Origin of the sequence: Streptomyces vilmorinianum, assembly GCF_005517195.1 — a bacterium.
Classification (GTDB): Bacteria; Actinomycetota; Actinomycetes; order Streptomycetales; family Streptomycetaceae; genus Streptomyces; species Streptomyces vilmorinianum.
This window is the reverse complement of record NZ_CP040244.1, coordinates 674,201-787,696: the sequence shown is the minus strand read 5'-3', so window position 1 is coordinate 787,696 and position 113,496 is coordinate 674,201. Positions and strand designations below refer to the sequence as shown.

Sequence of the window (113,496 nt, the reverse complement as noted above, 5' to 3'; positions counted from 1 at the left end):
CGGCATGAACAGCTGGTCGTCCGGGTCCTGGAAGACGATCCCGACGCGGCGCCGGATCTCGGCCAGGTTCCGCTTCTCGACCGGCAGCCCGGCGACCGCGACCGTGCCCGCGCCACCGCTGAGGATGCCGTTGAGGTGCAGGACGAGCGTGGTCTTCCCGGCGCCGTTGGGACCGAGCAGCGCGACCCGCTCGCCGCGCTCGACGGCCAGGTCGACACCGAAGAGCGCCTGATGGCCGTCGGGGTACGCGTACGCGAGGCCGCGCACGTCGAGGGAGGGGACGAAGGCAGGGGTCGGAGCGGTCATGGCATCGTCCATCCGAGGAGGCAGATCAGCAGGGCGGTGAGCGGCAGCGCGGCGGCGTAGGTCCACTGGGCGCGGGTCGCGGTCACCTCGTCGATGACCGGCATGGACCCCGCGTACCCCCGGCTGACCATCGCGAGATGGACGCGCTCGCCGCGCTCGTAGGAGCGGATGAAGAGCGCGCCCGCGGACTTGGCGAGCACGCCCCAGTGGCGGACGCCCCTCGCCTCGAAGCCGCGCGAGCGGCGAGCGACGGACATCCGGCGCATCTCGTCGGTGATGACGTCGCCGTACCGGATCATGAAGGAGGCGATCTGGACGAGCAGCGGCGGCAGCTTCAGACGCTGGAGGCCGAGGAGCAGCGCGCGCAGTTCGGTGGTGGCGGCGAGCAGCACGGAGGCGGCGACGCCGAGGGTGCCCTTGGCGAGGACGTTCCAGGCTCCCCACAGACCGGGGACGCTCACGGACACCCCGAGGATCTCGGTCTGCTCGCCCGGGACGACGAACGGCATCAGGAACGCGAAGGCCACGAACGGGATCTCGATCAGCAGCCGCCGCAGCAGGAAGCCGGCCGGGACGCGGGCCCGCGCCGCCACGACACCGAGCAGGACCGCGTAGAGGGCGAAGGCCCAGACCGCCTCGCGGGGCGTGGAGGCCACGACCACCACGAAGGCGAGCACGGCGGCGAGCTTGGTGTGCGGGGGCAGCTCGTGGACCGGCGAGTGACCGTGCCGGTAGAGCTTGTGCGCGTGCCCGGCTCCCATGTCAGACCTGCGCCGCGGTCGCGGCGGCGGCCTTGCGGCGGCGTACGAGCCAGAAGACGCCCGTCCCCGCGGCGAGGGTCGCGCCCACGCCGATCGTGCCGGCCAGGCCGCCCGACAGCCGCACGCCCTCGATGCCCTTGACGCCGTAGTCGGCGAGCGGCGAACCGGCCGCCGCGTGCTCCTCGACCTTCTTGTCGATGCCCTGGTCGGCGGCGACCTTCTCCAGGCCGTCCGGGCTCGCGGAGGCGTAGAAGGAGACGAAGCCGGCCAGGACGAGGGCGGAGACCAGCCCGCCGATCCAGACCTTCCTCGGGGAGCGGGCGACAGGGGCCACGGCGGGTGCGGCGTCGACCAGCTCGCCGTTCACGCGCAGCTTGAGCGGGGTGCTCAGGCCGCGCGCGCCATACACGAGGTCGGGGCGGACGGCGACGACCGCGCCGACGGTCAGCATGGTGATGGCGGCCTCGCCGATGCCGATGAGGGTGTGGACGCCGACCATCGCGGTGAGCACCGTGCCGATCGGTACGTCGGTGGTGCCGCCGATCGCGTAGACGAGGGTGAAGGCGGCGGCCGCCGCCGGTACGGAGACGAGTGCGGCCACGAAGGAGGCCACGGTCACCGAGCGGCGGGTGCGGGGCAGGACGAGGACGAGGCCGCGGAAGAGCGCGTACGCGACGACGACCGTGACCACGCCCATGACGGTGATGTTCACCCCGAGCGCGGTCAGGCCGCCGTCCGCGAAGAGGATCCCCTGCATCAGCAGGACCACGGCGATGCAGAGCACGCCCGTGTACGGCCCGACGAGGATCGCGGCGAGCGCGCCCCCGAGCAGGTGTCCGCTGGTCCCGGCGGCGACCGGGAAGTTCAGCATCTGCACGGCGAAGATGAACGCGGCCACGAGTCCGGCGAGCGGCGCCGCCCGCTCTCCCCCGTGGCCTTCGGCACGGGAGGTACCCCCAAGTTCGCGGTGCGCCCCGCGCAGGGATACGGCGACGGCGCCTGCGGCGACGACACCGGCGGCGGCCGAGAGCGGGGCGTTGATGAATCCGTCGGGTACATGCACGGCACTGATGATAGGCGCTACCTGCAAAGAGCTTGCAAGAGCGCACTCCTCACAGAACCACCCCGCCACGCGCCGGGAAATATGGGACATTAGTGAATAAATAAGACGAGTGTGAGGAGTGGCTCGATGTCCCCCACCACGGACGACCATGAAGTCGAGGATCACGCCAAAGGCCGGATCATCAGCGACGCCCCACTCTCCCGCCCCGTCCCGGTAGCCCTGCGCTACGACCCCGATTCCCCCGCGACCGTGCGCTTCGTCTTCCCCGGCAACATCGAGTGGTCGTTCCCGCGCGCGCTCCTCGAGACCGGCATGCGGGCCCCCGCCCGGCGCGGGGACATCGAGGTCTGGCCCTGCGGCCGGGTGCAGACCGTCGTCGAGTTCCACACCGACGACGGGGTAGCGGTCGTGCAGTTCGACACGACCGCCCTGATGCGCTTCCTCAGGCACACCTACGCCGTCACCGCGTCGACCACGACACGATGACGGCGCAGGGCCGCGTCGACTCCCCGTCCCCACGGGTTCCGGCGCGATCCGGGACGTACCGCTCCGCTCAAGCGGCCGCCCCGGAGTTCAGTGGGCTCAGACCTTCACGAGCTCGCGCTCCGGCTCCGGGTCCCGCGGAACCTCCTGCGACGCCCTGAGACCCTCGCCCTCCACGTCCACGTTGGGCAGCAGCCTGTCCAGCCACTTCGGCAGCCACCACGCCTTGTGCCCGAGCAGCGCGAGCACCGCGGGGACGATCGCCATCCGGACCACGAACGCGTCGAAGAGCACCGCGATGGCGAGACCGAAGCCGATCATCTTCACCATCTGCTCGCTGGAGCCGATGAAGCCCGAGAAGACGGCCATCATGATCACCGCGGCGGCGGTGACCACCCGGGCCCCGTGCCGGAAGCCGGTCACGATCGCCTCGCCGGGCCGCTCGCCGTGGACGTACGCCTCGCGCATCCGGGTGACGAGGAAGACCTCGTAGTCCATCGCGAGACCGAAGACGACACCCACCATGAAGATCGGCATCATCGACATGATCGGGCCGGTCTGCTCGACCCCGAACAGCGAGCCCAGCCAGCCCCACTGGAAGACCGCGACGACCGCGCCGAGGGCCGCGACCACCGAGAGCAGGAAGCCGAGGGCCGCCTTCAGCGGAACCAGGATCGAGCGGAAGACCACCATCAGGAGCAGGAAGGCGAGTCCGACGACCAGCGCCAGATAGGGCAGCAGCGCGTCGTTCATCTTCTGCGAGAAGTCGATGTTCATCGCGGTGGCACCGGTGACCAGGACGTCGTCGCCGGTCGTGTCACGGATGTCGTGGACCAGCTCCTCGGTCTGGACCGAGGACGGCCGGTCCTTCGGGATCACCGTGATCATCGCGGTGTCGCCGGCCTTGTTGGGCGTCGGCGGGGTGACCGCCACGACCCCGTCCAGGCCCTTGATCTTCTCGACGGTGGACTCGGCGGCGGCCTTGTCGCCGTCGACGACGACCATCAGGGGCCCGTTGAACCCGGGGCCGAAGCCGTCCGACAGGAGGTCGTAGGCGCGGCGCTGCGTGGTGGAGGTGGGCTGGGCGCCGTCGTCGGGCAGGCCCATCTCCAGCGAGGCCGCGGGCAGGGCGATCGCGCCGAGGCCGAGAACGCCGACGAGCAGGACCATGACCGGGCGGCGGATGACGAACCGGGCCCAGCGGGTGCCACCGTTGGGCTTGTCGCTCTTCCGCACACCCTTGCGCTGCTTGCGGCCCACGACCTTGGAGCCCGCGAACCCGAGCAGGGCCGGGACGAGGGTGAGCGCGATCAGGACGGCGATCAGGACCGTACCGGCGGCGGCGAAGCCCATCTTCGTCAGCATCGGGATGTTGACGACGGCGAGGCCGACCAGGGCGATGACGACGGTCAGACCGGCGAAGACGACGGCCGACCCTGCCGTGCCGACCGCGCGGCCCGCGGCCTCCTCGCGCTCCCGGCCCTCGGCGAGCTCGGCGCGGTAGCGGGAGACGATGAAGAGCGCGTAGTCGATGCCGACGGCGAGGCCGATCATCATCGCGAGCGTGGAGGTGGTGGAGCCGAGGTCCAGGACGCTCGCGAGCGCGGTGATCGTGGAGACGCCGATGCCGACGCCGACGATCGCGGTCAGCAGCGGGAGCCCGGCGGCGACCAGCGAGCCGAAGGTGATGACCAGGACGATGCCGGCGACGACCACGCCGACGATCTCGCCCGCGCCGGTCGCGGGAACGGCCTGGAGCGCGTCACCGCCGATCTCGACGGTGAGCCCCTTGCCCTGGGCGTCGTGCCCGGTCTTCTCCAGGGCCTCGCGGGTCGCGTCGCTCAGCTCCATGCCGGAGACCTTGTAGCCGACCGAGACGTAGGCGGTCGAGCCGTCCTTCGAGACCGCCTTGGCGGTGTACGGGTCGGTGACCGAGGCGACCTGGTCGGAGCCGGACTTCAGCTCGTCGACGACGTCCTGGACCTTGGCCTTGTTGGCCGGGTCGGTCATCTTCTGGCCCTCGGGGGCCTTGAAGACGACCCGGGCGGTGGCCCCGTCGGCGTTGCCGCCGGGGAAGCGCTTTTCGAGGAGGTCGAAGGCCTTCTGGGCCTCGGTGCCGGGGATCGAGAAGGAGCTGGAGGTCGCGGCGGGCGCGGTGGCGGCGCCGACCCCGGCGAGCGCGAGGAGCGCCACCCAGAGAAGGGCGACGAGCCGTCGGCGCCGGAAGGCGGAGCGACCCAGCTTGTAGAGGAACGTGGCCACGGGGGCGTACTCCCAAATGGTGGTGGGACAGGGCATGGGGAGCCGGCCCGACGGCGTGAGCGGTGCGACGTCAGGTACTGCCGAGCAAAAGGGCGAGCGAAGGGGAGGTCAGACGCCGAGTGAGGGGAGCACGACGGCGTCGACGTAGGCGCTGAGGAAGGCGTGGTCGACCGGCTGATCGTCGATCAGCGGGCGGGCGATGAACGCTCCGATCAGCATGTGCGGTACGAGCTTCAGCGCCGGGTTGCCCGCGCTGACCTCACCCCGTTCCACCGCTCGCCGCAGCACCTCGTCGAGTCCGGTCATCTCGGGTTCGATGAGCAGCTCGCGAAGCGCCTGGAGCAGGTCGGGGTTGTCGTGGACGGCATGGGCCAGACCCCGCATCAGCGCGGAGTCCTTCTCCATCTGGCAGTCGTCGGTCCGCTCCATCAGCGCCTGGAAGTCGCCGCGCAACGAGCCGGTGTCGATCTCGGCGAGACTGACGGGCTTGGTGTGGCGCATCGCCTTGGCGACGAGTTCGGGCTTGCTCCCCCACTGGCGGTAGAGGGTGGCCTTGCTGGAACGGGTGCGGGCGGCGACGGCGTCCATGGTGAGGGCGTCGTAGCCCACCTCGCGCAGGAGGTCGAGCACGGCCTCGTACAGCTCTGCCTCACGTTCTGGGGTGAGCCTGCTCCGGGCCATGACGGGTCTCCAGTCCGAACGAAACGGTTTCGTACAGTACGAAGGTACCCCCGGAGCAAGCGAAACGAAACCGTTTCGTACGTGTCCTGGGCCACACACCGCCGCCTCGCGTACGTGCGTACGAGTTGCCGCACCCCCTCCGCGCGGAAAGCATGAGGAGGTGAGTGACGACGCCTCGTATCTCCGCTACCCGCACGTCCACGACGACCTGCTGTGCTTCGCGGCCGAGGACGACCTCTGGGTCGCGCCCCTCGAACCCGAGGGGCACCGGCCGGGCCGCGCCTGGCGGATCACCGTCGACCGGACCCGTGTCGGCCATCCGCGCTTCTCGGCCGACGGACGCCACATCGCCTACACGAGCTGGCGCAGTCTCGACCCGGAGATCCATCTCGCCCCGGTCGAGGGCGGCCCCTCGCGCCGGCTCACCTACTGGGGCTCGACGGACACCCGGGTCTGCTCGTGGTCCCCGGACGGCGACATCCTCGCCGTCTCCTCCCACGGCCAGCCCTTCTCGTACTTCTCCTGGGCCTACACCGTCCCCACCGACGGCTCCCCCGGCGGCCGCATGCCCTGGGGCCCCGTCTCCGACATCGCCGTCGCGGATCTCGACGGAGAGCGCCGCACCCTCCTGCTCACCGGCAAGCCGCCGCACGAACCGGCGGCCTGGAAGCGGTACCGGGGCGGGGCCATGGGGCGACTCTGGCTGCACGGACAGCAGCTGCTGCCGGACATCGGCGGGCATCTGGACGCGCCGATGTTCGTCGCGGGCCGGGTCGCCTTCCTCTCCGACCACGAGGGCATCGCCAATCTCTACTCCTGCCTGCCCGACGGCACCGATCTGCGCCGCCACACCGACCACGACGCCTTCTACGCCCGGCACGCCTCCAGCGACGGACGGCGGGTGGTCTACCAGTGCGCCGGCGACCTGTGGATCGTCGACGACCTGACCGCCCCCGACTCCGCCCCGCGCAAGCTGGAGGTACGGCTCGGGGGCCCGCGCGCCGGACGGCGCCGCTACCACGTCCCGGCCGCCAACCACGTCGACGCGATCTCGGTCGACGAGACGGGACGGGCGAGCGCGGTCAACGTCCGCGGCAGCCTGTACTGGCTCACCCACCGCGACGGCCCGGCCCGCACCATCACCGACACCCCCGGGGTACGGGTCAGGCTGCCCGAGATGCTGGGCAGCGGCGGCCAGATCGCCTACGTCACCGACGCCGAGGGCGAGGACGCGATCGAGGTCGCGTACCTGCCCCGGGCCAGCGGCGACCGCGAGCCGCGCCGGCTGGCCTCGGGCGAGCTCGGCCGGGTCGAGGAACTGGTCTCCGACCCGGACGGCGAGCGCCTCGCCCTCGCCTCCCACGACGGCCGGCTGCTCCTCATCACCGTGTCCGATGACGCGGCCGCCGCCGGGGGGGCAGAAGACTCCGGCGGCGAAGTGACCGAGCTGATCCGCTCGTTCAACGGGCCGGTGCGCGATCTCGCCTTCTCCCCCGACGGGGACTGGCTGACCTGGTCGCACCCGGGCATCGGCCGCTCCCTGCGGCAGATCAAGATGGCCCGGATCTCCGGTCCGGGGCCCCGGACGATCGTCGACGTCACCAACGGCCGCTTCGAGGACGAGAATCCGGTCTTCACCCGTGACGGCCGCTATCTCGCCTTCCTCTCCTGGCGGGGCTTCGACCCGGTGTACGACGTGCACACCGGCGACCTCTCCTTCCCGCTGGGCTGCCGCCCCTATCTCGTACCGCTGTCCTCCGCGACGCCGTCGCCGTTCGCGCTGCTGCCGGACGGGCGCCCGGCGGCGGGCGGCCTGGACCCGACCGAGAGCGAGACCGAGGGCGGGGAGGGCACCACGATCGTGGAGGTCGAGGGGCTCGCGGACCGGGTCACGCCCTTCCCGGTCGCCGCGTCCAAGTACTCGGCGCTGCACCCGGTCAGCGGCGGCGGACTGGTCTGGCTGCGCTGGCCGATCTCGGGCGCGCTCGGCGAGACCTTCGCCAACCCGGCCGACACCACCGGCCGGCCGACGCTGGAGCACTTCAACATCGCCAAAGCCCGCAAGAACGAACTCGTCCAGCACCTGGACTGGTTCTCGGTCAGCGGCGACGGGTCACGGCTCGTGGTCGTCGACGAGGGCGATCTGCGGGCGGTGCCGTCCACCGAGATCGGGGACAGCGACTCGACCGTGTACATGGACCTGCGGCGGATCCTGCACGAGGTCGACCCGGAGGCGGAGTGGCGGCAGGCGTACGACGAGGCGGGCCGGATCATCCGCGCCTACTTCTGGGAGCCGGACATGTGCGGGGTCGACTGGACGGCCGTACTGGACCAGTACCGGCCGCTGGTCGAACGGGTCGCGTCCCCCGACGAGTTCGCCGATCTGCTCCGTGAGGTCCTGGGCGAGCTGGGCACCTCGCACGCGTACGTCACGCCCGCGCGGCGCAACGAGGGCCCGCCCCACTACCAGCGTCCGATGGGCCTGCTCGGCGCGAACTTCGTTCCGCGCGACGGCGGTTGGATGGTGAAGCGCATCCTGCCCGGCGACTCGTCCGACTCGAAGGCGCGCTCTCCGCTCGCGGGCACCGGCATCCGCGAGGGCGCGGTCCTCACGCATGTGGACGGCCGCCCGGTGGACCCGGTGACCGGACCGTATCCGCTGCTGTCCTCCTCGGGCGGTACGACGGTCGAGCTGACCTTCCAGCCGGCGGAGGGCGAGGGCCGCTCGCGCCGGGTCGCGATCGTGCCGCTGATCGACGAACGGCCGCTGCGCTACCAGGACTGGGTGGCCAAGCGGCGGGCGGTGGTACGGGAGGTCAGCGGCGGCAAGTGCGGCTACCTCCACATCCCCGACATGGGCGGCTCGGGCTGGGCCCAGTTCAACCGGGACCTGCGGATGGAGGTCTCCCGGCCGGCCCTGATCGTGGACGTGCGCGGCAACGCGGGCGGCCACATCAGCGAGCTGGTCGTCGAGAAGCTCACCCGCAAGATCCTCGGCTGGGACCTGACGCGGAACGCCCAGCCCGTCTCGTACGCCTCGAACGCCCCGCGCGGTCCGGTCGTCGCCCTCGCCGACGAGGCCACGTCCTCGGACGGCGACATGATCACGGCCGCGTTCAAGCTGCTCGGCCTCGGGCCGGTGGTCGGGCAGCGGACATGGGGCGGGGTGGTCGGCATGACGGGCCGGCACCGGCTCGGCGACGGCACGCAGATCACGGTCCCGATGAACGCGGCCTGGTTCCCCGAGTACGGCTGGTCCGTCGAGAACCACGGCGTGGAACCGGACCTGGCGATCCTGCGCACCCCGCTGGACTGGGCCGAGGGCCGCCACGCGCAGCTCGACGACGCGGTCGAGGTGGCGCTCGGTCTGCTCGCGAAGACCCCGGCGGCGACCCCGCCCGGCTACGCCGACGTCCCGGACCGCTCCCGCCCGAAGCTCCCGCCGAGGTCCAGCACATAGGAGGTCCCGGGCTGCCCGTCGAGGACGACGTCCCCGACGGGCACGAACCCCGTCCGCGCGAGTACGGCCCTCGACCCGGCGTTGGCGAGGGCCGCGCGCGCCGTGAGCCGCGTAAGCCCGTACTCCCCCACGGCGAGCCGGCACACCTCCCGCACCCCGGCCGTCGCGACCCCCTTCCCTGCGGCCTTCTCGGCGACCCGGAACCCCAACTCGGCGGCCCCGTCGGCCACATCGACGAGATTGAACCGCCCGAGGATCTCCCCACCGCCCCTGCCGTCCCCGCCGTCCCCGACGTCCCCGACGTCCCCGACGTCCCCGACGAGGACGTGGAAGAGGATCGCCCCGGTCGCCTGCTCGTCGAGCAGCCCCTGATGCCGCGCCGCGAACTCCTCGAAGTACGCGTCCCCGCGGTCGGGCACATGGGCGGCGAAGTACGCCCGGTTCTCCCGCTCGAACGCGAGGAGCGCGGGCGCGTGGTCGGCGCGGAGCAGCTGCAGTCCGGTCATGGCCGCACGGTACGCGAGAAGGCGCACCCGGCGTCCCGGGTGCGCCTTCCGCTGAGGACAGACGTCAGGCGTCGTAGTCCATGTCGAGGCGGTCCTGGGCCTCCTGCTGGGCCCGGCGCTGCTCCTCGTCGGAGGGGCGGCCCTTGGCCCGGGAGGCGCGCTGGGACGCTTCGTCCTTGGCGTTGCCCATACGCTGCCTCGCCTGTTCGGCAGCCTGCTTCGCCTGTTCGGCGGCCTGCTTCGTCTTGCCCTTGAACTGGTCTTGCATGCCCATGAAAGTTCACTCCTAGAAGGGTGTGAGGGGAACGGGGCGGTTCGCCCCTGGGCCTCGACCAGCGTGGCACGGCGGAACATTCCGCGCATTTCGATCAGATACTCTCCGTACGCGCCTGCTCGTCGGCCGCTCCTCCCGCGCCCACAAGCCCCTTGGAGACACTGGCCAGACGCGGCTCGAAACGCTTCATCTCGCGTTGGCCCACCGTGGCGATGACCCCCGGCAGATAGCCGCGCACCGACTGCATCCCGCGCAGCCACCACTGGGCGTACACATGGGCCGAGCGCCGCTCGATGCCCGCCACGATCCGGTCGACGGCCGGGCCCAGCGGGTAGGTGCGGTTCGACGGCCACGGGAGCCGGGACCGCAGCTCCTTCATCACGTCGTCCTGGTCCGCGCCCCGGACCATGTCGGTGTCCGTCCAGGACAGATAGCCGACCCCGACCTTCACCCCCTTGTAGCCGACCTCCGCGCGCAGGCTGTGCGCGAAGGCCTCGACGCCCGACTTGGAGGCGCAGTACGCCGTCATCATCGGCGCCGGGGTGATGGCCGCGAGGGAGGCGATCTGCAGGAAGTAGCCGCGGGACTCCATCAGCACCGGCAGGAACGCGCGGCCCGTCACCGCCCCGCCGATCAGGTTGACCTCGATGACCCGCCGCCAGGCGACCGGGTCGGAGTCCACGAACGGACCGCCCGCCGCGACCCCCGCGTTGGCGACCACGATGTCGACCTTGCCGAAGCGCTCCTTGACCTCGCCGGCCACGCGGGCCATCGCCTCGTGGTCGGTGACGTCCGCGTGCCACCAGTCGGCCTCGGTGTGCAGCCGGCCGGCGACCTGCTTCAGCTCCTCCGGCTCCAGACCGACCAGCGCGATCCTCGCGCCGCGGGCGGAGAGCTTGCGGGCGAGCAGTTCGCCGACACCACGGGCCGCTCCGGTGACGACCGCGACCTGACCTTCCAGACTCACCCTGCTCATGCGTCCTCCCTCAGACGTACGTACGTGGTCACGAGTTCACGGATCTGCGCGGTCACGGCCTCGGGGGCCTCCACGGGCGTCATGTGCCCCATCCCGGAGAGCTCCACCAGGCCCACGCACCGGGGCAGCGCCTGCGCCATCGCCCGCGAGTGGACGGGCGGGGTGAGCCGGTCGGCCGTGCCGACGAGCACGGCCACGGGCAGCTCCAACTCCCGTACACCCGCTTCGAGATCGAGCTCCGCCAGGACGTGCGACCAGGCCACCCGCGAGACGCGCGGGCAGGCGTGCACGATCCTGGCGCAGGTGTCGACCCGCCCGGGCGACGAACCCGGGCCCATCGTCGCGTACTTGAGGATCTTCCTCGACACCGGCGTGACCGGGCCGAGCGGCGCCCTCGTCCCCAGGATCCCCCTGGTCAGGCGGGTGCGCGCGCCGCCGGGCTTCAGCGGTACGACGAGGGACTCGGCCACCAGCCGGGACGGGCCCGTGGAGCAGAGCAGCGCGGCGGCGGCGTGCTCCCGGAACGCGGGGCGCGAGGCGGCCGCCATGAGCGTCATCCCGCCCATGGAGTGCCCGGCCAGGACCGCCTTCTCGCCGGGGGCGAGCGTGGCGGCGAGGACCGCTTCGAGGTCGTCGGCGAGCGCCCGCGTCGAGTGGCCGGCGCGGCCGACGACGGGGGTGCGGCCGTGGCCGCGCTGGTCGTAGGCGATGACCCGGTGGTCCGCCGACAGGTCCCTGATCTGCTCGGCCCAGAAGCCGATCGAGCAGGTCCAGCCGTGGGCGAGGACCACGGCCGGGGCGCCCTCGGGGCCGTACACCTCGACATGGATCCGTGAGCCGTCGGCGGAGACGGCGGTGAGCTCCCGCGGCGTCACTTGACCGTCTCCTTCTTGCGGGAGGCGCGCCGGGACTTCCCGGCCGGAGCGGCGTCGGTGGCGGCGGCGCGCAGCACGTCGTACTCCGCGAGGTCCACCTGCCGGGTCTCGCGCCGGAACTCGGACGTCGTGCCCGGCCAGATCGTGGTGTTGCGTCCGTTGGCGTCCAGGTACCAGCTGTCGCAGCCGCCGACGTTCCACACGGTCCGCTCCATCCGCGACTGGACCTCGCGGTTCCAGGCGCCGACGGCGGAGGGGCGGGCGGCGAGGGCGGCCCGGCCTCCCAGCACGGTCAGCTGGCGCATGTAGTCGGCCATGTAGTTCAGCTGGGACTCGATCATCAGGATCATGGAGGAGTTCCCGAGGCCCGTGTTGGGTCCGATGATCGTCATCCAGTTGGGGAAGCCCGCGGCGGTGGCGCCGCGCAGCGACTCCATGCCGTCCTTCCAGGTCTCGGCGAGGGTCCGGCCCTCGGCCCCGACGACCCGCTCGGCGATCGGCATGTCGGTGACGTGGAAACCCGTACCGAAGATGATCGCGTCGACCTCGGTCTCGGTGCCGTCGGCGGCCACGACGACGTTCCCCCGTATCTCCTTGAGGCCGGAGGCGACGACGTCGACATTGGGCTGGGCGAGCGCCGGGTAGTACGTGCTGGACAGCAGGATGCGCTTGCAGCCGATGCGGTACGACGGGGTCAGCTTGGCGCGCAGCGCCGGGTCCTTGATCGCCCTGGCGATGTTGGCCTTGGCGAGCGACTCGACCAGGCCGAGTTCGCCCGGACGCTTGGTGAACGCGCTGACCTGGAGCTCACGGATGCCCCAGAGCAGCCCGCGGCGCGCGGTCCCGGTGAAGGGGAGCGTGCGGTGGAGCCAGCGCTCGGCGCCGGTGATGGCGCGGTCCATGCGCGGCATGACCCACGGCGGCGTGCGCTGGAAGAGGGTCAGCTTCCCGACCGTGGGCTGGATCGCGGGCACGATCTGGATCGCGGAGGCGCCGGTGCCGATCATGGCGACGCGCTTGCCCGCGAGGTCGTAGTCGTGGTCCCAGCGCGCGGAGTGGAAGACCTTGCCGGGGAAGTCGGCGAGTCCCGGGATGTCGGGGATCTTCGGGTCGGAGAGCGGGCCGGTGGCGGAGACGACGACGTCGGCGGTGAAGGAGCCCTGGCTGGTCTCGATCTCCCAGCGCAGCTCGTCGGTGTCCCAGCGCATCAGCTTCACCTCGTGGTTCAGCCGCAGGTGCGGACGGAGCCCGAAGGTGTCGGTGACGTGCTCCAGGTACGCGCGGATGTGGCGCTGCCCGGAGAAGGTGCGGGGCCAGTCGGCGTTGGGCGCGAAGGAGAAGGAGTAGAGGTGCGAGGGGACGTCACAGGCACAGCCGGGGTAGCTGTTGTCCCGCCAGGTGCCGCCGACGGAGTCGGCCCGCTCCAGTACGACGAAGTCGGTGATCCCTTCGCGGCGCAGCCGGACGGCGGCCCCCAGGCCGCCGAATCCGGATCCGATCACCGCCACCCGTACCTGCTCGTGCTTCGACATGCCGCCTCCCAAGACTCTGCCAGCAATCACTGGCACGATGGGGAGAGTAGAGCAGCCGCATACCGAGCGGTAGGGGTCCGGCAAGGGAAAGTTACCGGCGGTACAACATAGGCTGGCCAGCGTGGCAGAACGATCGGATGACGTGACGGAGCAGGCGGGACGGGCGACGGGGCAGTCGGCAGGCGTACGCGAGTACCGCATGGAGGAGCTGGCCGCGGCGGCCGGCATCACCGTGCGCACCCTGCGCTTCTACCGCGAGCGCGGCCTGATCGCCCCGCCCCGCCGCGAGGGCCGGATCGCCTGGTACGACGACCACCACCTGGCCAAACTCCGCACGATCGCGGCCCTGCTCGAACGCGGCCACACCCTCAACGGCATCGCCGACCTCAACACCGCCTTCGAGAGCGGCAAGGACGTCAGCGAGGTCCTCGGCCTCGGCGAACCTACCGAGGAGGAGCCGGTCAGGCTCACCCCGCAGGAGCTGGCGGACTACTTCGCCGGCGAGGTCACCCCCGAGAACCTCATGGCCGCCCTCGACCTCGGCTATCTGGCCACCGACGGCGACACGATCGTCCACATCAGCCGCCGGCTGCTCGACGTCTCCGCGGCGCTCGTGAAGGAGGGCGTCCCCCTGGCCGCGGTCCTGGAGGCGGGCCGGGCGGTCCGCGCCCACGCGGACGCACTCGCGGGGCTCTTCACCGAGCTGCTGCGCACACACGCCGACGAGAAGGACATCCAGCGCCTGCGCCCGCTCGCCAAGAGCGTGGTGGAGGCGGAGCTGTCGATGGCACTGGACCGGCGGCTGCGCGAGTCGCCCTGACGGCCCGGTCCGCCGCCGGGAATGCATCGCATGACCGGGTGACAGGTTCTTCAAAGGTTCTTCATCACCTCCGTCCTACGGTCGGGCACCGAAGCGACAGAAGGAGCGGAAGAACCGATGAGGACGAACCGGGTACTGCTGGCCGCGGCTGCGTCGGTCGTGATGTTCACGCTTGCCGGCTGCGGCAGCGACGACGGCGGCTCGAAGATCCCGACGGCCGGCGACGGCACGACCTCTTCGAGCAAGGGCGCGGGCTCCGGCTCGGGCTCCGGGGGCGGGGGCGGGAGCGAGCAGGACGAGGTCGCCGCCTATGTGGACGCCCAGCGCAAGTGGGTCGCGTGCATGCGCGAGAACGGGATCGACCTCCCCGACCCCGACGACAAGGGGCAGATCGACATCGGCGAGGACAGGCGCGCGCAGAAGTCCGACCCGAAGTTCGTGCAGGCGCAGGACAAGTGCCGCGGCCTCGTGGTGAGCGTGCCCGCGAGTGTCGAGAAACTCCTCCGGCCCAAGCTCTCCGCCGAGCAGATCAAGGTCCGGCGCGACTACGCCGACTGCATGCAGAAGAACGGCGCCGCCGACTTCCCCGACCCCGGCCCCGAGGGGTACGCGGAGAACGACGTCCAGTGGGACCAGTCGTCGGCCGGCGCCAAGCGGGCCGCCCGCACCTGCGCGCCGATCATCGGTGACCCCGTCGACCAGGGTCCGGGCAAGGGCTGAGCATGAGCGGGACGTTCAGCACGGAAGAGAGAGACCGGGTCGCGGAGGCAGGGGCGGAGGGGACCACCGCGCCGGCGGGTCCGGACCGCCGCCGCCGGCGCACCCTCCTGGTGTCGGCCGCGTTCGTGGTCGTCACGGCCGTCGCCGTGGTCGGCGCCCTGGGCCTCGGGGGCGGCGGGAACGAGACCCCCGGCACCCCGGCCCGGGCGGGCTCGACGGTCCCGGTCGCCAGGGAGACGCTGGTCGAACGGACCAAGGTGGAGGGCCAGTTGGGCTTCGGCGCGGAGATACCGCTGCCGGTCAAGGCCACGGGTACGGTCACCTGGCTGCCCGAGCAGGGCGCGACGGTCGAGCGCGGCGACGAACTGCTGCGCGTGGACGACCGGCCGGTGGTGCTGCTGTACGGCACGCTGCCGATGTACCGCCCGCTGGGGCTGCCGACCGGCGGTTCGGACACCCCGCAGAGCGGTCAGGGCGGCCGGCCGGACGCCCAGCCCTCCGGATCTCCGGCGCCGGGGGGCGCCGGGGCCAAGGACGGGTCGAGCACGGGAACGAGTACGGGAACGAGTACGGGCACGGGCACGGGCACGGGCACAGAGCCCGGTTCCGGTACGAGTACGAGTACGGGTGCGGGTACGGGCTCCACGTCCGGTGGCGGAAGCGGCGGTCAGCAGGCGATGCGCGGCATGGACGTCATGCAGTTCGAGACGAACCTCGCCGCGCTCGGCTACACGGGCTTCACCGTGGACGAGAAGTTCACCACCGGCACGGCCCAGGCGGTCAAGCGCTGGCAGAAGTCCCTCGGCCTGCCCCAGACGGGCACGGTCGGCGTCGGTGACGTCATCTACTCCTCCGGCAGGGTCCGGATCGGCCACGCCGGTGTCCGGCTCGGCTCGCCGGTCGGCGAGAACGCCCTCACCTACACCGGTACGGCACGCAAGGTCATCGTCAACGCCTCCGCCCAGGAGGCGTCCTGGGCGGTGCGCGGTACGGCCGTCACGGTCGAGCTGCCCGACGGCCGGCCGGTGAAGGGCGAGGTGACCGCGGTGGGCAGGACGGTGACCTCGTCCGAGGGGGGAAACGCCGAGGGCGGCCCGGGCGGTGGGCCCCCGACGGTTCCGGTGACGGTCGCCGTCGCCGACCAGAAGGCCCTCGGGCAACTGGAGAGCGGCCCGGTCACCGTCGAGTACGTGGGCCGGGAACGCAAGAACGTCCTGGCCGTCCCGGTGGCCGCCCTGGTGGCGCTCGCGGAGGGCGGCCACGGTCTGGAGACCGCCGACGGCCGGTTCGTCGCGGTGAAGACCGGGCTCTTCGCCGACGGCAAGGTGGAGGTGAGCGGTCCCGCGGTCCGCCAGGGCATGAAGGTGAGGATCCCGGAGTGAGCGGCGGGCCGACGGAGGTCGTGCGCTTCGACGCCGTCTCCAAGACGTATCCGGGCGGAGTCGCCGCGGTACGCGAGGTGAGCCTGAGCATCCGGCGGGGCGAACTCGTCGCGATCGTCGGCCCGTCGGGCTCGGGCAAGTCCAGCATGCTGAACCTGATGGGCAGTCTGGACCGGCCCTCCGCCGGCCGGGTCCTGGTCGACGGCCACGACGTGGCGCGCCTGTCGGACCGCGAGGTCTCCGCGCTGCGGGCCACCCGGATCGGCTTCGTCTTCCAGCAGTTCCACCTCGCGGTCGGCGTCCCCGTCCTGGACTCGGTGGCGGACGGCCTGCTCTACGCGGGCGTGCCGATGCGCCGCCGCCGCGCCAAAGCGGCCGCGGCACTGGCCCGGGTCGGCCTCAGCCACCGCGTCCACCACCTCCCGCACCAGCTCTCCGGCGGCGAGCGGCAACGGGTCGCGGTCGCCCGGGCGGTGGTCGGCGAACCGGCGGTGCTGCTCGCCGACGAACCGACCGGCAACCTGGACTCGGCCTCGGGCTCGGCCGTCCTGACCCTGCTGCGCGAGCTGCACGCGGCCGGCACGACGGTCGTGATCATCACCCACGACCGCGAGATCGCGGCCGCGCTCCCCCGCCGGATCGAGATGCGCGACGGCCAGGTGGTCGCGGACACGGCATCGAGCACGACGATCGGGGCGGCGCGGTGAAGGACGGCACGACACAATCCCCCGGCCCGGACAACCGGTCGCCGCACGAACGGCCGCCCCACGAACCGCCGCCCCACGAACGGTCATCGCACGAACCGCCGCCCCACGAACGGTCATCGCACGAACGGTCGCCGCTGCGGGCCGCCCGGCTGCGGCCCGCCGATGTCGTACGGCTCGGCGGGACGGGACTTCGGACACGCCCCCTGCGGGTCTTCCTCTCCGCGCTCGGGATCGCGATCGGCGTCGCCGCCATGATCGCGGTGGTCGGCATCTCCGGTTCCGGCCAGGCCGAGGTGAACCGCCGGCTCGACGCCCTCGGCACCAACCTGCTGCGGGTCGCCCCCGGAAAGTCCCTCGACGGTGCCGACACCCGGCTCCCCGAGGAGTCCGTCCGCATGATCGACCGCATCCCACCCGTCCAGCAGGTCGCCGCCACCGGCGCGACCGACGCCCACATCTACCGCAACGAGCGCATCGCCCTCGGCCGCACCGGCTCCCTCACCGTCCTCGCCTCCGGCCGCGAGCTGCTCCCGGCCGTCGGCGGCCGGATCCACAAGGGACGCTGGCTGGACGCGGCGACCGAGCGCTACCCCGCGGTCGTCCTCGGCGCCACCGCCGCGCAGCGGCTCGACGTGTACACCCCGGGCACCCGGGTCTGGCTCGGCGGCCGCTGGTTCTCGCTGATCGGCGTCCTCGATCCCGTACCGCTCGCGCCGGAGCTCGACAGCGCCGCGCTGGTCGGCTGGCCGGCGGCCCGGACGTACCTCCGCTTCGACGGTCACCCGTCGACGGTCTACGTCCGTGCCGAGGACAGCCACATCGCGGCCGTACGGTCGGTGCTCCCGGCCACCGCGTACCCCGAGAAGCCCGGCGAGGTGCAGATCTCCCGCCCCTCCGACGCACTCGCCGCCCGCGAGGCCACCGAGTCGACGCTCACCGGCCTCCTGCTGGGCCTCGGCGGCGTGGCGCTCCTGGTCGGCGGCGTCGGGGTCGGCAACACCATGGTCATCTCGGTCCTGGAGCGCCGCCCGGAGATCGGCCTGCGCCGTGCCCTCGGCGCCACCCGGGGGCAGATCAGGACCCAGTTCGTCACGGAGTCGCTGCTCCTCTCGGTGATCGGCGGGCTCGGAGGCACCGTCCTCGGGACGCTGATCACGGCCGCGTACGCCCTGTCCCGGGGCTGGCCGACGGTCGTACCGGTCTGGGCGACGGCCGCGGGCGTCGGCGCCACGCTGCTGATCGGGATGATCGCGGGGCTCTATCCGGCGGTACGCGCGAGCCGCCTGGCGCCCACCGAGGCCCTGGCCGGCACGTGAGCCGACACGAGAACCGCGACCCGGCCCCTGCCGAAATGGCCAACCTGCCCTTCGGGCCTCGTCACGGCATCTGACCGCTTTTCCGCGTGTCGGAATTCCGGAGTCCGCCGGAGCGGAGTGATCCGCATTCTCTCCGGATCACCGTTCGGCTGCTTGTAGGCGCCCCGGAAGGTCACTCCGCACTCCTGCCGAGCGGAATTCCGGGGCCCCTCTCCCACCTGCCGTGAAACAGTCCCGAAATACTTCCCGGGGGCCACCGTCGAGAAGTGGCCGAGGCGTCCGAACTCGTTGAATTCCGGGAGCCGGTCCGGCAATTCTTCTCCTGTACTCGAACGAACGGCCCGCTCGAACACTGGTCGAGCGGGAAATCCAAGAGTTCAGGAGAGATTGATGCGTCTTCGGACGAAGCTCGCTGCCGTGGCCCTGGGTGCCGTCGCAGCAACCGGCGGTGTCGTGATGCCCACGACCGCCGCCGTCGCCGCCCCGGCCGGCGCCAGCGCCTGCTGGAACCCCAGCTGGTCGACCATCGGCAGCTCCTCGGGCGGCACGACCACGAACTACGTCAACATCCGCACCGGCCCGACGACCGACTGCACCTCGCTCGGTCAGGCTCAGATGAGCCACTCCCTCCGGTACGACTGCTGGGTGGACGGACAGAACGGGACCTGGTCCCACGTCCGGGACAACACCACCGGTGTCTCGGGCTGGATCAAGGACAGCCTGCTGAGGAACAACGGCGCCCCGTACCACTGCTGATGTCGTAGGTTCGGCTCCGGTTCCGAAGTCCGCCGCCCCCTTCACGGCCGCACGGCCGGGGAGGGGGCGGTCACCGTACCGGGCTCACCGGACCGTGCTCCCCGGACCGGGACTCCGCATCGGCAGCACGACCGTGAAGACCGTGCCCACCCCCACCTCGCTCGCCACCTCGATGGCCCCGTGATGGTCCGCCACGATCTGCCGGGCGATCGAGAGACCGAGCCCGCTGCCCCCGGTGGCCCGCCCGCGCGCCGCGTCCGCCCGCCAGAAGCGGTCGAAGAGGTGCGGCAGATCGGCCGCCGGAATCCCGCTGCCGGTGTCCCTGACCGTGATCCGGACCATCTCGTCCCGTTCGGCCACCTCGAGCCGCACGCTGCCCCCCGGAGCCGTATGCCGTACCGCGTTGCCGACCAGGTTGCTCAGCGCCTGCCGCAGCCTGCCCGGGTCGCCGTGCAGCGCCACGGGCCCGGGCGCCACGGCGTCGAGCGAGACGCCGGCCGCGGCGGCCAGGGCGCTGTGCGCCGTGCGGCAGGTCTCCACCAGCTCGCGCGCGTCGAGCTCCGTACGGTGGTACGTCAGGACGCCCGCCTCCGCCAGCGCCAGGTCCTGGAGGTCGTCGACGATCCGCTGCTGCAGCAGGACCTCCTCGTGCAGCGAGTCCAGGAGCTCCGCGTCGGCCTGGAGCACCCCGTCGCGCAGCGCCTCCAGATAGCCGCGCAGATTGGCCAGCGGGGTGCGCAGTTCGTGCGCGATGTCCCCGACGAGCCGGCGCTGGCGTTCCTCGCTGGCCTGGAGCGAGTCGGCCATGCGGTTGAAGGACCGGCCGAGCTCCCCCATCTCGTCCTTGCCGGCCGCGGGCACGCGCCGTCCCAGGTCGCCCTCGCCGAGACCACGGGAGGCGCCGGTGAGCGCCCGTACCGGCCGGAGCACCGCCCGGCTCAGCAGCAGTGCGGCGGCGAGGGCGGCGGCCGCGACACCGGAGGCCACGGCCACCGTCGGCCCGATCGCCAGGGCGCGGCCGGCGTCGTCGAGCGCGCCGAGGTGGACGGTCAGCGGCTGCGGGGCCACCGTGGCGGTCCGCTCGGTGAACACCCGTTGCAGACACGCATTGCGCTGGGCATCGTTGCGCCGCTGGCACGCCGCGGTGACGGCTTCGACGTTGCCCCGCTGCGCGGCGGGCGGGGCCTTCTCCTCCTTGGCGCACGTGTTCGCCCCCGCCGTGCCGCCGCTCTGCTCCCCCGCCTCGATGTGCTCCGGGATGCCCAGGTAGCCGGGACGCACGGCCACGTCACGGCCGGCCCGGGTCAGGCAGGCGGCGTACGTCACGCTCCTGGTGTACTGGTCGATGGCCGAGGCGGTCATCTTCGCCAGGGAGGACGTGAAACCTCCGCCGGGGAAGGAGAGTTCGGGTCGCGGGTCCACCAGCAGCGGCGCCGTCGTGCCGCCCGCGCGCGGTTCCCGGTCGAGCAGCACGTCGGAGTCGGCGAGCTGAGCCCCGGTCCCGTCGCTGATCCGGATGCGCTGCCCGGTGTCGCGGGCGAGCGTGCGTACGGTTCCGGCGACGCCGTCCCAGGTGCCCTGGGTCTCCCCGTACCGGCGCAGGTCCTCGGTGATCCGGGCGACGTCCTGGCGGTCGGCGGCGGCCGATTCACGGACCTGTCGGGTGACCTGGGCGAGCGTGAGCCAGGCGGTCGCGGCGGTGGCGGCCACGGCGACGAGCAGGATGAGCGCGAAGACACGGACCCGGAAGCTCACGCCCCCTCCCCGCGGGCGCCGCCCGAGCCGCCTGAACCGGCCGAACCGGCCGTCCCGCCCGAACCGGCCGAACCGGCCGAACCGTCGGCGAGCCGGTACCCCCGCCCGTACACGGTCTCCAGGTGCCGCGGCCGCCCCGGGTCCTCCTCCAGCTTCCGCCGCAGGTTCATCACGTGCGCGTCGACGGTCCGCTCCAGCACATCCCGGTCGAAGCCGAAGACCCGCTCGATGATCTGCGCCCGGGAGAAGACCCGGCCCGGTTCGCGGGCCAGCGCCTCCAGGATGGAGAACTCCTTCGAGGTCAGCGCCACCGGCCGCCCCGCCACGCGCACTTCGAAGCGTGCCGTGTCCAGCTCCACCTCGCCGACCCGCAGCAGCCCGGGCGCGGCCGCGCCGGCCTTGCGGGACCGCCGCAGCAGCGCCCGTACCCGCGCGGTGAGTTCGCGAGGGCTGTAGGGCTTGGTGAGGTAGTCGTCGGCGCCGAGGTCGAGACCGAGGAGCATGTCCTCCTCGGTGCTGCGCGCGGTCAGCAGCAGAATCGGTACGTCGGAGGCCTCGGCGCGCAGAATGCGGCACACGTCGAGACCGTCGACAAGGGGCAGCATCACATCGAGGACGAGGAGATCCGGTCGCGCCGAACGGGCTTTCTCCAGCGCCGCGCGGCCGTCGGCCACGACCTGTACCGCGTTCCCTTCTCGTTCCAGATAAATCCGGATCAGACGAGACTGTTTTTCGTCGTCTTCGGCGACCAGAATGCGCGCGCTCACCGATTCCCCCCACCCAGGCTGCGTAATTCCAGCACCGTAATACATCTCCTACGAGCTCGTAACGCGATCTTGTTGTAGCACCCCGGTACAGCGTGACTGGTGTGATGATCCTGCCGTTGGTGAGAGAGTGAGCACTCGGCCGTGGATCGTGGACGATGACTTGTCGGCACTGATCGAACCGCTGCTGCCACCCTGGCCAGAGCGTTCTCCAGGCCCCAGGCCGGTACCGGACAGGCTCTGTTTGCAGGGGATCTTGTACGTCCTGTTCAACGATGTGGCCTGGCAACTCCTGCCGCTGGAGCTGGGGTTCGGATCCGGTCAGACCTGCTGGCGACGGCTGGCCCGCTGGCAGCAGGGCGGAGTCTTCGGGGGCGCCGCGACCGGTCCGTCGCCGGTCGACCGGCGGAAGGCGGGCAGCAAACACCACTTGATCTGCGACGGGAAGGGAACACCGCTCCACGTCATCACCACTGCGGCGAACGTCAACGACATCACGCAGACGCTCAGCCTGGTCGACGGCATCCAGCCGGTGGCCGGACGGCCTGGACACCCGCGGCGGCGCCCCGAATCTGTCCTGGGCGACAAGGCGTACGTCTCGACGGCTGTGCGCCGCGAGCTGCGACGCCGACGCATCATGCCGGTGATCTCCCGCAGGGGCGCCCCGAACATCAAGGGCCTGGGCAAGCTCCGCTACGTCGTGGAGCAGACCTTCGCCCGGCCGCCGCCGGGTGTGGTGCCACCACACGCCGGACTGGGCACACTGATCTACTGGGCGGACACCTTGGTGAGCACCAGGGACCACGACCCGTCCGGAGTGCTGAACGCTATCTTCCCTCCGCCGCGCGCGTAGAGGTGGACACCGGAGACCTCACCGATGCCACGCTCGTCGATGTCCAGGTAGACGAAGTCGTCGGAGAGGGTGCCGTTGTCGACGAAGTCCCATTTGCCGTGGAAATCGTCGGGGTCGGCGTGCTCGCCCGTCGACAGATGAGTGGCGGTGAATGTGCCGTCGGAATCGAGCGTGATCTCGCCGCCGGTCTTGCCGTTGCGGTACACGCCGGGAAGCTCGTCGGGGTCGACCGAGTACGCACACCCTGAGGTGAGTACCGAAGCAGCGGCCAGTACGGCGACGAACCACCGTCCGGCTATCCCCCTGATCATCACGGCCCCAGCGTAACGAACTGCCGAATCGTCACACTGGTCACCCCGACCAGGAAGCCTCAACAAGATCGTGTTACGAGCTCTACAACTGGTAGACCGCCGTGACGGGCGCGTGGTCGCTCCAGCGCTCCGCGTGCGTGGCGGCCCGCTCGACGTACGCCTTCACGGCCTTGGCGGCGAGACCGGGGGTGGCGACCTGGTAGTCGATGCGCCAGCCGCTGTCGTTGTCGAAGGCGCGGCCGCGGTACGACCACCACGAGTACGGCCCGTCCTGGTCCGGGTGGAGGGCGCGGAGCACGTCGACGTATCCGCCGTCGCCCTCGTCGAGGACGCGGCTCAGCCACGCGCGCTCCTCCGGCAGGAAGCCGGCGTTCTTCTGGTTGGCCTTCCAGTTCTTGAGGTCGGCCTCGCGGTGGGCGATGTTCCAGTCGCCGCAGACGACGACCTCGCGGCCGTCGGCGGCGGAGCGCTCCTTGAGCTCCTTCAGGTACGGCAGGAACGCGTCCATGAAGCGGATCTTCTCGTCCTGCCGCTCGGTGCCGACCTCGCCGGAGGGCAGGTAGAGGCTGGCGACGGTGACGCCGGGCAGGTCGGCCTCGATGTACCGGCCGCTGTCGTCGAACTCGCTCACCCCGAAGCCGACCCGCAGCCGGTCCGGCTCGCGCCGGGTGTAGAGGGAGACGCCCGCACGGCCCTTGGCGGCGGCGGGGGCGTGCGCGGTGAACCAGCCCTCGGGCGCGCGGACCTCGGCCGGGAGCTGGGACTCCTCGGCGCGGACCTCCTGCAGGCAGACGGCGTCGGCGGAGGTGCCGGCGAGCCACTCCACGAAGCCCTTCTTGGCGGCGGCCCTGAGACCATTGACATTGGCGGTCGTCACAGTGAGCATCCCGGGAGAATACCGGCACCCGAGCAGTGCGCATAGATGTACCATGCTTCGCATGGATATACGCCCCACGCCTTACGACCACCCCGACGCGGTCAAACTCGACGACGCCGTCCAGCTGGAGTACATCGCCCGCTACGGCGACGACGAGGGCGATGCCACACCGCTCGACGCCGGCATGTTCGTACCGCCGCGCGGCCTCTACCTCCTCGCGTACGACCCCGAGGGCCGCCCCGTCGCGACCGGCGGCTGGCGCACCCAGGACGAGAACGACGAGGGGTACTCGGACGGCGACGCGGAGCTCAAGCGCATGTACGTGATCCCCGAGGCGCGCGGCCTCGGCCTCGCCCGGCGGATCCTCACGGCGCTTGAGGAGGACGCGCGGGCGGCGGGCCGGACGCGGATGGTCCTGGAGACGGGCACGGCGCAGCCCGAGGCGATCGCGCTGTACACGTCCAGTGGCTACGAGCCGTGCGCCAAGTTCGGCCACTACCGGGAGTACGAGTCCAGCCGCTGCTTCGCGAAGGCCCTGACCGGAACCCACTGACGCGCTCCTGACAAACGCGTCGCTCTCTGGCACTCTGCTGCACGCACGTCGATCCGCACCGTTCTCATCCCCCACCTGCCTCGGCAGAAGGAGACATGCGTGAGACGCCATCGCACAGCCTTAGCCGCCCTGCTCGCCGCCGGAGCCCTGCTGGCCGGCGCCCTGACCACGACGTCGGCCCAGGCGGCGGAGACCGCCGCCCAGCCCGCCCGCACGGTCACCGCCACGGAACAGCAGCGGGCCACCGCCTTCTGGACCGCCGACCGCATGCGGTCGGCGCCCCCGCTCGACCTCCAGGTGACCCCGGGCGCCGCCCTCAAGCAGGTCGCCCGCTCCTCCCGGCCCACCACCGTCTCCCCGACGGCCTTCCCCCAGCCGGGCGGCGCCTGGACGGGCGGCGGCGCGGTCGTGAAGACCTCGGGCCGCGTCTTCTTCACCTTCCAGGGCCGTACGGCCTCCTGCTCCGGCAACGCGGTCACCAGCCAGAACGCGAGCACGGTCATCACGGCGGGCCACTGCGTGAAGTACCAGGGCGCGTGGCACACCAACTGGGTCTTCGTCCCCGCGTACGACAACGGCAGCGCGCCGTACGGCCAGTGGACGGCGACGAAGACGCTCACCACCCCGCAGTGGGAGGCGAGCGAGGACATCAACTACGACGTGGGCGCGGCGGTCGTCGCTCCCCTGAACGGCCAGACCCTCACCTCGGTCACCGGCGCCCAGGGCATCCAGTTCAACGGCGGCTACAACAAGCCGATGTACGCCTTCGGCTTCCCGGCGGCCTCCCCGTACGACGGCTCGAAGCTGATCCACTGCTCGGGCAACTCGTCGAAGGACTTCCTCTTCTCCCAGGACCACAGCCTCGCCTGCAACATGACGGGCGGCTCGAGCGGCGGCCCCTGGTTCACCTCCTTCAGCGAGGCGACGGGCACGGGCCTGCAGGTCTCGGTGAACAGCTTCGGCTACACCTTCCTGCCCAACCGCATGTTCGGCCCGTACTTCGGCAACGACGCGAAGGCCCTGTACGACCGCGCCCAGGCGTCCTGACACACCCGTCCACCCACCCACCCACCCATCCACCCGTGCCCCCGGCGGAGACTGCTCCGCCGGGGGTACGTGCGTCGGTTCATCTCTCTTGTGACGAGATGGGATAGGCGGCATTCGGGTGGAGAACCGCGCGTACCGCAACCGGGATCGGCCCGTACGCACTCCTCCTGGCCAGTCGCAGGACAACTGAGGAGGCACGCATGACTGGGCTTCAGTCTTTCCCCACGGCCCCGACCGCAGTGTCGGACTTCGACCCCTACCGGTTCCCTGCCGTGTACATCGACGACCTCGCGGAGGAGACGCCGGCCGCGTACGACATCCCGTCGTACGGCGACCACCCGCTGCCCCCGCCCGCTCCCGCGAGCCGCCTGTCCGTTCCGCTGGAGCCGGCGGACCGCCGCCGGCTGGAGCTGCACGCCGCGCTCACCACGGCGGGCATCGCTCCCCTGCCGGGCGACCTGGACGCCATCGAGGCGCTGTGCGCGCTGGACGACTTCACCCACATCGCGCTCCAGCGCTGGATCACGCGCAACACCTGAGCCCCCCCGGTGCGGAGGATCAGAACTCGTCGGCGCCGTTGCGCAGCTCGTGCGTCCAGTAGCCGGTCTTCGCGACCGCGTCGTCGACCGCGATGCCGCCCGCGGGCGCGTGGACCTCCTCGCTGCCCTCGGCGGGGCCGTCGGCGGCGAAGAGGTTCACGGAGAAGGAGGTGACGGCGCGGTTCTCCTCGTCGACACCGCCGTTGTTGATCCGCACGGCCGCGTAGGCCGGGGCGCCGGCGTCGAGCACGAGGGGCGTGGCCGGCTCGGTCCTGGCGACGGCCGGGACGTCCTTGGCGGTCTGGATGTCGCCGAACGCGATCAGCGGGTACCGGACCATCGTGCAGGCGCGGCCCGATACGTTGGTGGCAGTCAGCGTGATGTGCGTGGTGGGCACGCCGTCCTGCTTGGCAGCGGAGATCCTCACGTCGTCGACGGTGCAGGAGGCCGGGGCCTTGCCACCGGCCTTCGCCTTGGAACCGGCCTGCGCACCGGAGGCCGTGGAGCCGGAGGAGCCGGAGGAGCCGGAGTCTGCGGAGTCGGCGGAGTCGGCGGAGTCGGCGTCCGCGCCGGTCGCGCCGGTCGCGCCGGTCGCGCTCGGGGCTGCCTGCGAGGCGGCCGCGGCGGCCTTCTTCTCCTTCGCGCCCGAGCCGTCCTCACCACCGCAGGCGGTGAGGGCGAGAGCGAGCGCGGCGGTGGCGGCGGCGAGAACGGTGGTGCGGGTGCGGAACGAACGCATGGGAACTCCCCCGTGAGTGATGACGCGGTGTCTTACCGCGGCCTGGGAAAGACTCTGCCGACTCGCCCCCACCCCGTGCCAGGCGTGGCACCCAATGCGGGACGCAGGGACGTTCCATCCCCTCTGACCTGCAGAAACAAGCCAACCTGGAACAGCGAATCGGAACGACCCGCCCCAACCACCGGCGCCTTGAGCCCCACGGGACCCCGGGAGCTCAGCCCTCGGCCGCCTCTGCGTCGCCAACAACAGCTGCAGAAGCTCCGCCAGGCCGATCGCGACCAGAGGGCCTTCCGGGCCCGTTCCGCGTCCCGGAAACGCGAAGATCCCGCCCGATCTTGCGATCGGACGGGATCCTCATTGTCTGTGGGGTGTTCGCGAGTGTCGCTGACCAGACGGTACAGGGGCAGTCGAAGATCGCTTCCCAGATCGGCGGAGATCGCTTCCCACCGATCAGCGGTCAACCGCCGCGGAGACCCCAGTGATCAAGGCCGCGGTAGATGTGCGCCGTTCGGCACTGAGGCGCCGCGAGACAGTCGGCTTCGCCTCGGTAGACGGCGATGAGGCAGTCTTCGCCACGCCACCAGTTGTCCGCGATGCCTTGGATCTCGCGGACCGGTTCGTATTCCTCCAGGCCCAAGTCGTCGACGGCGTCGCCCGTGATCTTCGTGATGCTCTGTGCCCAGAGCGCGGCGTGATGAGCCAGGGCCAATGATTCCACCCACCCGTCGATGCTGGCGTGCAAGGGTGTCCAGCGCTCGGCGTGGATACCGAACTCGCCCCCAGGCCCGATCATGAATCCGTAGGCCATCGACACCCGCTCGTCCCCGGCCGAGAACCACCAGCCTTCTGCGGCAGAGCCTTCGGGCGTGTCAGCGGCGAGGATCCGCGGACCGCCCTCGTACACGGGTGCCGGAGGCAGTGCGATGCCGCCCCAGCGCGCTTGGAAGGCCGCAACGCGGTCGACCTCGGCAGCGGGTATCCCGTGCATGAGCCACTGGTCCCGGTGAAGCTGGACTTCCAGGCACGGGACGAGCAGCCCATGTGTGTGGACGAACTGTCGGGCTCGGCGGCTCAGGCCTTCCGGGGGGCGAGGGGGCCGCGGTGCATGCGTGGTCACGCAGCGACGTCAAGCGTCAGGGACGCACCATAGGAAGGGAGAACCTCACCGCCCGTGCACTGCACGGTGTCGGGCGCTCTTCTGAACGAAGGAGCAGTACTGGGCCATGGTCTCCCGGCATTCGGCGGGCTCCAGCTCACGCCTTGGCGGCCGCTCGCGTGCCCATCGCTGCCAGGGGCCGTCCGGCGTGAGGAAGCGGGCTGCATGGTCGGTGCCTTGGGCGGTGTCGAGGTGGAGGAGGGCGCCAAGGGCGGATGCCTGGTCGTAGGCCAGGTCGGGGCGGGCCAGGTAGCGGTCGAGGTAGGCGGTCAGGAGGCCGGCGTCAGCTGCGGTCCCGAAGGTGGCCAAGGCGATGCAGTACGCGTGCCCTGCGTACGGGCCAGCGCTGGCCAGGAGGAGTTCCCCCAGCTGTGGGCGGAAGGCGGTACGACCGGCTATCGCGATCAGCCAGGCAGCGGTCTTGCGTTCGCGCCATCCACAATCGAGCAAGAGGCCCAGTTCGCGCGGCGTGATGGCCTCTGCAGTCTGTGCGAGTTCCCGCGCAAGATTGTCACGCTCGCGCTCCGCCAGACGAAAGATCCCGTAGTTCAGGCGCAGGTAGCGCCGATCAGCAGCGACGTAGTGGCGTCGCAGTTGGTCCAGCTCCAGATCGTCGGGGTAGGGGCGCATTCCTGCATGGTGCCCTACCGCGGGACGGCGTGGCAGCACTCCCACGTCCTGGCCCACGGAAGCGGCATGGATGATGGCGCCGTGACGAACATCAGTGACGACCAGGTGAAGGTCCACTTCCGGATGGCCATTGACGAAGACGGCTGGCCGCCGGCGAGCGTCGAGAGCCTGTGGGCCGTGGACCTCGGCGACGGCACCGTGCGGCTGGATAACACCCCGTGGTTCGTCCGTGGCATCGCCAGCGACGACATCATCCGGGGTGAGATCGACGATGAGGGCATCCGCTGGGCTGGAGAGACGGTCCGAGCTTCGGAGAACTGCACGATCCGGCTGATCGTGCTCAAGGACGGCGGATCAGCCGCAGCCCGGCAGAGCGTTCTGGAGATCTTCCACAAGCTCGGCACGACAGGCGAAGGTATCGAGAGACTCCGGATGGTCGCACTGGATGTCCCGCCAGGGGCGGACCTGCCACGGATCCGAAAGCTCCTTGAACACGGTGCGACGGAGGGCTGGTGGCACTGGGAAGAAGGGTGCGTTACCGCTGCTTGGAGGTCCACGGCCACGGACTGAGCGGCCGCGTGTGCAGCGGGAAGGCCGCCGAGGTCTCTGTCAGCGGCACCGTGGATGATCGGGCACATGACACATGGTTCCCGAGAAGCCCTTCGATCCCTCGCCTTGCAGCACCTGTCGCCCGAGGATGCTGAGAAGTGGCTCGGTCTGCTTCGCCCTGGCGTGCGTCTTGAGGTAGCAACTGGCACTGACGACGCTGTGGGTCGACTCGGTGGCCTTCCCGCGTTGCCGGCCATCGCGGAGTGGCCGGTGTGGGAGGGGCACGGTCCGCTCTCTTTCGTCGCCTCGATCGACTGCGCGCGTCTGCCGACGGCCGCGCTGGACATCGATCTGCCCGAGGCGGGAACGCTGCTGTTCTTCTACTTCGACGGTCAGCTGGATGACGGCGAGGCTCTCGTTCTGGCCGAGGACCGGGAGAGCTGGGCGGGCGCCCGTGTGCTCTACGTGGCGGCCGAGGAGGAGGTGGCGGAGCGTGGGGCGCCTGCCGGTCTGAAGGGGTATCCGGTGGTGACGCTGGCCGCTCGGGTGGAGATGACTGCGGCCGAGCCCTGGCATCCGTCCGTCCGGGCCGCCTTCGCCCCGGGCGCCCCGCTGGGGAACCGGTATGGCCACCCCGTCTGCTCGCAGGGGTTCCTCGACGCGCTGTGGGAGTTCGATGATGAGGTGGGGCATCAGATCGGCGGCCACGCTCACTCGGTGCAGAACCCGGTCGAGATCGAGATCGCGGAGGCGGTTTTGGACGGCGAGGTGTCCTGGGACGACCCGCGGCTGTCCGAGGAGGCGGGCAACTGGGTGCTGCTGGCCCAGTTCGACAGCGAGGACGCCGCGGACATGATGTGGGGCGATGCCGGAGCCCTGTACTGGCTGATCCGCCCGGAAGATCTGGCCGAGCGGCGATTCGAGCGGGCGATGTTCACCTGGCAGTGCAGCTGATGAGCGCGGCACCTCCCGCTTGGGGAGTCCAGTACACGCTGAGCCTGCCGAGCGAGGGCGCTGCCCGCGCCGCCGCATCCGAGCTGTCCGGGATGGGGCACCGTCTGACGGCAGTGCGTGTCCACGATCACTTCCGGTTCGTTCCGTCGAGCTTCTGGTACGGCCGGCCATCGATGGACCCGGAGCTGGAGGGGTGGTGGCAGGTCTTCTCACTGGCCATCTACAGCGGGTACGAGCGCATGGCTCTCGAGCCGTTCTTTCGGAGTGAACGGATTCGGGTGGCCCATGTAGCCCGTGCCCACGGCGGTTTTCAGCAGGGGTACAGCGAGGGGCATGCTGAGACTCTCGAAGGAGTCTTCACACGGAACGGCCTGGTCCGTGAGCAGGCCGGCGCCAACGTCGCCCTTCCGAGTCCTCTGCCCAAGGATCCCGCGCGACCCCCAGCCGGACCACCGTGGAAGAGCAGTGAGGCCGGTGAGCCCGCAGTGCTGGTCCAGGCCGTGGTGGCGGTCGCAGAGCGCATGTACGGCAGGGCGGGGGACGTTCCGGATGCCGTCGGGTGGCTGCTCGATGAGGAGTTCGCGTTCGGCGAGCCCTACGGGTCAACGGGCGAGTTCCTCGGCGATCTCGCGGATGCTGCGGCCCACCAAGGCACCTGCACCGACACCACCGTCGAGGCTGTCCCATTCCTCATGGAGCTGGTCTGCGATGACAATGTCGCGCCCGGCAGCCGGTTGGTTCTGCTCGGCGACCTGTTGCGGCTCGCTGCTTCGGGGCCGGCAGCCGCAGTCTCCCTGGCCGATCGCATCACCGCACTCGGGGGTGCCGGGGAGGAGTCTGCAGCTGAATATCTGACACGGCGGGCCATCGGCAGCGAGCTGCCGAGACTGCTATCCCGCTGGGAAGACGAGAGCTATGCCGTCCGATTCGCTCTCGCCGCGCTCGCGGCGCTCTGTGGCACTCGTGACCAGCGCGCACTCTCAGGGCTGGCCGCTCTCCCGGCTCCAGCAGGCAGCTCCCGCGCCGATGTCGTGTCGCTCGTGGCAGCCCTGCTCAGTAACGACCGAGAAGGCTTGGTACCTGCACTGGACCGGCTGGCCTCCTGGTCGCCCCGCGTTGCAGAGAAGGCAGCCAGCCCGAACGTGGATCTTCAGAGTCTGGGACTGGCCATCCTTCCGGACCTCGTCCTCGAAGACGTGGCGTCAGGAATCGCAGCAGAGCGTGATCTGCCATAACTGTTGACGGCGTTAAGAATTACGACTGGCATCGCAGACACGTAGGTCAGGGGTGCCAGACATCAGGCTCGTGCCCCGGTGTGTGTCAACTACCAGACTTCGTTGGTCATTTGGCTGCCGGGCACGACTGGCATTCCCTACGATGACTGCCGTTGTCCTGTCGTACGGGAGGGCCGAGGAGGGGCGGATGGACTTCACAGGGGCGGGCGAGCCGGATGCGGCTCCCGGGTTGCGGACCGCTGTTGGGATCTACTCCGGCAAGACCGATCGGACGCTGGCGCGGATCTCGGAGCTCGAAGCAGAACTCGCCGACCTCCGAGTCGAGGCGGCAAAGTACGCGAGCACTCGCGATCAGCTGAGCGAAGCTCTCGCCGAGCTCCTCGCGGGCCGCTCGGCGCCATCCGAGGACGATCAAAGCCCCCAGCAGGAAGCTGACGCGGAGAACGAGGACGGCGATGCGTCCGCCGGTGACGAGCCGGAACCGAGCGAGCCGTCCGAGGAGACGCGTGCCGGGCAGAGCCGGCCTTCACGGTCGCCGTCCGGGCAGTTGATGCAGGCGGTCGAGCAGATCCTTGTGGGCGCCGGACGGCCGATGAAGGTCAAGGACATCACAGAGGCCCTTGGGCGTCCGACGAAGGGCGACGAAGGTCGGGCGCCCATCGAGACGACCCGCCGGACGTGCAAGCGGCTGGTGAAGAACGGCCGTGCCGTAGAGCACCCGATCGGAAGTTTCGCTGCCCGCCGGGTCACGGAATCACAGGGAGGGGACGCCTGACGCCGCCGCCCTGAACATGAGATGTCCCCTCCTCCCGTTGCGGGGAGAAGGGGACGGGTTCCGTTGAGCTTGGACTCTCTTCGGAACCTATGACGTGGACCCTCGTAGTGGCTCACGCATCCCCGAGGCTAGAGCAATCCACCTCGCCTCGGGGGCGCGTGGCCTATTTCGTCGTTCCCTGGGACGGGTTTCCCCGGGGACGGGAAGGCCGATTTTGATGCGTACTGCGCATTCCGTCCCGCGGGTACAGCGGGGCAGCGAGGAAATCTTCCAGGCGGGCAACGGTGACGACGTCCGGCCAGCACCGGCCGGCGAGCAGGTCGGCGATGGCCTGCCGGTTGACCCCGGATCCGGTAGAGACCTGCCGCAGGCTTCGCTTCTCGCGCTCCAGGGCGAGCGCGAGCGCGCGGGCGATGGCCTGGACGACTCTGGCGGCGACGTCGTCGACGGCGGAGTCGGGCCAGGTTTCCGGATCGCGGGCAAGGTCTCTCGGCGCGGTCTTGCGGGCCAAACCTCCGACCATGTCGATGCACTCCTTTCCGTGAAGATCGCCTTCGACGTCTTCACTGGCTGCTTGTCCAGCCGGTTCTGTTGGTCTGTGACACTGAGCTCGGAGGTCTCCAGCAAGATCCGCGACTACCGGCCCCGGCTGCCACATACGGAGTGGGCGCCGGTCGCCGAGCTGGTGAGAGCCACCGTGACGGCGGCAGCTCCGGCTACCTGCTACGCGGCGGAGCATCTGCTGCACGTGATCGGCCGGATCGCGGTCTGGGCGGACCGGCGCGGTCTTCCGCGCGACCCGGGAACCTGGCTGCGGACCGAGACGATCGACGCCTTCATCCTGTCGGGCTGCGCTGCGGCGAAGGACTCGACGGTACTGACTTATCGGACCTGGCTGCGACGGGCTCGGGAGGCTCTGGTGTGGGTCCAGCGCGGAGAGGCCCCTCCGGCTCGGCTTTCCTCGCCTCGCACGCCTCAGCCTCCTTATGGTGCCGGAGAGTTGGCTCGCCTGCGGGATTGGGCGAATCATCTGCCGGACCAGGCTCGACTCAACGGCCTCGCCCTCATGGCACTCGGAGCCGGGTGTGGCCTGATGCCGGGCGAGGTCCCGCCCATGCGGGGCAGTCACGTTCGCGTGACCTCTGGTGGCGTTGCGGTGCTGGAGGAGAAGCTGCTCGGCCGACTCGTGGCGTGCCACTCCGATTGGGAAGGCACGCTGGCCGAGCTGGCAGAGATCTCCGGAACCGGATTCCTCTTCAGGCCGGGACGGAAGGTCGCGGCAGCCAAGAACCTCGTCTCGTCCTGGCCTGCCCGCCATCGGCGCCATGCGGGTCTGCCGCCGCTCTCCGCTCGGCGATTGCGGTCGACGTGGATCGTCGGCCGGCTTTCCGAGGGCATCAGTCCGGAGGCGGTCGCTTCCGCCGCGGGCATGGCCTCCCCTGCCGGTTTGGCGGGCTATCACCACTGGGTGCCCCCACTACCCAGGGCGGAGGTGATCCCATTGCTGCGTGGCCGCCGCTCATGAGGGCGCGGCCTGAGGCTGACCAGCTGGCTGCCCGTCATGCGCGGCCACGGCTGCGGCCTGGACGGCTCACCGAGATCCCGACTCCAAGGTCGGCCAGCTGCTGACCGTCCTCGACCGCTCTGGTCTGCCCCAGCAGTTGGAGGACATGCTGCGCGGTCGCCCCGGGCCACCAGGCGTGCGGCCCAGGACCGTACTGGCCGGCTTGATGCTCGCCGTGTACTACACGGGCCGAGCCACGGTCTCCGACGCCTGGCGGATCCTGCACTTCCGTCTCCAACCCACAGCTCGCGCCTGGCTCGGCATCCCCGAGATGCCGCCGTCCACGGCACGCGCGTGCATAGCTGCCAGTCGTCGTCTCTACCGAGGGCTGGACCGGATCACCACCGTGCTCGACCCGGCACGCTGCGACCGACGCCGGCGCCTGGTCCAAGCGGAGGCTGACATTCACTGCGCTGTTTGGGACGAGGCTGCTGGCCGATCGGCTGTGAACCGGCTCCAGCGGCTGGCGAACGACCTCGTCTTGGTCCCGGTCCGGCTGGCACAGCAACGCGGATACATGCGGCACTGGGCCGGTGACGTGGGAGTGGACGCCACCTCGGTCCCGGTTCTGGCCGACCCGGACAGCGACCGCTCGGGCACGGCCTCCGTCGAGATCACCGCCGGCTGGCACTTCAGCGGCGGCTCCGACAAGGGCATCTTCGGCTACAGCGCGACCCTGCTCGTCGCCGCCCACTCCCGCACAGGCGAAGGAGCCGCGAAAGGCCGCCGCGCGCCCTCCTACCCGCAGCTCTGCCTCGGCCTCACCCTGGACACTCCGACCGTCCGCACGGGCGAGAACGCGGTCACGGTACTGAAGCACCTCGCCGAGCTTCGACTGCCGACTGGCACCTGTGCCGCAGATCGGGCCTATACCGGCTGCTCGCCGGAGAACTTCCAGATCCCCGTACGACGACTCGGCTACCGCCTCGCTCTGGACTACAAGGCGGCCGACCGTGGCATCCAGGGCAGCTGGCAAGGAGCCGTACTGATCGACGGCTCCCTCGCCTGCCCGCACATCCCCAACGCCTTGGCCCAGGCCACTCACGGCATGGACGACAAGACCTTCCGCCGACGGCTCGATGAACTGAAGCCACTGGTCGCCGAGCGACTGCCCTACTTCCTCAAGCTCAAGCAGAACGCCGACGCCCGAGGAACCACGCGCCTCCAGTGCCCGGCGGCCGGCCTCTCCCCTTCGGTGAACTGTCCACGCCGAGAACGCCTCCGCCCAACGCGGCCGACCGCCTCGAGCCCACCTCAGACCGTGATCCGGCTGGCGGATCGCCGCTCCCGCGCCAGCCATGCTTCGGCTCGCCCGACCATCCAGCTTCCTGACAGAGAGTGGACGGACCCTCCCGGGAAGGAGGCGCTGCCCGCCGTCTGCGGGGCATCCTCGATCAGCGTCCCCGCCGACGCGGCCGGAGACCTGAAAATCGCCAAGTTCCGGCAGGACAGCCACTACCTCAGCCCCGCCTGGGACCGGATCTACAAGCCGATCCGCTCCCACAACGAGGGCCTCAACGGTCGCCTCAAGGGCGCCTACATGGACATTGGTAACCCCATGCACCGCCGAGCACCCGGCCAGGTAGCCCAGACGATCCTGATCGCGATCATGGTGGTCATCGGAAACCTGGACATCCTGGAAACCTGGCTCTACGAGCGCACCGGCAGCCGACTCTCCGACGCCGACTTCGAGTCCATTCCGGCTCCCCCAGATCGCGACCGGCCGTACGTCTCCGCACCACTCGACATGGGGCGGCATCCGCCGGCCAACTTCTGATCGAGGCGCGTCACAGCCGCACATCACGACCACCAGCCCCGGGCGACCGGGGCCGGTTCGCATGCCTCGGCAACGGTCAGACGCCTGCCCAGCAACCCGCCAGATCTGATACGCCGCCATCCACCACCCCGAACAGGCATCGAACGACCCCCGAAACGACGAAGATCCCGCCCGATCTTGCGATCGGACGGGATCTCGTCACCACTCCTGAGCTAACTCAAGAACAGTCGTCTGTGGACCTGTGGGGATTTGAACCCCAGACCCCCTCGATGCGAACGAGGTGCGCTACCAGACTGCGCCACAGGCCCTTGCGACGTGTGAAACATTAGCATCCCGATCGGGGTACGAGGAAATCCGTTCCCCCGCAGGTCAGCCGAGGGCCACGGTGGGCCCCCGGCCGGCGGTCATTCGTTGGCCGCGCGGGGGCGGTCGTCGTCCGCGTACTGGTCGAAGAGCGGGGTGCGGCCGTGGTCGCGCTGGCGGCGCGGCGGGGTCGTGCGCTGGCGCGGGGCCGGGGGCGGAGTCGGGGTCGCCGACGGGGCCGGCGTCGGGTCCGCGGCCGTGGAGGAGCGGGCCGAGCTCCAGGTCTCCGGGTCCGTGATGTCGATGCCGCTGCTCGCGCGCGGCGCGACCGGGGCCGTGACGTACGTGGGCAGCGGGACCGGGACCGGCTCCCAGCTGTCGCCGCGGGCCGGGCCGCGCTCGCGCTGCTGGTCCACCCACTCCGCGTGGTCCGTCTGCTCGACGAGCGCGCGGCGGCCGGCCTCCTGCGGGGAGACCGCGGGGGCCGGTGCGGGTTCCGGGCGGGAAGGCTCCTCGTCCGGCTCGGTCGCCGCGGCGGCCGTCGCCGGGCGGCGCGGGCGGTTCTCGCGCAGGCGGGCCGCGGCCGCCTCGGCGCGCCGACGGTCCATCACGTACACGAAGCGCCGGCGTTCCGTCGTCCGCAGATGCACGATGTACGCGCTCAGCAGCACCGCCGGGACGGCCGGCGCCCACAGGAACGCGAGCCCGCCGACCGCGGCGACGATCGCACCGAGGGTGAAGGCGAGGAAGAGGACGACCGTGGTCCGTCTCCGCCGGGCGAGGACCTTGCCGCGGCGCGCGCGTTCGGCGGCCGCCGCCTGCGAGGGCCGCCGATGAGGCGCCGCCGCCGGCTCCGGCCCGGGCTCCGGTTCCGGCTCGGACGGGAGCGCCAGGCGCGCTTCCGTCCTGGCCGCGGGCGCGGAAAAGGACCGGACGTCGACCGAGCTCAAATGCTCGGTCTCGGCGTCCGGATCCACGTCGGGCTCCGCGTCGTCCGCCCTTCGGTCCCGGTCCTTCAGCTCCTTGGCGTACCGGCGCTCCATTCCCGCCCGTCCGGAAAGCAGCCGGATGGCGGTGCTGAAGCGTTCCGTCGGACGAGCCTCGTTGAGCTCGTCCTGCCTGCGGAGCCACATCGGTACCAAGTAGGCGGCCCAGGCCCCGACGATGACTGCGTAGATGAGGCCGCTGCTGCTCACGCCTCACACGGTAGAGGGGTTCGCGGGACCGCATCGGCCAATTGGACCGGTGTGTCGCACGATCTGGCTGATATCACTGAACTTTTTTGTGATTGTTCAGATCGATTGACGGTCAACTACTGATTGAATTCGAACACTTATTTCATTGTGCGGGGTGCGAGGGACGGGGACGCGCCTGGTGCCAGCGCCGCACCAAACCCTCGGGGACTTCCTCCGCCGTGAGCGCGAAGACGAGATGGTCGCGCCACGCCCCGTCGATGTGGAGGTAGCGCGGACGCAGCCCTTCCTCCCGGAATCCCAATTTCTCCACGACCCTCCGCGAGGGGCCGTTCTCGGGCCGAATGCAGACCTCGATCCGGTGCAGTCCGACCGTACGGAAGCAGTGGTCGACGGCGAGCGCGACCGCCGTCGGCATGACCCCGCGACCGGCCACCTCGCTGTCCACCCAGTAGCCGACATGGCCCGAGCACATCGAGCCCCAGGTGATCCCCGCCACGGTCAGCTGGCCGACGAGCTGCCCCTGGTACTCGATCACGAACGGCAGCATCCGGCCCGCGTTCGCCTCGGCCCGCAGATGGCGGACCATCTGCCGGTACGTCGGACGGTGCGCGACCGGACCGCCGGGGGCCGGCGGCGGGATCGTCGCCTCCCAGGGGCGCAGCCAGTCGCGGTTGCGCCGGTTCACCTCGCGCCAGGCCCGCTGGTCGCGCACCTTTATCGGGCGCAGCACGACGTCTCCGTCGACCAGGACCACGGGCCAGGAGGGGATCATGACGGTCTCGGGTGGTCGCCGCCGCGGATCTGGTCGACCGCGTGGACGAGGAGCGGCTCCAGGACGGCCAGCCCGTCGCGGACGCCGCCGGAGGAGCCGGGCAGGTTCACGATCAGCGTCCCGCGCGCGACGCCCGCGAGGCCGCGGGAGAGCGCGGCGGTCGGGACCTTCTCCCGGCCGTACGCGCGGATCGCCTCGGGAATCCCGGGGATCTCGTGGTCGAGGACCCGGCGGGTGGCCTCGGGGGTGGCGTCGGTCGGCGAGATGCCGGTGCCGCCGGTGGTGAGGATGACGTCGTACCCGGCCTCGACGCCTGCTCGCAGCGCGGCCTCGACCGGTGCGCCGTCCGGGACCACCTGCGGTCCGTCCACGGCGAAGCCCATCCGCCGCAGCCCTTCGGCGATCAGCGGGCCGCCCTTGTCCTCGTACACGCCCGCCGAGGCCCGGTTGGACGCGGTGACGACGAGCGCGGAGTAGGGGGCGCCGAGAGCACCGCCGGTCTCCGGACCCAGCTCCTCGGCGGCGTGGGTCTCCGGGGCGTGGGTCTCGTGGGCGTGGGTCTCGCTCACCCGGCCCGCGCGCGTCACGACTCCGTCCCTTCCGGCCCCCGGCTCCAGTCGCCGGACTTGCCGCCCGTCTTCTCCTCCACCCGTACGTCGGAGATGACCGCGCCCTTGTCGACCGCCTTGATCATGTCGACGACCGTCAGCGCGGCCACCGACACCGCCGTCAGGGCCTCCATCTCGACGCCCGTGCGGTCCGTCGTCTTCACGGTCGCCAGGATCTCGACCGCGTCGTCCGCCACCGTGAGGTCGAGCGTCACGCCCGAGACGGACAGCGGGTGGCAGAGCGGGATCAGGTCGGGGGTCTTCTTGGCGCCCATGATCCCGGCGATCCGGGCGGTGGCGAGCGCGTCGCCCTTGGGTACGCCCTCGCCCCGCAGCAGCTCGATCACGCGCGGCGAGACGAGGACGCGGCCACTGGCCCGTGCGGTCCGCGCCGTGACGTCCTTCCCGGAGACGTCGACCATGCGGGCCGCGCCCGCCTCGTCGATGTGGGTGAGTCCTTGCTGCGCGCTCATTGCTGTGACACTCCCGGTCGCTGTGTGGGACGCCACGGTACCGCCACCAGGCCCTCCTCAGCCGAGGAGGACCACGTCCAGGTCGCCGCCGGGTTCCACCGCGGTGCTCTCCTCCGGTACGACGATCAGCGCGTTCGCGTGCGCGAGCGCGGCGATCAGGTGGGAGCCGGCCCCGCCCACCGGGGTGACGGTGCCGGACTCGGCGTCGTACGTCCCCCGGAGGAACTGGCGGCGGCCCGAGGGGGACGAGAGCGCCTTGTCGGCCTTGAGCGCGGCGCGGACGCGCGGGCGATGGAGATCGCCGAGGCCCATCAGGGCCCGGATCGCCGGCCGCACGAACAGCTCGAAGGAGACGTACGAGGAGACGGGGTTGCCGGGCAGGGCGAGCAGCGGGATGTGCTCGGGGCCGATGGTCCCGAAACCCTGGGGCTTGCCCGGCTGCATGGCCAGCTTGCGGAAGTCGACCTCGCCGTCCGCCGTCAGCGCCTCCTTGACCACGTCGTACGCGCCCACGCTCACCCCGCCCGTGGTGACGAGCAGGTCGGCGCGGATCAGCTGGTCCTCGATGGTGGCGCGCAGGCTCTCGGCGTCGTCGGTGACGGCGCCGACCCGGTAGGCGATGGCTCCGGCGTCGCGCGCGGCGGCAGCGAGCGCGAAGCTGTTGGAGTCGTAGATCTGGCCCTCGCCCAACTCCTCGCCGGGCTGGACCAGTTCGCTGCCGGTGGAGATCACGACGACACGCGGGCGGGGGCGCACCCGCACCGTGGCGCGGCCGATCGCGGCGAGCAGCCCGATCTGGGGCGGCCCGAGGACCGTGCCCGCCTCCAGGGCCAGGTCGCCGGCCTGGACGTCGCTGCCGCGCGCGCGGACGTGCGCGCGGGCCTCGGCGGGGCGGTGGACCCGGACCTCGCCCGCGGCGCCCTCGGGGGCGGCGCTGGCGGCGCGCATCCCGCTCGCCGCTCCCCCGCCCGTACCGCCGTCGGTCCACTCGACCGGGACGACGGCCTCGGCGCCGGGCGGCAGCGGGGCGCCGGTCATGATCCGGGCGGCCTCGCCGGGTCCGACGACGGGCAGGCCGCCGGCGCCCGCGGCCACGTCGCCGATCACGGTCAGGACCGCGGGGTACTCCTCGGTGGCACCGGCGACATCGGCGACCCGTACCGCGTATCCGTCCATGGAGCTGTTGTCGAAGGGGGGCAGCGCGACCGGCACCGTCACGTCCTCGACCAGGACACAGCCCTGGGCGTCGGGCAGTTGCAGCTCGATGGGATCGAGCGGGGAGACCGCCGCCAGGATGTCGTCGAGGTGCTCGTCCACGGACCACAGGCCGCGGGACGGCCCCGCGCAGGGGTCGCTCGACGGATCGCCGGACGCCGGTGCCGTACTGCTGCTCAAGGTGCTACATCTCCTCGCTGACGTACCTGCGGAGCCAGGCCCGGAAGTCCGGTCCCAGGTCTTCACGTTCGCACGCGAGTCTGACAATGGCACGCAGATAGTCCCCGCGGTCACCGGTGTCATAGCGCCGGCCCTTGAACACGACGCCGTGGACCGGGCCGCCGATTTTCCCCGCGCCGGTAGGCGCTGATTGATACGTCTTGGCAAGTTTCTGCAGGGCGTCGGTCAGCTGGATCTCGCCGCCGCGGCCCGGCTCGGTCTCCCGCAGTATCCCGAAGATGGCCGGATCCAGGACATAGCGGCCGATGATCGCGTAGTTGCTCGGCGCCTCCTCCGGGTCCGGCTTCTCGACCAGATCCGTCACCTTCACGACGTCCGAGTCGATCGTCGCCTCGACCGCGGCGCAGCCGTAGAGGTGGATCTGGGAGGGCTCGACCTCCATGAGCGCGATCACGCTGCCGCCCTCCCGCTCCTGGATGTCCACCATCCGGGAGAGCAGCGGGTCGCGCGGGTCGATCAGGTCGTCGCCGAGCAGCACGGCGAAGGGCTGGTCGCCGACGTGCGGGGCCGCGCAGAGCACGGCGTGCCCGAGGCCGCGCGGGGCCCCCTGGCGCACGTAGTGCATGGTGGCGAGGTCGCTGGGCTCCTGCACCTTGGAGAGGCGCTCCTCGTCGCCCTTGCGGGCCAGCGCCTCCTCCAGCTCGTAGTTCCGGTCGAAGTGGTCCTCCAGGGGACGTTTGTTCCGACCGGTGATCATGAGAACGTCGGAGAGCCCGGCCGCGACGGCCTCCTCGACGACGTACTGGATCGCAGGCTTGTCGACGACCGGCAGCATTTCCTTCGGCGTCGCTTTGGTGGCCGGCAGGAAGCGCGTGCCGAGGCCGGCGGCCGGGATGACAGCCTTGCTGATCCTGGGGGGCGACTGAGTCATGCCGAGCACCATAGCCGTTCGGTATGAGGGGAAGATGGGCCTCCCATTAACTTCCTGTTCATATGGACAGGTACGAGAGGTTCGTGAGTTCACGTGAGTTCCCGGTGACGGCCGACATGTCCGAAAAGGCCGCCCTGCGCCGCCAACTCCTCGCTGCCCGCGCCCTGCTGACCAGCCATGATGTCGAATCCGCCGGTGAGCTGCTCGCCCGGGGGGCACGAGATCTTGCCGAGCTGGCGGAGGCGTCGACCGTCGCCGCCTATGTGTCCGTGGGCCGTGAGCCGGGCACGCGCGCGTTGCTCGACGTGCTGCGCGCGCGGGGCGTCCGCGTCCTGTTGCCGGTGCTGCTGCCCGACAACGATCTCGACTGGGCCGTGTACGAGGGTGCGGAGCACCTGGCGAAGGCCGGCCGGGGCCTGCTGGAGCCGACGGGGCCGCGGCTCGGGCCGGAGGCCGTGTGCGGGGCCGACGTGGTGCTGCTGCCCGGCCTCGCGGTCGACGAGCGCGGGATGCGGCTGGGCCGGGGCGGCGGCTCGTACGACCGCGTGCTCGCCCGGCTCGCCCGCGCGGACGCGCATCCGTCCCTGGTGGTGCTCCTCTACGCGAACGAGGTGGTCGCCCGGGTCCCTGAGGAACCGCACGACCACCCCGTGCAGGCGGTGGTGACCCCGGAGGGGGTCAGACACTTCGAGCCTTAGGGCCTGAGGACCAGCGTGTCCTTCGTCGAGGCGTCGACCGCCGCCTTGCCGAAGGACCAGTCGAGCAGCTCGCCCTTGGCCCAGGCCTCGGTCTGGTCGGTGTAGTGCCCGTGGTACGCGTGCCCCGAGGCGCCGGACAGGTTGATCCAGCGGGACCTGTCCCAGTCGCCGACGTTCACGACCATCCGCATCGAGGGGACCCAGATGACCTCGTAGCCGCCGGCCGCGTTCCAGCCGGTCGCGTTCACCGCGGCCTCGCCGCCGCCCAGGTTCCACGGGCCGCGGTTGAGCATCGACTGGACGAAGCCCGGTCCGCCGGTGCCGAGGGTCTGGTTCTTCAGGGTCAGCTGGTGCAGCCGGCCCCAGCTCCAGGTGGAGACGTCCTTGCCGAGCTTGGCGGTCAGCTCCCAGCGGGCGTCCTTCATGGCCCGGGCGAGCAGCTGGTCACGGGTCTCGGTGGCCGGGTCGGTGCGGTTGGCGGGGGTCTGCCACCACTCGCTCTTCTCCTGCTTCAGGAGCGGGCGGACCACCTCGTACCAGCGGTCGCCGCCGTCCGGCTGCGCGGAGTCCGGGTCACGCTCGCCGCACTCCCGTACCAGCTTGTTCTGCTCGTCGACCGGGCCGGTGAAGTCGGCCGGGCGGACGTTGATGCAGTCGCCCTCGGCCCGCAGCTCCTTGGGCAGCTTGTTGCCGAAGGAGAGCTTGAGGACGTTGCGCCAGACCGCGTTGAAGTACGCGGCGGCGGCCGAGTCGGGCTCCTGGGTGTAGTCCCAGCCCTCGAGGAGCTTCTGCGCCTCGCGGACGTACGGGTCCGAGATGTCGATCTTCAGCAGGAGCGGGTTGAGCAGGGTCGCGATCTCGCTGCGGTTGTCCATCTGCATGGTCCGCATGTCGTCCGGCGAGATCTTTCCGCCGTCCTTGGTCTTCGACTCGATGAGGTCGTTGATCCGCTGGCTGCGCGAGCCGTATCCCCAGTCCTTCGTCAGGAGGTAGGGGTACGTGTCGGCGTCGACGACGGCCTGGTTGGCGGTGACGATGTAGCCGCGGGCGGGGTTCTTCTCGTACGGCAGCTCGTCGTACGGGATGTAGCCCTTCCACTTGTACGAGGAGTCCCAGCCCGGCGCCGGGAGGCTGCCGTCGCCCTTGGCGCGGACGGGGATCTTGCCCGGTGCCTGGTAGCCGATGGTCTCGGCGTCGGCGTAGATCAGGTTCTGGGAGGGGACCTCGAACTTCTTGGCCGCGGCGCGGAACTGCTCGAAGTTCTTGGCGCGGTCGAGCTCGAAGACGGCGTCCATGGAGCTGCCGGGCCGCAGCGCGGTCCACTGCAGGGAGACGGCGTAGCCGGTGCCGCGGTCCGGGGCGGCGTTGCCGACGGGGGCCTTCTGGCCGACCTTCTCCAGTTCGGTGGAGCGGTCGGAGACCAGCGGGCCGTGCTCGGTCGAGCGGATCGTGATCTTCCGGCTGCCGCCGCCCGCGACCTTGATCGTCTCCTCGCGGATCGTGAACGGCTTGACCCGGCCGTCGACGACGTAACCCGTGTCCCCGACCTTCTCCAGGTAGAGGTCGGTGACGTCGGCGCCGAGGTTGGTGAAGCCCCAGGCGATGGTGTCGTTGTGACCGATGATCACGCCGGGCGTACCGGAGAAGGTGTAGCCGGCGACGTCGTAACGGCAGGTCGCCGAGACGGAGCGGCAGTGCAGGCCCATCTGGTACCAGAGGGACGGCAGCATCGGGGCGAGGTGCGGGTCGTTGGCGAGCAGCGGCTTGCCGGAGGTCGTGTACTTCCCGGAGACGACCCAGGAGTTCGAGCCGATGCCGTTGCCGTTGGGGCCGAGCAGCGCGGGGATCTCGTCGAGCGTGTCGGAGAGCGCGCCGAGCTGGGACCGCATGCCCCGCAGGGCGCCGTTGGTGCCGGTGCCCTCGCCGTCGTCGCCCTTGCCCGCCTCGCCCTTCGGGTCGTACGCGCCCTTCGCCTTGTCGACCGCGCCCTCCTCGACGATCGGCTGGTGCAGGTCGTACGGGTACCCCGGGTACAGCTGCTTGATCTGCGCCGCGCCGAGCCGGCTCGTCATCAGGGAGCGGTCGATCTCGTCCTGCATGTTGCCGCGCAGGTCCCAGGCCATCGCCTTGAGCCAGGCCACGGAGTCGACGGGCGTCCAGGGCTCGATCGCGTAGTCGTGGGAGAAGGCGAGCGCCGCGTACTCGACCGAGATCTCGGAGGCCTCCTTGCCCTTGAGGTAGGCGTTGACGCCCTCCGCGTAGGCCTGGAGGTTCTTCTTCGTCTCCGCCGACAGGACCTTGTCGTACTCCTGCTGCGCGACCTGACGCCAGCCCAGGGTGCGCAGGAAGGCGTCGGTGTCGACCTGGTCCTTGCCGAACATCTCGGAGAGACGGCCCGCCGTCATGTGGCGGCGGACGTCCATCTCGTAGAAGCGGTCCTGGGCTTGGACGAAGCCCTGGGCGCGGAAGAGGTCGGCCTCGGTGTCGGCGTAGATCTGCGGTACGCCGTAGGCGTCGCGCTTGACCTCGACCTGGCCGGAGAGCGCGTCCAGCCGGATCTCGCCCGTCGTCTGCGGGAAGGAGCCACGGACGGTGGTGACGCCCCAATACCCGCCGTATCCGACGCCCGCGACCAGTGCGAGGACCAGGACGAGCAGGATCAGGCGGGCGCGGCGCCCCTTCTTCTTGGTGGGGGGCGCGGTCGTGTTGGAGGGCATCGCTGTCCTTCGAGGGGCAGGGTGATCCTGGAGTACGGGAGCAACCTTAGGCGCAGCGTCCGGACGGCCCGGACGGGGTGTCCGTAAGGAGACCGTCCAGAGTCGTACTGGTGATCGAAGAGGCGCGAGGAAGGATCGGGGGAGACGCTGAGGGAGGGCGTCAAGGAAGCGTAAAAGATTAGGTAAGGTAACGAAGTGTCGGCTGCTGGAGGAACGATCCGGCCGCGCGCGAGGGGAAGGATCGGCCACTGACTGTCCATCAGCTCAACGAGCTCCTGCTCATCTGCTCGCTCGTCCTGCTCATCGCCGTCGCGGCGGTGCGGATCTCGTCCCGGAGCGGGCTCCCCAGCCTGCTGCTGTACCTCGGGATCGGGATCGCCATAGGGCAGGACGGGATCGGCGGCGTCGCCTTCGACAACGCCGAGCTGACCCAGGTGATCGGCTATGCCGCACTCGTGGTGATCCTGGCCGAGGGTGGCCTGGGCACCAAGTGGAAGGAGATCAAACCCGCGTTGCCCGCGGCGGTCGTGCTGTCGACCGTCGGCGTCGCGGTGAGCGTGGGCATCACGGCCGCGGTCGCGCACTATCTGGTGGGCCTGGAATGGCGGCAGGCGCTGATCATCGGCGCGGTCGTCTCCTCCACGGACGCCGCCGCCGTCTTCTCCGTCCTGCGCAAGGTGCCCCTGCCCGCGCGCGTGACCGGCGTTCTGGAGGCCGAGTCCGGCTTCAACGACGCCCCGGTCGTCATCCTCGTCGTCGCCTTCTCGGTGACCGGTCCCGTCGACAGCTGGTACGTCCTGGTCGGCGAGATCGCCCTGGAGCTGGCCATCGGCGCGGCCGTCGGCCTCGCGGTCGGCTTCCTCGGCGCCTTCGGGCTGCGGCGCGTGGCCCTGCCCGCCTCCGGCCTCTACCCGATCGCCGTCATGGCCATCGCGGTGGTGGCGTACGCGGCCGGCGCCATGGCGCACGGCTCCGGCTTCCTCGCCGTCTATCTGGCCTCGATGGTCCTGGGCAACGCCAAGCTGCCGCACGCGCCGGCCAACCGCGGCTTCGCCGAGGGGCTCGGCTGGATCGCCCAGATCGGCATGTTCGTCCTGCTCGGCCTGCTCGTGACCCCGCACAAGCTGATCGACGACTTCTGGGCCGCGGTGGTCATCGGCCTGGTCCTGACGGTGGTGGCCCGGCCCTTGGAGGTCTTCGTCAGCCTGATCCCGTTCCGCATCCCCTGGCAGGAACAGGTCCTGATGTCCTGGGCCGGCCTGCGCGGAGCCGTCCCCATCATTCTCGCCACCATCCCCATGGTGTCCGGGATCGAGGGCAGCGAACGGGTCTTCAACATCGTCTTCGTGCTCGTCGTGGTCTACACGCTGGTCCAGGGGCCGACCCTGCCCTGGCTGGCGAAGGCGCTGAAGCTCGGCGACTCCGCGGGCGCCGCCGACCTGGGCGTCGAGTCCGCCCCGCTGGAGCGGCTGCGCGGGCACCTGCTGTCCGTCGCCATCCCGGAGGGCTCGAAGATGCACGGCGTGGAGGTCGCGGAGCTGCGGCTGCCTGCCGGGGCCGCGGTCACCCTCGTCGTACGGGACGGCAAGAGCTTCGTACCGGGTCCGGCGACCGTACTGCGGCACGGGGACGAACTGCTCGTCGTCGCGACCGACCCGGTGCGGGACGCCGCCGAGCGGCGGCTGCGGGCCGTCGGGCAGGGCGGAAAGCTGGCCGGATGGCTGGGGACGGGCGGGGCCACCGCGGTCACCGATTCCAAGGGACACCGGCACGTTCGCCGGCCGCATCTGCCGGGCGGAAAGCGAACGTCCGGTTAATCACAGGCATGGATTCGGATGGGCGGGCGTTTTCCCAGGCGGAAAGACGCCCTTCCCTGTACCATGAAGGCACACCTGATCGAACCAACTCTGCCTGACGCAGAGCTGGCGCGACCGTATGGCGGCCGTGACGCCCTCCGCAGTGGGGCCCGGTATCTACCGCAGTTCCGCGCATGAGGACAGCTCTCGGCGGCACCCGCACCACCGTGCACGGGCGCGCTACCAGGCGGCAGAAAGGCAAGGACCGTGGAGTCCACGGTCACCGACCCGCGGCCTGACGCGTCACCCGCGACCACCGGCATGGCGCGGAAGAACCCGAAGAACCAGGCGCCCAAGAACAAGGCACCGAAGAACAGGGCGCCGGAGCGCAGGGCGCAGGCGCCGAAGCACACGGCGCCCAAGAGCGGGGCACCGAAGGGCAGGGCGCCGAAGACCGGCAAGCGAGCCGGTTACGGACAGCTCCTGCGTACCCCCGGAGCGCTGTCCTTCCTGCTGCCCGGCTTCGCCGCACGCCAGCCGTTCGCGATGCTGACGATCGGCATCGTCCTGCTCGTCCAGCACACCACCGGCTCGTACGGCAGCGCCGGCGCGGTCGCCGCCGTCACCGGCGTCTCGATGGCGCTGTTCGCCCCGCAGAGCGGCAAGCTCGCCGACCGCTTCGGCCAGCGCGCCGTCCTGGTCCCCGGCGTGCTCGTCCACTCCGTCGCCGTCTTGCTCCTCGTGGTGCTCGCCCTGGCCGGCGCCCCGATGTGGGCCCTGTTCCTCGCCGCCGTACCGGCCGGCGCCTCCGTCCCGCAGGTCGGGCCGATGGTCCGCGCCCGCTGGGCGGCCAAGCTGGAGAACTCTCCGCTGATGCCGACGGCCGCGGCCTTCGAGTCGGTCACGGACGAGTTCACGTTCGTCGTCGGCCCGGTCCTGGCCACCGCTCTGTGCACCGGCGTGCACCCGGCGGCCGGCCTGATCGCCGAGGCGGCCCTGACGCTCTTCGGCGGCCTGTTCTTCGCCGCCCAGCGCAGCACCCAGCCCGCCCATGGCCTCGTCGCCGCGGCCTCGGCCGCCGGCGAGACCCGCGTCTCCGCGCTCTCCGTGCCCGGCGTGCGCGTCCTGGCCATCGCGTTCCTGGGCATCGGCTCGGTCTTCGGCGGCATGCAGGTCTCGCTGACCGCGTTCACCGAGGAGATCGGCAACCCCGGCGCCAACGGCCTGCTCTACGGGATCTTCGCCGCGGGCAACATGCTCGCGGGCATCGCGTGCGGCGCCGTCGCCTGGAAGATCGGCCCTCGCCGGCGCCTGATCCTGGGCTACGCAGGACTGACCGTGGCGGCCTCGCTGCTGTGGTCCGCGCACTCCGTGCTGCTGCTCGGCGGCCTCGGCCTGATCGTGGGTCTGTGCATCGCTCCGGCCCTGATCACCGGCTACACCATCGTCGAGACCCTGGTCCCGGCCTCCGCCCGTACCGAGGCCTTCACCTGGCTCACGGGCGCGGTGGCGCTGGGGCAGGCGGCGGCCGTGACGGTCGCCGGACAGCTGGCCGACGAGCACGGCGCGAGCACCGGGTTCCTGGTGCCGCTCGTGGGCACCGCGCTCGCGCTGGCCACGCTGCTCACGCTGCGCTCGCGGCTGAAGCCCCGGCCGCTGGGGCGGGTCGCGGTACGTGGTATCGGTCACCGAGTGCCGGTGGCGGTGGACTGATTCCGCGGAATACGTCACTATGGATCGTCGTTAGCACTCGATGAGTGTGAGTGCCAGGAGGAAGACACGTGCCGACCTACCAGTACCAGTGCACCGAGTGCGGCGAGGGCCTCGAGGCGGTGCAGAAGTTCACGGATGACGCGCTGACCGAGTGCCCCAGCTGCAAGGGACGCCTGAAGAAGGTGTTCTCGGCGGTCGGCATCGTCTTCAAGGGCTCCGGCTTCTACCGGAACGACAGCCGCGGCTCGTCGTCCAGCAGCTCGCCCGCCTCGTCGAAGCCGTCCACGACGTCCACGACGTCCTCCGCGTCGTCGTCCTCGTCCTCGGAGTCGAAGCCCGCCGCTTCGTCGACGTCGGCGTCGAGCTCGTCGAGCTCCTCCAGCTCGGCCGCCTGACCCAGGTTCTTTCCAGGTCCTTTCCTGGTTCTTTCGAGGTTCTTACGGAAGCCCCACCGCTGTGCGCGGTGGGGCTTCCGGCGTTGTACGGGCAGCTAATCTGACCGCCATGGCGACCAACGCGTACGCGGACATCGGTGTGATCGGCGGCTCAGGGTTCTACTCCTTCCTGGAGGACGTGACGGAGGTGTCCGTGGACACCCCGTACGGCAGCCCGAGCGACAGACTCTTCCTCGGCGAGGTCGCGGGGCGGCGGGTCGCGTTCCTGCCCCGGCACGGCCGCGGCCACACCGTGCCCCCGCACAAGATCAACTACCGGGCCAACCTGTGGGCGCTGCGCTCGGTGGGCGTGCGCCAGGTGCTCGGGCCGTGCGCGGTGGGCGGGCTGCGCGAGGAGTACGGGCCCGGGACGCTCGTCGTACCGGACCAGCTCGTCGACCGTACGAAGACGCGGGTGCAGACCTACTTCGACGGGGAGCCGCTGCCGGAGGCCTGGGGCGGCGCCGTGCCGAACGTCGTGCACACCACCTTCGCCGACCCGTACTGCCCGGAGGGGCGGCGGGTGGCGCTCAAGGCGGCCCGCGGGAAGGGCTGGGATCCGGTGGACGGCGGCACGATGGTCGTCGTCGAGGGGCCGCGGTTCTCGACCCGGGCGGAGTCGCGCTGGCATGCGGCGGCCGGCTGGTCGGTGGTGGGGATGACCGGGCACCCGGAGGCGATCCTCGCCCGGGAGCTGGGGCTCTGCTACACCTCGCTCGCGCTGGTCACGGACCTGGACGCGGGCGCGGAGACGGGCGAGGGGGTCTCGCACACGGAGGTTCTGCGGGTGTTCGGCGAGAACGTCGGACGGCTGCGGGAGGTCCTCTTCGACGCGGTGGGGGCGCTGCCGGACACGGCGGACCGGGACTGTCTGTGCACGCATGCGCACGACGGATGGGACCTGGGGATCGAGCTGCCGTGAATCCCCTGGGCGGGTGAGGGAGTTGTCCACAGGGCGGGGTTGATCCACAGCCGCGAGCGGGACGGGCGCGGAGCCGGGAGGGTGAGAGCGGTTCTCCGGACGGTCCGGGGAACGGTACCCGGCTCCTGACAGGCGGTGTCCGCGATGACGACCTCTCCGACCTTCCCTGCCTCTCCTCACTCCCCGGCCTCCTCTCACTCCCCGGCCTCCTCTCACTCCCCGGCCTCCTCTCACTTCCCGGCCGCTCCTCCCCTCGATCACTCCCCCGTTCCCGGGACGTGCGGGGTTCCGCAGTTCGAACCGCTGCGGGTACGGGGCGGGCGGCAGCGCCTGCGACGGGCGCTGCGGCGCAGGCGGCGGGCACCGGCCGCGATCCTCGCGATGACCGCGGCCGCGCTGGCGGTGGCGGGCGGCGGCGAGGTCTCCGCGGACCCGCCGCCGCGCACGGCGGCGAAGGAACGGCAACGGCCGCCCGCGGTACGGCTGGTGTCGGCGCCGGTACGGATCGCGGACGCGGCGACCGTACGGCTGCTGAGGCCCGGAGACCGGGTCGATGTGATCGCCGCGCCACCCAACGCGCCTCTGGGGATGGGCGGGAACGCCGGCGGCGGTGAGGCCAGGGTGATCGCGGCGGGCGCTCGAGTGGCCGACGTTCCGCGCGCGGACGAGACTCGTCCGGACGGCGGGGCACTGGTGGTCCTGTCCGTTCCACGGTCGACGGCGACGGCTCTGGCGGGCGCGGGCATCACGTCCCGACTGGCGGTGACGCTGTGCTGATTCGCACGAACTGCCTGTCAAGTAACCGTTCCGTGTGTACGGATTGGACGGCTCTGCGCTCTTCGCGGCGTAATGGCACCGCTAACTGCACACGCGACGAAAGGCACCCGGGTGAGCCCGAAGAGGGAAAGCGTGATGGAGGGCTTCAAGGCCTTCCTCATGCGCGGCAATGTGATCGACCTGGCGGTGGCGGTCGTCATCGGCGCCGCGTTCACGAACATCGTGAACTCCGTGGTGAAGGGCATCATCAACCCGGTGGTCGGCGCCTTCGGGACCAAGAACCTGGAGAGCTACAAGACCTGCATCAAGGACCCGTGCGTGATCGTCAACGGGGAGATGGACGGCATCGAGCTCCAGTGGGGTCTGGTGCTCAGCGCCGTCCTCAGCTTCCTGATCACGGCGGCCGTCGTCTACTTCCTGATGGTGCTGCCCATGGCGAGGATCCTGGCCAAGCGGGCCGCCCACGACAAGGCGAAGGAGGGCGTCCAGGAGACCCTGGAGGTCAGCGAGCTGGAGGTCCTCAAGGAGATCCGCGACCACCTGGTCGCCCAGCGCGGCCCGAGCACGGGCGCCGGGACGGGGTCGCACCCCACCTCCTAGCCGGCGACTCGCACCGGCATCAGAGGTGGTGCGGCGGCTTCTCTTCGAGGAAGCGCGCGAGATCGGCGGCACTGTCGCTGCCGCCTCGAGGCCGCTCGCCCCACCCGCGGTCCGTATCGTCCGCGGATTGCTGGTCCAGCGGATCGTCGAAGATCAGCTTCGGCTTTGTGGTGTTCTCGGGGTTGGGCTGTGTGCCGGGCTGCTTCGCGTCTCGCGGTCCGTGGGCGGGGGCGGTGCTCATATCTCCAGGGTACGCCGGGAATTCGGCCGTGTACCCCGGTGATCAGCGGTCCTTCGGGTCGAGCAGCCACAGGCCGAGCACGACGAGGAACGACAGGACGAGGAAGCCGGCACCCCACCAGGCCGTGCCGGTGTCGCCTGCCATCCACTCGTCGACGACGATCGTCAGCCCCCACAGCTGGCCGATGACGACCGTGAGGCAGAGGGCCAGGCGCGCGTTGAGCTTCGACGAGCGCTCGGGTTCCTGTTCCGTACCGGCGCCCGGGCCGGGGCCGGTGTGGCGGATCCGGGGGTCGCCGTAGCCGCTGGTGGGCCGGAGCTGCGGATAGCGCTCATGGACCGGGCGGTTCAGGCGGGGCTGCGCACTGCCCGGGGTGTAGGCGGGCCGCGGTGGGCCCTCGGGTTCGCCCCTGGGCGCGGGCTTGGGTTCGGGCTCGGGTTCGGACTCGGGCTCGGGCTCGGGCTCGGGCTCGGGCTCGGGCTCGGGCTCGGGCTCGGGGGTGAGGTCCTGGCCGAAGTCCGGGCCGAAGTCCTGGCCGGGGGCGCGGCCGGGGGCCTCCGGGTCGCGGGGGAACGGGGTGTCGGTCATGTCCGCTCGCTCCTCTCCCCCGCGCCGCGCGCCGAGATCCCCGGGCAGCCGAGGCGCTCGGCCAGGCCCGGTCGTTCCTCGCCGAGCTGGCGGCACAGACCCTCCTGGACGCTCTCGCCGGAGCGGGTGGTGCCGACCGCCCAGACACTGCCGTCGGCCTCCTCCACCAGAAGCACCTTCGGCAGCGCCCGGGGCGGTGGGCCCGCGGTCACCTCTCCCGTACGCGCGTCGAAGACGCCCTCGTGGCAGGGGCAGTACAGCTCGCCCTCGCTGCCCCGGTCCTTGCGCCACAGCACGGCGCAGGCGAGGTGGGTGCAGACGGCCGAGTAGCCGGCGAGGGTGCCGTCCTCCAGGCGGATCGCGACCGCCCGGTCCTCCTGCTCGGGGTAGCGGAAGGCGAGGGACTCGCCGGGCGGCAGCTGGTCGGCGATCTTCTTCGGCTCGGGCGTCCCGTCCGCGTCACCCTGGCGGTGCAGGATTCCGGAGGCGACGCCGATCCCGCCGACGGCCAGGCCGCCGGAGACGGTGGCGACGATCCGCAGATAGTCGCGCCGGGTGGTGAGCGAGTCGGCGGCGATGCGGTCGCGCAGCGCCTCCTGAGCGGCGTCGGCCGCCCCAGGACCCTCGCCGGGGGGCTGTTCGGTGACGCTCATCGGAGGCCCTCCCGTCGTCCGCCGCCACCCTTGTTCGCGTTCGCTTCGCTCACGTCCACCCCGTTGATCTCGACGACGGGGAGGCCGCCGGGCACGGGCCACTGGACCTTGTCGGCGGGGACGACCATCGCCACTCCGGTGGAGACGGTCGTCGCGCCGAAGGTGAAGGAGTCGGCGACCTGGACGCCGGGGCGTTCGGTCTGGAGCTCTTCGAGGGTTCCGTAGAAGAGGGCGCCGGTGGGGCAGACCGTGGCGCACATCGGGGCGAGTCCGTAGGCGGTGCGGTCGTAGCAGAGGTTGCACTTCATCTGCAGCTTCGCCTGGAGGTCGATCTTCGGGACACCGAAGGGGCAGGCGTTGACGCAGTTGGCGCAGCCGATGCAGCGGGTGGTGTCGGCCTGCTGCACCACGCCGTCGGCGGTCACGAGGATCGCGTCGGCGGGGCAGACCTCGGCACACGGGGCGACCGGGTCCTCGCAGTGCATGCAGACCGTGGGAAGGGAGGCGACGGAGTGGCCCTCGTCGGGGTAGTCGAGGTGGATCATCGACTTGCCGCGGTGCGAGTCGCACTCGCGGCAGGCCGAGACACACGCCTGGCAGCCGATGCAGCGCCCGGGGTCGATGAAGATCGTGCGGCCCATCATGAGCGGCGTCAGCTCCTCTCCGCGGTGCCACGGCCCTGCGGGGCCGTGGGAGGCAGGGGGTCGGTGCGGGAGACCTGGGTCTCCGGGTAGGCGAGGTGCCCGGGGGCGGTCGGGGGCGCGGGGACCTCGTCGATCCGTTCGGCGGCCTCGATCCGGGCGGCGCAGACCTTGTACTCGGGGATCTTGGAGCGGGGGTCGAGGGCGTCGATGGTGAGCGCGTTGGCGGCGGTGGGGACCGGCCAGTGGTACGGCACGAAGACGGTGTCGGGGCGGATCGCCTCCGTGACAAGGGCCGGGAAGACCTCGCTGCCGCGGCGGGTGACGACGCGGACGGGGTCGCCGTTGCGGAAGCCGTGGGAGGGGTGGACCTCGACCCAGGGGCGCGGGGTCTGTTCGACGAGGGCGCCCAGGCGGCGGGTCTGGTTGCCGGAGAGGAAGTGGGCGACGGTGCGGCCGGTGGTGAGCGAGAGGGGGTACTCCTCGCTGTACGGGTCCATGGGCGGGTGCCATTCGACGACCTGCATATGGATCTTGCCGTCCGGGTGGTAGGTCCTGCCGTCCTCGAAGAGGCGGGGGGTGCCCGGGTGGTCGGTGGAGGGGCAGGGCCAGGCGATGCCGCCGGTCTCCTCCAGGCGTTCGTAGGTGATGCCGTAGTAGTCGTTGACCGTTCCGGCGGAGGCGACGCGGAGCTCCTCGAACACGGCGCGGGAGTCGGGGAAGGCGAACTTGTCGCCGGCGCCGAGCCGTTTGGCCAGTTCGCAGATGACCCAGGTGTCGGTGCGGACCCCGGCGGGCGGTTCCTGGGCCTTGTTGTGCTTGACGACCCGGGCCTCGGCGTTGGCCATCACGCCTTCGTCCTCGGCCCAGACGGTGACGGGGAAGACGACGTGCGCGTTGGTGGCGGTCTCGGACAGGAAGAAGTCGAACTGGGCGTGGAACTGGAGGGCGTCGTAACCGTCCTTGACGGTCGCGTAGTTGGGGAGGGAGACGAAGGGGTTGTTGCAGATGCCGATCAGTCCGCGGATCTCCTCGCGCTGCATCTGCCAGACCATCTCCATCATGGAGGTGCCGGCGGGCGGGAGTTCGGACTCCTCGATGCCCCAGATCTCGCAGATCTGGCGGCGGTGCTCGGGGTTCGTGATCGAGCGTCCGCCGGGCAGGAGGTCGGACTTCTGGCCGTGCTCACGGCCGCCCTGACCGTTGCCCTGGCCGGTGATGGTGCCGTAGCCGGCGCCGGGCCGGCCGATGTTCCCGGTGGCGGTGCACAGGTTGATGATCGACAGGCAGTTCTCGACGCCCTGGGAGTGGTGTTCGACGCCGCGGGCGTGCCAGGCCATGGCCCTCTCCGCGCCGGCGAACATCCGGGCGGTCTGCACGATCTGTTCCTCGGGGACTCCGCAGATCTGGGCGGAGCGGGCGGGCGGGTAGGACTCGACGGTCTCCCGCACCTCGTCCCAGCCCGTGGTGTGTGCGGCGAGATAGGTCTCGTCTGCGAGGCCTTCGGCGACGACGACATGCAGGACGGCGTTGAAGAAGGCGGAGTCGGTGCCCGGCTTGAGGGCGACATGGAGGTCGGCGGTGCGGGCGATCGCCGTCTCGCGCGGATCGACGACGATCATGCTGGCGCCGCGGTCCCGGGCTCCCCAGAGATACTGCGTCATCACGGGGAAGCACTCGCCGACGTTGGAGCCGGCGATGAGGAGGCAGTCGGTGAGGAGGATGTCGGAGAAGGGGTTGCCGGCCCGGTCGATGCCGAAGGCCAGCTTGTTGGCGCCGGCGGCGGAGACCATGCACAGGCGCCCGTTGTAGTCGACGTGCTTGGACTTCAGGGCGACCCGGGCGAACTTGCCGACGAGATAGGTCTTCTCGGAGAAGAGGCTGGCCCCGCCGAGCAGACCGAAGGAGTCGTTGCCGTACGCGGCCTGGATGCGGCGGATCTCGGAGACGGTGAAGTCCAGCGCCTCCTCCCAGCTCGCCTCGTGGAAGGGCTCGTCGCGGCTGCGGCGCATGAGCGGGGCGGTGAGCCGGTCGGGGTGGTTGACCTGCTGGTAGGCGTTGATGCCCTTGGGGCAGAGCCGCATCCGGTTGATGTCGTGGTTGCGGGGCTCGACGCCGAAGACCTTGCCGGCGCGGTCGACACGGAGATACATGCCGCACTGGACGCCGCAGAAGCAGCAGTGCGTGGGGACGAGGGTCTCGCCGTTCTGGTCGGCGTGCCAGCGGTCGGCGGGGATGCCGCCGGCGTCGCGGAAGGTGCCGGTCCCGGGCGGGGCGATGGACGGGTCGAGCGGGAGCCTCTCGTGCCGCCCCGCGTGCGCTTGCGTCACTTGAAGCCCTTCTTGACGTGGGTGAGGTAGGCGCTGCCGCGCAGGACGCGCTTGCAGCGGGGGCAGAACTCGGCCCACTCGTCGAAGTCGAGCTTCAGATCGCGCATGGTGCCCTGGAGGTTCTCCACATAGGGGGCGGTGTCGATGGATTGCCCGCAGCGACGGCAGGTGAGGGCCTCTTCGTCCTTGCGGCGGGAGGTGTACTTGAAGAGCTGCATGCCGACGGCGGCGGGCCGCTGGACGATGTGGAAGAACTTCCCGAACGGGATGTAGATGAGGGTGAAGACCACCGAGACCATGTGCAGGATCGCCAGGAACTGGTAGCCGCCGCCGTGCAGGAAGATCGACGAGAAGGTGAGCAGGAGCCCGGTCACGGAGATGACGATGAGGGCGATCAGCGGGACCAGGTCGTAGGCGAAGCGCTGGCCGGTGATGGCGCCGCGGTCCCTCATCCGGCGCCACAGGAAGTAGGAGGCGCCGGGGATGACGAGGACGGCGGCGATGTCGAGGCCGTGGAACATCAGCCAGCCGACGAAGTTCAGGGAGTCGAAGCCGAGGACCTTGAAGCCCCAGATCCGCATCTCGTACCCGGGTCCGGCGCCGGTGGACGAGGTGAAGGTGAACCAGCCCCAGGTGAGCGGGAAGGTGATCAGGGCGGCCAGGACGCAGCCCCAGAAGACCAGCTGGTGCGCCGCCCAGCGGGCGTGGGAGCGGGCGCCGAGGAACTTCTGGAAGCCGAGATAGGTGGCGATCATCTTCGGCAGCGCGGTCGGGGCCTTGCGGAAGTTGGCCACCGAGAAGAAGGCGCGCCAGCCCTGCTTGAACAGGCGGCGGGCGCCGGGGGCCGAGACCCAGACGGTGTAGCGGTAGGCGACACCGAAGGCGAGGAAGACGGTGGCGACGGCGTACGGGAGGAGCGCCGAGTCGAAGTCCCGCAGGAGCCGGCTGCCCAGGACGATCGCGACGATCAGCAGCACGGAGACGGAGGTCCCGGCGAGCGTGGCCCGACGGCGCGCGTCGGCGGGCGTCTGGACGACGGGCGCGGGGCCCAGCGGTGGCTCGGTCACCGGTTCACCGTAGGAGGGTATGGCATGGTTCAGCCTCTTTTGCGGGGGCGGATGGGTGGGGGTGTCGCCTAGATGGCGTTCAGGCCGTGGGACCGGAAGACGGCGCGGGCCGCGGCGATCTGCTCCGGGGTCGGGGAGGGGGTGTCGTGGAGGGTGAAGGGCTTGGCGAGTGCTTGCCACTTCGCTTCGCCGAGCTTGTGGAAGGGGAGGATGTCGACACGCGAGACATTGCCCAGGCCGCCGGCGAAGGCGGCGACGCCCTCGATGTTGGCGGGGTCGTCGGTCAGGCCAGGGACGAGCACGAAGCGGACGTGGACCTCCTGGCCGAGGTCGGCGAGGCGGCGGGCGAAGTCCAGGGTCGGCCGCAGCGGGCGGCCGGTGACCTTCCGGTACGTGTCCGGGTCCCAGGACTTGATGTCGAGAAGGACCAGGTCGGTGTCGCGCAGCAGGGCGTCGGTGGCGCGGGAGCCGAGGAAGCCGGAGGTGTCGAGGGCGGTGTGCAGTCCGAGCTCGTGCTTCATCCGGTGGAGGAGCTCGCCGGTGAAGACGGGCTGGAGGAGGGGTTCGCCGCCGGAGAGGGTGGCCCCGCCGCCGGAGGCGGTGATGAAGCGGACGTACTTGCCCGCTTCGGCGATCACGTCGTCGGCGGAGGTGCGTCTGCCGTTGCGCATCCGCCAGGTGTCGGGGTTGTGGCAGTACAGACAGGTCAGCGGGCAGCCGGAGAGGAAGGTGACGAAGCGGGTGCCGGGGCCGTCGACGCCGGTCGACAGGTCCCAGGAGTGCACCGAGCCCTCGGAGGGGCGGCGGGTCGCGGCGGCCGCCGGCGTCGCGGGGCCGAGTGCGATCGTGGTGGTCATGGCGGGACCGGCCTCTAGAGCGAGCCGTGGAAGGTGCGGTTGAGGACGTCGAGCTGCTGCTCGCGGGTCAGCCGGACGAAGTTGACCGCGTATCCGGAGACCCGGATGGTCAGCTGCGGGTGGTTCTCCGGGTGCTCCATGGCGTCCATCAGCACCTCCCGGTTGAGGACGTTGACGTTCATGTGGAAGCCGTCGCTGGCCATGTAGCCGTCCAGGACGCCCGCGAGGTTCTTGATCCGCTCCTCGGGGGTGCGGCCCAGACCGTCGGGGGTGACCGTGTTGGTCAGCGAGATGCCGTCCTCGGCGTCCTCGTAGGGGAGTTTGGCCACCGACAGGGCGGAGGCGACATAGCCGTGGGTGTCGCGGCCGTTCATGGGGTTGGCGCCCGGGGAGAACGGCTCGCCGGCGCGGCGCCCGTCGGGGGTGTTGCCGGTCTTCTTGCCGTAGACGACGTTGGAGGTGATGGTCAGGACGGACTGGGTGTGTTCGGCGTTCCGGTAGGTCGGGTGCTTGCGCACCTTCCTCATGAACTCCTCGACCAGCCGGACGGCGATCTCGTCGGCGCGCTCGTCGTTGTTGCCGTACGCCGGGTAGGAGCCGTCGATCTCGTAGTCGGTCGCGAGACCGGTCTCGTCGCGCACCGGGGTGACCTTGGCGTACTTGATGGCGGCCAGCGAGTCGGCGGCCACGGAGAGGCCCGCGATGCCGCAGGCCATGGTGCGGCGCACGTCGCGGTCGTGGAGCGCCATCTCGATCCGCTCGTAGGCGTACTTGTCGTGCATGTAGTGGATGACGTTCAGCGCGTGGACGTAGACGCTCGCGAGCCACTCCATCTGCTCGTCGAACTTCGCCATCACCTCGTCGTAGTCCAGGACGTCGGAGGTGAGGGCACCGGTCGCCGGGCCGACCTGGGCGCCGGACTTCTCGTCGCGGCCGCCGTTGATCGCGTAGAGGAGGGTCTTGGCGAGGTTCACGCGGGCGCCGAAGAACTGCATCTGCCTGCCGACCGGCATCGCGGAGACACAGCAGGCGATGGCGGTGTCGTCGCCGAAGCGCGGCCGCATCAGTTCGTCCGACTCGTACTGCACGGAGGAGGTGTCGATGGAAACCCTGGCGCAGAACTCCTTGAAGCCCTGGGGGAGTTGCGGCGACCAGAAGACGGTCATGTTCGGCTCGGGCGCCGGGCCGAGGTTGTAGAGGGTCTGCAGGTAGCGGAAGGAGGTCCTGGTGACCAGGGGACGCCCGTCCTCGCCCATACCGGCGAGGGACTCGGTGACCCAGGTCGGGTCGCCGGAGAACAGCTCGTCGTACTCGGGGGTGCGCAGGAAGCGGACGATACGGAGCTTGATGATGAAGTCGTCGACGAGTTCCTGGGCCTGCTCCTCGGTGAGGAGTCCGGCCTCGATGTCGCGCTGGAGATAGACGTCGACGAAGGTGGAGGTACGGCCGAGGGACATCGCCGCGCCGTTCTGCTCCTTCACGGCGGCGAGGTAGGCGAAGTAGAGCCACTGGACGGCCTCGCGGCCGCTCGTCGCCGGGCCGGAGATGTCGTGGCCGTAGGACCGCGCCATCGCCTTCAGTTCGCCGAGCGCGCGGATCTGCTCGGAGAGCTCCTCGCGCAGACGGATGGTCTCCTCCAGCGAACGGTCCCCGGCGGGGAGGGAGTTCAGCTCCTCCTTCTCCTCCTGCTTCACCGCGATCAGGCGGTCGACGCCGTAGAGGGCGACGCGGCGGTAGTCGCCGATGATGCGGCCGCGGCCGTAGGCGTCGGGAAGACCGGTGACGACGCCGGCCTTGCGGGCGGCGCGGATCTCGGGGGTGTAGGCGTCGAAGACACCGGCGTTGTGGGTCTTGCGGTACTCGGTGAAGACCTTCTCCAGCTCCGCCGAGACCGGGTAGCCGTACGTCTCCAGGGCTCCTGCGACCATGCGCCAGCCGCCGTACGGCATGATCGCGCGCTTGAGCGGGGCGTCGGTCTGGAGGCCGACGATCAGCTCCTTGTCGCGGTCGATCCAGCCGGGGGCGTGGGCGGTGATGGTGGAGGGGATGTCGTACGCGACGTCGTGGACGCCCTTGGCCCGCTCCTGCGGGAACCGGTCGGTGATGGCCTTCCACACGGCGGTGGTGCGCTCGGTGGGGCCGGCGAGGAAGGAGTCGTCGCCCTCGTACGGCGTGTAGTTCTGCTGGATGAAGTCACGGACGTCGACGGAGTCGCGCCAGAGCCCGCCCTCGAAGCCCTTCCAGGCCCCTTCGTTCACCGTTGCCTCAGCCGGGGTCGCAGTCACTGCCCGCACCGCCTTCTTCGATCGGCTCGTCGCTTGGCTCCATTGCACGCCTCCCGAGCGGCCGGAAGGGTCGGCAATGGTCACCGGTCGGCGGCCATTGGTCCCTTTCCGGGAACGCGGAAAGGCCCCGCCTGGGCGGGGCCTTCAGCGCAAGGGGGGAGGGGACCGATCAGCTGGGCGCCTCCGCGCCCTTGCGGGCGTAGAACCACCAGGTCACGAGGGTGCAGCCGGCGTAGAAGGCGACGAAGCCCCACATCGCGCTGGTCACCGCCACCGAGCCGAAGAGAGCCGGGATGAAGAAGAAGCCGTAGGCGGCGATCGCCGAGGTGAAGCCGGTGACCGCACCGGACTCCATCTCCGCCTGCTTCAGCGCCTTCGCGTACTCCGGGGTGCCCTCCGTCAGCCCCTTCAGATGGGTGCCGCGGAAGATGACCGGGATCTGGCGGAAGGTCGAGCCGTTGCCGATGCCCGAGAAGAGGAACGCCGCGAGGAAGCAGAGGAAGAAGCCGTGGAAGCTGCCGGAGTCGGCTCCCGACGGCAGGAAGGTGATCACGCCGACGATGGAGGCCGCCATGCCCACGAAGGACAGGATCGTCACCCGGGCGCCGCCCAGCTTGTCCGCGATCCAGCCGCCCGCCCACCGGGCCAGGGCACCGATCGCCGGGCCCATCCAGGCGTAGGTGGCGACCGAGTAGTCGGGGAACGTGGTCTTGATCAGCATCGGCAGCGCGGCCGCGAAGCCGATGAAGGAGCCGAAGGTGCCGACGTACAGCCAGGTCATCAGCCAGTTGTGCCTGCGCCTGAAGATGATCTTCTGTCGGCTGAAGGGGGTGGACGCCACCTTCAGGTCGTTCTGCCCGAACCAGGCCACCGCCGCCAGGACGATCAGCACCGGCACCCAGAGGAAGGCCGCGTTCTGCAGGTGGACCGGGGTTCCGTCCGAGGTGTGCTGGGCCGTGCCGATCGCGATCGTCGACCAGGTGATGACGATCGGCGTCAGCAGCTGGACCACCGAGACGCCCAGGTTGCCGAGCCCGCCGTTGATGCCGGTCGCGCTGCCTTTCTTCGCCTTGGGGAAGAAGAAGCCGATGTTCGCGAGGGAGGAGGCGAAGTTGGCGCCGCCGATACCGCACAGGGCCGCGATGCCGACCATCACGCCGTACGGGGTCGACGGGTCCTGGATCGCGATGCCGAGCCAGATCAGCGGCACGATCAGCACGACCGTCGACAGGGCCGTGAAGCGGCGCTGCCCGATCATCGGGCCGAGGAAGGTGTAGAGGATCCGGGCCGTGCCACCCGTCAGACCGGGGATCGCCGTCAGCCAGAACAGCTGCGAGGTGGAGAAGCCGAAGCCGACGTCCTTCAGATGGGTGGCGGTGACGCTCCACACCTGCCACACCACGAAGGCCACCAGGAGCGCCGGCACCGCGATCCACAGATTGCGGGTGGCGACGCGCTTCCCGATCGACTTCCAGAAGAGCTCGTTCTCCGGATCCCAGTCCGTGATCGGCCTACCGGGGCCGTACTGCTCCGTGTCGTACGACGGGGCCGGATCGCCGCTCGTCGCTCTGCCGTCCTGGACTACGGAACTCATGGCGCATCCCTGGGGATTGGGGAATTCCTTGCCTCTCCAGGCTTCGCCGGCGCACCAGGGGTACGGCAGAGGCCATGGTCGCCGCTCGTGCGGCCGTAGGTCCCTCGGTCCCGGGCCGTACGGACGTCCCCAACGGGAGGGGGCCGGGCGGAAGACCCCGGCCCCCGGACCCACGACGGGTGAGCCCAGGTCCGCCGGCCGCTCCAGGCCCCCGCGTGCCGTGCTGTTCGTGGCGTCGTCGCCTCTGGTCTGCTGGGCCGCATGACGCAACCGTTTCTGCCGCTCACCGCACGCTCCCGTGCCGAGACGCATCGCGCCGCGACACCGCTCGAGCTCTTCTTCGACCTCTGCTTCGTCGTCGCCGTCGCCCAGGCCGGCGCCGAGCTCGTGCACGCCGTCGCCGAGGCCCACACCGCCGAGGGCATCGTCAACTACGCGATGATCTTCTTCGCGATCTGGTGGGCGTGGATGAACTTCACCTGGTTCGCCTCCGCCTACGACAACGACGACGCCCTCTACCGCGTCGTCACCCTCGTCCAGATCGCCGGTGTCCTGATCCTCGCCGCCGGTGTCTCGCGTGCCTTCGCCGACCACGACTTCTTCGTCGTCTGGCTCGGTTACGTCGTCATGCGGCTCGCGCTCACCACCCAGTGGCTGCGCGCCGCCCACCATGCCACCGACCCCGGCGAGCGCACGATGTGCCGCCGGTACGCGGGCGGGGTCCTCCTCTGCCAGGTCGGCTGGACCGCCCTCCTGTTCGTGCCCGAGGACGCCCGCCCCTGGGTCTTCCTCGTCATGGCGATCGCCGAGATGGCGGTCCCGGTGTACGCGGAGAAGGACGTCACCACCCAGTGGCACCCGCACCACATCGCCGAGCGCTACGGCCTGTTCACGATCATCGTGCTCGGCGAGACCGTCGCGGCGGCGACGGTCGCCGTGAAGTCCGGCGTCAGCGAGAACGACGCCCTCGGCGAGCTGCTCCCCATCGCCACCGGCGGCCTGCTGATCGTCTTCGCCGCCTGGTGGATCTACTTCGTCGTCCCCGCCCACGACCGGCTCACCTCCAACCGGCAGGGCTTCCTCTGGGGCTACGGCCACTACCTGATCTTCGCCTCCGCCGCCGCCATCGGAGCGGGCATCGAGATCGCCGTCGAACAGGCCGTGGGCGAGGCCCACATCTCCACGCTCGCCGCGTCCTCGGCCGTGACGATCCCCACCGCGCTCTTCCTGCTCTGCGTGTGGGTCCTGCACGCCCGCTACTTCAAGGTGGGCATCGCGCAGCAACTCGTCCTGCCCGTCTCGTCGCTCGCGATCCTGATGTGCACGTTCGCCGGCCGCTGGGCGGTCCTGGTCGCCGGTCTCGTCGCGGCGGCGACCGTGGCGGTCGGGGTGACCCTGACGGCCCGCAACCCCGCCACGCGAGCACGCCGACCGAACGGGCGTGGTACGCAGGGACCATGACGAAGCACGACGCACTCACGGACGTGACCGGCCTCCGCGTCGGCCACGCGCGCGTGGAGGGGCCAGGCGCGCTCAGCGGGACCACCGTCGTCCTCGCCCCGCCGGGCGGGGCCGTGGCGGCCGTGGACGTACGGGGCGGTGGCCCCGGCACCCGGGAGACCGACGCGCTCGACCCGCGTAACGTCGTCCAGCGGATCGAGGCCGTGGTCCTGACCGGCGGCAGCGCGTACGGACTCGAGTCGGCCGCCGGTGTGATGGCCTGGCTGGAGGAGCAGGGCCGGGGCGTACGGGTCGGGCCCGACCCCTCGCACGTGGTCCCGGTCGTCCCCGCCGCCTGCGTCTTCGACCTGGGCCGGGGCGGCGACTTCACCGCCCGCCCGAGCGCTGCCACGGGGCGCGCCGCGGTCGAGGCCGCCGCGGCGACGGGGCTGCACGCGCGCGTGGAGACGGGCGCGGTCGGCGCGGGCACCGGGGCCGTCGTCGGCGGGCTCAAGGGCGGGGTCGGCACGGCGAGCACGGTCCTGGAGTCGGGCGTCACGGTCGCCGCGCTGGTCGTCGTCAACGCGGTCGGCGCGGCGGTCGATCCGGAGACGGGTGCGCTGTACGGGACGTACTTCCAGGGCCGGGCCGCGTACCCGGACCCGGCCGTCCACGAGGCCGCGCGGCAGCGTCTCGCCGAGGCCCGGGCCTCGCACGCCCCGCCGCCCCTGAACACCACCCTCGCGGTCGTCGCCACCGACGCGGACCTGACCCGCGCGCAGGCGCAGAAGCTCGCGGGCACGGCGCACGACGGCATCGCGCGCGCCATCCGTCCGGTGCATCTCCTCAACGACGGGGACACCGTCTTCGCCCTCGCGACCGGGGAGCGGGAAATGGCCCCGGAGGCCGGGCCGCTCGCCCTCAACGACATCCTGGCGGCGGGCGCGGACACCGTGACCCGGGCGATCGTGCGGGCGGTCCTGGAGACCGCCGGGGGAATCGAGGGACCGGGCGGCGACTTCCCCGCGTACCGCGAGCTGTACGGACCGGACCTCTCCCCCGACTCCCGGTAACCCGGCAGGAGTTGGGGCGAAGGGAGCGCCGGGCGCGCGGGAACTTCTCGCGCGCCCCCTTCGTTTTGCCGAACCCCGGACGCGATGTCAGACCCAGGGACTACGTTAAGCAAGCACCAAGTGACATGCGGCGACGGCCTGGAGACCCTCTTGAACGATCCGCAGGATCCTCACGATCCGTACGAGACGACCGAGACGCACGTCGAGCGCCTCCTCGGCCGGGCGCTCAACTCCTTCGACCTGCCCGACATCACGGTCGAGCGCCTGGAGACGGCGCTCGCACACTCCAGCGCGCTGCACTCCTCGCACCACAGCGCGTCGCTGCACCGCACCACGTACCGCCACACCTATCTGCTGGCCGACGGCACGGCGCTCAGCCTGTGGGAGCTGGTGCACAACTCCGGCCGCGACGGCGCCGAGCAGCACGAGCTGTACACGGAGGAGGCGGAGGCCCGGCTCGCCGCGTCCCGGCTGCCGGCCCGCTTCGACCAGGGCTGGGGCATAGAGCGCTCCGCCGGCCTGGACTTCGACGAGGACGGCGACCTGGAGCTGCTCAGCGCCCTGCTGGCGCGCCCGATACCGACGCAGCCCCGGATGTACGTCCCGGACAACTCCGCGGACCACGCGCGCCGTGTGCTGCGGCGTGCGGAGAACGCGGACCGGCCCGGCGAGGAGACGGCGCGCAGGCTGCGGGTGGCGTTCGCCCACCACATCACGCAGGCGTTCGGGCGCCAGTGCGCGGTGGAGCGCAACCGTGAGGCCGGATTCACGCTCTACGAGCACGCGTTCCTGCTGCTCGACGGAAGCGAGCTGAGCCTGTGGGAGGTCGAGCACACGGCGACCCCGGACGGCCGTCACATGTGCGAGGTCTACGAGGACGAGCACACGGCGCGGGAGGCGATGGAGCACCGCGCGCGGGTGCGCTGAGAACGAGCGCCGAGAAGGTGCGCTGGGAACGTGCGCCGAGGTGAATGAACGGTCGGGCCTAAGGGGCGGGCACCGCGGCCGGGGCCAGCCGGCCGGCGGCGAACGCGCGGTTGGTCTCGGTCTGCCGGCGGTAGGCCTCGGGCAGGTCGGGCATCGCAAGGAGCCGGTCGCAGGCGGCGAGCGAGGCGACGGTGTCGCCCACCCAGTAGGAGGTGACCGAGAACTCGAACAGCAGGCCCCAGCGGTACACCCACGGCTGCACGAACAGCAGGTCGTCCGGCGGCTCACGGTCGACGGCGGCGGCGACGAACGCGTGGGCGGCGTGATGGCGTCTCATCCCGCGCAGGCGCGAGGCCAGTTCGTAGCAGGCCTCGAGACGCTGCGGGCGGGACTCCCAGGCGCGCGTCAAGGCGTCGGCCGCCGCCGGCCAGTCTCCCGAGTCCGCCTGGAGGATCCCGGCCTGGAGCAGCGCGTAGTAGACCTCCTCGCCCCAGCCGCCCATGGCCGCGCGGCGCTCGTAGAGTGCGACGGCCTCGTCCGTACGGCCCATGTCCCGCATGGTCTGGGCGAGGTAGAACACGGTCCGGGGGTTGGCGGGATCGCGCGCGAGCTCGGCGGTCAGCAGGCGGGCGTCGCGCTCGAACTTGTCGTGCCGTGAGCCGCCGTCGGCGAAGTGCTCGACGACGAGTGCGTCGAGATTCTCGCTGGTGCGCTCCTGGCCCCCGGCCCCGTCCGCCGTCAGATACTCGTGGGTGACCCCCTCGTACCGCCAGGCGATGTCGCCCCTGACCAGGCGCTTGATGCGGTACTCCAGCGCGCCCTCGTGGCGCAGCAGGTACGCGTCGGCGGTCAGCGGAGGCAGCGGGCCCTCCCGCCGGAGCACGTGGTCGGCGTCGAGGAGCAGCAGGTAGTCGGCCCGGCCGCGGGCGTGCCGGATGTTCAGGCTCCGGTTGTGGCCGAAGTCGGTCCAGGGCTCCTCGTACAGCTCCCCGGGGATGCCGCGCAGGGCGTTCCGGATCAGCTCCTGGGTGCCGTCGGTGGACCCCGTGTCGGAGACGACCCAGGCGTCCACCAGATCCCTGACGGAGGCGAGGCAGCGCTCGATGACACGCGCCTCGTTCTTGACGATCATGCACAGGCAGATCGACGGCTTCACGGCAACACCACCCCCGGTGGATCGATCCGGCGACCTCATGTGCGCGCGACCCTACGGACGGGCCCGGGCCGCCCGGGAACGGCACGCCGGGGACCCCATTCGGGTTCGCTCCTGCGCATGCGTCCACTCGGTGAGTGGCGTACGCCAGTGAGCTGATAGCTCCGCAGGCCGCTCAAGACGTTGCAATCGCGATCCGATGATCCGAGGGGAAGTCCGAACAGACTTCCACCCCATCGCTCGATCCGGTTACCGAAGGAGCACATGTATGCGTCCTGATCTCAGGACCAGGTCCTCTCTGGGCCCGCTCGCACGACGACGTTCCTGGCTCGCCGGCGGGGCCGTCGCCTCGCTCGCGGTCATGGTGACGAGCCTCGCGAGCCCCGCCGTCGCCGCGCCGCAGCACCCGGCGCAGCTCGCGGGCGTGAGCGCGGCGGCACCCTCGACCGGGGACGAATGCCAGCCGCACCACCCGGACGGCCCGCCGCCGCAGCACCACCCGGACGGCCCTCCGCCGCACCCGGGCGCCGGACCGCACCAGGAGCTGGAGCGGATCCAGGAGTACGTCCAGGGTCAGCTGCACCACCTCGACAAGGGCGCGCCGCCGCAGGTCCGTGGCGGTGACAAGTGCAAGGAAGGCCCTCCCGGGCCGCCCGGACCCACGGGTCCGGCGGGTCCGGCAGGTCCGGCAGGACCGGCGGGCCCCAAGGGCGACACGGGCGACACGGGTGACGCCGGTCCCGCGGGACCCAAGGGCGACACGGGCGACGCCGGTCCGGCAGGACCCGCGGGACCCGCGGGCCCCGCAGGACCCCAGGGACCGACGGGACCGGGTGGCGGTGACACGGGCCCCGCAGGCCCGGCTGGTCCCGCTGGACCCGCAGGACCGGCAGGACCGGCAGGACCGGCAGGACCGGCAGGTCCCGCAGGTCCCGCAGGCGCGACCGGGCCCTGCTCCGACATCGACACGTACAGCCCCTCGAACAGCGAGGACTTCCAGGCCGTCCTCACCGGCGGAGTGGCCTACGCCGGCAAGGCGAGCACGCCGGGCGGCACGATCGAGTGGCAGGACCTCACCAACACCGTCGCGAGCGACAGCGATCCCGCGAACGGTTCCGACGAGACGAACGACGCCTTCCCCGGCAACGCCTGCGGCATCGCCATCGAGGCCCAGGGCAACGACGCGTACGTCAAGATCGTCACAGTCGACGGTCAGGTGTGGCAGACGCACGGCGACATCCAGGGCCAGACCTTCGTCTGGGACGAGGGCTGGACCCAGCAGACGACGCCGACGCCGGCGGACCTTCGGGCGGCCAAGTTCAAGCGCAACGCGGCCGCCACTTCCCTCAACCGCTCCTGACGGATCGGACGCACGAACCGAGGGGCGGTGCGTACCGCTCGCAGTACGCACCGCCCCTCGGGGTCCCTCGCGGGACCGGTCAGGCTGCTACGGCCACCTTCGTCTCAGCCTGAGGCTTCTCCTCCGTGCCCCCGTTTCCCACGGGGGCCGACGTGCGTGCGCCCTTGAGGAGGATGACAAGTGCGGCGCTCACCAGGGTGCCCGCCAGGATCGCGAGCAGGTAGAGCAGCGGGTTGCCGATCAGCGGGAGCACGAAGAAGCCTCCGTGCGGGGCCCGCAGGGTGCACTCGAAGGCCATCGACAGAGCGCCGGTGACCGCGCCGCCCACCATCGCGGACGGGATGACCCGCAGCGGGTCGGCCGCGGCGAAGGGGATGGCGCCTTCGCTGATGAACGAGGCTCCGAGGACCCAGGCCGCCTTGCCGTTCTCCCGCTCGGTCTTGGTGAAGAGCCTGCCGCGTACGGTCGTGGCCAGCGCCATCGCGAGCGGCGGCACCATGCCGGCGGCCATCACGGCGGCCATGACCTTGAGGGAGCCCTCGTTGGGGGTGGCGAGACCGCCGACGGCGAAGGCGTACGCGACCTTGTTGACGGGGCCGCCGAGGTCGAAGCACATCATCAGGCCGAGGATCACGCCCAGGATGATCGCGTTGGCGCCGGAGAGTCCGGACAGCCAGTCGGTCATCGCCTTCTGGAGGCTCGCGATCGGCTTGCCGATCACCAGGAACATCAGGAAGCCGACGACGATCGACGCGAGCAGCGGGATCACCACGACCGGCATGATGCCCCGCAGGGCCGCGGGCACCTTCACCTTCTGGATGGCGAGGACCGTGCCGCCGGCGATCAGACCGGCGGCGAGGCCGCCGAGGAAGCCCGCGTTGATGGTGAGGGCGATCGCGCCGCCGACGAAGCCGGGGACGAGACCGGGGCGGTCGGCCATGCCGTACGCGATGTAACCGGCGAGGACCGGGACGAGGAAGCTGAAGGCGAGCCCGCCGATCTGGAACATCAGCGCGGCCCAGGAGTCGGCCTGGCCCCAGGCGAAGTGCTCGGCGACGGAGGGGGCCTTGTTGATGTCGTAGCCGCCGATGGCGAAGCCGAGGGCGATGAGGAGACCGCCTGCGGCGACGAACGGGACCATGTAACTGACGCCGGACATCAGCCACTTGCGGAGCTTGGTGCCGTAGCCCTCGCCCGGCTCGCCCGCGCTCTCGACGGGGGTGGGCGTGCCTGCGGCGACCTCGCCGCGCTCGGCCTTGCCGCGGACCTCGGAGATCAGCTCGGCGGGCCGGTTGATGCCGGCCTTGACGCCGACGTCGACGGTCGGCTTCCCGGCGAATCGTTCCTTCTCGCGGACGGGAACGTCGTGCGCGAAGATCACGCCGTCGGCCGCGGCGATGACGTCGGGGTCGAGCCGCGCGAACCCGGCGGAGCCCTGCGTCTCGACGACGACCTCGACACCGGCGGCGCGGCCAGCCTTTTCGAGGGACTCGGCGGCCATGTAGGTGTGGGCGATGCCGGTGGGACACGAGGTGACGGCAACGATCCTGAACGGCGCCTCTCCCCCACCCCGCCCCTTCCCGAAACTGGGGGTTCCCCCCAGCCCCCCATCAACGGAGGCGGCGGGGTCGGCGGAGGCGGGCACGGCGCCCGGCGAAGCCGGGGCGGCAGGCGTGCCGTCGCCGGGCGGCGCAGCCGACACGGCGTTCGGTGCGGCCTGGACGGACGGCCCGTCGCCTTCGGCGGGCTCGGCCGCCGGTGCGGCGGCATCCCGCCCGGCGGAGGCCGAAGCCGTCCCGCCGGAGGCAGCCGGCGTGGAGGCCGAGGACCGCGCGGTGGCGGCGGGGCCGGCGGAGGCGGGCACGGCGCCCGGCGAAGCCGGGGCGGCAGGCGTGCCGTCGCCTTCGGCGGGCTCCCGCCCGGCGGAGGCCGAAGCCGTCTCGCCGGAGGCGGCCGGCCCCGCCGTGGTGGTCGGCGAGGCGGGCACGGCGCGCGGCGAAGCCGCGGCTTCAGACGCGTCGTCGGCGGGCGACGGCGGCTGGTCGCCTGAGATCAGGGCCGCTGCCTCGGGGGGTGAGGTGGCTGAGCGGAGGGCTGTCGTGAAGGCCTCGTTCATCAGTTGGCGGGCCAGGGAGGAGAGGATCGTCAGGTGGGCGTCGTCCGCGCCCGCCGGGGCCGCGATCAGGAAGATCAGGTCCGCCGGGCCGTCCGGGGCGCCGAAGTCGATGCCCTGGGGGGCGCGGCCGAAAGCGAGGGTCGGGGCCGTCACGTGGGCGCTGCGGCAGTGCGGGATGCCGATGCCGCCGTCGAGGCCGGTGGGCATCTGGGCCTCGCGGGCGGCCACGTCCGCCAGGAAGCCGTCGAGGTCGGTCACCCGGCCGAGCGCGACCATGCGCTCCGCGAGCGAACGGGCCGCCGCTTCCTTGGTGCCGGCGGACAGGTCGAGATCGACCAGGTCCGCGGTGATCATCTTGCTCATCGCGGGCTCCCTTGCTCGCTGAGTTCTCGGTCGAGGGGTACGTCGTCGGTCACGGTGACCGCCGACGGGTTCAGATCGCCCGGCGTGGGCATCTCGCTGCCGGGCAGCTGGACCGCAGCGGCGCCGTGCGCGACCGCGGCCGCCAGCGCCTGGGGGCCTTCGCCGCCCGCCGCGAGGAATCCGGCCAGCGACGCGTCACCGGCGCCGACGTTGGAGCGGACGGTGTCGACACGCGCCGTGCCGAACCAGGTGCCCGCCTCCGACACCAGCAGTTGGCCGTCCGCGCCCAGGCTCGCCAGGACCGTCCCCGCCCCCAGGTCCCGCAGCTCCCCCGCCGCCTTCACCGCGTCGCCGACCGTCGCCAGCGGCCGGCCCACGGCCTCCGCGAGCTCCTCGGCGTTCGGCTTGACGACGTCCGGACGGGCCGCGAGGGCCGCCAGGAGGGAGGGGCCCGAGGTGTCGAGGGCGATCCGGGCGCCCGCGCCGTGCGCGCGGGTGACCAGTTCGGCGTACCACTCGGGGGCGAGGCCGCGCGGCAGGCTGCCGCAGCAGGCGATCCAGTCCGCCGCCGGGGAGTACGCGCCGACGGAGGCGAGGATGGCCTCGGACTCCTCGGGCGTCAGCTCCGGTCCCGGCGCGTTCACCTTCGTCAGCGTCCCGTCCGGTTCGGCGATCGCGATGTTGGAGCGGGTGTGCCCCGCGACCGGTACCGGCGCGACCTCGATGTCCTGTCCGGCGAGGAGCTGGGCGACCAGCGCGCCGGGCGCGCCGCCCAGCGGCACGACGGCGACCGTGCGGTGTCCGGCGGCGGCCACGGCCCGGGAGACGTTGACGCCCTTTCCGCCCGGGTCCACGCGTTCGCCGGAGGCGCGCAGCACCTCGCCGCGCTCCAGGGCCGGGACCTCGTACGTCCGGTCCAGCGACGGGTTGGGGGTGACGGTGAGGATCATGTGCGTACGACTTCCGTTCCCGCGGCCTCGATCGCCGCGGCGTCCTCGGGGCTGAGCCCGTTGTCGGTGATGAGCAGATCGACATCGGTGAGGTCGCCGAAGCGGGCGAAGTGCTCCTGGCCGTGCTTGGCCGAGTCGGCGAGGAGCACGACCCGGCGGGCGGAGGCGATCACGGCCCGCTTGACGGCGGCCTCGGCGAGGTCGGGGGTGGTGAGACCGTGGTCGGGCGAGAAGCCGTTGGCGCCGAGGAAGGCGACGTCGGCGCGGATCTCCCCGTACGCGCGCAGCGCCCAGGCGTCGACGGCGGCGCGGGTACGGTGCCGGACGCGGCCGCCGACCAGGTGGAGGTCGATGCCGGGGTGGTCGGCGAGGCGGGCGGCGGCGGGCAGGGCGTGGGTGACGACGGTGAGCGCGCACTCGAGGGGGAACCCGGCGGCGAGCCGGGCGACGGTCGTGCCGGCGTCGAGGACGACGCTTCCCTCGTCGGGGAGTTCGGCGAGGGCCGCCTGGACGATCCGGTCCTTCTCGTCGGCGGCGGTGGACTCGCGCTCGGCGAGGTCGGGCTCGAAGTCGAGCCGCCCGGCGGGTATCGCCCCGCCGTGGACCCGGCGTACGAGTCCGGCCCGGTCGAGGGCCTTGAGGTCGCGCCGTACGGTCTCGGCGGTGACCTGGAACTCCTCGGCGAGGGAGAGGACGTCGACGCGTCCGCTCTCGCGGGCGAGCCGCAGGATCTCTTGCTGGCGCTCGGGTGCGTACATGTGGGTTTACATCCGTTCGATGCCCGAACCTGTGGTTTCAGCAGAGGCTACGCCCGGATTTCCCGAAAGTAAACGGATCCGGGCATCGTTACGGACACGAACGGGCATCGGGCCCGGACGCGAACCGCGAAAGGCCCCGGCCGCCGGGGACGGCTGTCCCAGGGGCCGGGGCCATTCGGCGCGCCGGAGTGCGTTCAGTGAGTGCGCACGGTCCACTCAGTGCGTCAGCAGCGGCTCCTTCTCGACGGCCGACGCGTCGTCCGCGTCCTCCGCGTCGTCCGCGCCCTCCACGTGCTGCTTCGGCTTCGCCGGCAGCGCGAACATCACCAGGAAGATCCCGGCGAGCACCGCCACCGCCCACCCCAGCGCGTTCTGGAACGCGTCCGTGAACGCCGCCCCCACCTCGGCCGGAACCTTCTCGAGACGCTCCTCGTCGATCACGCCGAAGAAGACGACCGACACGAGCCCGAGCCCGAGCGCGTTGCCCATCTGCCCGGTCGTGTTGATGAGACCCGACGCCGAACCGGCGTGCTCCCGCGGCACGTCCGAGAGGACCGCGTCCGTCAGCGGGGCCACGATGAGCCCCATGCCCAGGCCCATGACCACGAGGGGCAGGATCATCTGCCAGGAGTGGATGGAGGTCCCGTACCGCCCGGCCTCCCACATGTAGAGCAGCACGCCCGCCGCCATCGTCAGCGCGCCCGCCTGCAGCACCTTCCGGCCGAAGCGCGGCACCAGCTTCTGCACCGACAGACCGGCCGCCGTCGAGACCGCGATCGAGAACGGCACGCCCGTCAGACCCGCCTTCAGCGGGCTCCAGCCGAGACCGACCTGCATGTACAGCGTCCAGACCAGGAAGAAGATGCCCATCACGACACCGAAGGTCAGCTGCACCGCGATGCCCGCCGCGAAACTCTTCACCTTGAACAGCGACAGCTCGACCAACGGGGAGCCGTCCTTCTTCGTCTTGTACTTCTCGTACGCGACGAGGGCGCCGAAGACGACGAGGCTGCCGGCCATGCACAGGTGGCCCCAGAGCGGCCAGTCCAGCTCGCGGCCGCGCGTCAGCGGGTAGATGAGCATCAGCAGCGCCAGCGTCACGAGCAGCACGCCGACCAGGTCGAGGCGGAGCGCCTTCGGGGCCTTGGACTCGGTGATGAACTTCCGGCCCAGGATCAGGCCCGCGATGCCGACCGGCAGGTTGATGAGGAAGATCGGCCGCCACTCCAGGCCGGCGATGTTCCACTGCGTGAGCAGCGCGCCGAGCAGCGGGCCGGAGACCGCGCCCAGGCCGATGATCGCGCCGAACATGCCGAAGACCTTGCCGCGCTCGTGCGCGGGGAAGGTGACGTGGATGATCGACAGCACCTGCGGCACCATCATCGCCGCCGCCGCGCCCTGGAGGAGGCGGGAGGCGACCAGCATCTCCGGGTTGGCGGCGAGGCCGCAGAGCGCGGAGGCGAGGGTGAAGCCGGCGGTGCCGAAGAGGAACAGCCGCTTGCGGCCGTAGATGTCACCGAGACGTCCGCCGGTGATCAGGCCGGCGGCGAACGCGAGGGCGTACCCGGCGGTGATCCACTGGATGGCGCCGAACGTGGCGCCGAGGCCCCGCTCGATGCTGGGAATCGCGATGTTGACGATCGTGGCGTCGACCAGGTCCATGAAGGCGGCGGTCATGACGATGGCGAGGGCGATCCAGCGCCTCTTGTCCGCGGCTCCGGCGGCGGCGTCGTGTGAACTCATGCGATGAACGTAGAGGCCATATAGGTCAGCCGATGTCCTAGATGAGCGCCATCCTGGAACACATGACGGATACTCCGGCACGACTCCTGAATCTGCTCTCGCTGCTCCAGACGCCGCGCGAATGGCCGGGCAGCGAGCTGGCCGAGCGGCTCTCGGTCTCCGCGCGCACGATCCGCCGCGACATCGACCGGCTGCGGGCCCTCGGCTACCCGGTCGAGGCGACGATGGGCGCGGTCGGCGGGTACCGCCTGGTCGCCGGTACGGCCATGCCGCCGCTGCTCCTCGACGACGAGGAGGCGGTCGCGATCGCGGTCGGGCTGCGGGCGGGGGCGGGGCACGCGATCGAGGGCGTGGAGGAGGCCTCGGTACGGGCGCTGGCGAAGCTGGAGCAGGTGCTGCCGTCCCGGCTGCGGCACCGGGTCTCCACGCTGCAGAACGCGACGATCCCGCTGACGCGGGGGGACGGGGCGACGGTCGCGCCGTCGACCCTGACGGCGCTCGCGGGCGCGGTGACGGGCCAGGAGCGGCTGCGCTTCGGCTACCGCGCGGGGGACGGGACGGAGTCGAAGCGCCAGGTCGAGCCGTACCGGCTCGTGTCGACGGGGCGGCGGTGGTACCTGGTGGCGTACGACCTGGGCCGTGACGACTGGCGCACGTTCCGGGTCGACCGGGTCTCGGACCCGTTCGCCACGGGGGCCCGTTTCGCACCGCGCGAGCTGCCGGCGGGCGGGGCGGCCGAGTACATGACGCGCTCGATGTCCCGCGCCCAGCCCGAGCTGGACCTGGACGTCACCTTCGACGCCCCCGCCGACTTCGTGACCGCCCGCCTCCCGGCCCACCTGGCCCCGACGGCGACGAGCGACTCCACCTGCAGGCTGCGCACGCGCACGTCCGACTCCACGGAGTGGCTCGCCCTCCGCCTGGCCCTGGTCGACGCGCCGTTCACGATCCACGGCCCCGATGCCCTGATCACGTACGTACGGGATCTGGCGGGCCGCTTGACGGGCGCGACGGCGTAAGAGGGCCGGGGGCCGGGACACCCGGCCCCCGGTTCGCCGGTCCACCGGTCCACCGGTGGACCGGTGGACCGGTCCGCCGGTCCGCCGGTCCGCCTGTCCGGCTGTCGCCCTAGGCCGCCGCGTCGAAGCCCGTGTCGCGCGCCATCTTCTTCAGTTCGAGCAGCGCGTGCTTCTCGATCTGGCGGATGCGCTCCCGCGTCAGACCGTGCTCCTTGCCGACCTCGGTCAGCGTTCGCTCCCTGCCGTCCTCGATTCCGTACCGCATCCGGATGATCGACGCCGTGCGGTGGTCGAGCTTGTCGATCAGGTCGTCGAGCTCCTCGCTGCGCAGCAGCGTGAGCACCGACTGCTCGGGCGACACCGCGGAGGTGTCCTCCAGCAGGTCGCCGAACTGCGTCTCGCCCTCGTCGTCCACGGACATGTTCAGCGAGACCGGGTCCCGGGCCCAGTCCAGGACGTCCACGACCCGCTCCGGGGTCGAGCCCAGCTCCGTCGCGATCTCCGCCGGCTCCGGCTCACGGCCGTTCTCCCGGTTGAACTCGCGCTGCACGCGCCGGATCCGCCCCAGCTCCTCCACCAGGTGGACGGGGAGCCGGATCGTGCGCGACTGGTCGGCTATGGACCGCGTGATGGCCTGACGGATCCACCACGTGGCGTACGTCGAGAACTTGAAGCCCTTCGCGTAGTCGAACTTCTCGACCGCGCGCACCAGGCCCGCGTTCCCTTCCTGGATCAGGTCGAGCAGCGGCAGCCCGCTGCGCGGGTAGCGCCGCGCCACCGCGACGACCAGCCGCAGGTTGGACTTGATGAAGAGGTCCTTGGCACGCTCGCCCGCCGCGACCAGCCCTTCGAGCTCCTCGCGGGACGCGCCTGCCGCATCGCTCTCCACCTCTCCCTCCAGGATCTGCTGGGCGTACACGCCCGCCTCGATGGTCTGGGAGAGCTCGACCTCCTTGGCGGCGTCGAGCAGGGGCGTGCGCGCGATCTCGTCGAGGTACATGCCGACCAGGTCGCGGTCGGCGATGTCCCCACCCACGGCGCGAACGCTGCTGGCCCGGGCGCTGCTCCCGCCGGAGGCGGAGGACTGACGACGGGCGACGGCACGGGTTGCCATGCGTGCTCCCTTGCTGAGTAGGGTTGCGACACCCTTGCGGGTGCCCTGCATCCGACGGAAACAACGACTGGAATCAGGACAGAATTCCCACGCGGCGCATCGATTTTCGCGATCATGCAGTACCCTGTGCCGCCGCCGAGGGGGCGCGGGCATGTCCGAATCCACAGACGTGCAGGTCAGGCCGCTCGCGAAGCGGTACAACGCTGCACGACCTCCGCTCCCACCCTGAAGACGGCCTGCGCCTCCTTCTGGTTGCTCGCGATGTCCGAAAAGGGACGAAAGGGCGAATTCTCGGATTGGTGGCGCCCAGGGGACCAGGCCCCGTCCTAGGTCCCGCGACCGTTACGGACCCGCCTCCGCGGTACCTAGGGTCGCGGCCATGGACGACACCTCCGGCACCCTCGACGAAGCCCTCCAGCGCCTCCACGCCAGCGGTCCCGAGCGGGGCGGCTGGCTCACGAACCACGCCCCCATGGCGGTCGAGGCGCTCGTGCGCCACGGCCAGGCCCCGGCCGTGCACCGCTGGCTGGACCGCTACCGGGCCAAGCTGGAGGACATGCCCGCGCCCCACTCCCCGATCACGGCCGCCGACTGGCGCAAGGCGCTCGGCGACCCGGCCCGGATCGCCGACTGGGCCCGGTTCTTCGAGCGGGAGACCGCGGAGCGGCCCTGGCGCGTGGTGCTCGCCGAGTGGTGGCCGCGTCTGCTCCCGGGCATCGCGGGCGGGGCGACGCACCCCGTGATCCGTACCGGCCATGCCGTACGCACCCTCCTGACGACCGAGGAGACGGCACCGCGCCGCACCGAACTGGCCCACGCCCTCGGCTACTGGGCGGCCCGCCACCAGCCCCTCCCCGAGCTCACGCCGCTCACGCCGCTCACCCCGGCGTCCACCGCGCCCACCACGCCCACCGCGGCCGCCGCGGCCGCCGCCCTCGACGCCGTACCGCCCGTCCCGGACCAGGAGGGCGGGATCCGCGCCCGGCTCGCCCAGCTGACCGCGTTCCCACGCTGGGGCACCGCCCCGGACGCCGACACCGCGCACGCCCTGCTCACGGAACTGGTCACCGCCGCGACCCACCGCTACGCCACCCACGGCCACGGCGAGCCGATCATGCTGGTCCACGCGGCGACCGCCCCCAACGCGGTCCTGCGCACCCTCCCGGCGCTCCCGCGCGAGCTGTGGCCGGCGAGCCTCTCGGCGGCCTGGGCCGCCTCCGCCGCCGTGACCGCCGCGTACACGCCGCCCGAGCCCGCCGCCCGCAAGGACACCGCCCACAAGGACACCGCGCTCACCGCCGAGGAGGTCTTCGAGCGGGCGGCGGCACACGGCGACGACCACACGATCAAGTTCACCGACACCGCGCTCGACGTCGGCGACCCGCTCGCGCTGGCCGCCGCCGTCCGCTCGGTCGAGCTCAACCCGCCCGCCTTCTAGCCGAATTGCACCGAACGCTTCGCCAGGCCCATCCAGAACCCGTCGATCACGCTCCGCCCGCCGCCCAGGTCACCGGCCGCGTCCGCCGCGCCGAGCGTGACGAACAGCGGCGCGAAGTGCTCCGTGCGCGGGTGGGCGAGCCTGCCCGCAGGGGACTTGTGCTCGAAGTCGAGCAGCGCGTCGACGTCCCCGGCCTCCAGCGCGCGGTGCCCCCAGTCGTCGAACTCCGCCGACCAGCCCGGCACTCCGGGACCGGAGTGCCGCAGCGCCGCCAGGTTGTGGGTGAAGAAGCCGCTGCCGACGATCAGCACGCCCTCGTCGCGCAGTGGCGCGAGCCTGCGGCCGATGTCCATCAGCTTCCGCGGGTCGAGGGTGGGCATGGAGATCTGGAGTACGGGGATGTCGGCGCCGGGGAACATCTCGACCAGGGGCACGTAGGCGCCGTGGTCGAGCCCGCGGTCGGGGATGTCCTGCACCGGCGTGCCGGGCCCCTGCAGCAGTCCGCGGACGGACGCGGCGAGTTCGGGCGCGCCGGGGGCCGCGTACCGCACCCGGTAGTAGTGCTCGGGGAAGCCCCAGAAGTCGTGGACGAGGGGCACGGTCTCGGTCGCGCCGAGCGCGAGCGGGGCCTCCTCCCAGTGGGCGGAGACCATCAGGATCGCCTTCGGCCGGGGCAGTCCGGCGGACCAGGCGGCGAGCTCGCCGGGCCAGACCGGGTCGTCCGCGAGCGGCGGGGCGCCGTGCGAGAGATAGAGGGCGGGCATCCGCGCCGGCGTGGCACCCGTGGCGTCCGTGACATCCGTGGCGTCCGTGGCGTCTGTGGTGTTCGTGGCATCCATGACGACGCCTCCCGAGGATCTCGACGTTCGACGAAGTGCTTGAAGGTTCAAGCTCGACTGACCCGACAAGCCTAACCCATCTAGTTCAATATTCAATAATGACCCGTAGGATAGATACATGACCATGGCACCCAATGACGCGCCCCGCTGGCTCAGCGACGAGGAGCAGTGCGTCTGGCGCGCGTACCTGCACGCCACCACCCTCCTCGAGGACCATCTCGACCGCCAGCTGCAGCGCGACGCCGGGATGCCGCACGTCTACTACGGTCTGCTCGTCCAGCTCTCCCAGGCGCCCCGGCGGCGGCTGCGGATGACCGAGCTGGCCAAGGGCGCCAAGATCACCCGCTCCCGGCTCTCCCACGCCGTCGCGCGCCTGGAGAAGAAAGGCTGGGTGCTGCGCGAGGACTGCCCCTCCGACAAGCGGGGCCAGTTCGCGTTCCTCACGGACGAGGGCTACGAGGTCCTGGAGCGGGCGGCGCCGGGCCATGTCGCTGCCGTACGGCAGGCGATGTTCGACCGGCTGAGCCCGCAGCAGGTGGAGCAGCTCGGCGAGATCATGAAGGTGATGGCGGAGGGCCTGCAGCCGACGGACCCGAACGCGGATCTGCCCTGGCTCCGCTGAGCGGAACCAGGGCAGACCTCCCCACACCGAGGATCAGTGGGCGACGACGGGGATCTTCAGCGCCGCCTCGCCCTCCTCACCGGACTCACCGGACCCGGCGGCCCCGCCGGACCCGGCCACCGGGCCGCCGCCCGGCTTCCCGGTGTTGATGAAGGTGACGGCGATCGTGGCCGAGACGACCAGGATGCCGACCGCCCACCAGATGGCCGCCGAGTAGCCCTCGACCATGCCCTGGAGCTGGAGCAGCTTCTGGGCGCCGGGGGTGGTGGCGCCGGCCGCGTGGTCGGCGATGTACGCGGTCGTGGCCGAGGCCGCGATCGTGTTCAGCAGCGCCGTACCGATGGCGCCGCCGACCTGCTGCGAGGTGTTGACCATCGCGGAGGCCACACCGGCGTCCCGCGGGTCGACGCCGTGCGTGGCGAGCGACATGGCCGGCATGAACGCCGTACCCATACCGAGGCCGAGCAGCAGCTGCGCGGGCAGGATCAGACCGGCGTACGACGAGCCGACCTCCAGCTGCGTGAGCAGCAGCATGCCGACGCCCGCGGTCAGGAAGCCCGGGCCCATCAGCCAGCGCGGGGGAACCCGCGTCATCAGCCGCGTACCGATCTGGGTCGAGCCGGTGATCATGCCCACGATCATCGGGAGGAACGCGAAACCGGTCTTGACCGGCGAGTACCCCTTCACGACCTGGAGGTAGTACGTCAGGAAGAGGAACAGACCGAACATCGCGATGACGGCCAGGCCCAGCGAGAGGTACACACCGCCGCGGTTGCGCTCGGTCAGGACGCGCAGCGGCAGCAGCGGGGACTTCACCAGGGACTCGGTGAGGACGAAGGCGAAGAGCAGCACGCCCGAGCCGACGAAGAGGCCGATCGTCGTCGGGTCCGACCAGCCCTCGGACTCCGCGCGGGTGAATCCGTAGACGAGCGCGACCAGACCGAGGGTGGACAGGACCACGCCCGGGATGTCGAGCGGCGAACGGTTGCGCCCGCCGGCCGGCTCACGGATGACGAAGTACGCACCCGCGGCCGCGACGATCGCGAAGGGGATGTTGACGAAGAAGGTCCAGCGCCAGTCGAGGTACTCGGTGAGGAAGCCGCCGAGGATCAGGCCCACGGCGCCACCGCCACCGGCGATCGCGCCGTAGATGCCGAACGCCTTCGCGCGCTCCTTGCCGTCGGTGAACATCACCGCGAGGAGGGAGAGCGCGGCGGGCGCGAGGAGTGCGCCGAAGGCGCCCTGGAGCGCGCGGGCACCGAGCATCATCGCCTCGCCGGTCGCGGCCCCGCCGAGCGCGGAGGCGGCGGCGAAGCCTATGAGGCCGACGACGAAGGTGCGCTTGCGGCCCCACAGGTCGGCGATGCGGCCGCCGAAGAGCAGCAGACCGCCGAAGGCCAGCGCGTAGGCCGTGATGACCCATTGCCGGTTGCCGTCCGAGATCCCCAGGTCCTGCTGGGCGGAGGGCAGCGCGATGTTCACGATCGTCGCATCCAGCACGACCATCAGCTGGGCGAGAGCGATGAAGACCAGCGCTTTCCAGCGCCGGGGATCTGTTTCGGACATGGGGGTAGCCACCTCTTGGTGCGTAAGGGAGAAAACGGACGTACGGAGTAAGGGAGTTACGGGACGGTCAGCTCGCGGTCACGCCTGTGGCCAGTCGCCTCGCAGATCCTCCAGAGTGGCGGCCGAGCCGGGCAGTACGGAGCGCGCGGGCGCTTCGAGACCGTCCAGGAACAGCTGCAGATGGCGGTGGACGAAACGGTCCATGTTCGGGCAGGCGGTGCCGGGGAGCGGGCGGGTCAGCTGGGAGACGGCCACCATCAGGTCGCCGACGCCGACGTCGGCGCGCAGCCGCCCCGCCTGCTGCGCACGGTCGACCAGGCCCTGCACGGCCTGCTCCAACCGATCGCGTTCGGCGTGCAGTTCGGGATGGTCCTGGGCGAAGGCGCCGTCGATCATCGGGCACAGGGCCCCGATGCGTTCGTCGGCGGCGGCGTGGGTGAAGCGGCGCAGCGCCGCGAAGGTGTCGTGCTCCTCGGCCACCGCCTCCTCCACGAGGTCGGTGATGCGGGACATGACGGAGAGGACGACCTCGTGGACGAGGTCGGAGCGCTCGGGGAAGTTGCGGTAGAGCGTGGCGTTGCCGACTCCGGCGCGGCGCGCGATCTCGTCGTACGGCACCTGGGGGCCGAACTCGACGAACATCTCGCGGGCCGCCGTCACGATCCGCTCGCGGTTGCGCAGGGCGTCGGCCCGCGGGCGCGGTACGCGGCGGACGGGCGCGGTCTCGGCTTCGGTGGTCACGCCACGGCCTCCTTCCGGAACGTCGATCGAAATCGATCCGGGGACTGAGTCCCCACTTCCTCGAGCACAGGCGTAAACGGGGACGGACTCCCCGGTTATTTCCCCGTTCAACTGTGACCTGGGACACATCTGCGTCCTGCGGCGGAATACCCCTGATCGGGCCACCCGGCGCGCGCGCCCGCACCACTCGACACAGGCTGACGAACAGCGGCGCCGACCGGCGCTGACCAGCGGCTGACCAGCGCCTGGCAGGCAGGTGGCGGGCAGCCGGCAGAGGCAACCGAAGCAAGCGCTACGGAAGCAAGCGACAGAAGCAAGCGCGACAGAGGCAAGCGCGACAGAGGCAACCGACAGAAGCAGCAGAGCCTGGCCGACCAGAGAGGCGACCGCATGCAGCACACCCGCCGGCGGATACGCAGACCCGTCGTCCTCGCCGCCGCGGCGGCCCTCGTGCTCGCCGCCCTGGCCTCGGCCAGCACGAGCCTCCCCGGCCCGGCACCGGCCTCGGCCGGCCCGGTGGCCACCGCCCCCGGGAACGCCCCGCTCGGGCCCTGCCGGATCGCGACGACGATGGGTGTGCAGATGTCGGAGGGGCTGCCCACGGCCCCCGGATACGCCCGCTCCACGGGCCGGATCAGGGCCCTCAACCTGATGATCGACTTTCCGGACGCGCCCGGGGACGGCACGGCGCTCGGCCGCCTGGCCGAGTTCTTCCCGAAGACCGCCGACTGGTTCCGCACCAGCTCGTACGGGCGCCTCCAGTACCGCCCCGACGCCCCGCTGCCCGACTGGCTGCGGATGCCGAGGCCGTTCTCCTCGTACGGGATAGAGCGCGGCTCACCGTACGAGCCGGGCTACCGCGGCCTCGTCGAGGACATCGTGAAGACCGCCGACCCGAAGGTGGACTTCAGCGCGTACGACCTCGTCAACATCCTGGTCACCCCGAACGCCGGGCCCTCGGCCCTGGACACCGTCCTGTCCGTCACCTTCTCGGGGAACGACGAGGCCCCGTACGCGGACGGCGTCCCGCTCTCCAACACGTCCTTCGTCTACAGCCGCCAGGACGACGGCTCGGGGACGTACGCCGAGACCGGCTACCGGGTCCTGCCGCACGAGAACGGGCACGTCTTCGGCCTGCCCGACCTCTACACCGCGGACGGCGGGGGCACGGTCGGGCACTGGGACATCATGTCCGAGGACTGGGGGGCCAACAACGACCTCCTCGGCTGGCACAAGTGGAAGCTGGGCTGGCTCGACGACGAACAGATCGGCTGCGCGTCGGGGGCCGGCACGAGCGAGTACACACTGACCCCGCTGGCTGTCGCGGGCGGCCCGAAGCTCGCCTTCGTCCCGCTCTCGGAGAAGTCCGGCTACGCGGTCGAGGTCCGCACCCGCGAGGGCAACGACGAGGCCGTCTGCGAGCCGGGCGTCCTGATCTACCGGGTGGAGTCGGACGTCGACACCGGGCACGGTCCGGTGACCGTGGCGGACAGCGACAAGGACAGCGGCGGCTGCACGCGCCGCCCGAACGTCCACGCGGAGCTGTCGGACGCCCCGTACCGCCCGGGCGAGACCTTCACGGACCGGACGAACGGGATCCGCATCACCGTGATCGACGAGGACACGTCCGGCGCCTACCGCGTGCGCGTGACGCGCAGCTGATCGCGCAACTCGTCGCGCAACTCGTCACGCAGCTCGTCGCGCAGCACCCGCTTGAGAATCTTCCCGGCGGCGTTGCGGGGCAGCTCCTCGTCCCGTACGACGACATGGGCGGGCACCTTGAAGGCGGCGAGGCGCGCGCCGGCATGGGCCCGGAGCTCCTCGGCGGTGACGGCTGCCGCTGCCGCCGCTGCCGGGGCGCCCTTGAGCCGTACGACCGCGGCGACCTCCTCACCGAGGGTGGGGTGCGGTACGCCGAGGACGGCGGCGTCGAGGACCGCGGGGTGGTCGTGGAGGACGGCCTCGACCTCGACGCAGTACACGTTCTCGCCGCCGCGGATCACCATGTCCTTGAGCCGGTCGACGATCGTGACGCGCCCCTCGCGCAGGTGGGCGAGGTCCCCGGTGCGGAACCACCCGTCCTCGGTGAAGGCGCTCCTCGTCGCCTCCTCGTCGCCCCAGTAGCCGCGGATCAGCGCCTGCCCGCGGAGCTGGAGCTCGCCCACGCCGTCGGCGTCGGGCCGGTCGACGCGGACCTCGGTGGCGGGCGTGGGACGGCCGACGCTCCGCGGGTACGCGCGGTACTCGGCCCCGAAGTTCGCGAAGACGCCGCCGCAGGTCTCGGTGAGCCCGTAGCCGTTGCGGGGCTCGACGCGCTCCCCGTACGCGGCCGTGATCCGGGCGACGATCTCGGGCGGGGCGGCGGCTCCGCCGGTGTTGAGCATGGTGAGCGTCGTCAGCGGATCGTGGGTGCGCTCGGCGAGATCGAGCAGCTGGAGAGCGGTGGTGGGCACGCCCGCGTAGTGCGTGACGCGATGCTCGCGGATCAGCTCCAGGGCCTTGGCCGCGTCCCACTTGCGCATGAGGACGAGCGTGCCGCCTGCGGCCATGACCGAGTAGAAGGAGGTGAAGGCGGCGACGTGGAAGAAGGGGAACGTCGTGAGCGAGACGGGCGCGGGGCCCTGGCCGGGGACGGTCCCGCGGCCGAGGGCGGAGGCGGCGGCGTAGTACCGCGGGTTCATCGCCGCCCCGGCCTGCGCGAGATGGGTGGCCACGGCGCCCTTGGGGCGGCCGGTGGTCCCGGACGTGTAGATGATGGTGGCGTCGTGCTCGGGCAGGACGTCGACGAGCGGCGGCCCCAGGAGGGGATCGGTGTCGCGGACGTACGCGGTGAACCCCTGTTCCGGGACCGCCGCCGAGCCCTCCCCCGGCTCCCCGTGGACGACGATGCCCGGGACGTCGTGCTTGCGTGCCCAGGCCCGTACCCGCTCCACCCGCTCGCCGTCGACGACCAGGATCCGGGGCGTGCAGTCGTCGAGGGCGTACGCGAACTCGTCCTCGGTCCACCAGGCGTTGAGGGGGACGGCGACGAGGCCGGCGAGCTGGGCGGCCCAGAAGGCGATCTGCCACTCGGGGTGGTTCCGCATCGCGACGGCGGCCCGGTCCCCCGGGCGCAGCCCGTAGTCGTCCACGAAGCGGCGGGCGAGCCCACAGGCGGCGTCGAAGAACTCCCGGTAGGTCAGCGTCCCGTCCTCGGACACCAGGAACACCTGGTCCCCGTAGGCCCAGGTGGCCTCCACGAACTCCCGGAGCGTGCGGGGACCTTCGACGTACACCCCGTCCTCGACGGCGAAGGGCGCGCCGGGCGCGGCCAGCCGCGCGGCGACCGCCGCTGCCGCTGCCGCCGCTGCTGCCGCCGTCGTCGTCGCTGCCGCCGTCGTCGCTGCCGCTGCCGTCGTCGCTGTCGCTGCCGTCGTCTCTCCTCCGGCCACGTGCTCCCTCTCCTGATCCCTAAGCGCTTGCTCAGTCCCGGTCGGACGCTAGGCCCGCCCTCCCCGACCGTCAACTCCCGGCCGCATCCATAATGCGCGGGTGAGCGACTCCCCCTTGCCACTGGCTGCCGAAGAGATACCGCCGGGCGCGGCCGCGTGGCGCGCGGCGGACGCCGAACGCTGGCGCGAGGCCGCCCCGCGGCCGTGGGCCGACCCGCTGTGGGCGTTCCTCGCCCTGCTGGCCTCGGCCGTCTGGTCGATCGCGGACACCCCCTACCCGGTGTGCTCCACCGCCACGCCCTGCGCCTCGGACTGGCCGGGCCTGACGGGCGCGGTGGTCCAGGTCCTCACGCTGTACTGGCTCTGGCAGCGGCCCGGCCTCGCGCTGCTCACCCTGGCCGGGTCCACCGTGTCCCTGTTCGTGGACGGCACCCTCATGGAGCCGTCCGTGCCGAACACGGCCCTCCTGCTCGCCGTCTTCTACGCCGCGGCCACCCTGCTCCACCGCGTGGACGCCGTGCGACAGCAGCGCTCGCTGGCCTTGGAGGCGGCGGGGGCGGCACGGGCGCCCATGCCCGCGCCCCCAGGGCACCGGCTCTCCTTCGCCCTGGCCGCGCTGCTGCTCGCGGTGTCGGCCTTCGCCGTGTGGCAGGGGCTGCGGGTCGTCTCCGACCACGAGGAGCGGGCCGCGCGGGCGGAGACGACGAGCGCCGTCGTCGTGAAGGCGGACGAGGACGACCTCACGCTGAAGGTGCGCTTCGAGGGGGCGGCCGGCACGCACACCTTCGACGCGCTGTTCCCGGAGCAGCACGAGGCCGGTTCGCGGGTGGACGTGCTGGTGGACGGCGACTGGATGCGGCTGGCCGCCGAGCCGTACGACACGACCGGCTGGGAGTTCCTCGTCCTGCTCACGGCGGTGCCCGGCCTCGCCTTCCTCGCCAACGGCGCGGCGGCCCGGCGCTCCGGGCCGGTGCCGGTGCCGGTGCCGGTGCTCAGGGTCCTGGTCCGCGGGGACCGGGACGAGGACCGTACCTGGGTGTACGCGGCGGACGACCGTGCCGGCGAGAGGCCGGTGCTGTACATCGACTCGCTGTACGAGGAGGACGTGTACGAAGAGGACCAGGACGAAGACGACCTGGAGGACGAGGGCCTGGAGGACGGGCCCGAGGACGAGCCGGAGGAACTCCCGGAACCGCCCCTGCGTGAGGCGGTGCTGTTCGGCACCCCGTACACGGGCGGCCCGAAGCTCGCCCTCGTCGCCGCGGGCGCGGAGGGCGAACCGCTCACGGAGTGCCTCGTCTCCGCGATCCACCCCGCGCCGGCCCGGGCCTCGCTCCCGGCCGCCCAGGAGCCGCCTCTGGTCCTGTCGGCCGACCGGACGTCACGTACGGTGGCGATCGCCCTCCTCCTCGTCGAGGCCGGCGCCGTCTGGGGCTTGTTCTCCGACGGCTTCTCCTGGAAGTGGGCGGTCGGGGCCCTGTTTCTCGTCGGGCTCGTCAGCTCGGCCGCCACCGCCCTGAGCTGGCGTGTCACCGCCGACAGCACGGGCCTGTGGGTGCGCGGCCCCTGGCGCGTCCGGCACGTTCCCTGGGCCGAGATCACCGCCGTCCGCGCCGACCACGACAGCATCCGGATCCGCACCACGGGCGACGACGACGCGGGCCTGTCCCCCGTCGGCTGGTCGTGGCTCGAACGACGCCTCGGCCGCAGCCCGGCCGCCGTCCGCGCCGCCGCCACGCTCCGGACCCTGCTCCACCACCCGGACCTGCGCCCCACCGTCCCGTCCACGCGCGCCCAGCACGGCATGCCCCTGGGGCCGCTACTGACCGGCGCCACCCTCCTCTGGGCGGCAGCGGTCCACTTCACGCTCTGACGGGCGGGAGCCGGCCGCCCTGCGCTCCATGAACCACGCGCAGGCGAAGCTGAACGTGGCGAGCCAGAACAGCGGGGCTCCGAACGCCTTGTCCCCCGCGACGGTGAAGAAGGTGGCCACCGCGGCCTGCAGCAGACCGTTGACGGCGAACGTGGTGGCGGCGCGGCGCTTGTCCTTCATGGTGCCTCCCCCTTCGGTGGATACCTCGGATCAGGTGCGCGCACGAGGGACGACGCCGCTGCCCTCGGCGTCCTTGGCGGCCTCGGCACCCTTGATGTCCCCGGCACCCTTGGCGTCCCCGGCGTCCTTGGCGTCCTTGGCGTCCTTCGTCTCGTGGGTGTGGGGGATCCCCTCCACGAGGTCGTCGACGTGGAACAGCCGGGCGATCGGGACGTCGGTGCTGCTGTGGGCGATGATCGAGAAGGCGATGCACACGGCGATGAGCGTGTACGCCTCCTCCCCCTGCGGGATCCCGGCCTGCAGGACCAGCAGACCGTAGACGACCGAGGCGAAGCCCTTCGGCCCGAACCAGGCCGCGACCAGCTTCTCCCGGCGGTCGATCGACGTCCCGAGCAGCGACAGCAGCAGCGACGCGGGCCGGATGAGCACGATCGCCAGGACCACCGCCACGTACCCGCCCCAGGACAGGTCCCCGAAGAGCTGCGGCGTCAGCAGAGCACCGAAGACCAGCAGCGCGGCGAACTTGGCCAGTTCGGCCAGCGACTCCCCCAGCGGCTCGAACGCCGTCTTCGCCTCCGGCGATACGGCCGCAAGCACCGCGCCCGCGGAGAACGCCGCCAGGTACGGGTTGGCGTGGGTCAGGTGGCAGGCCGCGTAGAGGATGACGCCGGTGGCCAGCGGGAGCAGCGGCTGGAGCTTGGCCTCCGCACCCAGGTGGCGGAGCCGCACCAGGCCGTTGACCAGCAGCGGCGCGAGCACACCGAAGCCAAGACCGAGGGCCAGCTCCAGGCCGATCTTCCCGAAGGACGCCTCCGCGTGCGGCGAGGTGGGGCCGGCGACCGCGATGAGGATCAGGACGACCGGCAGCGCCAGGCCGTCGTTGATCCCGCTCTCGATGTTGAGGAGTTCACGCAGCCGGGCCGGAACTTCCTTGCGCCCGACGATCGCCGAGGCGAACACCGGGTCGGTCGGAGCCAGGACCGCGCCGACGAGGAACGACGTCGTCCAGTCGAGACCGACGAGGTAGTGCGTGATCAGCGCCATGCCGACGCACGCCAGCGGCATGCCCAGACCGAGCGCGCGGGCGGGGTTGCGCCAGTTGGCCCGCAGCTTGGCGAAGGAGACGTGCATGCCGTCGGTGAACAGCACCGCGAAGAGCGCCAAGTCGGCCGTGACCGACACGATCTCGCTCTCCGGCGAGATGTGGATCAACCCCAGGAACCCGTCACTGACGAGCGCCCCGCCCACGAGGAACAGCAGCGAGGTGGACAGGACGGTACGGGCGGCGAGCCCGGACAGCAGAACCGCGATCAGCAGCGCGGCCCCGAAGACGGCGATGAGCACCATGACGGAATCCTTCGATCGATACAGAGGCGTGCCCCCTGCTTTGCCGACCAGGCTTCCCGGCACTCCGCGACGGACCTTACACGTTCCTTACGCGCCGTTGACAGGTCCTTGATACGCATCGGAGCCCGGCCCCTGATTGCCGGAACCCGGCAATCAGGGGCGGTGAGGATCAGGCCACCGGACAACCGTGCCGGGCCCCGGAGGCGGTGGCGAAGGCCGTCACCAACTTCAGCGCGTCCGCACCGGCGACGCTGCTCCGCACCCCCTTCTCGGCGTCCGGCCGCGGGAATTCCTCGAACTTGAAGTACGCGGTCCCCAGGCCGCCCTTGCAGGGCTGCGACCGCGTGACCGCGCCCTTCACGCTGCCGGGGTAGCGGCCGTCCAGGTACATCTCCTGTTCGGCGGAGGGCCCGTAGTAGGCGGTCAGACGGAAGCGGCGCATGGTCGCCCGGTCCTTCGCCGCCCGGTCCATGGTGCACCTCTCGGTGAGCGCACGTCCGGCCGGCATCTCCGACACCGTCGTGAGCCGCAGCCGGGCCGCGTCCTGGGAACCGACGACACCACGGCAGGTTCCCTCCGCCCGGGCAACGGGGCGCTCCTGCCACTCCGTACGGTCGACGGTCGACGGGCGTTGCCCGAGAGGCCCCTCGCAGCCGAAGCGCTCCGCCGCACGGCGGGCCGACTCGGTGGCGAACCGGGCCACTTGGAGCACCTGCGCGTCGGAGAGCTCGTCGGTGTCCTTGCGCGCCTCGGCCAGGACGAGAAGGCCCTTGCCGGGCAGCGGGGCGCAGTCGACGAGCACCCCGGCCTCGGGCCGGCGTCCGGACACGAAGGAGCCGTTCCAGCCGAATCCGATCGGCGTCGCCGAGGTCTCCTCCGCCGCGCCGCTGGCACGATGGGCCGCCGCCGGACGGATGTTCAGCCTGAGCTGCACGCCACCGGACTGCTCGCCACGGGCCCACGCCGCGCAGTACTCGGTCTCATGGCCCACCCATTCCGCGGTGTGCCCGCCGAACTCCAGCTCGGCGCCGCCGAAGAACCCCCTGGCCTCCTCGACCGCCAGCGCTCCCCGGCACGTGTCCTCGGGGACAGGACCCGAACCGTCGCCCCGCAGGCCGAACCCCCAGATCAACCCCCCGGCCACGAGCGCCAGGACGAGCGCTCCGCCTGCCGCCTTGGTCCGTCGTCCGATCACGGCTCCCCCTCTGTCACGGTGCGGTCGTCGTCGTGGGCGCGGCGGGCGCGGCGCAGCGGTGGGCCGCGGCGGAGCGCTCGGCGAAGACCTTCAGTACGGAGAGCTCGTACGCCCGGTCGGCGTCCGACCTCTTGGCCTTGTCGCTGTACGGGATGAGCGAGAAGAAGGCGGGTTCGCCGCTGCCGGGGCAGGTGGCGGTGGTCCAGTAACCACCGTTCCCGAGCAGCCCCGACCGCTGCCCGGACGCGATCGGATCGGGGTCCCCCAGGCGCTCGGCGTGGTCGTGCCGCGCGCCCTCCGCGTACGGGCCGTAGTGCGCGGCGAGCCGGTAGGTGGTGCGGCCCTCGGTGTCGCCCAGCACGCACGCCTCGAACGGCGTGGTGCCGCGCCCGCTCTCCCAGGCCCGTGCCACGGCCTTGCCCCGGGCGGGGATGCCGGAGCAGGTCCCCTTGGCGTCCGCCGGGGCCACGTACTCGTCCTTGTTGACCGGCAGAGGCGCGGTGGTGAGCGCCTCGCCGAGGTCGGCGTCGCAGTTCCACCGGCGGGAGGCGTTGGCGGCCGTGTCCGTGGCGATGCGCGCGAACGCGGTGCGGCGCTCGGGGTCGTCGAGCGGGCTGTCGTCCACGTACCCCTCCACGTTCACCGCGACGGTGATCAGCAGGTCACCGCGGCCGGGTGCGCAGTCCAGCAGGACGGCGGTGGTGGCCTTCGCCTCGCCGTGGTCTTCGTCCATGCCGAACGCACCGTTCCATCCCTGCCCCAGAGGGGCGGGCGGCAGTTCGGACCGCAGCGTGGGGTAGAAGGTCTCGTAGTGCCGGGCCTCGCGGCCGAGCGTCGGTACGCCGTTGATGGTGACCGACACCGATCCGTCGTCGACGGGCTTGCCCGCGTTCCTCTCGGTCACCCGGCTGATGCCGCACACCACCCGCAGCGAGGTCGTGGGGTCGTCGAGACCGCCCCCGCTTTCGTCGCCACCCGTCTTCAACGGCCCCTCGCCGAGGAGGGAACGGACCTGGCCGGCGGGGAGCACACCGTCACACGCGCTCGTGAGCATCCGACCGGTCGACCAGCGCTCGTAGCCGCCGCCGGCGAACCAGAACAGGCCGCCCGCGAGCAGCACCAGCGCGCCCAGTCCGGCTGCGCCCCTCACCGCGCGTCGCTTCACCGGCGCCATTCCTCCACCTCGCCCAGGATCGTGGTGTCGTGGCAGTGCGAACGCGTCGGCCAGCCGTCCGGCGCCGCCAGATAGCGGTCGAGCGCGGCGCGCGCGTCCGTCGAGAACTGCTTGCGGACGTGGTCTTCCACGACGACTTCCTTCTTGCCCCCGAAGTCGAGTTCCGGGGTGACGGCGACCCGGTGGTAGCTCGGGCCGCCGTCGCACACCGACTCGGCCCACAGGGCCAGCGTCGGCGGGGAGTCCGAGGACGTGATGGCGGACGACGACGCGCGCCGTCCGGGAGCGGTTCCGACGTACGCGTGCCGCTCGTACGCGCCGCGGGCGAACTCGCCCGACCAGCTCTCCGCCCGCACCGCCACGACGGGCGTGCCGGTGGGTGCGCCGTATCCGGCGATGCGTCCGCCGCAGAACCCGGCTCGCGGGTTGTACGTGCCGTCCCCGGAGAACTCCCATTCCTCCTCGGCGAATCCCAGCTCGTCCGGGTCGAGCCACGCGCAGAGCTTCGTCGGCGCGGGACCTTCGGCGGGGCGGGGCGAGGCGTCGGTACGGATCGGCTCGCGGCCGCAGTTCTGGTGCTCGATGACCCAGTTGGCGACGCCCACGGCGGTGCGGGCGGCGAGCAGCCGCTCGGTGTCGGAGACGTCGTAGTCGCTGTCCGCCGTCGACGGCAGCTCCACCTCGACCTGGAACCTCGTGGACGCCTGGCTCCGGCCGCGCAGCCCTCCGGGACACTCCACCTGCAACGAGGCGCTGACCTCACTGCCCTTGACCCGGTCGTCGGCCCCGGTACCGCCCCTCGCGCCGGCCGGAAGGGGCAGCGGGAAGTCACCGATGGACCGGGACCCCGCGTCGGCCTCCGCGACCTGCGTCGCGATCAGCGCTTCCGCCCGGACCTGGACCAGCGCCTCGGGCTCCCACACCCCGGCACCCCAGGCGAGCGAGCAGTCCAGCAGCGCGCGGCTCTCCCGGCCGGGCTCGAGCATCGTCCCGTACTCCTCCAGGACCCCGGCGCTGTCCCCCGGTACGAAGCCCTCCAACTGCTCACGAGGCAGCAACCCCGCGCAGGCCCGCCCCAGTTGGTCCAGATTGTCCGCGCGCTGCTCCGCCCGGCCGGCCGAGAACCACACCACGGCCCCGGCGACGACGACCGCGAGCAACCCGCCCGATATTGCGTAGAGGCGCCATGTGCGCCCCTGTATGCCGCGCATTTCCTGCCCTTCCCCCGCTGATCCGGCCGAGGACGCTATCAGAGCAGCTCGCGACGGGTGTCACCCCTGCGGTCGACGGCAGGCAGCGTCCCCCGCAGGCTGCCGGGTCCCGGCATGTCGATGGGGGACGGCGGCTGAGAACATCCCGGCGAGACCCGAGACCCCTGTGGAGGCAGCCATGTCCACGTTCCTCCTGATCGTCACCCTGCCGCTGGCGGCACTCTTCGCCGCGGCGGGCCTGTACGCCCTGACCACCGCCCGCATGCCCCTCCCCTGGCTCCGCCGCAGCGTCCACCGCCCCCGCCTCTGGGGCGCGGGCTCACTGGTCATGGCGGTCGCGGTCGGCACGCTGCGGATCACCCCGTTCGAGGTGGGCATGACGCTCATCCTGGCCGGTCTCGTCCCGACGGCCCTCTCCCAGCTCCTCGGCGCGCAGGGCGACGGCGGCCACGGCGGCCACGGCCACTGACCGATCAGGAATCGAGAAGCGTCGGTCACGAGCCGCAACTAACGTGAGGGACATGGACCTCACCATTCACACGGTCTCCCTTCCCCATGACGACCCGGACGCGTCCCTCGCCTTCTACCGCGACGTCCTCGGCTTCGAGGTACGCAGCGACGTCGGACACGGCAGGATGCGCTGGATCACGGTCGGCCCCGTCGATCAGCCCGGCACGTCCATCCTCCTGGCCCCACCGGCCGCCGACCCCGGGGTCACCGAGGAAGAGCGCCGCACGATCGTCGAGATGATGGCCAAGGGCACGTACGGCTGGATCCTGCTGGCCACCCGCGACCTCGACCGCACTTTCGAGAAGGTGCAGTCCGGCGACACCGAGGTCGTCCAGGAGCCGACCGAGCAGCCGTACGGCGTTCGCGACTGCGCCTTCCGCGATCCCGCGGGCAACCTGATCCGCATCCAGGAGCTTCGCTGAGCCGTTGGGCGCCCCGAGGAAAGGGTTCTCTCATGTGTCATCCCGCATGGAGGCGCGCACTCATCGCCGCGCAGCGCCTGCGCGAGTTCGCGCGACTGCGCCGCGTCCGCGACCGGATCGACCGGGAGTACGCGCGCCCGCTGAACGTCGAGGCGCTCGCCCGCACGGCGAACATGCCGGCCGGGCACCTCAGCCGGCAGTTCCGGCTCGCCTACGGCAAGTCGCCGTACGCCTATCTGACGGCACGTCGCGTCGAACGCGCGACGGCGCTGCTGCGGCGCGGCGACCTCACCGTCGCCGAGGTCTGCTTCGCGGTCGGCTGCTCGTCCCCGGACACCTTCGGCACCCGCTTCACCGAGCTGGTCGGCATGCCGCCCACCGCCTACCGGCGCGGCGCGGCCGGCGCTGCGGCGAGGGTGGAGCCGAGCGCGCAACTGGCGGAAGCATGACAGGCACGCCGCCGCGTGGGCTCGAGGAGAGGCTGCGGGACACCCGCGCGCGACTGGAGAGCGACGTCGATCTCTGGGTCGCGACACCGGGCTCCCCGGGCGTCCACCTCGTCCCGCTCTCGTACCTCTGGGACGGGACCGCGTTCCTCATCTCCACGCCGCGCGCCTCGGTCACCGGGCGCAACCTCCTGGCGGACGGCCAGGTGCGACTCGGCCTCGGGCCGACGCGCGACGTCGTCGTGGTCGACGGCACGGCCGAGCCGGTGGACGTCGCCGACCTCGCCCTGGGGACGGGCGACGCGTTCGCGGCCAAGACCGGTTTCGACCCGCGCGAGCTCGACGAGCCGTACCAGTACTTCCTGATCCGGCCACGGCGCATCCAGGCCTGGCGGGAGGCGAACGAGCTGCGGGGACGCACCCTCATGCGCGACGGCCACTGGCTCGGCTGACCGCGACCGAGGCCCCCGCCACACCAACTGATCGAGAGGAAACCTGCCATGAAGCGCACGGAGACGTCCGCCGAGCACGACGGATTCACGGACGAGGAACGAAGCGCGATCAAGGAGCGCGCCAAGGAGGTGAGGGCCTCCGCGCGCCGCGGCCCCCGCGCGGCCAAGGCGGACCCGGAGACCGAGGTGCTCGCGAAGATCGCCGAGATGCCGGAAGCGGACCGCGTCCTCGCCGAGCGTATCCACGCCATCGTCAAGGCCGACGCACCCGACCTCTCGCCGAAGCTCTGGTACGGGATGCCCGCGTATGCCAAGAACGGCAAGGTCGTCTGCTTCTTCCAGAGCGCGCAGAAGTTCAAGACGCGCTACGCCACGCTCGGCTTCAGCGACCAGGCGGAACTCGACGAAGGCACCATGTGGCCGACCAGCTACGCCCTCACGAAGCTGACCGCCGACGACGAGGCCCGCATCGGCGCGCTCATCAAGAACGCGGTGAGCTGACGACCCGGCGCGGAACAGGGCGCCGTCGCCCCCTGGTCCGCGGTTTCGCCGGGCGTTCGCGAAGGCCGGGGGCAACAAGACGGTCGTCGTCCCGGTGGAAAGCGACCACGAAGGAAAGTCGTTCGAGAGCGACGAGATGAGGAACTCTTCGGGCACTTGGTCCTGCCAGAGCCACAGACGCTGAAGGGTGCCCGTTGGACGGGAGTGTGCCCGCCGTGTGTGAAGGACCACCGACGTCACAGCGTCGCGTGGATCGACATCTACGTGTACGACATGCCAGGCGGCAAAGCCCGGGTGTACCTCCACGCATTCTGATGACCCGCGCAGCGGACTGACTTCCTGGTGCCCGACACCAGGAGCCGGTGTCGGCCCGTGGGACGGTGGGCAGCGCGCAGTCGAAGCCGGTGAGGCCGAGGGCGGCGATGGCCTTGTCCGGGTCCGCGGCGCCCGGCACGATCGCCGAACTCACCGCCCTCGGCAAACCGTCCGCCCCCATCCCGCTCGCCACCTCGGCCGGCAACGAGCAGGAACACAACGCCCTCCACCTCCAGCAGTCCGGCGCCGCCGTGGCCCTGGTGAAGGACGCGGTCACCCCCGAGGGCCTCCGCGAGGCCGTCGCCCCGATCCTGGCCTCGCCGGAGCGCCGCGCGCACATGGCGCATCAGGCGCGGACGCTGGGGCGCCCAGACGCGGCCGACCGGCTCACTGAGGTGCTGCTGAGCGTCGCCGTGTGAGCTGCGGGCGACGGCGGAACCGCTACGACACCGCCGTCTGACAGCACCTGCACCTGTCCGGGGTAAAGCCCAGACCAGAGCTACCCCCACAAGAGAGTCCCTGCCTACGGGGCCGACGCAGCGCTTTTGATCTACGTCGGCTACGCCTGGCTGAGCAACTCCGTCGTCCGAGCCAAGATCACCCATGCACTCGCCGCCTGAGCCAGTGCGCACCTCTCTCCGCCCTCGGATCAGGCACCACCCGCTACACTGACCGCGGTGGCTACGCCCTACCGGGCTGCCATCGCGACCTGTCGCCAAGCAAGCCTGAGCGGTCCGCCTACCTCGGCAGACTTTCAGACACGTTTTCCGACAGATCCCCGCCTTCGTAGCTCAGGGGATAGAGCACCGCTCTCCTAAAGCGGGTGTCGCAGGTTCGAATCCTGCCGGGGGCACAACGCATTACCGCTCTGACCTGGGGTTTCTCCCCAGGGAGGCGTTCTATTCGGCCTCGGACTCCCCGTCCGGGGCCGTTTGCGTGAGCGGAAGGACGACCTCGTCGAGGTTGTCGGCACGGTGCCGAGGTCGCGGTGGACCTGGTCGAGGCGGCTCGGCCCGCGCAGGCGACCGACATCCTGGTGCGCCTCTGCTTCTCTGTTGCGTCCAGGCGGACTTAGCAAGGCAAGATCGCGTATCGGGGCGAGAGGCTCGGCCGACCCGAGTTCGGCCGACAGGCCGTACGCCCCGACACCAACATGCATCCCGGCGCGCTCAGGAGGACCACGCCGCGAGGAGTTCCGCCGGGCCGTACGCAGCGTCGAGCCCCGCACAGTCGGTCCCGCTGCGCGAGACAGCGATCACAGGCACGGGAGCAGGCGTGAGCGCGGCGCGGTGTCGGTGCAGCGCCGCGAGATCGTGCCGGTCGAATGGGGAGTTCTCCAGCCACTTCACCGAGCCGACGAACAACAACTCCTTGGCGATTGGCGCGCGGTCCGCTCCCACGACGTCGATCTCCACATCGTTGGTACGGGTCCAGTAACCGCCGATGGCGGGGGCGGCGGGGAGGTTCGCGTCGGGCAGCAGCCGTGCCAGCGCCTCACGCACCAAAGGCTCAACGGCCCTGCCACGCCAGCTGGTCCAGTTTTCGCGGATGCGCCGCAGCGTCAGGTCACTGCGGCCCCGCTCGATCTCCTCCATCGCCGGACCCAGGAGCTTCAGCCAGAAGCGGAGGTAGGGATCCGCGACCCGGTAGCGACGATCCTTCGAAGGCCGCGTGGACACGGGAAGCTCCGCCGCGATCACCCGCTTGTCCGCGAGGATTCCCAGCGACCGCTGTAGCGGGGTCGCCCCGATCCCGCCGGCGGCGCGGGCGATATTGGAGAACGTCCGTTCACCGCTGCCGATCGCCGAGAGGACAGTGCGGGCTTGCACCTGCTGGGGGAACTCTGCAGCGAGCGAGCGCTCCGCCGAGACCAGCAAGGCCGAGACCGGATCACTGAGTGCCGCGTGCAGGAACTCCCACATCCCGGCGCCGTGCGTCCACTCTGCACAGATCAGAGGCAGTCCACCGGTGATCAAGGCCGCATCGAAGGCCGAGGCAGGGTCGAGGCCGAGCATCTCGCCCACCTCCGCCGGGTTAAGCGGACCCAGCACCATCTCCCGTCCGCGCTGGTGGAACGGGCGTCCATAGCTGTTCAGCGCCTCCATCATCGACAGGTCGGAGCCGATGAGAACCAGCAGAACCGGCTTCGTCTCCAGCACTCGGTCCCAGGCCCGCTGAAGCATGCCTTCGAAGGCGCCCTCCGCATCCATCAAATAGGGCACCTCGTCCATGACCACCACGCTCGCCCGGTCGTGCGGCAGCGCCGCCGCCAGTACATCGAAGGCGGCATCCCAACTCGCCGGGCGGGCCGCGGACAGCAGATTCGCCAGCGGAAGGCTGGATGACTGCGCATCCTGGCTGAGCCGCTCCAGGGCCGCCCCCGGCGACGCCCCTGTGGCGGCATAGAAGAGGAACGGCGCACCAGACCTCTCGGCGAACCGCTCCACCAACCGCGACTTACCCACCCGGCGGCGTCCTCGAAGCATCACGCACCGCCCGGGCCGCTCCCCACCGACCCCGGCCGTCACCTTGCCCAGCTCGCGATCCAGCGTCTCGAGCTCGTGCCGCCTGCCCACGAAATCTGCCATGTCGCCACCTTCCAAGGTGTTACCTAGCCCTCTCGCAGATACTAACACCACGGTTAGTAACATTGACGTTAGTGACAGGGGCTGGCTCGGAAGGATGGCTGCTTACCCCGGTACACCCACGGGAGAAGTCAGCCTTCGGCGCCACAGCATGTCCGCCGCTGGGCGTCCCACGGCCGCCGAATGCGTGAGCGGCGCGTGAGCGGACGGCGTAGCAGGAGCCGTCTTGAGCCGGATGGCCGGTCATGCCGCGCGGCGCTGACCAACGGACCCGTGGGCTCGCGATGGCGCGCCGGGGGCGCCACCAGGTCATCCATGGCACTCACACCCGTAGCTGGACTCCTCCCACCTGCGCGCACTCGCCGACGAAGCCCTCGCCCGCATCGTCGACGACGAGGATGGGCCGGCCTCAAACTGGGTCGACCCGGAGGGCTGGAAGCAGTGGCGAGCCATACTCACGCGCCTTCGCGCAGTGCTTGCCCCGCCACCCCGTTCCAGGGCTCTCTTCGATGTCCAGCCGTTGAGCCGGAACCCGAGAGGACACCGCCCACTGAACAGTCGCTCGGGGCGTCGGCAATGCGCTTCACCCTCGGCCCAAAGGATGTTGCCCCAGACCTGGTGAGTCCGGGGCGATCGGCGAAGTCCAGGCGCAGCCTGAACCGTCCTACCGGACGACGACGTTGTGCGCCGGAATGATCGTGGGCTGCACGTCGGTATGGCCGAGGTCGGCCAGGATCGGGCCGAAGGTCTTCGCGTGGTCTTCGAGGGCCTCCACGCTCTCCCAGACCTCGGTCACGCGGAACCCTCCGTCAACCGGACCCGCCGCGTGAGAGACGAGACCTGTGGTCGGCAGGTCTGCGAACTGTGTGAAGCCTTGCCCACCGGTCACGCGTTCGATGACCGCGTCGTAAAGCTCCTGTCCGGCGTCAGGGAAGTCGAAGGTGACGATGATGGCCATCCAGATGCCCCTATCTCGATCCGCCGCGTGGCTGCGGCAACGTCCGCGATCCTAGCGTTATGTAATCGGGTGAGTTCACTGAGCGACGAAGCGCCGCCGGGGGCACAAGCCGAAAGACCCCGGGCCGATCATGGTCCGGGGTCTTTGCGTATCTGGTGGAAGGCGTAGGCGCCTGCGAGGATCGGGCCGTGAACGAACCCTCGGTGCCCGCGAGATTGAGCAGGGCCCTCGACTGGGCCGGACTGCCCCTCTCCGTGGTCCTCTTCGTGGGCGGCATCCGGGAGTATCGCGACGGCGGGTCGGTGGGGTGGCCGGTCGGTGGAGCCGTGCTGGTTCTGGTCAGCCTCTGGGTGATCTACCGCGGGCTGCCGCACCGAAGGGGCAAGTCCCCCGGGTCGCCGTAGAGGGCGTGAGCCGATCGCGTGGTGCGGATCTCTGTGGTCGTGGTGGTGTAGGCGAAGTTCAGGACCGTGCGGCGTAACCCGGGGCGGGTCAATGGGGTGACGCGGTGGGCCGTGGTGTCGCTGCGCAGGAGGTAGGCGTCGCCCGGGTGGTGGTGGGCCGCGCGGGAGTCGGCCGTGTTCAGGGCGGTCAAGGACGCGGCCCGCGGGGCGAATTCGAGGAGGCCGCCGTCGGACGGGGTCGCCGGTGACTCGAGGAAGAGGACCAGCGCGTACGGGTAGTCGTCGGTGTGCGCGCCGTGGGTGTCGCCCTCGCGGTGGAGGATGTTCAGTACGTGGCGTTCGAGCAGGTCGGGGACGGCGACGACGCGCTCGGCGGTGAGCGTGGCGAGCAGGTGGGACAGGGCCGCGTCCGCGTACAGCTCGGGGATCAGGTGGGACTCCCGGGCGATCGTCTCGCCGCCGAGTGTCGTCATGTGGCGGGGCGAGCCGTCCATGCACGCCATGGCGAAGTCGCGGCGCCGCGCGATCTTCTCCAGGCGCAACGCCTCTTCACGGAGCGCTTCGAGACCCTCGGGGGTCAGCAGGCCGGGCAGGGGCAGGTAGCCGTCGGTACGGAAGCGGTCGTGCGCGGCGTCGGCTTCGGCGTCGTCCTCGTGGGGACGGGCGTGCAGCATGGGCGGCACGTGAGGTACACCTCCGGTCGGCGGGTCGGGGACAGGAGGAGCGTCCCCGGCGGGCCCACGGTTCAGTCGCGGGCGGGCCGGATCGGCCGAAAGCATGCACGTTCACGCGCGCGTGCACGTCAGCCGCATCTGGGCCGCCGCGTGGTGGGCGTTCTCGCGGGCCGGGGTGCCCCAGTCCTCGCCGCGGTCGAGGAGGCGGACCGTGAAGGTGGGGGTGCGGAGGTGGTGGGTGCCGGCCGGGAGGAGCGTGCCGGGGTTGGCGCGTTGGTCGAGGGCGAAGATGGCGTACGGGGTGCCGTTCGCCAGGAGTTGGTAGACCGAGGGGTCACCCGCCGCGTCCTGAGGGCGGGGCGGGTAGGGGATGTGGACCGCCAGGGCGCAGGTGCGGTACTCGGGGCCGACGTGCCAGGTCCAGGTGGCCGAGTTGTCGCGGTCCTTCGTCGCGCTGCCCGACATCGGGAGGGCCGAGAAGCGGCCGTCGCAGCCCCCGCCCCGGTAGCCGCCCGTCACGACCGTGTACCAGCCCTCGTCACCGTCCTCGTACCGACCCGACTCCACATAGCCGCCGCCCTCACACCCCGGGCCCGCCCACACCTCGTAGGGATAGGGAGGAGAAAGGGAAGGAGGGGGAGGGGGAAGGGGAGGGGAAGGGCGGGGAGAAGACGGGGAGGGAGGCGGCGGCGTGGTCGTCTCCGGGAGCGGCTCGCCCGGGAACGCCGTCGGGCCGTTCCTCGTCGGCAGCGTCCGTACCGGCGGATCCGTCTCCGCCGCCGGAGGCGGGTCCTCCGACCCGCCCAGTGACACCACCACCGCTAGACAGCCCACCGCCACCACCACAGCGAGCACCCATATGCCGCCCCGCCCGGGCCGGGTGGAGCCCGCGCAGTGCCGGCAGGACATCCCCGGCAGCGGGCCCCGGCCCACGCCGCCGCACCATTCGCATGCCATAGCGGCACACCCTACGACCGACTCAGCGGAGTTCCTCCGGGCATGCGGTGCCCCGCGGAAAGATCTTGTACGGCGCCGCCAGCCGGTACACGCCCGCCTTCGGCGCCACCAGCTCCGTCCACTCGTCGCCCTCCGAGTCCGCCTCCGCCTTCAGCAGGCAGCCGTACTCGTTCAGGAAGACCTTCGGCAGCTCCGTCTCCGACTCCGACTCCGACGCCTCGCGCGCCGCCTTCGACGCCTCCGTCTCCTCCGGCGGCTCGATCTTCCCGCCGTTCTCGTCAAGGAGCGCCAGCCACGGCGAGTACGGGACCCGGATCAGCACCCGCCCCGGGGTGTCGACCTCGATCACGACCTCGTTCGCGCGCGCCTGCCGCACCTTGGCCGGCGGGTTGGCCAGCGGGGTCGGGTTCTCCACCTCGTACAGCCGCCAGTTGGCGTCGGACCAGACCTGCTTCAGATACGGCAGCCCGTCCCCGACCAGCTCCGCCTCCCGCTCCGCGCCCGAGTCCGGCACCCCGGTCGGCAGGACCACGTAGTGCACCGCCCAGCGGTCCAGCCAGTCCTGGTAGTTCACGGCGTTGAGGGTGTCGTCGTAGAAGAGCGGGTTGCGCTCCATGTCCGCCTGCCGGTTCCAGCCCCGCGCGAGGTTGATGTACGGGGTGAGCGCGGAGGACTCGCGGTGGCTGGACGCCGGGACGACCTCCACCCGCGCCTTCTCCGCCCCGCGCACCTGCAGCTGGTTGATCAGCGGCGCGACCTCCCGGGCCCAGGACGCGTCCGGGGCGGTACGGATGATGTCGTCGACGCCCTTGAAGCCGATCCAGAGGTTCAGCCCGGCGAACGCGACCACGAGCGCGTACCACCGGCGCGAGCGCGGCACCGCGTACGGCAGGGCGGCCAGCAGCACCACCCCCGCGAAGAGCATCACCAGCCGGGAGACGTTCGAGCCGATCTGCGAGTCCACCAGCCAGGTCAGCAGCGTGCCGGCGGAGTACACGGCCGCGCCGGTGCGGACCGTGCGCCACTCGCGCGGCACGAGCAGGAAGCACAGCACGCCGAAGAGGAACGGCAGTGCCGTCGACGCCAGCGACATCGGCTGCGTACCGGAGAAGGGGAACAGCCAGGAGGACAGCGCGACGACGAGGACGGGGGCGAGACCGAGGGCGTACGCGCCCGGGCGCCGCTTGTTGAGGAAGAGAGCCGCCGCCGCGACCCCGAGGAAGAGCCCGGCCACCGGGCTGCAGGCGGTCGCCAGACCGGCGAGCGGCGCGGCGACCGCCGCCTTCGCCCATCGCTTGTGGCGCCAGCGGTACGGCCAGCAGAAGACGGCCGCGACCGCGCCCAGCGCGAACATCATGCCGAGCCCGAACGTCACCCGCCCCGACAGGGCGTTGCACAGGAACGCGAAGACGCCGGCCAGCGAGCACGCCAGCGGATTGCGGACCGCCCGCACCCGCACCAGGATCAGCGCCGTGAGCCCGGCCGAGACCGTGCCGGCGATCATCATCGTCGTACGGACGCCGAGCACCGACATCACATACGGCGAGACGACGCTGTACGAGACCGGGTGCATCCCGCCGTACCAGGCGAGGTTGTACGCGGAGTCGGGGTGACGCCCCACGAACTCGGCCCACGCGTCCTGGGCGGCGAGGTCGCCGCCGCTGTTCGCGAACAGGAAGACCCAGAGAACGTGGGTGAGCGCGGCGAGGCCCGTCGCGATCATGACGGGGTAGCGGCGCTTACGGCGGTGGGGCCGCGGACGCGCACTCGCACCCGTACCCGCACCCGCACCCGCACCCGCACCCGTCGTACTGGGTGCCGTCTCGGTGGGTGGGCGGGGGGCCGGAAGGTCTATTCGTGAGGGCACGGCAGGCCGCGCCTGCGCACCGTCGTCGGCGCGTGTCGGCTCGGCGGTGGTCACTCGCGGCCCTCTCGCTCTCGGTCTCCGGAACGCTAACAGGCGGCACCCCGGAGAGCCGGGGCGCCGCCCTGTCACGTCAACCCAGACGGGTCAGCTTCTTGTCGAAGCCGGGCTCCGCCAGGTCCGTCTGGAGGGAGACGGGCGCGCTGACCTTGCCGGCGCCGCTGCCGATCGACACCTGGCCGACGACGTCGCCCGCCTTGCCGGCGTGCGGTACGGCCTTGCCGCCGTCGGTCAGCTCCAGGTTCACCTTCAGGCCCGGCCAGCCGACGGCCTTGAGCTCCTTGTCCGCGACGACCGGGGTGCGGCCGCCGAGGCCGTCGTCGATGTAGCCGACGACCTGGCCCTTGCGGACCACGGCGGCGGAGGTCACGTCCTTCTGCGCCTGCTGGATCAGCTTGAAGCTGTAGTCGATCGACAGCTGGAGCTTCTCGTGCAGCAGGCGGGCGTCCTTCGCCCCCATGACGATGCCGAGGATCCGGCGCTCCTTGCCGTCGATGACGGTGTTCGCGGCCCAGAGGAGGTTGCCGCCGGCCGGGGTGGACGAGCCGGTCTTGATGCCGGAGACGCCCGGCTCAAGGATGATCTTGTTGTTGTTCTCGATCCGGCCGGGGATGCCGTCGACGGTGAGGTTCGGCATGTTCACGATCTCCCGGAACACGTCGTACTGCATGACCGCCTTCGCCAGCTTCAGCTGGTCCAGCGGGGTCGAGACGGTGGTCGACTCCAGACCGGACGGGTCGGTGTACGTCGACTCCGTCATCCCGAGGTCCTTCGCGGCGGCGTTCATCTTCTCGACGAACGCGGCCTCCGAACCGGCGTCCCAGCGGGCGAGCAGCCGGGCCACGTTGTTCGCGGACGGGATCATGAGGAGCTGGAGCAGCTCCTTCTCGGAGTACTCCTGCCCCTCCTTGACGGCCGCCGTCGACTCGAACTGCGCCCCGGCCTCGTCATCGGCCTTCTTGTCGATGGCGATCTCGGGGCCGGTCTCGTTCCCCTTGATGGGGTGGTCCCGCAGGATCACGTACGCCGTCATCGTCTTGGCCACACTCGCGAGCGGGGCGGGCTTCTGGGCCCCGTACGTCCCGAGCGAGCCGACGCCCTCGACCTCGGCGGCGCCCTGACCCTCGGTGGGCCACGGCATCGTCAGCTCGCCGCCCTCGAAGGTGAAGGTGGGGGCGGCGGAGAGCGTGAGGACGGGGGCGGGGAGCGGTCGTACGAACTGTACGATCGCAAAGATGATCAGGAGCAGGACCACCAGCGGGGTCCAGATCCTCACCCGCCGGAGCGTGGTGCGCAGGGGCGTCGGCGGCGGGGGCGGAGTGTTCGTCAGCTCGGCGAGGAGGTCGAGCGGGGGCAGCGGCGGCATGGGCTGCTGCTTGGTCCGCTCCGCCTCGGTGAGCGACGGCGGGGTTACGGGGGTGGGGGCCGCCGCCTTGGCCGAAGCCGGGGCCGGGGCCGGGGCCGGGGCGGCGGGCTTCGGGGCGTCGGTGCGGAGGGGCACGAACTTGCTCGTGCTCTCGGCGGCGGGCTCCGGGGTCGCCGGGGTCGCCGGGGCGGCCGGCGGGATCTTCAGCGCGGTCGTCGGCTGGTCCACGACAGGCGGCCGCACGGCCTTGAACACGGTGGTGGGCTGATCGACAGCGGGGGCCTCGGGCTTGGCCTCAGGCTTGGCCTCAGGCTCGGGCTTGGCCTCGGCCTCGGGCTCCTCGTCGGCCTTCGCCGCGGCGGGCTTCCGCGCGAACCAGGACTCCCCGGCGCCGGCGTCCGTACCGCTGCCGTCACGGCCGGCCGCCCACGTCGGCACAGCCCGTCCGGGGCGGTCGGTCTCGGCGTCGGACTCGGCCTCAACGTCGGACTCAGCCTCGGCGTCCTCGCCAGACGTCTCCGCGTCGTCCGCGTCAGCCGCCTCAGCGTCCGCAGCCTCCGCCTCATCGGCCTCCGACGGCTCCGACGGCTCCTCGTCGCCGGAGGCGACCCACGCCGCCACCGCCGCCCGCAGGCGGTCGCCCTCCCCGGCGCCCTCCTCGGCGGCCTCCGCGTCCGTCTCCGCGTCCGTCTCGTCCGTCTCCGCCGCGTCCGCCGCGTCCGCCACCGGGGCGTCGTCCTCCGGGGTGCGCGGGGCGACGGTCTTGAAGACGGCCGTCGGCTGGTCGACCTGGACCGGCGAACCCTTCGGCGCCCCCGTCGTCGACGAGGGCGCGGCCGCGGGCTCACGGAGTACGGACAGCCGCGGATCCCGGCCGCCGCCGCCCGGAGTCGTCTCCTTCGAGGACTCCTGCTCCTCCGCCTTGTCGGGGGACTCGCCCGCCACCGTGCCTCCTCCATGCGTCATGCGTACGTCCGAACCGTGTACCAGTGTCCTGTGTGAACCCCTTGGCTCCCGTGCTAGACGAGAACGACATACCTACTGGTTCCCGCACGAACCACCCAGGCACTCTCGACAGATGAATGTGAGAGGGGTCACCCTGTGACTCATCCACGCGGGGAGGCATGGATGGGCAGGAGCCGCAGAACAATTCCGGAGGAGCTTCTGCTGCTCGCTCTGGACCCGGCCACGGGTACCACAGCGCAGCCGCAGTCGCTCGACCTCGGCCTGGCCGGAGCACAGCTAGTGGAGCTGGCTCTGGCAGGACGGATAGCCCCTGACGGGGATCGTATCGCCGTGGTGATGCCACGGCCGACCGGAGATCCGACTCTGGACTCCGCACTGGAGCTGCTGCGCAGACGCGGCAGCCCGGTACGGGCCGTCCACTGGATTGGCGGGCCCCGACTGGGGCTGCGCCAGATCTACCTTGCGCATCTGGAGCGCTGCGGCATGGTGCATGCCGTGGAGGGCCAGATGTGCGGAGTGCTGCCGACGACTCGCTACCAGGCGACGGACACGGCCATCAGCCGGGACATCAGGGCCCGGCTGGACAGTGCGATCCGCACCGGCGTACCGCCGGACCCGCGGACCGCGGCGCTCGCCGCGCTGGCCCACGCGGTCGGTCTCGGCAAGCACCTGTACCCGGGGAACGAAGGACGGTCGTCGCGGTCCCGGCTGCGCGATCTGATCCGGCACGACCCCATGGGCGGACTCGTGGCGCATGCCGTGATGGACGTCCAGAACGGTGTGGCCGCCCAGCCGCGCCGCAGTGCTCCGGGTGGCGTTCCACAGCAGCCGCGTCGCGGCAGCATGGCCCGCGCCGCCGTGCACTGAGCACCGCCGAGCACCACACGCACCACACGCACCACCACACGCACCACCGAGCTCCACCGAGCACCACCGCTGGGCACCACAGAACCCGGTCCGGGAGCCGCGCACGTGTGCGGGGCGGTCGTCACGACCGCCCCGCGCACGTACGTCCGGCCTGCGTTGTCGTCATTTCCCAGCGCACACCACACCTTTGGTGGCAGTCTGCCAAGCAGTAGATACTCACAGCTACGCAGCCGACAGCCGGAGGTGCAGTTTCCGTGGCGTCCAACGTCAACCCCACCGTCAGGCGACGCCGATTGGGCCAGGAGTTGCGCCGGCTCCGGGAGCAGAAGAACATGACGGCCGAGCAGGTCGCCGAGCGCCTTCTGGTCTCCCAGTCCAAGATCAGCCGTCTCGAGAACGGCCGTCGCTCCATCAGTCAGCGCGATGTCCGTGACCTGTGCGGGGTCTACGAGGTCGAGGACGAGCGGGTCGTCGAGTCGCTGATGCAGATGGCCAAGGACTCGCGCCAGCAGGGCTGGTGGCACGCCTTCGGCGACATCCCGTACAGCGTCTACATCGGCCTGGAGACCGACGCGGAGAGCCTGCGGGTGTACGAGCCGCAGATCATCCCCGGCCTGCTGCAGACCCATGGCTACGCGGAGGCCGTGATCAGCGGCGCGCTGCCGGAGTCCAACCCGACCGACATCGATAAACGGGTCACCGTCCGTACCCGGCGCCAGGACCGGATCAAGGACGAGGAGCGACCGCTGCGGCTGTGGGCGGTCATCGACGAGGGCGCGCTGCGCCGGGTCGTCGGCAACAAGCAGCTGATGATCCAGCAGCTGGAGCATCTCGTCGAGCAGTCGCACCTGCCGCATGTCACGGTTCAGGTGCTGCCGTTCGAGATGGGCGCGCATCCGGGTATCAGCGGGCATTACGCGATCCTGGAATTCCCGGACACGTCCGACTCGAGCGTCGTCTACATCGAGGGCGTGACGAGCGATCTGTATCTGGAGAAGGCTCAGGACGTCGCCAAGTACAGCGTCATGTACGAGCATCTGCGGGCTCAGGCGCTGAATGTCGAGCAGACCCGGGAGTTCATTTCGGACATCGCGAAGTCCTACGCATCCGAGTAACCCGAGTAATCCGAATTCTCCGGTTCGGGGGCGAATGCAGCCATTCGGCCGGGCCGCCGACGAAGAAGCCGGTACGGTACACCCCGGACTCGCCCCAGCGGAAGCCCACTTGGAATATGCCATCCGGTCGGGTGAACGCCGCCCCCACGCGGCGGACCCGGCGAGTAGCGTCGATCACGCCAGCATGAACGTTGGCGCGACACACTACTGGCAGAACCGGAGTGAAGAACATGGCGATTATTCAGGGCGCTACGGACACCTGGACGAAGTCCTCGTACTCCGGCGGCAATGGGGCTTGCGTCGAGGTCAAGTCCCCTGTCGTCGCGGCGATCGCGGTCCGGGACTCCAAGGCCCCCGAGGGTCCGTCCATCGCTTTCGGCTCGGCGTCGTGGAACGCCTTCGTCGGCGAAGTGAGCAACGGGGCACTCTGAGTCCGAGTGCACACACATCACCATCACAGCGCAGCACAACGAAAAGAGCCCTCTCGACCGGTCCGCCGTCCTGGCCGAGGGGGCTCGGCTTTTCCCGTCGTCACCTGAGTTCGTCGACGTACCGGTCCGTGCCCGGCAGCGTCGGGACGAACGGCGCCACCAGCTCCACCCGCCCGGACTCCCCCGCCACCGTCTCCAGGTCGGCGAAGTGCTCCGCCCAGCACGCGCGCGGGTCGCGCTCCAGGAACCACAGCAGGGTCAGCCGGGTGTCGACCCCCTCGACCTGCTTCACATAGGTCATCCGGTCCCCGGGCAGCGGGGTCGGCCGGAAGACGGTGACCATCGCCGCCGGAGAGCCGGCGAGGCGCCGCGGCAGTTCGCGCGAGCGCAGCCGTTCGAGCAGCTCCGCCCTCCCCTCCGGCCCGTCCGCGTCGATCACCTGGAGGATCAGGCCCGCGTACGGGTGGTCGAGGGCGTGGAAGTCCCGCGGCCCGGCCGCCCCGTCCCTGTACACGGTCGCCTCGTGGTCCTGGAAGGCGGTGAAGACGTGCGTACGGTCGCGGTAGACGCGGGCGTCGCGGCCCAGCCGCTTGTTGATGGCGACGGTCCACTTCATGTGCTCGTCGTAGCGGCCTTCGGTGACCCAGTACGTGGAGAGGTAGCAGCCGGCCGTGACGGGCTGGGCGACCGCGGACTTCTCCGGCCGGCGCAGTTCCTGGAGCTCGCGGGTGGCGACCCAGCGGCGGCCGGCGTACATCCAGGGCATCGCCATCGCGCCCGCGTAGTAGTGGTCGTCCTCGTACCAGCGGTTGTAGGCGTACTCGTGCCCCGGGTGCGGTTCGACCATCGTGATCAGGGCGTGGCCGGGACGCACCCCGTACGGCCCCACCGCCGCCAGCTCCGCGTACGTCTCGGCGCGGGTGTCGCTCCGAGTCTCCTCGCTCATGTCCGTGCCCCTTCCCTTGTCACCTGGAGCCCCTTACTCTGACGGGCCGTCAGATCAAAGGCCAGAGGCGGGAGGCACCCGGATGCTGCTCCAGGGAAAGACCGTGGTCGTGTCGGGTGTCGGTGCCGGGCTCGGCCGGCGGATCGCCGAGACGGTCGTACGGGACGGGGGCAACGCGGTCCTCGGCGCCCGTACCGAGGCCAACCTCGCCAAGTCCGCGGCCGAGATCGACCCGGAGGGGCGTCGTACCGCGTACCGGGCGACCGACATCACCGACGAGTCGCAGTGCGAGGCCCTCGCCGCGCTCGCCGTCGAGCGTTTCGGCGGGATCGACGCGGTCGTCCATGTCGCCGCCTGGGACAGCTGCTTCGGCGGCCTGGAGGACGCCGACTTCGCCACCTGGCAGGGCGTCCTGGACGTGAACCTGCTCGGCACGCTGCGGATGACCCGGGCCTGCCTGCCGGCGCTCAAGGAACGGGGCGGCTCGGTGGTCCTGATCGGTACGCAGTCGGCGGTGGCCGCGCCCTCGCAGGTCCGGCAGGCGGCGTACGCGGCCTCGAAGGGCGCGCTGACCTCGGCGATGTACTCGATGGCCCGCGAGCTGGGGCCGCACCGGATCCGGGTCAACACCGTGCTGCCGGGCTGGATGTGGGGCCCGCCGGTCCAGGCGTACGTACGGCTCACGGCGCACACCGAGGGGGTGGCGGAGTCCGAGGTGCTCGGGCGGCTCACGGGGCGGATGGCGCTGCCCGAGCTGGCGACGGACGGGGACGTGGCGGAGGCGGCCGCCTTCCTCGCCTCGGACCGGGCGCGGGCCATCACCGGGCAGTCGCTGCTCGTCAACGCGGGCGAGCTGATGAGGTAGCCGCAGACGCGGCGTCCAACCCCGGCCGCACGGCGCACACCCGCGCCGTGCGGCCTTTTTGACCCCATCTGGATTCATGGATATGAACACAGGTCAACAAGGAGAACGATTTTACTCGCTCTTGACTCTCCTCCGCGTTGTCGTGGCCCTCCAACTCACCACACCATGAACGGCGTTCACAAGGCGGACCGGACCCCTGGAGGGGGCTCAATGAACAGTCTCGACTGGACCGTGCTCATCGGCTATTTCGGCGTGATGGTCGCGATCGGCGTCTGGTCCCACAAGCGCGTGGACAACGTCTCCGACTTCTTCACCGCCGGCGGCAAGATGCCCTGGTGGCTCTCCGGCATCTCCCACCACATGTCGGGCTACAGCGCGGTGATGTTCACCGGGTACGCGGGCATCGCGTACACCTACGGCGTCACCTCCTACGTCACCTGGTCCTTCCCCATCGCGATCGGCATCGCCATCGGCGCCCGCCTCTTCGCGCCCCGCCTCAACCGGCTGCGCTCGCGCCTCCATGTGGCCTCCCCGCTGGAGTACCTGAAGAACCGGTACAACCTCCCCACCCAGCAGGCCCTCGCCTGGTCCGGCGTCCTGCTGAAGATCGTCGACGTCGGCGCCAAGTGGGCCGCGATCGCCACCCTCCTCTCCGTCTTCACCGGCATCTCCCTCAACCAGGGCATCCTCATCACCGGCGTGGTCACCGGCATCTACTGCACGGTCGGCGGGCTCTGGGCCGACGCGCTCACCGAACTCGGCCAGTTCGTCATCCAGTTCTTCGCCGGCATCGCGATGCTCGTCGCCGTCCTCGCCGAACTGGGCGGCTTCAGCGCGCTGTGGACGGTCTGGGACCGGCCCGAGCTCCAAGGGCACACGGAGCCGACCGCCGGCCCCTACACGCTGACGTTCCTGCTCGCGTATCTCTTCATCAAGACCTTCGAGTACAACGGCGGCATGTGGAACCAGGCCCAGCGCTACATGGCCACGCCCAGCGCCCGCGAGGCCACCCGCTCCGCGCGGCTCTCGGCGGTGCTGTGGTTCGTCTGGCCGCTGGTGCTGTTCTTCCCCATGTGGGTCGCGCCGCTGCTCGTCGACCCGCAGAAGCCCGACTCCTCCGACGCGTACGCCCTGATGTCCGAACAGCTCCTCCCGCACGGGCTGCTCGGCCTGGTCATCGTCGGCTTCTTCTCGCACACCATGGCCATGTGCTCCTCCGACGCCAACGCCATCGCCGCCGTCTTCACCCGGGACATCGCGCCCGTGATGAGCAAGGCCGCCCGCTCCTGGACGCAGCGGGCCGGACTGCTCGCGGCGCGCTGGTCGACCATCGCGTTCCTCGCGCTGTCGATGGCGATCGCCACCCAGGTCAACTCCCCCACCTTCAAGGACATCATCACCGTCGTCATCAAGTGGGTCGCCGGACTCATGGGACCGATCGCGATCCCGTTCATGCTCGGCCTGCTGCGGACCTTCCGTAAGTCCGGCCCGACGGCGGCGCTCGTCTCGTGGGCGGCGGGGCTCTTCGCCTTCTGGCTGACGAACTACGGACTCGACGGCATCGAGCTGCAGATCCAGATCGTGTCCCCGCTCGCGACCTCCCTCGTCCTGTACGTCCTGATCGGCTTCGTGAAGCCGGAGGACACCCCCGAGCGGGACGCGGTCCTCGACAAGCTCCACTCGGACGGCGGGGCCGCCGCCGTACCCCCGCAGGCCTCGGCCCCGGCCGACCGCGCGGATCAGCCCCTGGGGTAGCGGGCGAGCCAGCCGGGGTGCGACTCCGAGGGGCTGTGCAGGGCGGCGCCCTGGGTCATCTCCATCGCGAAGTCGTCCGCGAGCTGGAGAACCGTGGAGCGGCCCTCCAGTTCGGCCAGCCAGGCCGGCGGGAGGGCCGTCTCGCCGTGCAGGGCGCCGAGCAGCGCGCCGGTGACCGCGCCCGTGGCGGCGGACGGGCCGTCGTGGTTGACCGCGAGGCGCAGACCGTGGCGGATGTCCTCGCCGACGAGGGCGCAGTAGACGGCGGCGGCGAGCTGGTACTCCGCCCGGTCCTCGGCCGCGCCGAGAGCGGTGACCCGGGCCGCGTTCGGCATCCCCTGGCGTACGGCACCCAGGGCCTGCTGGAGCGCGTCGGTGACCGGCTCGTGGCCGGGGCGCGGGGCGAGCTGGCCGAGCGCCCGCTGCACCGAGCCGTCCACGCTCTCACCGCGCGCGAGCCCGTGCACGACGACGGCGAGCGCTCCGGCCGCCAGATACGCGGCCGGGTCGCCGTGGGTCTGCGCCGCGCACTCCACGGCGAGCTGGCACACGAGCTGCGGCTCCCAGCCGACGAGCAGCCCGAAGGGGGCCGAGCGCACGAGGGCTCCGGAGTCGCTCGCGTCGGGGTTCTTGGGCTTGTCGAGCGTGCCGAGGATCTCGTCGCCGAGGCCGGTGAGGCAGGCGCGGGCGGGGTCGCGGCGGGCGTAGAGCCACTCCTCCCGGGCGAGCCAGCCGTTGTCCTTGCGCCGCTCGTCGGGGCCCCAGTCACGCTGGGTGGCCGCCCAGCGCAGATGGGCGCGGTGGACATCGGTGGGCGGGTGCCAGGCGCCTGTGTCGCGGCGGACCTGGGCCCGTATGAGCCCGTCGACCGTGAACAGGGTCATCTGCGTGGCGGCGGTGACGGCCCCGCGTCTGCCGTGCGCGGCGACGGGCTCGGTGAGCCCCTCGGACCCGTGGGCGTCCCTGATCTCCTCCAGCGAGAGCCCGGCGACTCCCGCGCCGAACGCGTCGCCGACGGCCCCGCCGAGGAGACAGCCCCGGACCCGCGCCCGGAAGTCCTGCTGCTCGGCGCGGCCCCACACGGCCGCGGCGGTTGTGGTCACGACGCGCCTCCCCCGGATAGCCCTCCGTACTCGGTCTCGCAGCACTGTAATCGACCGGGTACGAGCGTTCGGGGGCCGGAACGTTATGTGGTCGGACGCCCTTCAGGCCGCTTTTGACCGCCGTTCACCGGAGGTCTCCCCCGTGCGGCGGAGGCGGACCGTTCCCTCGGCGGATGCCCGGGAGGGAGGCGGCCGGCGATGCTCGACGGGACCTGCCGCACACCTCGATCGGAGCATCACCGTGCTGAAGAACTCCCTGCGGGCGGCCGCCGTACTCGCACTGGTCGCCGCCATCGCAGCCCCCGTCGCGGTCGCGGCGCCCGCACCCGCCGAACTGGCGCCGGCGCCGGCGCCGGCGAGAGCATCCCTCCACTCGTCCCTCAAGGGCGAGGCGCGGATGGAGTACCCCGTGCCCGACGAGGAGGTGCGATTCAGCGTCGACGCCCACTCCACCCACGGCCCGGGCTCCACCCCCACCCGCTCGTGGGGCACCTTCCGGCTCTCCCACAGCTACCCGGCGAAGGACGGCGCGCCCGCGAAGGTCCACTGGGGCGAGTTCAAGGTCGACTGCCTGACCACCGGCGGCCCCACCGCGACCGTGACCGGCACCCTCGTCCGCGCCGACCCCGACCACCCCTGGCTGGACGTCCTGGAGCCGAACTTCCGCATGGGCGTGAGCTTCCTCGTGCCCCCGAAGGGGCAGGGACCGGCCCGCATCGGACTCTCCGGAGGCACCTGGAAGGACGAGCCGCTGCTCACGAAGTGCATGGCCCCCGCCGCCGACGCCCGCGTCGTCGACGGCGGCTTCACCCTCCGCGACCGGCGCTAGTCCTCCAGCACCGGCAGCAGCTCGGGGAGGTGGCCGTCGGACGCCCGCGCCGCCCGTACCCGCTCCTCCGGGACCTCCCCGTACAGCGTCGTCCGGGGGCGGGACGGCCTTCCCGCCGCCTCCGCGATGGCGACAAGGTCCTTGACCGAGCGGTACGAGCCGTAACCGGAGCCCGCCATCCGGGAGATGGTCTCCTCCATCAGCGTGCCGCCGAGGTCGTTGGCGCCCGAGCGGAGCATCTCGGCGGCGCCTTCCGCGCCCAGCTTCACCCAGCTGGTCTGGATGTTGGGGATGTGCGGGTGGAGGAGGAGCCGGGCCATCGCGGTGACCGCGCGGTTGTCGCGGACCGTCGGACCCGGGCGGGCGATCCCGGCGAGGTAGACCGGTGCGTTGGTGTGGATGAAGGGCAGCGTCACGAACTCGGTGAAACCACCGGTCTCCTGCTGGATGCGGGCCAGCGTGCGGAAGTGGCCGAGCCAGTGGCGGGGCTGGTCCACATGCCCGTACATCATCGTGGACGAGGAGCGGATGCCCAGCTCGTGCGCGGTGGTGACGACCTCGATCCAGGTGGCGGTGGGCAGCTTGCCCTTGGTGAGGACCCAGCGGACCTCGTCGTCGAGGATCTCGGCAGCCGTGCCGGGGATCGAGTCGAGTCCGGCCTCCTTCGCCGCCGTCAGCCACTCCCGTATCGAAAGCCCGGTCCGCGTCGCGCCGTTGACGACCTCCATCGGGGAGAAGGCGTGCACGTGCATGCCCGGCACGCGCTCCTTCACGGCCCGCGCGATGTCGAAGTAGGCGGTGCCCGGCAGGTCCGGGTGGATGCCGCCCTGCATGCAGACCTCGACCGCGCCGACGTCCCAGGCCTGCTGGGCGCGGTCGGCGACCTGGTCGAGGGAGAGGGTGTACGCGTCGGCGTCGGTGCGGCGCTGGGCGAAGGCGCAGAAGCGGCAGCCGGTGTAGCAGACGTTGGTGAAGTTGATGTTCCGCGTGACGATGTACGTGACGTCGTCGCCGGCCACCGCCTTGCGGACGTCGTCCGCGATACGGGTGAGGGCGTCGAGCGCCGGGCCGTCGGCGTGCAGCAGGGCCAGGGCCTCGTCGTCGGTCAGCTTCGTCGGGTCGTCGGCGGCCACCGCGAGGGCCTGGCGCACGTCCGTGTCGAGGCGCTGCGGGACCATCCCGGGGGCCGCGGCCTCGCGCAGCGCGCCCCAGTCGCCGTACACCTCGTCGAAGTCGTCGCGGCGGTCGTGCGTGCGGCCGGTGGTGTCGATGGTGCGGTGCAGATCCGTGCGGCCGGAGGCCGTGAAGGCCTCGTCGGGCTCCTGCCAGGGCAGTCCGCGCACGGGCGCGTCGGGGTCAGCGAGCCCGGTCTCGGGGTCGGCGAGGGCGCGCACGTGCGGGAGGAGGCGCGGGTCGAGCCAGGGCTCGCCGCGGCTCACGAACTCCGGGTAGACGCAGAGCCGTTCGCGCAGCTCGAAACCGGCGGCGCGGGACTTCTCGGCGAGGGCGTCGATCTGCGGCCAGGGCCGCTCCGGGTTCACATGGTCGATGGTGAGCGGGGAGACCCCGCCCCAGTCGTCGATCCCGGCGCCGATCAGCCGCCCGTACTCCTCGTCCACGAGGTTCGGCGGGGCCTGCAGACAGGCGCTCGGGCCCATGATGTGCCGGGCGACGGCGATCGTGGCGACCAGGTCGTCCAGCTCGGCGTCCGGCATCCCGCGCATCGCCGTGTCCGGCTTGGCGCGGAAGTTCTGGATGATCAGCTCCTGGATGGAGTGGTAGGCGCGGGAGACGCGGCGCAGCGCGAAGAGGGACTCGGCGCGCTCCTCGTACGTCTCGCCGATCCCGATGAGGAGGCCGGAGGTGAAGGGGACGGAGGAGCGGCCGGCGTCCTCCAGGACCCGCAGCCGCACGGCCGGTTCCTTGTCCGGGGAGCCGTGGTGGGGCTGTCCGGGCTCCTCCCACAGCCGCTGCGAGGTCGTCTCCAGCATCATGCCCATCGAGGGCGCGACCGGCTTGAGCCGCTGGAAGTCGGTCCAGGACAGCACCCCGGGGTTGAGGTGCGGGAGCAGTCCGGTCTCCTCCAGGATCCGGATCGCCATGGCCCGTACGTACGCGAGGGTGTCGTCGTACCCGTGCGCGTCGAGCCACTCGCGGGCCTCGGGCCAGCGGTCCTCGGGCTTGTCGCCGAGGGTGATCAGGGCTTCCTTGCAGCCCAGTTCGGCGCCCTTGCGCGCGATGTCGAGGACCTCGTCGGGGGACATGAACATGCCGTGGCCGGCGCGGCGCAGCTTGCCGGGGACGGTGACGAAGGTGCAGTAGTGGCACTTGTCGCGGCACAGTCGGGTGAGCGGGATGAACACGCTCTTCGAGTACGTGATGACCCCGGGCCGCCCGGAGGCCAGCAGGCCCGCGTCACGCACGCGCGCGGCGGACGCGGCGAGGTCCTCCAGGTCCGCGCCCCGCGCCTGGAAGAGCACGGCCGCCTCACCGACGTCGAGCGCGACGCCGTCCCTGGCCCGCTTGAGTGCGCGGCGCATGGCGTTCTCGGTGGGCCGTCCGGTGGGGAGTACGGCAGGGCGTTCCGCCTGGTGATCCGCCTGGTGATCCGTCATGGACCGAGCATACGAGCGGGCGGGGACAGGGGGGAGCGCGGCCGCGAAGGAGGACCGGTCAGTCCGTGTCCTTGGGGTGCCGTGGGGCGGCGTACACCAAGTGGACCGTCCTCCGGGCCTCGTCGACGAGGTAACGCACGCGGCCGCCGGCGGTGACCTCGTACTCCCACTGCGGATACTCCCGCCCGCCCAGGCTGCCCGTGGCGAGCCGGCCGCGCAGCCGGTGCCGGCGGTCCGGATCACTCCGCGCCGATCGGAGGCGGGGCGACGTCGTCGCCGCGCTTCGGGCTCACGGGGCGGGGACCTCT

Annotated in this window: 103 protein-coding genes, 2 tRNA genes and 1 pseudogene (1 of these 106 running past the window's edge); 47 read left to right on the top strand and 59 right to left on the bottom strand. The window is 71.3% G+C overall.

The window, feature by feature from the left end:
* The 3 genes in view from FDM97_RS03880 to FDM97_RS03870 are tightly spaced (at most 1 nt apart) and all read right to left on the bottom strand, a layout consistent with a single transcriptional unit that may run on beyond the window.
* On the bottom strand, positions 1-306 hold the 5' end (the start) of the coding sequence (locus FDM97_RS03880) for an energy-coupling factor ABC transporter ATP-binding protein (RefSeq protein WP_137988863.1). 459 nt of this gene lie to the left of the window's left edge; only the first 306 of its 765 coding nucleotides appear in the window; it begins with the start codon at positions 304-306; the stop codon falls past the left edge of the window.
* The gene (gene cbiQ, locus FDM97_RS03875; RefSeq protein WP_137988862.1) at positions 303-1,067 is read right to left on the bottom strand and encodes a cobalt ECF transporter T component CbiQ; all 765 of its coding nucleotides are present in this window, start codon (positions 1,065-1,067) and stop codon (positions 303-305) included. Before cbiQ ends, FDM97_RS03880 begins: the two co-directional genes overlap by 4 nt.
* 1 nt (position 1,068) lies before the next feature.
* On the bottom strand, positions 1,069-2,130 hold the full coding sequence (locus FDM97_RS03870; protein WP_137988861.1) for an energy-coupling factor ABC transporter permease: 1,062 nt from the start codon (positions 2,128-2,130) through the stop codon (positions 1,069-1,071).
* A 126-nt stretch (positions 2,131-2,256) separates the two neighbouring features.
* Here FDM97_RS03870 and FDM97_RS03865 point away from each other — a divergent pair, with 126 nt between their 5' ends.
* A complete protein-coding gene (locus FDM97_RS03865) occupies positions 2,257-2,616 on the top strand; it encodes an SsgA family sporulation/cell division regulator (RefSeq protein WP_137988860.1) in 360 nt (119 codons plus the stop codon).
* Between the two features lie 96 nt (positions 2,617-2,712).
* On the opposite strand, the gene FDM97_RS03860 is transcribed toward FDM97_RS03865, so the two are convergent.
* Together FDM97_RS03860 and FDM97_RS03855 are read right to left on the bottom strand one after the other, a co-directional pair.
* Positions 2,713-4,875, bottom strand: a complete 2,163-nt coding sequence (locus tag FDM97_RS03860; protein ID WP_137988859.1) for an MMPL family transporter — start codon at positions 4,873-4,875, stop codon at positions 2,713-2,715.
* Between the two features lie 108 nt (positions 4,876-4,983).
* Positions 4,984-5,556 (bottom strand): TetR/AcrR family transcriptional regulator, encoded by a 573-nt coding sequence (locus FDM97_RS03855; protein WP_137988858.1) that lies wholly within the window; start codon positions 5,554-5,556, stop codon positions 4,984-4,986.
* A 160-nt stretch (positions 5,557-5,716) separates the two neighbouring features.
* Here FDM97_RS03855 and FDM97_RS03850 point away from each other — a divergent pair, with 160 nt between their 5' ends.
* Positions 5,717-9,016 (top strand): S41 family peptidase, encoded by a 3,300-nt coding sequence (locus FDM97_RS03850; protein ID WP_137988857.1) that lies wholly within the window; start codon positions 5,717-5,719, stop codon positions 9,014-9,016.
* Here the strand turns inward: FDM97_RS03850 and FDM97_RS03845 are convergent.
* The 5 genes from FDM97_RS03845 to FDM97_RS03825 all read right to left on the bottom strand — a co-directional run bounded on the left by FDM97_RS03845 (position 8,959) and on the right by FDM97_RS03825 (position 13,179).
* Complete coding sequence (locus FDM97_RS03845; protein WP_137988856.1) at positions 8,959-9,522, bottom strand: GNAT family N-acetyltransferase; 564 nt, start codon at positions 9,520-9,522, stop codon at positions 8,959-8,961. The genes FDM97_RS03850 and FDM97_RS03845 overlap by 58 nt on opposite strands.
* 64 nt (positions 9,523-9,586) lie before the next feature.
* Positions 9,587-9,796 carry a hypothetical protein gene (locus FDM97_RS03840; RefSeq protein ID WP_137988855.1) on the bottom strand — a complete coding sequence of 70 codons (210 nt, stop codon included), beginning with the start codon at positions 9,794-9,796 and terminating at the stop codon, positions 9,587-9,589.
* 94 nt (positions 9,797-9,890) lie between these two features.
* Positions 9,891-10,772 carry an SDR family oxidoreductase gene (locus FDM97_RS03835; RefSeq protein ID WP_137988854.1) on the bottom strand — a complete coding sequence of 294 codons (882 nt, stop codon included), beginning with the start codon at positions 10,770-10,772 and terminating at the stop codon, positions 9,891-9,893.
* A complete protein-coding gene (locus tag FDM97_RS03830) occupies positions 10,769-11,647 on the bottom strand; it encodes an alpha/beta fold hydrolase (RefSeq protein WP_137988853.1) in 879 nt (292 codons plus the stop codon). Before FDM97_RS03830 ends, FDM97_RS03835 begins: the two co-directional genes overlap by 4 nt.
* Positions 11,644-13,179 (bottom strand): flavin-containing monooxygenase, encoded by a 1,536-nt coding sequence (locus FDM97_RS03825; RefSeq protein WP_137988852.1) that lies wholly within the window; start codon positions 13,177-13,179, stop codon positions 11,644-11,646. Before FDM97_RS03825 ends, FDM97_RS03830 begins: the two co-directional genes overlap by 4 nt.
* Positions 13,180-13,378: 199 nt before the next feature.
* On the opposite strand from FDM97_RS03825, the gene FDM97_RS03820 reads away from it, so the two are divergent.
* The 6 genes from FDM97_RS03820 to FDM97_RS03795 all read left to right on the top strand — a co-directional run bounded on the left by FDM97_RS03820 (position 13,379) and on the right by FDM97_RS03795 (position 18,880).
* Positions 13,379-13,999 carry a MerR family transcriptional regulator gene (locus FDM97_RS03820; RefSeq protein ID WP_137994641.1) on the top strand — a complete coding sequence of 207 codons (621 nt, stop codon included), beginning with the start codon at positions 13,379-13,381 and terminating at the stop codon, positions 13,997-13,999.
* 117 nt (positions 14,000-14,116) lie between these two features.
* Positions 14,117-14,719: a hypothetical protein gene (locus FDM97_RS03815; protein WP_137988851.1), complete on the top strand. Its 603-nt coding sequence runs from the start codon at positions 14,117-14,119 to the stop codon at positions 14,717-14,719.
* 2 nt (positions 14,720-14,721) lie between these two features.
* Positions 14,722-16,101: a peptidoglycan-binding protein gene (locus FDM97_RS03810; RefSeq protein ID WP_137988850.1), complete on the top strand. Its 1,380-nt coding sequence runs from the start codon at positions 14,722-14,724 to the stop codon at positions 16,099-16,101.
* Positions 16,098-16,808, top strand: coding sequence for an ABC transporter ATP-binding protein (locus FDM97_RS03805; RefSeq protein ID WP_137988849.1), 711 nt, complete (start codon positions 16,098-16,100; stop codon positions 16,806-16,808). Before FDM97_RS03810 ends, FDM97_RS03805 begins: the two co-directional genes overlap by 4 nt.
* Before the next feature lie 134 nt (positions 16,809-16,942).
* On the top strand, positions 16,943-18,124 hold the full coding sequence (locus FDM97_RS03800) for an ABC transporter permease (RefSeq protein ID WP_137994640.1): 1,182 nt from the start codon (positions 16,943-16,945) through the stop codon (positions 18,122-18,124).
* Positions 18,125-18,514: 390 nt separating this feature from the next.
* A complete protein-coding gene (locus FDM97_RS03795) occupies positions 18,515-18,880 on the top strand; it encodes an SH3 domain-containing protein (protein WP_137988848.1) in 366 nt (121 codons plus the stop codon).
* 84 nt (positions 18,881-18,964) lie between these two features.
* On the opposite strand, the gene FDM97_RS03790 is transcribed toward FDM97_RS03795, so the two are convergent.
* Positions 18,965-20,635 carry a sensor histidine kinase gene (locus FDM97_RS03790; RefSeq protein ID WP_137988847.1) on the bottom strand — a complete coding sequence of 557 codons (1,671 nt, stop codon included), beginning with the start codon at positions 20,633-20,635 and terminating at the stop codon, positions 18,965-18,967.
* Entirely contained in the window at positions 20,632-21,402 is a 771-nt protein-coding gene (locus FDM97_RS03785; RefSeq protein WP_137988846.1) for a response regulator transcription factor, read from the bottom strand. The genes FDM97_RS03790 and FDM97_RS03785 overlap by 4 nt, the downstream gene beginning before the upstream one ends.
* 127 nt (positions 21,403-21,529) lie before the next feature.
* On the opposite strand from FDM97_RS03785, the gene FDM97_RS03780 reads away from it, so the two are divergent.
* Positions 21,530-22,252 (top strand): transposase, encoded by a 723-nt coding sequence (locus tag FDM97_RS03780; RefSeq protein WP_349775373.1) that lies wholly within the window; start codon positions 21,530-21,532, stop codon positions 22,250-22,252.
* Here the strand turns inward: FDM97_RS03780 and FDM97_RS03775 are convergent.
* Positions 22,168-22,563, bottom strand: a complete 396-nt coding sequence (locus FDM97_RS03775) for a hypothetical protein (protein ID WP_175439370.1) — start codon at positions 22,561-22,563, stop codon at positions 22,168-22,170. The two genes, FDM97_RS03780 and FDM97_RS03775, sit on opposite strands and share 85 nt — an antisense overlap.
* 82 nt (positions 22,564-22,645) lie before the next feature.
* Entirely contained in the window at positions 22,646-23,449 is an 804-nt protein-coding gene (locus FDM97_RS03770; RefSeq protein WP_137988844.1) for an exodeoxyribonuclease III, read from the bottom strand.
* Between the two features lie 52 nt (positions 23,450-23,501).
* On the opposite strand from FDM97_RS03770, the gene FDM97_RS03765 reads away from it, so the two are divergent.
* From FDM97_RS03765 to FDM97_RS03755, 3 genes are all read left to right on the top strand, one after another.
* Positions 23,502-23,993 (top strand): GNAT family N-acetyltransferase, encoded by a 492-nt coding sequence (locus tag FDM97_RS03765; RefSeq protein ID WP_137988843.1) that lies wholly within the window; start codon positions 23,502-23,504, stop codon positions 23,991-23,993.
* A 99-nt stretch (positions 23,994-24,092) separates the two neighbouring features.
* Positions 24,093-25,040 carry a trypsin-like serine peptidase gene (locus tag FDM97_RS03760; protein WP_137988842.1) on the top strand — a complete coding sequence of 316 codons (948 nt, stop codon included), beginning with the start codon at positions 24,093-24,095 and terminating at the stop codon, positions 25,038-25,040.
* 200 nt (positions 25,041-25,240) lie between these two features.
* Positions 25,241-25,579, top strand: coding sequence for a hypothetical protein (locus tag FDM97_RS03755; protein ID WP_137988841.1), 339 nt, complete (start codon positions 25,241-25,243; stop codon positions 25,577-25,579).
* Between the two features lie 19 nt (positions 25,580-25,598).
* On the opposite strand, the gene FDM97_RS03750 is transcribed toward FDM97_RS03755, so the two are convergent.
* From FDM97_RS03750 to FDM97_RS03740, 3 genes are all read right to left on the bottom strand, one after another.
* The gene (locus FDM97_RS03750; RefSeq protein WP_137988840.1) at positions 25,599-26,318 is read right to left on the bottom strand and encodes a DUF4232 domain-containing protein; all 720 of its coding nucleotides are present in this window, start codon (positions 26,316-26,318) and stop codon (positions 25,599-25,601) included.
* A gap of 457 nt (positions 26,319-26,775) precedes the next feature.
* Positions 26,776-27,306, bottom strand: a complete 531-nt coding sequence (locus FDM97_RS03745; RefSeq protein WP_254705488.1) for a hypothetical protein — start codon at positions 27,304-27,306, stop codon at positions 26,776-26,778.
* Between the two features lie 174 nt (positions 27,307-27,480).
* Positions 27,481-28,104 carry a DUF6000 family protein gene (locus FDM97_RS03740; RefSeq protein ID WP_137988838.1) on the bottom strand — a complete coding sequence of 208 codons (624 nt, stop codon included), beginning with the start codon at positions 28,102-28,104 and terminating at the stop codon, positions 27,481-27,483.
* Positions 28,105-28,185: 81 nt separating this feature from the next.
* On the opposite strand from FDM97_RS03740, the gene FDM97_RS03735 reads away from it, so the two are divergent.
* From FDM97_RS03735 to FDM97_RS03720, 4 genes are all read left to right on the top strand, one after another.
* Positions 28,186-28,674 (top strand): DUF4265 domain-containing protein, encoded by a 489-nt coding sequence (locus tag FDM97_RS03735; RefSeq protein ID WP_254705487.1) that lies wholly within the window; start codon positions 28,186-28,188, stop codon positions 28,672-28,674.
* A 225-nt stretch (positions 28,675-28,899) separates the two neighbouring features.
* Complete coding sequence (locus FDM97_RS03730) at positions 28,900-29,607, top strand: YwqG family protein (RefSeq protein WP_254705486.1); 708 nt, start codon at positions 28,900-28,902, stop codon at positions 29,605-29,607.
* Positions 29,607-30,842, top strand: a complete 1,236-nt coding sequence (locus FDM97_RS03725) for a hypothetical protein (protein WP_137994638.1) — start codon at positions 29,607-29,609, stop codon at positions 30,840-30,842. The genes FDM97_RS03730 and FDM97_RS03725 overlap by 1 nt, the downstream gene beginning before the upstream one ends.
* A 187-nt stretch (positions 30,843-31,029) precedes the next feature.
* Positions 31,030-31,617 (top strand): hypothetical protein, encoded by a 588-nt coding sequence (locus tag FDM97_RS03720; protein WP_137988835.1) that lies wholly within the window; start codon positions 31,030-31,032, stop codon positions 31,615-31,617.
* Between the two features lie 163 nt (positions 31,618-31,780).
* Here FDM97_RS03720 and FDM97_RS03715 read toward each other — a convergent pair whose 3' ends face one another.
* Positions 31,781-32,128 (bottom strand): XRE family transcriptional regulator, encoded by a 348-nt coding sequence (locus tag FDM97_RS03715; protein WP_175439025.1) that lies wholly within the window; start codon positions 32,126-32,128, stop codon positions 31,781-31,783.
* Between the two features lie 30 nt (positions 32,129-32,158).
* Here FDM97_RS03715 and FDM97_RS03710 point away from each other — a divergent pair, with 30 nt between their 5' ends.
* Positions 32,159-33,142 (top strand): hypothetical protein, encoded by a 984-nt coding sequence (locus tag FDM97_RS03710; RefSeq protein WP_254705485.1) that lies wholly within the window; start codon positions 32,159-32,161, stop codon positions 33,140-33,142.
* 205 nt (positions 33,143-33,347) lie between these two features.
* Positions 33,348-34,958 carry a hypothetical protein gene (locus FDM97_RS03705; RefSeq protein ID WP_175439024.1) on the top strand — a complete coding sequence of 537 codons (1,611 nt, stop codon included), beginning with the start codon at positions 33,348-33,350 and terminating at the stop codon, positions 34,956-34,958.
* Between the two features lie 234 nt (positions 34,959-35,192).
* On the opposite strand, the gene FDM97_RS03700 is transcribed toward FDM97_RS03705, so the two are convergent.
* The 7 genes from FDM97_RS03700 to galU form a co-directional block, all read right to left on the bottom strand.
* Positions 35,193-35,266: transfer RNA gene (locus tag FDM97_RS03700), tRNA-Ala, on the bottom strand.
* A gap of 96 nt (positions 35,267-35,362) precedes the next feature.
* Positions 35,363-36,457, bottom strand: a complete 1,095-nt coding sequence (gene sepX, locus FDM97_RS03695; RefSeq protein WP_137988833.1) for a divisome protein SepX/GlpR — start codon at positions 36,455-36,457, stop codon at positions 35,363-35,365.
* Between the two features lie 142 nt (positions 36,458-36,599).
* Complete coding sequence (locus tag FDM97_RS03690) at positions 36,600-37,229, bottom strand: GNAT family N-acetyltransferase (RefSeq protein WP_137988832.1); 630 nt, start codon at positions 37,227-37,229, stop codon at positions 36,600-36,602.
* Positions 37,226-37,741: a MogA/MoaB family molybdenum cofactor biosynthesis protein gene (locus FDM97_RS03685; protein ID WP_137994636.1), complete on the bottom strand. Its 516-nt coding sequence runs from the start codon at positions 37,739-37,741 to the stop codon at positions 37,226-37,228. Before FDM97_RS03685 ends, FDM97_RS03690 begins: the two co-directional genes overlap by 4 nt.
* Before the next feature lie 71 nt (positions 37,742-37,812).
* Positions 37,813-38,310, bottom strand: a complete 498-nt coding sequence (gene moaC / locus FDM97_RS03680; protein ID WP_137988831.1) for a cyclic pyranopterin monophosphate synthase MoaC — start codon at positions 38,308-38,310, stop codon at positions 37,813-37,815.
* A 57-nt stretch (positions 38,311-38,367) separates the two neighbouring features.
* Entirely contained in the window at positions 38,368-39,705 is a 1,338-nt protein-coding gene (gene glp, locus FDM97_RS03675) for a molybdotransferase-like divisome protein Glp (RefSeq protein ID WP_137988830.1), read from the bottom strand.
* 4 nt (positions 39,706-39,709) lie between these two features.
* Complete coding sequence (gene galU, locus FDM97_RS03670; protein WP_137988829.1) at positions 39,710-40,636, bottom strand: UTP--glucose-1-phosphate uridylyltransferase GalU; 927 nt, start codon at positions 40,634-40,636, stop codon at positions 39,710-39,712.
* A gap of 116 nt (positions 40,637-40,752) precedes the next feature.
* Here galU and FDM97_RS03665 point away from each other — a divergent pair, with 116 nt between their 5' ends.
* The gene (locus tag FDM97_RS03665) at positions 40,753-41,334 is read left to right on the top strand and encodes a 5-formyltetrahydrofolate cyclo-ligase (RefSeq protein ID WP_137994635.1); all 582 of its coding nucleotides are present in this window, start codon (positions 40,753-40,755) and stop codon (positions 41,332-41,334) included.
* Here FDM97_RS03665 and FDM97_RS03660 read toward each other — a convergent pair.
* Positions 41,331-44,051 carry a penicillin acylase family protein gene (locus FDM97_RS03660; protein ID WP_137988828.1) on the bottom strand — a complete coding sequence of 907 codons (2,721 nt, stop codon included), beginning with the start codon at positions 44,049-44,051 and terminating at the stop codon, positions 41,331-41,333. The genes FDM97_RS03665 and FDM97_RS03660 overlap by 4 nt on opposite strands.
* A 248-nt stretch (positions 44,052-44,299) precedes the next feature.
* Here FDM97_RS03660 and FDM97_RS03655 point away from each other — a divergent pair, with 248 nt between their 5' ends.
* The 6 genes from FDM97_RS03655 to mscL all read left to right on the top strand — a co-directional run bounded on the left by FDM97_RS03655 (position 44,300) and on the right by mscL (position 50,293).
* Positions 44,300-45,868 carry a potassium/proton antiporter gene (locus FDM97_RS03655; RefSeq protein WP_254705887.1) on the top strand — a complete coding sequence of 523 codons (1,569 nt, stop codon included), beginning with the start codon at positions 44,300-44,302 and terminating at the stop codon, positions 45,866-45,868.
* Positions 45,869-46,114: 246 nt separating this feature from the next.
* On the top strand, positions 46,115-47,560 hold the full coding sequence (locus FDM97_RS03645; RefSeq protein ID WP_254705484.1) for an MFS transporter: 1,446 nt from the start codon (positions 46,115-46,117) through the stop codon (positions 47,558-47,560).
* A 68-nt stretch (positions 47,561-47,628) separates the two neighbouring features.
* A complete protein-coding gene (locus FDM97_RS03640; RefSeq protein ID WP_137988827.1) occupies positions 47,629-47,955 on the top strand; it encodes an FmdB family zinc ribbon protein in 327 nt (108 codons plus the stop codon).
* A 109-nt stretch (positions 47,956-48,064) separates the two neighbouring features.
* On the top strand, positions 48,065-48,916 hold the full coding sequence (locus tag FDM97_RS03635) for an S-methyl-5'-thioadenosine phosphorylase (RefSeq protein WP_137988826.1): 852 nt from the start codon (positions 48,065-48,067) through the stop codon (positions 48,914-48,916).
* A 381-nt stretch (positions 48,917-49,297) separates the two neighbouring features.
* Positions 49,298-49,693, top strand: coding sequence for a hypothetical protein (locus FDM97_RS36975; RefSeq protein WP_349775372.1), 396 nt, complete (start codon positions 49,298-49,300; stop codon positions 49,691-49,693).
* Between the two features lie 135 nt (positions 49,694-49,828).
* A complete protein-coding gene (gene mscL, locus FDM97_RS03625) occupies positions 49,829-50,293 on the top strand; it encodes a large conductance mechanosensitive channel protein MscL (protein WP_432816191.1) in 465 nt (154 codons plus the stop codon).
* 19 nt (positions 50,294-50,312) lie between these two features.
* Here the strand turns inward: mscL and FDM97_RS03620 are convergent, their stop codons facing one another.
* The 9 genes and pseudogenes from FDM97_RS03620 to FDM97_RS03580 all read right to left on the bottom strand — a co-directional run bounded on the left by FDM97_RS03620 (position 50,313) and on the right by FDM97_RS03580 (position 60,549).
* A complete protein-coding gene (locus FDM97_RS03620) occupies positions 50,313-50,534 on the bottom strand; it encodes a hypothetical protein (RefSeq protein WP_137988823.1) in 222 nt (73 codons plus the stop codon).
* Positions 50,535-50,576: 42 nt separating this feature from the next.
* Positions 50,577-50,972: pseudogene (locus FDM97_RS36970) on the bottom strand (hypothetical protein); the annotation flags it as partial.
* Between the two features lie 146 nt (positions 50,973-51,118).
* The gene (locus FDM97_RS03610; RefSeq protein ID WP_137988822.1) at positions 51,119-51,775 is read right to left on the bottom strand and encodes a Rieske (2Fe-2S) protein; all 657 of its coding nucleotides are present in this window, start codon (positions 51,773-51,775) and stop codon (positions 51,119-51,121) included.
* Positions 51,772-52,419, bottom strand: a complete 648-nt coding sequence (locus FDM97_RS03605) for a 4Fe-4S dicluster domain-containing protein (protein ID WP_137988821.1) — start codon at positions 52,417-52,419, stop codon at positions 51,772-51,774. The genes FDM97_RS03610 and FDM97_RS03605 overlap by 4 nt, the downstream gene beginning before the upstream one ends.
* Positions 52,420-52,427: 8 nt before the next feature.
* Positions 52,428-54,746: a molybdopterin oxidoreductase family protein gene (locus FDM97_RS03600; protein ID WP_137988820.1), complete on the bottom strand. Its 2,319-nt coding sequence runs from the start codon at positions 54,744-54,746 to the stop codon at positions 52,428-52,430.
* Positions 54,743-55,813: an MFS transporter gene (locus FDM97_RS03595; protein ID WP_254705483.1), complete on the bottom strand. Its 1,071-nt coding sequence runs from the start codon at positions 55,811-55,813 to the stop codon at positions 54,743-54,745. The genes FDM97_RS03600 and FDM97_RS03595 overlap by 4 nt, the downstream gene beginning before the upstream one ends.
* A gap of 68 nt (positions 55,814-55,881) precedes the next feature.
* Positions 55,882-56,670, bottom strand: coding sequence for a pyruvate formate-lyase-activating protein (gene pflA, locus FDM97_RS03590; RefSeq protein ID WP_137988819.1), 789 nt, complete (start codon positions 56,668-56,670; stop codon positions 55,882-55,884).
* Between the two features lie 14 nt (positions 56,671-56,684).
* On the bottom strand, positions 56,685-58,964 hold the full coding sequence (gene pflB / locus FDM97_RS03585; protein WP_137988818.1) for a formate C-acetyltransferase: 2,280 nt from the start codon (positions 58,962-58,964) through the stop codon (positions 56,685-56,687).
* Positions 58,965-59,124: 160 nt separating this feature from the next.
* Entirely contained in the window at positions 59,125-60,549 is a 1,425-nt protein-coding gene (locus FDM97_RS03580) for an MFS transporter (RefSeq protein WP_254705482.1), read from the bottom strand.
* A gap of 261 nt (positions 60,550-60,810) precedes the next feature.
* On the opposite strand from FDM97_RS03580, the gene FDM97_RS03575 reads away from it, so the two are divergent.
* The 3 genes from FDM97_RS03575 to FDM97_RS03565 all read left to right on the top strand — a co-directional run bounded on the left by FDM97_RS03575 (position 60,811) and on the right by FDM97_RS03565 (position 63,989).
* Complete coding sequence (locus FDM97_RS03575; RefSeq protein ID WP_137988817.1) at positions 60,811-62,010, top strand: low temperature requirement protein A; 1,200 nt, start codon at positions 60,811-60,813, stop codon at positions 62,008-62,010.
* Complete coding sequence (locus tag FDM97_RS03570; protein WP_137988816.1) at positions 62,007-63,062, top strand: P1 family peptidase; 1,056 nt, start codon at positions 62,007-62,009, stop codon at positions 63,060-63,062. Before FDM97_RS03575 ends, FDM97_RS03570 begins: the two co-directional genes overlap by 4 nt.
* Positions 63,063-63,146: 84 nt before the next feature.
* Positions 63,147-63,989: a DUF6227 family protein gene (locus FDM97_RS03565; RefSeq protein WP_432816190.1), complete on the top strand. Its 843-nt coding sequence runs from the start codon at positions 63,147-63,149 to the stop codon at positions 63,987-63,989.
* A gap of 58 nt (positions 63,990-64,047) precedes the next feature.
* Here the strand turns inward: FDM97_RS03565 and FDM97_RS03560 are convergent, their stop codons facing one another.
* The gene (locus FDM97_RS03560) at positions 64,048-65,145 is read right to left on the bottom strand and encodes a glycosyltransferase (protein ID WP_254705481.1); all 1,098 of its coding nucleotides are present in this window, start codon (positions 65,143-65,145) and stop codon (positions 64,048-64,050) included.
* 265 nt (positions 65,146-65,410) lie between these two features.
* Between FDM97_RS03560 and FDM97_RS03555 the strand changes: the two genes are divergently transcribed.
* A complete protein-coding gene (locus FDM97_RS03555) occupies positions 65,411-66,502 on the top strand; it encodes a hypothetical protein (RefSeq protein WP_175439022.1) in 1,092 nt (363 codons plus the stop codon).
* Positions 66,503-66,581: 79 nt separating this feature from the next.
* On the opposite strand, the gene FDM97_RS03550 is transcribed toward FDM97_RS03555, so the two are convergent.
* From FDM97_RS03550 to FDM97_RS03535, 4 genes are all read right to left on the bottom strand, one after another.
* Positions 66,582-68,981 (bottom strand): PTS fructose transporter subunit IIABC, encoded by a 2,400-nt coding sequence (locus FDM97_RS03550; RefSeq protein WP_137988813.1) that lies wholly within the window; start codon positions 68,979-68,981, stop codon positions 66,582-66,584.
* Positions 68,978-69,931, bottom strand: coding sequence for a 1-phosphofructokinase (pfkB, locus tag FDM97_RS03545; RefSeq protein WP_137988812.1), 954 nt, complete (start codon positions 69,929-69,931; stop codon positions 68,978-68,980). The genes FDM97_RS03550 and pfkB overlap by 4 nt, the downstream gene beginning before the upstream one ends.
* Positions 69,928-70,689, bottom strand: coding sequence for a DeoR/GlpR family DNA-binding transcription regulator (locus tag FDM97_RS03540; RefSeq protein ID WP_137988811.1), 762 nt, complete (start codon positions 70,687-70,689; stop codon positions 69,928-69,930). Before FDM97_RS03540 ends, pfkB begins: the two co-directional genes overlap by 4 nt.
* Before the next feature lie 216 nt (positions 70,690-70,905).
* Positions 70,906-72,432, bottom strand: a complete 1,527-nt coding sequence (locus FDM97_RS03535) for an MFS transporter (RefSeq protein ID WP_137988810.1) — start codon at positions 72,430-72,432, stop codon at positions 70,906-70,908.
* Between the two features lie 62 nt (positions 72,433-72,494).
* Between FDM97_RS03535 and FDM97_RS03530 the strand changes: the two genes are divergently transcribed.
* Positions 72,495-73,451, top strand: coding sequence for a helix-turn-helix transcriptional regulator (locus FDM97_RS03530; protein ID WP_137988809.1), 957 nt, complete (start codon positions 72,495-72,497; stop codon positions 73,449-73,451).
* 109 nt (positions 73,452-73,560) lie between these two features.
* Here the strand turns inward: FDM97_RS03530 and FDM97_RS03525 are convergent, their stop codons facing one another.
* Positions 73,561-74,565: a sigma-70 family RNA polymerase sigma factor gene (locus FDM97_RS03525; RefSeq protein WP_137988808.1), complete on the bottom strand. Its 1,005-nt coding sequence runs from the start codon at positions 74,563-74,565 to the stop codon at positions 73,561-73,563.
* Positions 74,566-74,944: 379 nt separating this feature from the next.
* Between FDM97_RS03525 and FDM97_RS03520 the strand changes: the two genes are divergently transcribed.
* Positions 74,945-76,003, top strand: a complete 1,059-nt coding sequence (locus FDM97_RS03520) for a questin oxidase family protein (protein WP_137988807.1) — start codon at positions 74,945-74,947, stop codon at positions 76,001-76,003.
* Here FDM97_RS03520 and FDM97_RS03515 read toward each other — a convergent pair.
* Positions 76,000-76,767, bottom strand: coding sequence for a dioxygenase family protein (locus tag FDM97_RS03515; RefSeq protein WP_137994631.1), 768 nt, complete (start codon positions 76,765-76,767; stop codon positions 76,000-76,002). The genes FDM97_RS03520 and FDM97_RS03515 overlap by 4 nt on opposite strands.
* Positions 76,768-76,960: 193 nt before the next feature.
* Between FDM97_RS03515 and FDM97_RS03510 the strand changes: the two genes are divergently transcribed.
* Entirely contained in the window at positions 76,961-77,464 is a 504-nt protein-coding gene (locus tag FDM97_RS03510) for a MarR family winged helix-turn-helix transcriptional regulator (RefSeq protein ID WP_137988806.1), read from the top strand.
* 33 nt (positions 77,465-77,497) lie between these two features.
* Here the strand turns inward: FDM97_RS03510 and FDM97_RS03505 are convergent, their stop codons facing one another.
* Together FDM97_RS03505 and FDM97_RS03500 are read right to left on the bottom strand one after the other, a co-directional pair.
* Positions 77,498-79,030, bottom strand: coding sequence for an MFS transporter (locus FDM97_RS03505; protein WP_137988805.1), 1,533 nt, complete (start codon positions 79,028-79,030; stop codon positions 77,498-77,500).
* 78 nt (positions 79,031-79,108) lie between these two features.
* The gene (locus FDM97_RS03500) at positions 79,109-79,771 is read right to left on the bottom strand and encodes a TetR/AcrR family transcriptional regulator (protein WP_254705480.1); all 663 of its coding nucleotides are present in this window, start codon (positions 79,769-79,771) and stop codon (positions 79,109-79,111) included.
* A gap of 390 nt (positions 79,772-80,161) precedes the next feature.
* Here FDM97_RS03500 and FDM97_RS03495 point away from each other — a divergent pair, with 390 nt between their 5' ends.
* Positions 80,162-81,433, top strand: a complete 1,272-nt coding sequence (locus FDM97_RS03495) for a M6 family metalloprotease domain-containing protein (protein WP_137988803.1) — start codon at positions 80,162-80,164, stop codon at positions 81,431-81,433.
* On the opposite strand, the gene FDM97_RS03490 is transcribed toward FDM97_RS03495, so the two are convergent.
* On the bottom strand, positions 81,406-83,085 hold the full coding sequence (locus FDM97_RS03490; RefSeq protein ID WP_254705886.1) for a class I adenylate-forming enzyme family protein: 1,680 nt from the start codon (positions 83,083-83,085) through the stop codon (positions 81,406-81,408). The genes FDM97_RS03495 and FDM97_RS03490 overlap by 28 nt on opposite strands.
* Positions 83,086-83,302: 217 nt before the next feature.
* Between FDM97_RS03490 and FDM97_RS03485 the strand changes: the two genes are divergently transcribed.
* Positions 83,303-85,075: a PH domain-containing protein gene (locus tag FDM97_RS03485; protein WP_137988801.1), complete on the top strand. Its 1,773-nt coding sequence runs from the start codon at positions 83,303-83,305 to the stop codon at positions 85,073-85,075.
* Here FDM97_RS03485 and FDM97_RS03480 read toward each other — a convergent pair.
* From FDM97_RS03480 to FDM97_RS03460, 5 genes are all read right to left on the bottom strand, one after another.
* Positions 85,022-85,255 (bottom strand): hypothetical protein, encoded by a 234-nt coding sequence (locus FDM97_RS03480; protein WP_137988800.1) that lies wholly within the window; start codon positions 85,253-85,255, stop codon positions 85,022-85,024. The two genes, FDM97_RS03485 and FDM97_RS03480, sit on opposite strands and share 54 nt — an antisense overlap.
* A 30-nt stretch (positions 85,256-85,285) precedes the next feature.
* Positions 85,286-86,602, bottom strand: coding sequence for a cation:proton antiporter (locus FDM97_RS03475; RefSeq protein WP_137988799.1), 1,317 nt, complete (start codon positions 86,600-86,602; stop codon positions 85,286-85,288).
* 169 nt (positions 86,603-86,771) lie between these two features.
* Positions 86,772-87,797, bottom strand: a complete 1,026-nt coding sequence (locus FDM97_RS03470) for a hypothetical protein (RefSeq protein WP_137988798.1) — start codon at positions 87,795-87,797, stop codon at positions 86,772-86,774.
* Positions 87,798-87,810: 13 nt separating this feature from the next.
* Positions 87,811-88,971 carry a hypothetical protein gene (locus FDM97_RS03465; protein ID WP_137988797.1) on the bottom strand — a complete coding sequence of 387 codons (1,161 nt, stop codon included), beginning with the start codon at positions 88,969-88,971 and terminating at the stop codon, positions 87,811-87,813.
* Positions 88,959-90,182, bottom strand: a complete 1,224-nt coding sequence (locus FDM97_RS03460) for a hypothetical protein (protein WP_137988796.1) — start codon at positions 90,180-90,182, stop codon at positions 88,959-88,961. The genes FDM97_RS03465 and FDM97_RS03460 overlap by 13 nt, the downstream gene beginning before the upstream one ends.
* A gap of 178 nt (positions 90,183-90,360) precedes the next feature.
* Between FDM97_RS03460 and FDM97_RS03455 the strand changes: the two genes are divergently transcribed.
* The 7 genes from FDM97_RS03455 to FDM97_RS03420 all read left to right on the top strand — a co-directional run bounded on the left by FDM97_RS03455 (position 90,361) and on the right by FDM97_RS03420 (position 93,681).
* Entirely contained in the window at positions 90,361-90,651 is a 291-nt protein-coding gene (locus tag FDM97_RS03455) for a hypothetical protein (protein WP_137988795.1), read from the top strand.
* Positions 90,652-90,703: 52 nt separating this feature from the next.
* Positions 90,704-91,114 carry a VOC family protein gene (locus FDM97_RS03450; protein ID WP_137988794.1) on the top strand — a complete coding sequence of 137 codons (411 nt, stop codon included), beginning with the start codon at positions 90,704-90,706 and terminating at the stop codon, positions 91,112-91,114.
* A gap of 32 nt (positions 91,115-91,146) precedes the next feature.
* Entirely contained in the window at positions 91,147-91,563 is a 417-nt protein-coding gene (locus FDM97_RS03445; protein ID WP_137988793.1) for a helix-turn-helix transcriptional regulator, read from the top strand.
* Entirely contained in the window at positions 91,560-92,012 is a 453-nt protein-coding gene (locus FDM97_RS03440) for a pyridoxamine 5'-phosphate oxidase family protein (protein WP_137988792.1), read from the top strand. Before FDM97_RS03445 ends, FDM97_RS03440 begins: the two co-directional genes overlap by 4 nt.
* A 48-nt stretch (positions 92,013-92,060) precedes the next feature.
* Positions 92,061-92,513 (top strand): iron chaperone, encoded by a 453-nt coding sequence (locus FDM97_RS03435; RefSeq protein ID WP_137988791.1) that lies wholly within the window; start codon positions 92,061-92,063, stop codon positions 92,511-92,513.
* 428 nt (positions 92,514-92,941) lie between these two features.
* Positions 92,942-93,247, top strand: coding sequence for a glycosyltransferase (locus FDM97_RS03425; protein ID WP_349775370.1), 306 nt, complete (start codon positions 92,942-92,944; stop codon positions 93,245-93,247).
* Positions 93,248-93,608: 361 nt separating this feature from the next.
* Positions 93,609-93,681: transfer RNA gene (locus FDM97_RS03420), tRNA-Arg, on the top strand.
* 316 nt (positions 93,682-93,997) lie between these two features.
* Here FDM97_RS03420 and FDM97_RS03415 read toward each other — a convergent pair.
* The 6 genes from FDM97_RS03415 to FDM97_RS03385 all read right to left on the bottom strand — a co-directional run bounded on the left by FDM97_RS03415 (position 93,998) and on the right by FDM97_RS03385 (position 102,662).
* The gene (locus FDM97_RS03415; protein WP_137988789.1) at positions 93,998-95,416 is read right to left on the bottom strand and encodes an ATP-binding protein; all 1,419 of its coding nucleotides are present in this window, start codon (positions 95,414-95,416) and stop codon (positions 93,998-94,000) included.
* Between the two features lie 661 nt (positions 95,417-96,077).
* Positions 96,078-96,371, bottom strand: a complete 294-nt coding sequence (locus tag FDM97_RS03410; RefSeq protein WP_137988788.1) for a hypothetical protein — start codon at positions 96,369-96,371, stop codon at positions 96,078-96,080.
* 355 nt (positions 96,372-96,726) lie between these two features.
* A complete protein-coding gene (locus FDM97_RS03400) occupies positions 96,727-97,449 on the bottom strand; it encodes a HalD/BesD family halogenase (RefSeq protein ID WP_254705885.1) in 723 nt (240 codons plus the stop codon).
* A gap of 111 nt (positions 97,450-97,560) precedes the next feature.
* A complete protein-coding gene (locus FDM97_RS36285; protein WP_254705479.1) occupies positions 97,561-98,016 on the bottom strand; it encodes a hypothetical protein in 456 nt (151 codons plus the stop codon).
* Positions 98,017-98,428: 412 nt separating this feature from the next.
* Positions 98,429-100,327 (bottom strand): MFS transporter, encoded by a 1,899-nt coding sequence (locus FDM97_RS03390; RefSeq protein WP_432816189.1) that lies wholly within the window; start codon positions 100,325-100,327, stop codon positions 98,429-98,431.
* Between the two features lie 76 nt (positions 100,328-100,403).
* Positions 100,404-102,662 carry a D-alanyl-D-alanine carboxypeptidase family protein gene (locus FDM97_RS03385; protein WP_137988785.1) on the bottom strand — a complete coding sequence of 753 codons (2,259 nt, stop codon included), beginning with the start codon at positions 102,660-102,662 and terminating at the stop codon, positions 100,404-100,406.
* Between the two features lie 162 nt (positions 102,663-102,824).
* Here FDM97_RS03385 and FDM97_RS03380 point away from each other — a divergent pair, with 162 nt between their 5' ends.
* From FDM97_RS03380 to FDM97_RS03370, 3 genes are all read left to right on the top strand, one after another.
* Positions 102,825-103,529: a GOLPH3/VPS74 family protein gene (locus tag FDM97_RS03380; RefSeq protein WP_137988784.1), complete on the top strand. Its 705-nt coding sequence runs from the start codon at positions 102,825-102,827 to the stop codon at positions 103,527-103,529.
* Between the two features lie 254 nt (positions 103,530-103,783).
* Positions 103,784-104,644 carry a helix-turn-helix domain-containing protein gene (locus FDM97_RS03375; RefSeq protein ID WP_137988783.1) on the top strand — a complete coding sequence of 287 codons (861 nt, stop codon included), beginning with the start codon at positions 103,784-103,786 and terminating at the stop codon, positions 104,642-104,644.
* A gap of 230 nt (positions 104,645-104,874) precedes the next feature.
* Positions 104,875-105,075, top strand: a complete 201-nt coding sequence (locus FDM97_RS03370; RefSeq protein ID WP_137988782.1) for a DUF397 domain-containing protein — start codon at positions 104,875-104,877, stop codon at positions 105,073-105,075.
* Between the two features lie 100 nt (positions 105,076-105,175).
* Here FDM97_RS03370 and FDM97_RS03365 read toward each other — a convergent pair whose 3' ends face one another.
* Positions 105,176-106,021 carry a hypothetical protein gene (locus tag FDM97_RS03365; protein ID WP_137988781.1) on the bottom strand — a complete coding sequence of 282 codons (846 nt, stop codon included), beginning with the start codon at positions 106,019-106,021 and terminating at the stop codon, positions 105,176-105,178.
* Between the two features lie 82 nt (positions 106,022-106,103).
* Here FDM97_RS03365 and FDM97_RS03360 point away from each other — a divergent pair, with 82 nt between their 5' ends.
* Together FDM97_RS03360 and FDM97_RS03355 are read left to right on the top strand one after the other, a co-directional pair.
* The gene (locus tag FDM97_RS03360) at positions 106,104-106,886 is read left to right on the top strand and encodes an SDR family oxidoreductase (RefSeq protein WP_137988780.1); all 783 of its coding nucleotides are present in this window, start codon (positions 106,104-106,106) and stop codon (positions 106,884-106,886) included.
* A 210-nt stretch (positions 106,887-107,096) separates the two neighbouring features.
* The gene (locus FDM97_RS03355) at positions 107,097-108,641 is read left to right on the top strand and encodes a sodium:solute symporter family protein (protein ID WP_137988779.1); all 1,545 of its coding nucleotides are present in this window, start codon (positions 107,097-107,099) and stop codon (positions 108,639-108,641) included.
* Here the strand turns inward: FDM97_RS03355 and FDM97_RS03350 are convergent.
* On the bottom strand, positions 108,626-109,744 hold the full coding sequence (locus FDM97_RS03350) for an ADP-ribosylglycohydrolase family protein (RefSeq protein WP_137988778.1): 1,119 nt from the start codon (positions 109,742-109,744) through the stop codon (positions 108,626-108,628). The two genes, FDM97_RS03355 and FDM97_RS03350, sit on opposite strands and share 16 nt — an antisense overlap.
* Positions 109,745-109,985: 241 nt before the next feature.
* Here FDM97_RS03350 and FDM97_RS03345 point away from each other — a divergent pair, with 241 nt between their 5' ends.
* Positions 109,986-110,573, top strand: coding sequence for a hypothetical protein (locus FDM97_RS03345; RefSeq protein ID WP_137988777.1), 588 nt, complete (start codon positions 109,986-109,988; stop codon positions 110,571-110,573).
* On the opposite strand, the gene FDM97_RS03340 is transcribed toward FDM97_RS03345, so the two are convergent.
* On the bottom strand, positions 110,570-113,188 hold the full coding sequence (locus FDM97_RS03340) for a bifunctional FO biosynthesis protein CofGH (RefSeq protein WP_137988776.1): 2,619 nt from the start codon (positions 113,186-113,188) through the stop codon (positions 110,570-110,572). The two genes, FDM97_RS03345 and FDM97_RS03340, sit on opposite strands and share 4 nt — an antisense overlap.
* Between the last annotated feature and the right edge of the window lie 308 nt (positions 113,189-113,496).

Coding starts and splice junctions, on each gene's coding strand:
- cbiQ (WP_137988862.1), bottom strand. CDS start 1,067: ATGGGAGCCGGGCACGCGCACAAGCTCTACCGGCACGGTCACTCGCCG.
- FDM97_RS03865 (WP_137988860.1), top strand. CDS start 2,257: ATGTCCCCCACCACGGACGACCATGAAGTCGAGGATCACGCCAAAGGC.
- FDM97_RS03855 (WP_137988858.1), bottom strand. CDS start 5,556: ATGGCCCGGAGCAGGCTCACCCCAGAACGTGAGGCAGAGCTGTACGAG.
- FDM97_RS03845 (WP_137988856.1), bottom strand. CDS start 9,522: ATGACCGGACTGCAGCTGCTCCGCGCCGACCACGCGCCCGCGCTCCTC.
- FDM97_RS03840 (WP_137988855.1), bottom strand. CDS start 9,796: ATGGGCATGCAAGACCAGTTCAAGGGCAAGACGAAGCAGGCCGCCGAA.
- FDM97_RS03835 (WP_137988854.1), bottom strand. CDS start 10,772: ATGAGCAGGGTGAGTCTGGAAGGTCAGGTCGCGGTCGTCACCGGAGCG.
- FDM97_RS03825 (WP_137988852.1), bottom strand. CDS start 13,179: ATGTCGAAGCACGAGCAGGTACGGGTGGCGGTGATCGGATCCGGATTC.
- FDM97_RS03820 (WP_137994641.1), top strand. CDS start 13,379: ATGGAGGAGCTGGCCGCGGCGGCCGGCATCACCGTGCGCACCCTGCGC.
- FDM97_RS03815 (WP_137988851.1), top strand. CDS start 14,117: ATGAGGACGAACCGGGTACTGCTGGCCGCGGCTGCGTCGGTCGTGATG.
- FDM97_RS03810 (WP_137988850.1), top strand. CDS start 14,722: ATGAGCGGGACGTTCAGCACGGAAGAGAGAGACCGGGTCGCGGAGGCA.
- FDM97_RS03795 (WP_137988848.1), top strand. CDS start 18,515: ATGCGTCTTCGGACGAAGCTCGCTGCCGTGGCCCTGGGTGCCGTCGCA.
- FDM97_RS03775 (WP_175439370.1), bottom strand. CDS start 22,563: ATGATCAGGGGGATAGCCGGACGGTGGTTCGTCGCCGTACTGGCCGCT.
- FDM97_RS03770 (WP_137988844.1), bottom strand. CDS start 23,449: ATGCTCACTGTGACGACCGCCAATGTCAATGGTCTCAGGGCCGCCGCC.
- FDM97_RS03765 (WP_137988843.1), top strand. CDS start 23,502: ATGGATATACGCCCCACGCCTTACGACCACCCCGACGCGGTCAAACTC.
- FDM97_RS03755 (WP_137988841.1), top strand. CDS start 25,241: ATGACTGGGCTTCAGTCTTTCCCCACGGCCCCGACCGCAGTGTCGGAC.
- FDM97_RS03750 (WP_137988840.1), bottom strand. CDS start 26,318: ATGCGTTCGTTCCGCACCCGCACCACCGTTCTCGCCGCCGCCACCGCC.
- FDM97_RS03745 (WP_254705488.1), bottom strand. CDS start 27,306: ATGCACGGGATACCCGCTGCCGAGGTCGACCGCGTTGCGGCCTTCCAA.
- FDM97_RS03740 (WP_137988838.1), bottom strand. CDS start 28,104: ATGCGCCCCTACCCCGACGATCTGGAGCTGGACCAACTGCGACGCCAC.
- FDM97_RS03725 (WP_137994638.1), top strand. CDS start 29,607: ATGAGCGCGGCACCTCCCGCTTGGGGAGTCCAGTACACGCTGAGCCTG.
- FDM97_RS03720 (WP_137988835.1), top strand. CDS start 31,030: ATGGACTTCACAGGGGCGGGCGAGCCGGATGCGGCTCCCGGGTTGCGG.
- FDM97_RS03705 (WP_175439024.1), top strand. CDS start 33,348: ATGCTCGCCGTGTACTACACGGGCCGAGCCACGGTCTCCGACGCCTGG.
- FDM97_RS03690 (WP_137988832.1), bottom strand. CDS start 37,229: ATGATCCCCTCCTGGCCCGTGGTCCTGGTCGACGGAGACGTCGTGCTG.
- moaC (WP_137988831.1), bottom strand. CDS start 38,310: ATGAGCGCGCAGCAAGGACTCACCCACATCGACGAGGCGGGCGCGGCC.
- galU (WP_137988829.1), bottom strand. CDS start 40,636: ATGACTCAGTCGCCCCCCAGGATCAGCAAGGCTGTCATCCCGGCCGCC.
- FDM97_RS03665 (WP_137994635.1), top strand. CDS start 40,753: ATGTCCGAAAAGGCCGCCCTGCGCCGCCAACTCCTCGCTGCCCGCGCC.
- FDM97_RS03660 (WP_137988828.1), bottom strand. CDS start 44,051: ATGCCCTCCAACACGACCGCGCCCCCCACCAAGAAGAAGGGGCGCCGC.
- FDM97_RS03635 (WP_137988826.1), top strand. CDS start 48,065: ATGGCGACCAACGCGTACGCGGACATCGGTGTGATCGGCGGCTCAGGG.
- FDM97_RS36975 (WP_349775372.1), top strand. CDS start 49,298: ATGACCGCGGCCGCGCTGGCGGTGGCGGGCGGCGGCGAGGTCTCCGCG.
- mscL (WP_432816191.1), top strand. CDS start 49,829: ATGGAGGGCTTCAAGGCCTTCCTCATGCGCGGCAATGTGATCGACCTG.
- FDM97_RS03620 (WP_137988823.1), bottom strand. CDS start 50,534: ATGAGCACCGCCCCCGCCCACGGACCGCGAGACGCGAAGCAGCCCGGC.
- FDM97_RS03610 (WP_137988822.1), bottom strand. CDS start 51,775: ATGAGCGTCACCGAACAGCCCCCCGGCGAGGGTCCTGGGGCGGCCGAC.
- FDM97_RS03605 (WP_137988821.1), bottom strand. CDS start 52,419: ATGATGGGCCGCACGATCTTCATCGACCCCGGGCGCTGCATCGGCTGC.
- pflA (WP_137988819.1), bottom strand. CDS start 56,670: ATGACCACCACGATCGCACTCGGCCCCGCGACGCCGGCGGCCGCCGCG.
- FDM97_RS03580 (WP_254705482.1), bottom strand. CDS start 60,549: ATGAGTTCCGTAGTCCAGGACGGCAGAGCGACGAGCGGCGATCCGGCC.
- FDM97_RS03575 (WP_137988817.1), top strand. CDS start 60,811: ATGACGCAACCGTTTCTGCCGCTCACCGCACGCTCCCGTGCCGAGACG.
- FDM97_RS03570 (WP_137988816.1), top strand. CDS start 62,007: ATGACGAAGCACGACGCACTCACGGACGTGACCGGCCTCCGCGTCGGC.
- FDM97_RS03565 (WP_432816190.1), top strand. CDS start 63,147: ATGTCAGACCCAGGGACTACGTTAAGCAAGCACCAAGTGACATGCGGC.
- FDM97_RS03555 (WP_175439022.1), top strand. CDS start 65,411: ATGCGTCCTGATCTCAGGACCAGGTCCTCTCTGGGCCCGCTCGCACGA.
- FDM97_RS03550 (WP_137988813.1), bottom strand. CDS start 68,981: ATGAGCAAGATGATCACCGCGGACCTGGTCGATCTCGACCTGTCCGCC.
- pfkB (WP_137988812.1), bottom strand. CDS start 69,931: ATGATCCTCACCGTCACCCCCAACCCGTCGCTGGACCGGACGTACGAG.
- FDM97_RS03540 (WP_137988811.1), bottom strand. CDS start 70,689: ATGTACGCACCCGAGCGCCAGCAAGAGATCCTGCGGCTCGCCCGCGAG.
- FDM97_RS03535 (WP_137988810.1), bottom strand. CDS start 72,432: ATGAGTTCACACGACGCCGCCGCCGGAGCCGCGGACAAGAGGCGCTGG.
- FDM97_RS03530 (WP_137988809.1), top strand. CDS start 72,495: ATGACGGATACTCCGGCACGACTCCTGAATCTGCTCTCGCTGCTCCAG.
- FDM97_RS03525 (WP_137988808.1), bottom strand. CDS start 74,565: ATGGCAACCCGTGCCGTCGCCCGTCGTCAGTCCTCCGCCTCCGGCGGG.
- FDM97_RS03520 (WP_137988807.1), top strand. CDS start 74,945: ATGGACGACACCTCCGGCACCCTCGACGAAGCCCTCCAGCGCCTCCAC.
- FDM97_RS03515 (WP_137994631.1), bottom strand. CDS start 76,767: ATGCCCGCCCTCTATCTCTCGCACGGCGCCCCGCCGCTCGCGGACGAC.
- FDM97_RS03510 (WP_137988806.1), top strand. CDS start 76,961: ATGACCATGGCACCCAATGACGCGCCCCGCTGGCTCAGCGACGAGGAG.
- FDM97_RS03505 (WP_137988805.1), bottom strand. CDS start 79,030: ATGTCCGAAACAGATCCCCGGCGCTGGAAAGCGCTGGTCTTCATCGCT.
- FDM97_RS03495 (WP_137988803.1), top strand. CDS start 80,162: ATGCAGCACACCCGCCGGCGGATACGCAGACCCGTCGTCCTCGCCGCC.
- FDM97_RS03480 (WP_137988800.1), bottom strand. CDS start 85,255: ATGAAGGACAAGCGCCGCGCCGCCACCACGTTCGCCGTCAACGGTCTG.
- FDM97_RS03475 (WP_137988799.1), bottom strand. CDS start 86,602: ATGGTGCTCATCGCCGTCTTCGGGGCCGCGCTGCTGATCGCGGTTCTG.
- FDM97_RS03465 (WP_137988797.1), bottom strand. CDS start 88,971: ATGGCGCCGGTGAAGCGACGCGCGGTGAGGGGCGCAGCCGGACTGGGC.
- FDM97_RS03460 (WP_137988796.1), bottom strand. CDS start 90,182: ATGCGCGGCATACAGGGGCGCACATGGCGCCTCTACGCAATATCGGGC.
- FDM97_RS03455 (WP_137988795.1), top strand. CDS start 90,361: ATGTCCACGTTCCTCCTGATCGTCACCCTGCCGCTGGCGGCACTCTTC.
- FDM97_RS03450 (WP_137988794.1), top strand. CDS start 90,704: ATGGACCTCACCATTCACACGGTCTCCCTTCCCCATGACGACCCGGAC.
- FDM97_RS03445 (WP_137988793.1), top strand. CDS start 91,147: ATGTGTCATCCCGCATGGAGGCGCGCACTCATCGCCGCGCAGCGCCTG.
- FDM97_RS03440 (WP_137988792.1), top strand. CDS start 91,560: ATGACAGGCACGCCGCCGCGTGGGCTCGAGGAGAGGCTGCGGGACACC.
- FDM97_RS03435 (WP_137988791.1), top strand. CDS start 92,061: ATGAAGCGCACGGAGACGTCCGCCGAGCACGACGGATTCACGGACGAG.
- FDM97_RS03415 (WP_137988789.1), bottom strand. CDS start 95,416: ATGGCAGATTTCGTGGGCAGGCGGCACGAGCTCGAGACGCTGGATCGC.
- FDM97_RS03410 (WP_137988788.1), bottom strand. CDS start 96,371: ATGGCCATCATCGTCACCTTCGACTTCCCTGACGCCGGACAGGAGCTT.
- FDM97_RS03400 (WP_254705885.1), bottom strand. CDS start 97,449: ATGCTGCACGCCCGTCCCCACGAGGACGACGCCGAAGCCGACGCCGCG.
- FDM97_RS03385 (WP_137988785.1), bottom strand. CDS start 102,662: ATGACGCATGGAGGAGGCACGGTGGCGGGCGAGTCCCCCGACAAGGCG.
- FDM97_RS03380 (WP_137988784.1), top strand. CDS start 102,825: ATGGGCAGGAGCCGCAGAACAATTCCGGAGGAGCTTCTGCTGCTCGCT.
- FDM97_RS03370 (WP_137988782.1), top strand. CDS start 104,875: ATGGCGATTATTCAGGGCGCTACGGACACCTGGACGAAGTCCTCGTAC.
- FDM97_RS03365 (WP_137988781.1), bottom strand. CDS start 106,021: ATGAGCGAGGAGACTCGGAGCGACACCCGCGCCGAGACGTACGCGGAG.
- FDM97_RS03360 (WP_137988780.1), top strand. CDS start 106,104: ATGCTGCTCCAGGGAAAGACCGTGGTCGTGTCGGGTGTCGGTGCCGGG.
- FDM97_RS03355 (WP_137988779.1), top strand. CDS start 107,097: ATGAACAGTCTCGACTGGACCGTGCTCATCGGCTATTTCGGCGTGATG.
- FDM97_RS03340 (WP_137988776.1), bottom strand. CDS start 113,188: ATGACGGATCACCAGGCGGATCACCAGGCGGAACGCCCTGCCGTACTC.